Source organism: Leucobacter albus (assembly GCF_039528015.1).
In the GTDB taxonomy this organism is placed as follows: domain Bacteria; phylum Actinomycetota; class Actinomycetes; order Actinomycetales; family Microbacteriaceae; genus Leucobacter; species Leucobacter albus.
Genome location: NZ_BAAAKZ010000017.1, coordinates 114,229 through 228,534, shown reverse-complemented (window position 1 = coordinate 228,534; position 114,306 = coordinate 114,229). Strand labels below are relative to the sequence as shown.

The following is a 114,306-nucleotide window of genomic DNA, read 5'->3' as shown; positions in this document are numbered from 1 at the left end:
ATATCTCGGGCAAGATGCGTCAGCACTACATCCGCATCCTTCCAGGGGACCGCGTGATCGTGGAGCTGACCCCGTACGATCTGACCCGCGGTCGCATCGTCTACCGCTACAAGTAGACACGCGCGCGTCCACCGGAAAGTAACGGCTCACGGCATCCCGTGGGTACGAGGACAGCGAACCCGCTAAAGGAAAAACAATGAAGGTCAACCCCAGCGTTAAGCCCATCTGCGATCACTGCAAGGTGATCCGCCGCCACGGCCGCGTCATGGTGATCTGCAAGAGCAACCCGCGTCACAAGCAGCGCCAGGGCTAACACCCGGGTTCTGCGGCTCGCAGATCAAACGAACACAATGAAATAGCGCATCGAAGAACCCCGCGGCGACAGCCCAGGGGAGACACCTCGGGTCGGAGGCCTGAACCCACGATGCGCACCACACCTCCACTTATCCGCAAGGAGAGCCAGACATGGCACGTATTGCAGGCGTAGACATCCCGCGCGAAAAGCGCGTAGAGATCGCGCTCACCTACATCTATGGCGTCGGCCGCACGAGCGCACTCAAGACGCTCGAGGCGACCGGCATCGACGGGAACACTCGTGTTCGCGACCTGAGCGACGAACAGCTCGTTCAGCTCCGCGACCACATTGAGGGCAACTTCAAGGTTGAGGGTGACCTCCGCCGCGAGGTCCAGGCCGACATCCGCCGCAAGGTTGAGATCGGCAGCTACCAGGGTATTCGCCACCGCCGAGGCATGCCTGTGCATGGTCAGCGCACCAAGACGAACGCTCGCACCCGCAAGGGCCCGAAGCGTACCGTCGCCGGTAAGAAGAAGTAACGCCGGTTCACACCGACCATCACACATAGCTTTCAGGAGAATACTCAATGGCTGCACCTAAGTCGGCTGCGCGCAAGCCGCGTCGCAAGGACAAGAAGAACATCGCAGTGGGCCACGCCCACATCAAGTCGACCTTCAACAACACGATCATTTCCATCACTGACACCACCGGTGCTGTGCTCACCTGGGCTTCCTCGGGTGGGGTTGGCTTCAAGGGTTCGCGTAAGTCGACCCCGTTCGCCGCGCAGCTCGCTGCCGAGTCCGTCGCACGCAAGGCGCAGGAGCACGGCATGAAGAAGGTTGACGTCTTCGTGAAGGGCCCCGGCTCGGGCCGCGAGACCGCGATTCGTTCGCTGCAGGCCGCTGGCCTCGAGGTTGGCTCGATCAACGACGTCACCCCGCAGACCCACAACGGCTGCCGCCCACCGAAGCGTCGCCGCGTCTGAGCCCCACTGTCGCGTCGACCTCGGTCGGCGCGACACCGGCTCGCTCGCTTGACGAGCTGGTACGTTCCCAACCCCCTCTTCACCGCAGAGTCATATAGCGGACTCCAGCGAAAGGAACACACACAGTGCTCATTGCACAGCGCCCCACTCTGACCGAAGACTCAATCTCCGAGTACCGCTCACGCTTCACCATTGAGCCCCTCGAGCCCGGCTTTGGTTACACGCTTGGAAACTCGCTTCGCCGCACGCTGCTCTCCTCGATTCCCGGAGCCGCTGTCACCAGCGTCCGCTTCGAGGGCGTGGCTCACGAGTTCACGACGATCCCCGGTGTCACTGAAGACGTCACCGAGATCATTCTGAACATCAAGGGCCTCGTCGTTTCGAGCGAGCACGACGAGCCGATCACCGCGTACCTCCGCAAGACCGGGGCAGGCGAGGTCACCGCCGCCGACATCTCCGCGCCCGCAGGCGTTGAGGTGCACAACCCCGAGCTGGTTATCGCGACCCTCGGCGACGACGCACAGTTCGAGCTCGAGCTCACTATTGAGCGTGGCCGTGGTTACGTTTCTGCAGCGCAGAACCGCAACGACGACGCAGAGGTTGGCCGCATTCCGGTCGACTCGATCTACTCGCCAGTGCTCAAGGTGACCTACCGCGTCGAGGCAACTCGTGCGGGTGAGCGCACTGACTTCGACCGCCTCGTGGTCGACGTCGAGTCGAAGCCCGCGATCAGCCCCCGCGACGCGATCGCGTCGGCTGGCTCGACCCTGGTCGAGCTGTTCGGGCTCGCGCGCGAGCTGAACACTGCCGCTGAGGGCGTCGAGATCGGCCCCGCGCCGGTTGAGGTTGTCGCTGAGGGCGAGCTTTCGATTCCGATCGAAGACCTCGACCTTTCGGTGCGTAGCTACAACTGCCTCAAGCGTGAGGGCATCAACTCCGTGAGCGAACTCGTTGCGCTCTCGGAAGCCCAGCTGATGAACATTCGTAACTTCGGTCAGAAGTCCGTCTTCGAGGTGCGCGACAAGCTCGCCGAGATGGGTCTTTCGCTCAAGGACGCGGTTCCCGGTTTCGACGGGGCCAACTTCTACAGCTACGAGGACGACGTTAACTAACGACCGGCTTCATAGCTGATCGAACATTTACAGGAGTACAACCATGCCTAAGCCCACCAAGGGCGCCCGCCTCGGAGGCGGCCCCACCCACGAGCGCCTCATGCTCAACCAGATGGCTTCGCAGCTCTTCGAGCACAAGCGCATCCAGACCACTGAGACCAAGGCGAAGCGCCTGCAGCCCATCGCTGAGCGCCTCGTGACCTTCGCGAAGCGTGGAGACCTCCACGCTCGTCGTCGCGTCATGCGTCAGATTCTCGACAAGGGCGTTGTGCACGAGCTCTTCACCGAGATCGCGCCGCTCGTCGAGAACCGCGATGGCGGCTACACCCGCATCGTCAAGACCGGTTTCCGCAAGGGCGACAACGCTCCCCTCGCAGTGATCGAGCTCGTGCTCGAGCCCGTACAGCCGAAGGTCAAGGCGAAGAAGGCCGCAGCCAAGGCTGAGGAGCCCAAGGCCGAGGTCGCCGAGGAGGCCCCCGAGGCAGCCGAGGCAGCCGAGACCGAGGCACCCGCGGCTGACGCCGCTGCTGAGGAGAAGGCTGAGTAAGCGTCCGCTTGCACCGCTTGAGCGCCCCGGGGTTTCGACCCCGGGGCGCTTTTGTGCGCTTGTGCAACCGTCTTCGGGCTCGGGCTCGGGCTCGGGCTCGGGCTCGGGGTTCGGGGTTCGGGACTCGGGGTTCGGGTCCGGCAGCGATGTGCGCGATGAGCGCGATGTGCGCGAGGTTGTGCAGTGTGCGGGGGTGAGGGCCCGCTGGGTCGGCCCCGCCCCCGCCCGGGCAACGTGAGCTAGCGGCGCGGAACGGCCCAGCCGGTCGCCTCGCCCGGTGTGAAGAGCGATTCGATGGCGTCGCGCATCGCTGCTGCGTAGACCTCGCCGCCCTCGGGGCCAGGGTGAATGCCGTCTTCCGCGAGAAACTCTGGGGTGCCGGCGACCGCCGCGTCCCAGCCCGCGAGCGCGACACCGCGGTGAGCCTGAGCGAAGGCGGTGAGCATTGCGTTGACCTCGGGAATCCAGTCGCGCTCGGCGTGCGCGTCGACGAGCACAAGCTTGCGACCGTCGACAATGCGCAGCAGTTCGTCAAGGGCCTCGGCGTCGACGGGCCCGTTGGTGCCGAGGCCGACAACGACGATGTCGCGCAGCGCGCCTCTGGCGGCCATATCGGCGAGAATCTCGACGCCGGCCCACAACCCGCGCGAGACAGCAGCGTCGACCTCGATGCCAGGGAGCGCCTCGGTGAGCTCGGGGTAGCTCGCGAGCATCACGGAATCGCCGACGGCGGTGATGTCGCCGCCCTGCACAGCGAATCGTGGCGCCGGGCGCTCGGCAGCGGCCGCGCCCGGGTCGCCCGGCTCAGCTGGGTCGGCGCCGCTCGCTGCGCCATCGCGGTCGGCCTCCAACTGCTGCTGGCCCCGCAGAATCACCTCGGCAGACGAGGTGCGCTCGGGGGCGATAGCGACCGCAACCCCCGTGAGGGGGAAAGTGATCGCCACAACGAGGGCGAGGGCGATCGAGATGCGCTTGCGACGCTGCGTGTAGCTCCGGGGGCTGAACCACCTGGCAAACGCGCCGCGCAGGCCAATGCGCCGCACCGGCTGCTCAACATAGCGGTACGACAGCGCTGCGAACGCGACGGTGAGCGCGAGGGTGACGGCCGCGACGAGCGGTGAGGCCCCGAGCCCGAGGCCCGAGGCAATGCTCGTGACGATCAAGAGCAGGGGCCAGTGCCAGAGGTAGATGCCATACGAGCGCTCGCCGATCCACCGCAGCGGTTGCGCATCGAGCCACCTGCCAGCGATGGCGCCCTCGCGCGTAATCGCCCACACCACCGCGAGGCCGGCAAGCGTGGCGAGCTGAAAGCCGCCGACGAAGCTCGCGCGGCTCCCCTCTTGCAGCGTCAGCGCGAGGTAACCGAGCACCCCAAAACCGAGCGCGGCGACGGTGAGCGACACCGCCTGGCCCACCGCGGTCAACGCGCGGGCGGCCTGGCGCGATAGCGCGACTGCCATGGCGGCGCCGAGAAACAGGCCGAAGCTGTGCGAGTCTGAACCGAAGTACACGCGGGTGGGGTCGGCGCCCGCGTTGGCGAGCGACGCCATGAGAAACGCTGAGCCGACGCCGAGCGCGATCAGGGGGAGGGCCCACGTGAGGCGGGAGCGGAAGCGAAACACCAAGATTGCGAGCAGCGGCAGCACGATGTAGAACTGCTCCTCGAGCGCAAGCGACCAGAAGTTTCTGAACAGCTCGGGCGTATCGCGCGCGAAGTAGTCGGTGCCGTTCGCGATGAACACCCAGTTGCTGACGAAGAACACGGCGCCGGCGATCTGCTGCGCGACGCCGACGAGCAGGTCGCGCCCGGCAGCGAGCGCGAGCGAGGTGCTCACGAGCACGACCAGCGCGACGGCGGGCAGCAGCCGGCGCGCCCGCCTGCGCCAGAATCCGAGCAGGTCGATGCGGCCGGTCCTCTCGAGCTCGCGCAGCAGCAGCGAGGTGATGAGAAAGCCGCTCATCACAAAGAACACGTCGACACCGAGGAAGCCGCCGGGCAGCACCGTGGGGAAGAGGTGGTAGACGAGCACAAGCCCGACCGCGATCGCCCGGAGCCCGTCGAGGCCGCCAAAGCGGGCGCCACGGTGAGTCACCCGTGGCCCGGCAGGAGTAAGCGGGCGAACAGACACTCGAAGATGGTACCCCGGAATCTGCCTGAGCGGCATTCGGGGCCTGGGCCCGGCGCGACATCTGACACACTAGATCGCGTGGAAACCACGCGATTGCGACTCGACCTCGGCTACGACGGCACCGACTTCTCGGGCTGGGCCGTGCAGCCGGGCCTGCGCACGGTGCAGGGGGAGATCGAGGCGGCGATCGCGGTGCTGTTGCGTGTCGATCGCGGCGCCGTCAGGCTCACGGTCGGTGGCCGCACCGATGCTGGCGTGCACGCACGCGGGCAGGTCGCCCACATTGACGTGAGCGGCGAGCAGCTCGCGCGGTGGTCGGCATCGCAGCGGGGCGGTGAACCAGACGCCGCCGAGGCCGCCCGCATCATGACGCGAAGGCTCAACGGGGTCCTGCTTCGATCCGCGCCCGACGTCGCGATCCACCGCGTCGCCCCGGCGCCGGCCGGCTTCGACGCACGGTTCTCAGCGGTTCGTCGGCGCTACGAGTATCGGCTGCGGCCCGGGAACGCCAGGCGCGATCCGCTCACCGCCCGTTTCACCGCCGAGGTGCCGCGCGTGCTCGATCTCCCGGCGATGCAGCGCGTGTCGGCAGACCTGCTCGGGCTACAAGACTTCACCACGTTCTGCAAGGCTCGCGAGGGCGCGACCGCCGTGCGCGAGCTGCTCGCCTTCGATTGGCGAGAGACCGCCGATGGTGCATACGCCGCCCGCATCGAGGCGGATGCGTTCTGTCACTCGATGGTGCGCGCGCTCGTTGGCGCGGTTGTCGCGGTCGGGCACGGGCGGATCGCCGAGCGGGAGCTACCCGAGCTGCGCGATGCAAGGCAGCGTTCGAGCCGCTTCACCGTGATGCCGGCGCACGGGCTTTCGCTCGAGGAGATCGGGTACCCGGAAGACGCGGATCTCGCCAAGCGCGCCGAGCAGACTCGCGCCCGCCGCGATCCGCTCGATGACTGACCGTTCTGTGCTAAAGTTGATCCTTGGTGCGCAAGCACCCGAATTGTTGAGCCCTCCACCGCACAGGAACTCGCGCAGCACCGCTGAGTGAGACCTCGCACGGAGTGGGATTCAAGAACTCCTCCATTTCGACAGAAAGCAGCACGACAGTGACTCGCACATACTCGCCGAAGGCAGCTGACCAGAAGCACGACTGGATCGTCATTGACGCAACAGACGTGGTGCTCGGCCGCCTCGCATCGCACGCCGCAACCCTGCTTCGCGGCAAGCACAAGACCACCTTCGCACCGCACATGGACATGGGTGACTACGTCATCATCGTCAACGCGGACAAGGTTGTGCTGACCGGTAACAAGGCAGCGCAGAAGAAGGCCTACCGCCACTCGGGCTACCCGGGCGGCCTCCGTTCGGTGAGCTACACCGAGCTCCTCACGAAGAACCCGGAGCGCGCCGTTGAGAAGGCCATCCGCGGCATGCTTCCGAAGAACTCGCTCGGCGCAGACCTGTTCCGCAAGCTCAAGGTGTACGCGGGTCCGGAGCACCCCCACGCGGCGCAGCAGCCGACCCCCTACACCTTTGGCCAGGTTGCGCAGTAAGCGCGCTAGAGACACAAGAAGAGAGACTTTAACGTGACTGAAGAGCAGACTGTGGCCACTGAGAGCTACACCACCGAGACCCCTGCGTCGCAGGCAACCGCGGCAACCCCGCGCCCCGCGCTCACCGTTCCCGGTGCAGCCGTTGGCCGTCGCAAGCAGGCTGTTGCCCGCGTGCGCCTCATTCCCGGCGAGGGCAAGATGACCGTTAACGGTCGCGAGTTCGCCGAGTACTTCCCGAACAAGCTGCACCAGCAGCTCATCACCGATCCGTTCACCGTGCTCGAGCTCGGCGGCGCATACGACCTCATCGCGACGATCGACGGCGGCGGCCCCTCGGGCCAGGCCGGCGCGCTCCGCCTCGCGGTCGCTCGTGCGCTCAACGAGATCGACGCCGAGCACAACCGTGCAACGCTGAAGAAGGCTGGCTTCCTGAGCCGCGACGCTCGCATCAAGGAGCGCAAGAAGGCCGGTCTCAAGAAGGCCCGTAAGGCGCCTCAGTACTCGAAGCGCTAACCAGGAGCGAATTCCCACATGGGACGCCTGTTTGGCACCGATGGGGTGCGGGGCTTGGCCGGGGTGGATATCACCGCCGACCTTGCCCTGCGCCTCGCGCACGCAGCGGCTCTCGTACTCGGGCGTAATGCCCGCGGCGAGAGCCGTCGCGCTACCGCGATCGTTGCGCGCGATCCGCGGGTCTCTGGCGAGTTCATCACGGCGGCCGTTTCTGCCGGGCTCGCCGCGGCCGGGGTTGACGTGCTCGACGCAGGCGTGATTCCGACGCCGGCTGCCGCGTACCTCGTAGCTGACACGGGCGCCGATTTCGGCGTGATGGTGTCGGCGTCGCACAACCCTGCGCCTGACAACGGCATCAAGTTCTTCGCCGAGGGTGGGCGCAAGCTGCCCGACGACGTTGAAGACGCGATCGAGGCGGCTATGGCTCTGCCCCCGGTTGCCGTCACGGGCCACGAGGTCGGCCGCATTCGGCGCTTCGCCGATGCCGAAGATCGCTACCTCGTACACCTGCTCGGCACGCTCGAGGGCACGAGCCTCGCGGGCCTCACCGTCGTGCTCGACTGCGCACACGGCGCCGCCTCGGGCATCTCGCCAGACGCGTTCACCGCCGCAGGCGCGAAGATCATCGTGATCGGCAACGACCCCGACGGTATGAACATCAACGACGGGGTCGGCTCGACCCACCTGGGGCCGTTGAAGGCTGCGGTGCTCGAACACGGGGCAGACCTCGGCATTGCGCACGACGGAGATGCTGACCGCTGCCTCGCTGTCGACGCCGCTGGCAACGATATCGACGGCGATCGCATTATGGCGATCTTGGCGCTGTCAATGTCGCGCCGCGGCAAGCTCGACAAAAACACGCTCGTCGCGACCGTCATGTCGAACCTCGGCCTGATGCTCGCGATGGCCGACAACGGCATCGACGTGATTCAGACCGGAGTGGGCGACCGCTACGTGCTCGAGGCGATCAACGAGCACGGCTACTCGCTGGGAGGCGAGCAGTCGGGTCACGTGATCATGAGCGAGTTCGCGACCACCGGCGACGGCATTCTCACCGGCCTGCACATTGCGGCCGAGATCGTGCGCACCGGCAAGTCGCTCGCCGAGCTCGGCACCTGCATGAAGGTGTACCCGCAGGTGCTCGTCAACGTTCGCGGAGTCGATCGCACCCGTGCGAACAGCGACGAGGTGCTGCAGCAGGCGGTGCGCCAGGTCGAGAGCGTGCTTGCCGGTGAGGGGCGCGTGTTGCTGCGCCCGTCTGGCACCGAGCCCGTGGTGCGCGTGATGGTCGAGGCCGCCCACAGCGACCAGGCCCAGCAGCTCGCTGACGACCTCGCGGCTATCGTGAAGGAACGCCTGGCGGTGTAACCAGCTCTGAGCCCGGGGTGCCTGATGCAGCGCGCCCCGGGCTTTTGCGTTGCTGGGCGCTGGGTTTCTGCGGTGGATCGGTGATCTGCGCAGCCACGGCCCGGGCTGGGGGTTTGGGCCTGGCTTGTGCAGTTTGCCGATCTAGCGCCGCCGCGTGCTCACACGAGCTCGGCTCGCTGGTGCAGGCCGAGCGCGACCGCGCGCATGATGCTGGCCTGGGCGGTGGGCCAGGCGTCCATCACCTGTGAATACGCTAGACGAATGACCGTATAGCCTCGCAGCGCTAGCTTCGCGTCGTGCGTGATGTCGCTGGTGCGCTGCGCCCCGGTGTGGTGCGCACCGTCGATCTGTATGACAAGGCGTTCGCCAAGCAAAAAGTCGACCCGGTGCCCGTCGAGCCACGCCTGCGCGACGATCGGCACGCCGAGCCAACGCAGGCGTAGCCGCACGTAGCTCTCAAGGCCGGAGTCTGCGAACGGGTCGGTGGCATCGAGCACCTTCCGCGCCCGAACGGGTAGGGGGAGCTGGGCGAGGGCCGAGCGGTCGACGAGCCGCTTGTTGAGTGCCGAGTCCCACGTCGCAACCGCGTCTTCGAAGGGCTCACAGCGTGCGACGTGCACGAGGGTGTTCTCCAGGGTGTCGCTGAGTGCGTAGCGGTCGCACGGCACCAGCGGCGCGTGATAGTGCAGCACCGCCCCCTCCGGGCGGATCTCGGCCCCCGACCGCAGCACCGCGTAGTGCGGAGTGGAGGTATCGCGCACCCACAGCCCCTGCCTCGCCGCCTCGGTGATGCACGACAGCATGAGGCCGTGGCGCGCCGCCGTGACGAGTTGGGGGTCGGCGTGGGGTTGAGCGACCCAGCCCCGGCGAACGCGAACCAGGCGACCGGCGAGCACCTCTTTGTGTAGGTAGTGGCGGCTCAGCCCGTGATCCATGAGGGCGGCGCTGCGCACAACGCCTCCGTGTCTTGCGAGAAATGCTTCATACATAGAGCGAGCATGCCCCGAGCGGGCCCCCGAGCTCCGCCTCGATCGCACAATGTGGAGAACTCCCGTATGCGCGCGGCCTCGGGCGGCATGTGGAGAAGGCCTGGCGCCCGCCCCGTTGCCCGGCCACCGACTCTTACTCAGCTCGTGCCCAGACTCTACCCGGTGGCTAGAGAGCGCTGCCGCAGCTGAAGCCCTGCCCGAGCGTGCTCCCTACCAAGCCCCAGCTTGTTACTCGCACACGCGGCGCACAAGCTATGCCCCTCCCGCGCCACGAGACCTGCGCTGCCTAGGTGATCGGCAGAACACAGCCCCAAAAGTGGGCTCTGCGGCCGTGGGGGTGCAGATCTGCTATTGAGTGCAGAGGCACCCGGCCGGCCGGCGCCAAGCAGCACCGGCCCGCCGAGCAGCACCGGCCCGCCAAACCGGCCCTACAGCTTCCGCAGCAGCACCTTCTGCACCCGGTGGTCGGCCTCCTTGCGCAGCACGAGCGTCGCGCGGGCGCGGGTTGGCCGAATGTTCTCGATGAGGTTCGGCTCGTTGATCGCCTTCCAGATCTCGTGCGCGTACGATTTCGCAGCCTCGTCGTCGAGGGTGGCGAACTGCCTGAAGAACGAGTCTGGGTCGGCGAAGGCGCTGTCGCGCAACCGCAGAAATCGCTTCGTGAACCACGCCTCGATATCGGCGGTGCGCGCATCGACGTAGACGGAGAAGTCGAACAGGTCTGAGACGGCGAGCGGGTGGTCTGCCATCGGCGGCTGTAGCACGTTGAGCCCCTCGACGATCAAGATGTCGGGTTGGCGCACCGTCGTGTACTCGCCGGGAACGATGTCGTAGATGAGGTGGCTGTAGTGCGGGGCGCGCACCTCGGGCATGCCCGATTTCACCTGCGACACGAAGCGCAGCAGCGCCCGCCTGTCGTACGACTCGGGGAAGCCCTTGCGGTGGGCGATGCCGCGCCGCTCGAGCTCGGCGTTGGGGTAGAGGAAGCCGTCGGTGGTGACGAGCGCGACGTGCGGCGTCTCGGGCCAGCGCGCGAGTAGATCTCGCAGAATGCGGGCAACGGTCGACTTGCCGACGGCGACCGAGCCGGCTACGCCGATCACGAACGTGCTTGGTCGCTCGCTCTCTCGGTGCAGAAACCGGCGCGTGCGCTGGTGCATCTCGCGGGCGGCGATCGCGTACTGGTTGATCAGGCGGCTGAGCGGCAGGTACACCTCAGAGACCTCGGCGACGTCGAGCACCTCTCCGAGGCCCCTGAACGACTCGATTTCTTTCTCGCTCAGCGGCAGGGGAGTCTCGCCCGCGAGCCGCGCCCACTCCGCACGCCCGATCTCGGTGAACGGGGAGGTCAGTTCGGGTCGCACCAGGGTCTGTGTCTCTGGCCCGATGACAAGGTTCTCTGTGGTGACGGGAGCTGTGTCTTTGCTGCGAGCAAGATCGGTGACTGCGCCTTCGCTGGTTTTTTCGCTCATCGCTCTCCATCGTGCCACTAAAATCGACTGTATGTGTGGAATCGTAGGATATGCAGGCCCAAATGACACTGTTGAGGCGCTGCTGAACGGCCTTCGTCGGCTCGAATACCGGGGGTACGACTCCGCGGGTATCGCAGTGATCGATGATACCGGCGGCGTCGCAGTGCGCAAGAAGTCGGGCAAGCTCGTGAACCTCGAAGACCTGCTGACCGCGAGCCCCGTCAGCGCGGCTGGCACCGGCATCGGGCACACCCGTTGGGCGACCCACGGCGGGCCGACCGATGTGAACGCGCACCCGCACCTGGGCGACGGAGGCCGCCTCGCGGTCATTCACAACGGCATTGTCGAAAACTTCTCTGAACTGCGCGACGACGTGATCGCCCGTGGCGCCGAACTCGCGAGTGAGACCGACACCGAGGTCGTCGCGGCACTGCTCGGGCTCGAGACGGCCGCGGGCAAAGACGTCGAGACCGCGCTGCGCGACGTCGCGAAGCGGCTGCACGGCACGTTCACGCTGCTCGCCATGCACCAGAACGAGCCGGGCAAGATCGTCGCGGCCAGGCACCACTCGCCCCTCGTTATCGGGCTCGGCGACGGAGAGAACTTTCTCGGCTCCGATGTCGCGGCGTTCGTGGCGTCGACGCGCCGAGCCGTTGTCGTGAACGAAGACAACATCGCGATCATCACGCCCGACAGCGTGCGCATCACCGACTTCGCCGGAACCGAGGTGAGCTTCGAGGAGTACGAGGTCGAGTGGGATGCGGGCGCTGCCGACAAGGGCGGCTGGTCGTCGTTCATGGCGAAGGAGATCAACGAGCAGCCAGAGGCAATCGCGAACACGATTCGCGGACGCATCGTCGACGGCCACGTCGAGATCCCTGAACTGACCGAGCTCGGGGCCGAGCGCCTGCAGAATATCGACCGCATCATCATTATTGCCTGCGGCACGGCATCGTACGCCGGCATGGTCGGCTCGTACGCGATCGAGCAGTGGGCGAGGGTGCCGGTCGAGGTGCAGCTGAGCCACGAGTTCCGCTACCGCGACCCCGTGCTCTCTGACCGCACCATGGTGATCTCGGTGAGCCAGTCGGGCGAGACGATGGACACGCTCATGGCCGTGAAGTACGCCATCGAGCAGGGCGTGACGACGGTGTCGGTGTGCAACACCCAGAGCGCGACAATTCCGCGCGAGTCTGACGCCGCGGTGTACACGCACGCCGGGCCCGAGGTCGCCGTCGCGTCGACGAAGGCGTTCATCGCCCAGATCACGGCGCTGTACCTCATCGGCCTGCACCTGGGCAGGGCCCGCGGGGTGCTCTCGGCCGAAGCCGAGGCCGCTGCGGTCGAACAGCTCGAGGCGCTGCCCGAGAAGATGGTCGAGGCGGTGGCAACGCACGAGCAGATCGCCGAGCTTGCGCACTGGATGGCCGACACCCGCTCGGTGCTCTTCCTCGGCCGCCACGTTGGCTACCCGGCGGCGCTCGAGGGTGCGCTGAAGCTCAAGGAGATCGCCTACATTCACGCCGAGGGCTTCGCCGCTGGCGAGCTCAAGCACGGCCCGATCGCGCTTATCGACCACGGCCAGCCCGTGTTCGTGCTCGTGCCGAGCCCGCGCACCTCGCCGCTCATGCACTCGAAGGTGGTCTCGAACATCCAGGAGATCCGCGCCCGCGGTGCGAGGGTGATCGCGATCGTGGAGAAGGGTGACACGGCCGTGCTGCCGTTCGCAGACGAGGTCGTGCGGATCCCGCTCACCGATGCGCTGTTCGACCCGATCTTGCAGGTTGTGCCGCTGCAGTGGTTCGCCCTCGAGCTCTCAACCGCGAAGGGCCTCGACGTCGACCAGCCGCGCAACCTTGCGAAATCGGTGACCGTCGAGTGATCATTGGCATCGGCGTCGACACTGTTGACATCGCGCGCTTCGAGCGGCAGCTCGAGCGCACGCCGAAGCTGCGCGAACGCCTGTTCAGCGCGGCCGAGGGGCAGCTGTCGACGCCGTCGCTCGCGGCTCGGTTTGCCGCGAAGGAGGCGCTTATTAAGGCGCTCGGAGATTCGGGCGACCTGACCTGGCCAGACATGGAGGTGCGCCGCAATGAATTGCGGGCGCCGGAGTTCGTGCCGACGGCCGGGTTGCGCGAGGCGCTCGCGGCGCGTGGGGCGGATCGGATCCACCTCTCAATGACCCACGACACGGGCGTCGCGACCGCGTTCGTTATTGTGGAGCAGGGAGGCGGTGCCGAATGAGAACAGGATCGATGCGCGTCGCCGACATCTCGGTGTCGGCTATTCGCAAGAACGTGCGGCGCGTCAGCGACCTCACCGGCGGCGGCAACGTCATCGTCGTCGTGAAGGCGTGCGGCTACGGCCACGACGCGGCGATCGCCGCGAGCGCCGCAATGGCCGGCGGCGCGACAATGATCGCGACGGCAGACCTCGAGGAGGCGCTGCAGCTGCGCGAGCGCGGCATCGACGCGCCGCTGCTGTGCTGGCTGCACGGCCCGCGGGTCGACTTCGTGCCGGCGATCGAGCAGTCCATCGACATTGGGGTTGCGCACCTGCGGCAGCTGGAGGCGCTCGCCGGCGCCGCGCGCGCGACCGGTAGGCCCGCGACGCTGCAGTTCAAGATTGATACCGGGCTGAGTCGCAACGGCGCCGCCCGCGAGGAGTGGGACGAGCTGTTTCGGCGCGGCGCCGAGCTCGAGCGCGAGGGCCTCGTGCACGTTCGCGGCATCTTCAGCCACCTCGCGAACGCCGGGGAAGAAGCCGATCTCGCCCAGGGCGCCAAGTTCGACGAGGCCGTCGCGCTGTTGCGCGCTGCCGGCTGCGAGCCCGCGATGATCCACCTCGCCGCGAGCGCAGCGACGTTTACCCGACCCGAGCTCTACTACAACACCGTTCGGGTTGGCGTTGCAGCCTTCGGCCTGAGCCCCTTTGTCGAGAAGAACTCGGCGCAGCTCGGGCTCACCCCCGCGATGACGCTGCGCTCCGAGGTCGTCGCCCTGCGCGGCGTGCCGGCGGGCACCGGGGTGTCGTACGGCTTCAACCACGTGTGCGAGGTCGCGACGACGCTCGCGCTCGTGCCGGTTGGCTACGCAGACGGCATGCCGCGCGCGCTCAACGGTTCGGGTGCCTGGGTGACGATCGCCGACGAGCGCTGCCCGATCGTGGGGCGCATCGGCATGGACCAGTTCATTGTCGACGTTGGCCCCATCGCCGGGCGCATCGATCTCGGCGCCCCGGTTGTGCTGTTCGGCGACCCCGAGCGCGGCTACCCGTCGATCGACAACTGGGCGCGACTCATGCGCACGATCAACTACGAGATCCTTGTCGGCATCGGCCCGCGCGTGCTTCGCCGCGCGGTCGACGAAACGGCGGTCGCCGAGGCTGAGTCTGCGACCGGCGAGACCGCGGCCGGCGAGGTCGCGGCCGGCGAGGTTGCGGTCGGCGAGACCGCGGCTGGCGTCGCAACGGCCAGCGGCGTCACCGGCGGCGACGCCGCAATCGGCGCCGGGCCAACGGGCGAGGTGGGGGCGTGAGCGTCGTTGAGCGATTCGCTGCCGCAGACCCCGACGCAATGCACGAATTCGGCATCGCGCTCGGGCGAGAACTCCGCGCCGGCGACCTTGTCATTCTGACTGGCCCGCTCGGCGCGGGCAAGACGACGCTCACTCGCGGCATCGGCGAGGGCCTCGGTGTGCGTGGCCCGGTGCAGAGCCCGACATTTGTGATCGCGCGCACGCACCCGTCGCTCGTCGGCGGCGCGCCACTCGTGCACGTTGATGCTTACCGGCTCGCCGACGCTTCCGAGGTCGAAGACCTCGACCTCGATTTCGAGGGTTCGGTCGTCGTCGCCGAGTGGGGTGCGGGGCTCGTCGACGCGCGCGACTCCTGGCTCGAGATCGTCATCGAGCGCCCGATCGGCGGCGCCGAGCCCGGCGCTCCCGCCGAGCCGGCCGACCCCGGCGCTCCCACCGCTCCCGCCGAGCCCGGCGCTCCCGCCGAGCCGGCCGACCCCGGCGCCCCCGCGGCAACCGGGCCGCTCGAGCGCACCGACGACGAATTTGCGGAGGCACCAGTGGAACCGCGCACGCTGACGGTAACGGGGCACGGCCCCCGGTGGCAGAACGGGGTGCTCAGGTGACCGAGGTTGGCATTCGCAGGGTCTCAGCGCCCGAGCTCGCGGCGCACGCGCTGCTCGCGATCGATACCTCGCTCGGCACGAGCGTCGCACTGGGCTCTGGTGCGACAATCACCGAGGTGTGGAGCGACGACCCCCGCGGCCACGCCGAGGTGATCGGCACGCTCATCGCGCGCGTGTTCGCCGAGCACGGGGTGGATCCCGCCGCGGTCACCGGGGTCGTCGCCGGAATGGGGCCGGGCCCCTTCACCGGGCTGCGCGTTGGTATCGCGGCCGCCCACGCATTCGCGCTCGGCCGGGGCCTGGCCACCCTCCCGGTGATCAGTCACGACGCGGTCGCGCTCGAGGCGCTCGAGACCGGCGCGGTTGCTGGCATTCGGGTGGTGCAAGACGCGAAGCGGCGCGAGCTCTTCGTCACCGACTACGCTGGGCTCGATTGGGCCGGTATTCCCGAGCGCACTGGCTCGCCGCGGCTCGAGCCGCGCGAGGGCTTCGCCGCGGTCGCCAACGAGCTCTGGCCCGAGAGAGTGCCGGCCGCGTCGCTCGTGCGGCTGGCGGCGCGGCGGCTCGGCGCCGGCCGCGATTTCGAGGCCGACCAGGCGCTCTACCTGCGCCTGCCAGACGTGATGCAGCCCAAGGCGCCTAAGCCGGTGACGCCGTGACGGCCCGTGAGGCCGAGGCAGGGCAGCCAGGCCACTCGGCCGAGCCGCTCATCGCCGGGCAGGGCGTGGCGCTGCGTGACGCGACCCTCGACGACCTCGACGCGGTCGCCGAGCTCGAGGCGCTCCTGTTCGGCTCCGACGCCTGGAGCCGTGAGATGGTGCGCGAGGAGCTCGCGGGCGAGCACCGCCGCTATGTTGTGCTCGAGGCCGACGACGGCGCGCTCTGCGGCTACGCCGGCGTGCTCGTGCTCGGCGCCGACGGTGACATTCAGACGATCGCGGTCGCGCCCGGGCTGCGCGGCAAGGGCCTCGGGCGCGCGCTGATGAACGAGTTGATCAGCGAGGCGGATCGCCGGGGCGCCACCCGGGTGTTTCTCGAGGTGCGTGCCGACAACCCGGTGGCCCGCGCTCTCTACGCCTCGCTCGGTTTCGCCGAGATCGGGGTGCGGCCTCGCTACTACCAACCCGAGGGCATCGACGCGATCGTCATGCAGCTGCAAATAAAGGAGCGACAGTGAGTGAGACGGTGAGCGCGTTAGCAGGCGCGCCACGGGAGCCGCTCGTGCTCGGTATCGAGACGAGCTGCGATGAGACCGGTGTCGGCATCGTGCGTGGGCGAACGCTGCTCGCGAACGCCATCGCCTCGTCGATGGACGAGCACTCGCGGTTTGGGGGAGTGATCCCCGAGATCGCCGCGCGTGCCCATCTAGAGTCGATGACGCCGACGATCGAGCGTGCCCTCGCCGACGCGGGCGTCACCCTCGAAGAGGTCGACGCGATCGCGGTCACCGGCGGGCCAGGGCTCGCAGGCGCGCTCATGGTTGGCGTCTCTGCGGCGAAGGCGCTTGCTGTGTCGCTCGGCCGGCCGTTGTACGCGGTGAACCACCTCGTCGGGCACGTCGGGGCAGACCTGCTCACCGGCGATGCGCTGCGCCCCGCCGTCGGCGAGATCGGAGAGCTCGAGCTGCCGACGGTCGCCCTGCTCGTGTCGGGCGGGCACACCTCGCTGCTCGTGGTGCGCGACCTCGTGAGCGACGTTGAGCTGCTCGGTGAAACAATCGATGACGCGGCCGGCGAGGCGTTCGATAAGGTCGCGAGGCTGCTCGGGCTGCCCTACCCGGGCGGGCCCCATATCGACCGAGTGGCCGCCGACGGCGACCCGCAGGCGATCCGCTTCCCGCGCGGGCTGACGCTCCCGAAAGACATGGCGAAGCACCGCTACGACTTCTCGTTCTCGGGGCTGAAGACCTCGGTTGCCCGCTGGGTCGAGAAGCGAGTCGCCGCAGGTGAGCCGGTTCCCGTGGCAGACGTGGCGGCGAGTTTCCGTGAAGCGGTCGTCGACGTGCTGCTCACGAAGGCGCTCGCGGCGTGCGCCGATCTCGAGATTCCGCGGCTGCTGCTCGGCGGTGGCGTCGTTGCCAACGCAAGGCTGCGCGAGGTTGCAGCTGAGCGGGCGGCCGCATCAGGAGTGCAGCTCCGGGTGCCCCCGCTGTCGCTCTGCACCGACAATGGGGCGATGATCGCATCGCTCGGCGCCCAGCTTGTCGCCGCGGGCCACGATCCGTCGTCGCTCGACTTCGGAGCCGACTCGACGCTGCCGGTGACGAACATTCAGTTGTAGCGAGTCGCCGCTCCCGCGGTATCGTTGTCACCAGGGGCAACCCCCTTGATCGACACACACCGTTAGGAACGCAATGTCTGATAACACGCCGAACACCGACCCCGCGGCCACGCCGGAGCAGCCTCAGGCGACGCCCGACACCCCGGTAGCGCCGGGTGCCGCGCCGCAGGCTCCCGCGTTCCCGAGCGCCCCCGAGCCCAGCCAGCCGGCAATGCCTTCGGCGCCGGGTGAACCGTATGTCGCCCCGGCAGCCGACTACCCGGGCGCTCCCGCAGCTCCGGCTTTCCCTGCAGCGCAGGGTTTCGGCGCGGCCCCCGCCGCGCCTTCCTACCCCGGCGCTCCCGCAGCACCGGCCTACCCGGGCGCTCCCGCATATGGGCAGGCTCCCGCCTACAACATGGCAGCGCCGCCCAAGCCGAAGGGTCTCGCGCTCACCGCCATGATTCTTGGTATCGCGGCCCTCGTGCTGTTCTTCATCCCCTTCCTCAGCCCGCTGCTCGGCCTCGTCGCGCTCGTGCTCGGCATCATGGCACTGATCAAGAAGCAGTCGCTCGGCTTTGGGCTCACCGGCCTCATCACCGGCGCGCTCGGCCTCATCATCGGCGGCATCATCACGATCGGCGTGATCGTGGCGTTCTCGATGGGCGGCGATCTCGTGTCGCAGAGCATGGACGCCGCCGAGGCCTGCCAGAACGGCGCGACCTCGGTCGAGGTGCTCGGCGAGACGATCTCGTGTGACACCCTGCTCCGGGGCTCGACCAACTAGGGGAGTCTACGCTCAGCAGCGCTCGGCGAGCAGTGCGACATGCCTGCCCGCCGAGCGGCTGAGCACGAGGGTCGCCGACTCCGGCCCCTTCAGACGCAGGCGCGTACGCAGCGCGGCGGGATCCACATCCACGCCGCGCTTTTTGATTTCTAGCCGCCCGATGCCGCGTTGCGCGAGCGCGCGCTTGAGCTCCTTCTCTCGCGTCGGCAGCTCCTCGACGACGCGAAACACCTGCGCGAAGGGCGTTGTGGGCTCCCGGTCGGTCGACAGGTAGGCGATGCCCTCGTGCAGCATGCCGGCGTCGAGCTCGGCAGCCAGCAGGCCGATGAGGCGCGCCCGAATGACGGCGCCGTCGGGTTCGAGCAGGTACTCTCCAATGCCGCGCACGTCGGCATCTGGCGCGTCGTCTGCCGCGAGCAGCTCGTGCACGGCTGCGGTGTGTTCGGGCGAGCCGCCGCCGCGGAGCACTGTCGCCGCTCGCCGCACGCCCGGCCGCGCCCCAGCACCGAACCAGAGGCCCATCTCGACGAGCTGCCCGTCGACCGACACCCACTGGGCCTCGGCGTCGACCGGAATGAGCTCACGGTCGAGGCCCGGCCCGAGCTTCACGCCACCTGTGTGTGCCGCGCGGGCCGAGGCAAAGGCGAAGTCGAGCGAGGGGGAGTAATCGTCTGCGTGCACACGGCGAGTGTCGCGGTGGCCGGCCGTGCGCCGCGCAGGGTCGAGAAAAACGCCCTCTGCCTCGCCGGGCCCGACAACCGTTGCGTCGCCCACGATGACGTCGACCGAGGGTGCGCTGCCTCGGCTCTCTGCAAGCGCGCGGGCGGCGACGCCGAGGTTGTGCTTTGCGAACGCCGCGGTCAGCGGGTCGAGTTCTACCGCGCGCACGCCGATCCCGGCGCACAGCAGCGCGAGCGACTCGGCGCCAAGCCCGCACCCGAGGTCTGCGACAGTGTCGCAGCCCGAGAAGCGAGCGGCGTGCAGGTTCGCAACGACGAAGCGCGAGGCCTGCTCGAGGCCCGCCTGCGTGAGCAGCAGCTCGGGAGCGAGCGGGCCGAACTTCGCCCCGGCGCGCTCGCGCAGCCCGGTGACCGTGAGCGCCGCCGCGATGAGGTCGGTGTCGTCGCTCTGGCGGCGCAGCTTGGCTGAAACGCGGTCGAACGCCGAACCGTCTGCGCGCAGTGCTGCCGCGGCGGCAAGCAGCTCGCTGCCAGCGGGCGATGCGAGTTCGGCCCAACCCGGGAGCGAAGAAACCGGCCGGGGGAGGTGTTCCCCCGGCCGGTTGTCATCGCTGGTCACGAGTAGTAGTAGCTGCCGCTCGCCGCTGCGCCGATGAGCATGACGATCGCGCCGATGTAGAGAATGATGAAGAGCGTGCCGAGCGCAAACACGCAGTAGCCGTAGATGAGCCCGGTGAGGGCGAGGCCGCGGCCCCGATCGCCGGTGCGCTTGATCTGGCTGAGGCCCATGTGCCCGAAGATGATGCCCGCGAGCGGCATCATGAAAGTCACGATGATCGAGATGAGCGCGTAGGTGTTCGTGTCGCTCACGGTCGTGCGTTCGGGCGCCTGCTGGCCGTAGCTATAGGCTGCTGCTGCCGCGCCCTGGTCGTAGGGGGCTCCGTAGCTCGGCGGGTACGGCTGGCCGGCGTACGACTCGGGGAGCGGTGCGGTCGGCTGAGTGAACGCCGCCTCGGTGAGCGGCTCGGTCGGCTGCGTGAATGCCGCCTCTGTCGCGTGTGGCGTTGGCTCGGCGGGTGGGGTGGTGCTCATAGCGCTCCCAAATTCGGTGGTCGGGCTTATCAGCTTACCCAGGGCGGGCTGTGTTCGCTGTGCGCGATTCCGCTCCCAACGGTTGGCACTCGCCTTGCATGAGTGCCAACCGGGGCCATAGAATCTCGTACAGAGGCACCCGTAAGGGGTGTAAAACCAACAGCTTTGGAAAGAGGTCAACCGTGTCGGTCGCCATCAAGCCGCTCGAGGATCGTATCGTCATCCAGCAGGTCGAGGCGGAGCAGACCACTGCTTCCGGTCTCGTCATTCCTGACAGCGCGAAGGAAAAGCCCCAGGAGGGCAAGGTTGTTGCAGTGGGCCCCGGCCGCGTCTCAGACAACGGCACCCGCATTCCCGTCGACGTGAGCGTTGGTGACATCGTCATCTACTCGAAGTTCGGCGGCACCGAGATCAAGGCCGCTGGCGAGGAGTACCTCGTGCTCTCGAGCCGCGACATCCTCGCAGTCATCGAGCGCTAAATCGCACTCTGAACCGGGGTCGCACCGTGCTGGTGCGGCCCCGGTTTTGCGTTTGGGTGCCCTCGGGCACCTGGCGCCTCTGGCGCCTCTGGCGCCTCTGGCTCCTCTGGCGTCTCTCGATATGGCAGGAGTTGTCGCTTGCGCGCAAACATAGCGACAACAACTGCCATATGTAAGGTGGCTGCCCGCTTCGACAGGCGTAGACTAGCTCGGTGAAACAAACACGCGCTGGCTTAGGCTATGGACTCGGTGCGTACCTGATTTGGGGCGCTTTCCCGCCATTTTTCACCCTGATCGCGGTCGTGAACCCGTTCGAGGTCGTCTCGTGGCGCGTCATGACGACGCTGCTCGTGTGCGCGCTCATCGTGACGGTGACGCGCAGGTGGAGCAGGGTGCGCGCGGTGCTGTCGTCGCCCAAGACCTTCGGCATGTTCGTGCTGTCGGCCATCTTGTTGTACGCCAACTGGCAGATCTTTGTCGTCGGCGTGGTCACTGGGCACGTGCTCGAGACGTCGCTGGGCTACTTCATCAACCCGCTGTTTACAATTCTGTTTGGTGTGATCTTCTGGCGCGAGCGACTCTCGCGGTTGCAGTGGATCGCGGTCAGCGTTGCGGGCGTCGGGGTGCTGTACTCGGCGATCGCCTATGGGCGTGTGCCTTGGATCGCGCTCGGCATCGCGCTGAGCTTTGGCCTGTACGGGGTCGTGCACCAGCGCATCGAGCACGTCGACGGCGTGACGGGCCTCACGGTCGAGACGCTCGTTTCGGTGCCCATCGGCATCGTGCAGCTGATCGTCGTCGCCTCGGTGGCGGGCCTCGGCGCGTTCTCGTTCGGCCCGCTGATCGCCGGGCTCGTGCTGGTGAGCGGGCTGCTGACTGCCGTGCCACTCATTCTGTTCGGCGAGGCGGCGCGCAGGCTGCCGCTCACCTATCTCGGGTTCCTGCAGTTCCTCACACCGATTCTCGCGTTCCTGTTCGGCTACTTCGTGATGGGCGAGGAGCTCCCGCTGAGCCGCTGGGTCGGTTTTGTCGGGGTGTGGATCGCGCTGATGTTCTTGATTGCCGACATGATTTTACGCTTGCGGCGAGCACCGAGCCCGGAGCTCGCTCATCAGCCTCATACCGGCCCGATTCCCTTAGACTAGTAACTCTACGTCGACGCCACGAGCATTAAAGAGGTTGTATGGAACAGCGTGACCCCTTCGCGTTCACAGGACTCACCTACGACGACGTGTTGCTGCTACCCGCGCACACCGACGTCATTCCGAGCGAGGCCGATACCTCGACGCAGCTCACGAGGCGTGTGCGCCTCGCGATGCCGTTGATCTCGGCCGCAATGGATACGGTCACCGAGACGCGCATGGCCGTCGCCATGGCGCGCAACGGTGGCCTGGGTATTTTGCACAGAAACCTGTCGATTCAAGACCAGGCAGAGATGGTCGACCGGGTGAAGCGCTCTGAGGCTGGCATGATCACGAACCCGCTGACCACCACGGTCGACGCGAGTGTCGCCGAGGTCGACGCGATCTGCGGCGAGTACCGTGTGTCGGGTCTGCCTGTGGTCGACTCCGCCGGGGTGCTGCTCGGCATCATCACGAATCGCGACATGCGCTTCATCGACCCGAAAGATCGCGCGAACGTGCGCGTCTCCGACGCAATGACCCGCATGCCGCTGATCACGGCCCGCACCGGCATCTCGCGCGACGAGGCAGCCGAACTCTTCAAGCAGCACAAGATTGAGAAGCTGCCACTCGTCGACGCAGATGGTCGGCTCACCGGCCTGATGACGGTGAAAGACTTCGACAAGGAGGAGCAGTACCCGCTCGCCACGAAAGACGACGCGGGGCGACTTCGAGTCGGCGCGGCAGTTGGCTTCTTCGGCGACGCGTGGAAGCGCGCAGGCCAGCTCGTCGATGCGGGAGTTGACGTGCTCGTTGTCGACACCGCGAACGGCGATTCGAAGGGCGTGCTCGACATCATCGCGAAGATCAAGGCTGACCCCGCCTTCGCGTCGGTTGACGTGATCGGCGGCAACGTCGCGACGTACAACGGTGCGAAGGCAATCGTCGAGGCTGGCGCTGACGCCGTGAAGGTGGGCGTCGGGCCCGGCTCGATCTGCACGACCCGCGTGATTGCGGGCGTCGGTGTGCCTCAGGTGACCGCGGTCTACGAGGCCGCGAAGGCGGCGACGCCGGCTGGCGTTCCCGTTATCGCAGACGGTGGCCTGCAATACTCGGGAGATATCGCCAAGGCGCTCGTCGCCGGTGCGTCGTCGGTGATGATGGGCTCGCTGCTCGCCGGCACCGACGAAAGCCCTGGTGACCTCGTGTTCGTCGGCGGCAAGCAGTACAAGTCGTACCGGGGCATGGGGTCGCTCGGAGCGCTGCAGACACGCGGCGAGCGCACCTCGTACTCGAAGGATCGCTACTTCCAGGCCGACGTGCCAAGCGACGAGAAGCTCATTCCCGAGGGCATCGAGGGCCAGGTACCCTACCGCGGCCCCGTCGGCGCCGTCGCACATCAGATGGTCGGGGGCCTGCGCCAGTCGATGTTCTACGTCGGCGCGCGCTCGATCACCGAGCTGAAGGAGCGCGGCCAGTTCGTGCGCATCACCTCGGCTGGGCTCAAGGAGAGCCACCCGCACGACATTCAGATGGTCGTGGAAGCGCCGAACTACCGCAAGTAGTTTGGGCCCCGGTGTCGGGGCGCAGCCGCGAGGGCCGTCGGCGAATCAGATCACTCTGATTCGGCGGCGGCCCTCGCTGTTCCCGTGCCGTGCACGGGGCAGAGCGCAACCGCATCGCCCGTGAGCGCGAGCAGGTTCTCTGCGGCTGCGAGCAGCGCGGTGATGGCCTCGCCATGCAGCAGCGAGTACACCGATGCGCGGCCCTGGGGCCGCGACTCGACGAGCCCCGCCTCTTTGAGCTTCGCGAGGTGCTTCGAAACGGTGCTCTGGGAGAGCCCGAGGTGCTCGGTGAGGTCAACGACTCGGTGCTCACCGAGCTGCAGGTGCTGGAGGATAACGAGTCGCGACGGGTCGCTGAAGCTGTGGAACAGGCAGGTCGCCGGCACGAGTGCCTCGATGTCTGCCGCCCGACTCCCGCTTTGCGCTGCCTTCGCGTTGATCGTCATTTCTCGATGATACTGCCCCTCATGCTCGAACCCGGCAAGGTCGGTGAGAGCCGCGCCGGTCAATGGCTGTGGCCCGCGTGCTGCCCGCCGCTGACCGCCGGTGTGCTCGTGAGCCCGGCGAGGTCGCGGTGCATGAGGCCCTCGTGGTCGAGATGCGTCGGCTCCTCGAACTGGAACGTGCAGTGCTCGATGCCGAAGCGCTCGCGCATAATGAGCGTGAGCTCGTCAAGCATGCGAGAGTGCGTGCGCGGTGCGCCGTCGGGGGAGTCGGGCACGATGTGCGCCGACATGACCGAGACCCCGCTCGTGAGCCCCCAGACGTGCAGGCTGTGCACGTCAGCGACACCGTCGGTCTCGACGATCGACGCGCGCACCTCGTCGAGATCGATGCCGGCTGGCACGCCCTGCATGATGAGGTTGATCGCCTGCTTGAGCAGCATGAACGCGCGCGGCAGAATGATGACCCCGATGGCGGCCGCAGCGATGGCGTCGCCCTGATTCCACCCGAGGGTGACGTTGAGAATGCCTGAGATGATGATCGCGGCGGCGCCGATGCCGTCACTCATGACCTCGAGGAAGGCCGCCTTCACGTTCAGGCTCTCTTTGGCGCCGCGGTTCAAGATGACGAGCGAGGTCGCCGCGCCAATGAGCCCGACGACGGCGAAGGCGATGACGCCGCCGCCCGCGACATCGGTCGGGTTGAACCACCGCTCGACGGCCTCGTAGAGAATGAACCCGCCGAGACCGAACAGCAGCAGGCAGTTGATGAGCACGGCAACGATTTCTGCGCGCATCAGCCCGTAGCTGCGCTTCTTGCTCGCCGCCTTCGTCGCGAGCACCGTCGCGATCAGGGCGATGAAGATGCCGCTCGCGTCGACGGCCATGTGCATCGCCTCGGCTGCGAGGGCGAGGCTGTTGGTGATCAAAGCTCCGACGACCTGCGCGACTATGATCGCGGCGTAAATGGACAGCACGACGATGAGGCGTTTGCGATAGCCCCCCGTCGCTGTCTGCACTCCGCCTGCGCTGTGATCGTGGTTGTGCCCCATACCCATGCTGCGTCTCCCTCGGTGGATCAATAACATCGTTCAGAGGCGATGATAGCTCAAATAATCGATCCCGTGTAGTGGGCCGTCGAATCTGCACGTCACAGGGTGCGCGACGGATGCACCCGATAGACTGTGCGGGTGAGCAACGAGATCGAAATTGGTCGCGGAAAGCGCGCCCGCCGTGTCTATACATTCGACGAGATCGGCATTGTGCCGACGCGGCGTACCCGCGACCCAGAACTCGTCTCGACCTCCTGGACGATTGATGCGTTCCAGTTCGACATCCCGGTCATCGGTGCGCCGATGGACTCGGTCATGTCGCCGGCAACCGCCATTCAGCTGGGCCAGCTTGGCGGCCTCGGGGTGCTCAACCTTGAGGGCCTCTGGACGCGGCACGAGAACCCAGAGCCGCTGCTCGAGGAGATCGCACGCGTCGACGACGAGGTCGCGGCAGTCAAGCGCATGCGCGAGCTCTACGCCGCCCCGATCAAGCCCGAGCTGATTCGCGATCGACTCGCCGAGATCCGTGACGCTGGCGTCACTGTCGCTGGCGCCCTCTCGCCGCACCGCACCGCGGAGTTCACCGACACCGTCGTGAAGGCGGGGGTCGATCTCTTCGTGATTCGGGGCAACACGGTCTCGGCCGAGCATGTGTCGGTCGAGGGGCGCGAGCCTCTCAACCTCAAGCAGTTCATCTACGAGCTCGACGTCCCCGTGATCGTTGGCGGTGCCGCGACCTACCAGTCCGCGCTGCACCTCATGCGCACGGGCGCGGCGGGCGTGCTCGTTGGTTTCGGTGGTGGCGCATCCTCCACGACACGCGTGACCCTCGGAATTCGCGCACCGATGGCGAGCGCCATCGCTGACGTGGCTGGCGCTCGCACCGACTACCTCGACGAGTCGGGCGGTCGGTACGTGCACGTCATCGCCGACGGTGGGCTCGGCACCTCCGGTGATCTCGTGAAGGCGATCGCGTGCGGCGCCGACGCGGTGATGCTCGGCGCGTCACTCGCGCGCGCCACCGACGCGCCCGGCCGCGGCTGGCACTGGGGCCAGGAGGCCCATCACGAAGACCTGCCGCGCGGGCGGCGTGTTGCGGTTGACCAGATTGCCCCGCTCGCCGAGATCATGAACGGCCCGGCGCACATCGCAGACGGCAGTGCCAACCTGCTCGGCGCGCTGCGTCGCGCGATGGCGACGAGCGGCTACTCCGACGTGAAGGAATTCCAGCGCGTCGACATCGTTCACGCCGAGCGGTAGACATGTCATCCCGCACCCCTGAGTACCTCGGCGAGCCGACCCTCGGCCAGGTGATGCGGCGACCACAGTGGATCGCGGCGTTGCTGCTCGCGATGGTCGTGGCCGCGGTGTTCGCCTGGCTCGGGCAGTGGCAGATGGGCAACGCGATCCGCGATAACGTCGAGGAGCTCACCTCGACGGAGAAGGTCAGGCCGATCGACGACCTGACCGCGCCGATCGCCGGCATCCCCGAGATCTCCGCGGGGGCGGTCGTCGCGGTCGAGGGCGCATTCGTTGCTGAGGATTTCTCGGTCGTGAGCGAGCGCATGAACCAGGGAACCGATGCCGACGGGGAGCGGGAACAGGGCGCGTGGGTCGTTGGGCACCTCGTGCGTACGGGGCAGGACGACGCGAGCCTCGCTGTCGCCGTCGGCTGGGCCCCAAGCGATGCCGCCGCGCACCAGGCGGTCGCGCACCTGAGTGAACTGCCCCAGCAGAACCTGCGGCTCGAGGGTCGCTACCTGCCAGCCGAGGCCCCCGAGGTGCCGAGGCCAGACGGCGATCCGCACTATTCGCGAACCATGGTTCCCGCGTTCCTCGCGAACACCTGGAGCGAGCCCCCGACCGGCCCAATCTACGGCGGGTACCTCGTGCTGCACGAAACGGCAGACGCGCCCGCCCTCGCCGACGCCGGCCTCGCGGGCATCGACTCCGTCGCCCCAAGTGCCCCTGAAAAGGTGAGCTGGCTCAATGTGTTCTATGCGATTGAGTGGGTAGTGTTCGCCGCCGTCGCACTGTTCCTGTGGTATCGCCTCGCCCGCGATGCGTGGGAGAAGGAACACGAGATGCTGCTGCTCACGGCCGAGGCCGAAGCCGAAGCCGAAGCCGCAGCGAGGTCACGCACCGACGCTCACCCGAACAGCTCGACGGTTGCCCCTGCCACCGGCGAAACAGGAACCGATCCCAAACCATAGAATGGAAGTCATGCAACTCCAGCCGAAGCCCGAGGACTACCCCCGCATTCGCCGCTCGCTGCGCGTGTACAAGGTGACCTCAGTCATCACCGGCGTCATGCTGCTGCTGCTCTGCGCAGTCATGGTCATGAAGTACGCATTCAAGGTCGAACTCTTTCTGTTTACGCCGAACGGGTTCGCGGAGTTCCTGCCGATCGTTCCCGATGGCCAGGAGGCCGAGTTCGCCCGCCCGGGCTTTGACCTGTTCAAGGCGATCCTCATCGCGCACGGCTGGTTCTACGTCGTCTACCTCATCGCGAACTTCATGCTGTGGAGCCCGATGCGATGGAACTTCGCGAAGTTCCTGCTGCTCGCCCTCGGCGGCGTGATCCCGTTCCTTTCCTTCATCCTTGAGGGGCGTATCGCCCGCGAGGTCACCACTTTCCTTGCCGAGAAGGAAGCGGCGCTTGCCGCGACTTCCGGCTCGTCCGATTCACACCGCCAGGAAGGCACAGCATGACAGAAGTAGCGCACGACGGGCACCGGCCCGTTCTCGTCGTCGATTTTGGTGCGCAGTACGCGCAGCTCATCGCGAGGCGTGTGCGCGAGGCCGGGGTCTACTCCGAACTCGTCCCGCACACGATCAGCGCAGACGAGGTCCGCGCGAAGAACCCGGCTGGCATCGTGCTGTCGGGCGGCCCCTCGTCGGTGTACGAGGAGGGCGCGCCAGCGTTCGATGATGCAATCTTCGAGCTCGGCATCCCGACGCTCGGCATTTGCTACGGCTTCCAGGTCATGGCGCGCGCGCTCGGCGGCACCGTTGGCAACACCGGCGACCGCGAGTACGGGGCGACCGACGCGAAGGTACTCGCAGGCGGCGGCGCGATTCTTGGCGGCCAGCCTGAGCACCAGAACGTCTGGATGAGTCACGGCGACGCCGTGCAGCAGGCGCCCGAGGGCTTCGACGTGCTCGCAAGCACCGACGTCACCCCCGTCGCCGCGTTTGGCTCGCCCGAGCGCAAGATGTATGGCGTGCAGTGGCACCCCGAGGTGAAGCACTCCGAGCACGGCCAGCAGATTCTCGAGAACTTCCTGCACACCGTCGCGGGCATTCCCGCCGACTGGAACGCAGGCAACGTCATCGCCGAGCAGATCGAGGCGATTCGCAAACAGGTCGGGAACGCGCGCGTCATCTCCGCGCTCTCCGGCGGCGTCGACTCGGCCGTTTCGACCGCGCTCGTCCACGAAGCAATTGGGGACCAGCTCACCGCGGTGTTCGTCGACCACGGTCTGCTGCGCAAGGGCGAGCGCGAGCAGGTCGAGCGCGACTACGTCGCGTCGACCGGCGTGCGCCTCATCACCGTCGACGCCGAAGACATCTTCCTCGGTCACCTCGCCGGTGTCACCGACCCCGAAGAGAAGCGCAAGATCATCGGCCGCGAGTTCATCCGCGCGTTCGAGAAGGTGCAGCTCGACCTCGTCGCTGAGGCGAAGGCCGAGGGCGAGCCCATCAAGTTCCTCGTTCAGGGCACGCTCTACCCCGACGTCGTCGAGTCGGGCGGGGGATCGGGCACCGCAAACATCAAGAGCCACCACAACGTCGGCGGGCTGCCAGAGGATCTCGACTTCGAGCTCATCGAGCCGCTGCGCGCGCTGTTCAAGGACGAGGTTCGGGCCATCGGGCGCGAGCTCGGCCTGCCCGAAGCGATTGTCGGCCGCCAGCCGTTCCCCGGCCCCGGCCTCGGCATTCGCATCGTCGGCGAGGTCACCCGCGAGCGCCTCGATATTCTCCGCGAGGCAGACGCGATCGCGCGCGCCGAGCTCACCGCCGCAGGTCTCGACGACACGATCTGGCAGTGCCCGGTCGTGCTGCTCGCCGACGTGCGCTCGGTCGGCGTGCAGGGCGATGGTCGCACCTACGGCCACCCGATCGTGCTGCGCCCCGTCTCCTCTGAAGACGCGATGACGGCCGACTGGACGCGCGTGCCGTACGACGTACTCGCACGCATCTCGAACAAGATCACGAACCAGGTGCCAGACGTCAACCGCGTCGTGCTCGACGTCACGTCGAAGCCGCCAGGGACGATCGAGTGGGAGTAGCCGCTGGGGTGCCCGCGGGGGCTCCTTCGGGCGACAGCTTCGGGCGCATGCTCGAGGCTGTCGCCTCAGCGCGCCTGGTTCCCGTCGTCAGCCTGGCCTCGGTCGAGCAGGCGCTGCCGCTTGCCGATGCGCTCATCGCGGGCGGCATCGCAGCCGTTGAGATCACGCTGCGCACCGCGAGCGGGGTTGGAGCGATCGCGGCGCTCGCCGGGTACTCCGACCGGCTCACCGTTGGCGCGGGCACAGTCGTGTCACCAGAGCAGCTTGATGAGGTTGCTGACGCAGGCGCAGAGTTCGTGATTTCTCCAGGCATCGATGAGGCTGTTGTGCGGCGCAGCCTCGCGCGCGGCATTCTGCCCATACCGGGGGTGGCGACCGCGAGCGAGGTGCAGCTCGCCCAGCGACTAGGGCTTGGTGCGGTGAAGGCATTCCCAGCCTCGCTGCTCGGCGGCCCCGGGTTCGTGCGCGCAATGCGCGGCCCGTTCCCCGAGATGCGGTTTCTTCCGAGCGGGGGTGTGAGCCTAGCCAACGCTGCCGAGTATCTTGCGACTCCTGGTGTGCTCGCGGTGAGTGGCAGCTGGATGGTGCCCGACGACGCGGTCGCTTCGAGTGACTGGGAGCGTATTGCTGCGCTCGGAGCGGCTGCGATGGCAGCGCTCGGCGCCGATCCGCTCGGCTAGCCAGGCGATTATTTCGTGGGGAATCGCGCAATCGCCTGACACGGGCCTCGAGGGCTGTCAGACTGGGAGGGTGCTGGATCTTCAAAACGGCCGCGTAGCGGTCTACCTCGACTTCGACAACATCGTGCTCTCGTGGTACGACCGAGTGCACGGCCGCAACTCGTTCTCGCGTGACCGCCAGCGCATTGCCGAGGGCGACCGCGACCCCGAGATCGTGGCACGCCTCGACGCCGCAATCGTGAATGTCGGCGCGATCATCGATTACGCGTCGTCGTTCGGCACGCTCGTGCTCACGCGCGCCTACGCCGACTGGTCTGCTCCGATGAATGCGGAGTACCGCTCGCAGCTCGTCGCCCGCGCAGTCGATCTGGTGCAGCTGTTCCCGGCGGCCGCGTATGCGAAGAACGGGGCCGATATTCGGCTCGCGGTTGATGCGGTCGAAGACATGTTTCGGTTGGAAGACCTCACCCACGTCGTGATCGTCGCCGGTGATTCCGACTACGTGCCGCTCGCGCAGCGCTGCAAGCGCCTCGGGCGATATGTGGTTGGCGTTGGTGTTGCGGGCTCGACGGCGAAGTCGCTCGCTGCGGCGTGCGACGAGTTCGCGACCTACGACGCTCTGCCGGGCGTCGCGCCGCTGCGGCAAGGCCCGGCTGCCACTGGGCAGGGCTCGGAGCGCGGCCGGGGTGGATCGCGGCGCGCAAGTTCGCGTGGTGAATCGGGGGCCGCTGCGGGCTCGCAATCGGCTGATGCCTCGCGTGGGCAGGAGCCGACGAAGCCTGACGGAGCGGCTACGGGCGACGAGGCTGAGAAGCCGCCGCAGGGCGCGCAGTCTGGCGCGCAGTCTGCGAAGGGCGCAGCCGCGGAGAAATCTGCGAAGACGGCGCGGTCGGAGAAGAGCGCGCAACCCCAGCAGGGGAACGACGAGCAGGAGCCGGGGCGTGGGTCGCGGGGGAAGGGCGCGAACCGGGGCCGCGGCGACTCGGCGCACGACGACCTCGAGGGCGGCGTGGGCGTCGCAGCGGGCGCCAACCTCGACGACCTCGACGACACTGTCGATTCGCTCGACTCGGAGAGCCCGGAGGAGCTCGACATCGCGGTGACTGGGCTCTTGATTCGGGCGCTATGGCTCAGCCAAGACAGGGACGACTCGGGGTGGTTGTACAGCTCGGCGGTGAAGCAGCAGATGCGGCGCATGGACCCGTCGTTCAACGAGAAAGCGCTGGGCTTTCGGTCGTTCTCCGATTTCTTGAAGTCTCGCTCCGATGTCGTGGAGCTCGAGGAGAGCGGGCACGAACGCCTCGTGCGCCTCGCCGAGCAGTCGGACTAGCCGAAGCTCGCCCGCGCCGCCGCTGAGTACTCGCGCCGCGGCTCAGGCACCCGTGCGGCTGCGGGGCTATTCGATGGCGGCCGGGCTGACGAGGCCCGCCGAGACCAGATCGCCCCACAGCGTGTCGGGAATCTCGGCCGAGTAGCGCGCGACGGCGTCGGGCACGTGGCCCGGGCGCGACGCGCCGACCACAACGGAGGCCACGCTCTGCTGCTGCAGCGGAAATTGAATCGCAGCATCTGGCAGCGTGACGCCGTGGCGCTCGCAGATGTCGGCGAGCCCGTTCGCTCGCGCGATGAGCTCGGCGGGGGCATCGCCGTAGTCGTACTGGGCCCCTGCGTCGGGGCGCGGCTTCGCGAGGAGGCCCGAGTTGTAGACGCCCGCGATCACGACGGCCGCGCCCGTCTGGTCAGCTGCGGGGAAGAGGTCGTGCAACGCACCCTGCTCGAGCAGTGTGTACCTGCCTGCGAGCATCACGATGTCGGCGTCGGCCTCGAGCACGAAGCGGGTGAGCATTGCCGCCTGATTCATGCCGGCGCCGAACCCTCCGATCACGCCCTCCGCGCGGAGCCGCTGGAGGGCTGGCACAGCCCCGGCAAGCGCCGCATCCCAGTGGGCGTCGGGGTCGTGAATGTAGGCGATGTCGATGCGATCGAGCCCGAGCCGATCGAGGCTCTCCTCGATTGAGGTCGTGACGCCTCGCTCACTGAAATCCCACACCCGGGTCTCGGTGTCTGGGACGACGAACCCCTCGCGGTCTTGGCCCGTTGGCTCGGGGTTCGGGCGCAGCAGCCGCCCGACCTTTGTCGACAGCACGTACTCGTCGCGCGGGTAGCGGCGAAGCGCCGCTCCGAGCCTGCGCTCCGAGAGCCCGAGGCCGTAGTGCGGTGCGGTGTCAAACAGCCGAATACCGGCCGCCCACGCGGTGTCGACAATCTCGTCGACCGTCGCGTCGGGCATCTCGCGGTAGAGGTTGCCAAACTGGGCGCAGCCGAGCCCGAGCTCCGTCAGCGACAAGCCGGTGCGGGTGATGCGACGCGGGAGGGAGGTGGTCATCGAGGTTCCTTCTCAGTGGCTGGAGCCGAGCGGGGCGTGGTGCGGGGTGCTGCGGGGTGCTTGGGGGTGGTGCGGGGTGCTGCGGGGTGCTTGCGGGGTGCTGCGGGGTGGTGTGGGGTGATGCTGAGCGGTGCTGCTGCGTGGCGCTGCGGGGCGGTGTTGCGCAGCAGCGACTACGACGTGGTGCTCGCCTCGAGCGCAGCGTCGAGCTGTGGGTACCACTCGAGGGCCGTGCCGGCCCACACCCGAGACTGCTCCGAGTTCGACAGGGCTGTGAGTGTCGCCTCGGCGAGCTCAACAGCCGCAGCGTATCCGCCTCCGAGCACGCTCACTGGCCAGTCGCTGCCAAACATCAGGTGCGCCGGGCCGAACACGCCGAGCGCGGTCTCGGCATAGGGGGCGAGGCGCTCGAGCGTCATGGGCCGCGCGTCGAAGGTGAGGAAGCCAGAGAGCTTGCAGGCCACGTGCGCGTGCCCGGCGAACCCCCGCATGCCGTGCTCCCAGCGCTCGAAATCGACCTCGCGCATCGTCGGCTTCGCCAGGTGGTTGACCACCATGCGGGTGTCGGGCCTCGCGGCGGCGAGCCGTGCGGCAGCGTCGAGATTCGCCGGGCTCATGAGTAGATCGAGGCAGAGACCGCGCTCGCCGAGCGCCGTGGCTAGGTCGTGTACGCTGCGAGAATCGAGCCAGTCTGGGTCGGGGCTGTACTCTGCCGCTACCCGCACACCGGCCAATCGCTTGCCGCCAGGGCCTGCGAGCAGCTCATCGAGCTGCTCGCCTGCTGGCCGGGTGTCGTGCTCGAGATCGAGCCAGCCGACGACTGCAGCGAGCTCCGGGTGCTCCTCCGCGAGCGCGAGCACCTCGGGGGTTTCGGCGGCAACGGGAACGGTCTGCACAAACACCCCGTAGCGAATGCCGGTGGGGTGGGCGGCTGCGGCCCAGTCGTCGGGGGAGTAGGGGCCCGCGATAACGGCGGCGGTTGCCTCGTCCATCCACGTCTGAGGGCGCACGCGCTGATCCCAGAGATGGTGGTGGGCGTCGATGCGCAACATTGGGGCCTCCGCTGACTGGGCCCCGCCTGAGAGCGCCGGGGCCGCGTAACCGTATCGTGTAGGCAATCAGCATATCGTGCACGATTTATCTCTGCCACTTATCTCTGACACCGCACCGCGCCCTGGCCATGCGTCGATGCCCCTGCCTCCCGGCCTCTCGCCCGCTGCGCTCGATAGGCGATCTGCTGTAGATAGCACCGCAGCCACGGCCACGGTGTGTTCCTCTGCAGATCACCCCGGGTTTGGCGCCCCGGCCCGGGCGCCCCGGCCCGGGCGCCTCGGCCCGGGCACTCCGGCCCGGGCAGCCCACGCGCCCCGCACGCACAACGGCCCGGGGCATACGCCCCGGGCCGTAGTTGTCGCGGGTCAACCGCGGCAGAGTGCTAGTCGCGGAAGATCGCGATGATGCGCAGAATTTCGAGGTAGAGCCACACGAGGGTGACGGTGAGGCCGAACGCGGCCGACCAGCCCCACTTCTCGGGCACGCGGTTCTTCACGCCGTTCTGCACGAGCTCGAAGTCCATCACCAGCGAGTAGGCCGCGAGCAGCACGGCGAGGCCGCCGATCACGAGGCCGAGCGGGCCGCTGCGCATGCCCCACGGGTCGTCGTTCACGCCGGTGAGCATCACGATGAAGTTGATCACCGAGAACGCGAGGTAGCCGGCCATCGCGATGAGCACGATCTTCGTCATGCGTGGGCTGGTGCGCACCTTGCCGCTGCGGAACAGCAGCAGCGTGACGCCGAACACGGCGAGGGTACCAATGACCGCCTGCGAGACGATGCCGGGGTACATGGTCTCGAAGGTGCCCGAGATCGCGCCGAGGAACAGGCCCTGGGCGGCGGCGTACGCGACGATGAGCGGAACGCTCGGCTCCTTCTTGAACGAGTTCACGAGGCCGAGCACGAGGCCCGCGATGGCGCCCGGAATCATCAGGGCCGGCATCATCCAACCGACAGCGCCGAGGGCGAGCACCACGACGAAGAGCAGCACGGTCTTCGAGATCGTGTTCTCGTAGGTCATCGGCCGGTCTGATGGGGTGATGATGGGCGGCTGACCCGCCGCGGGGTCGACGCTCGCGGGGGCGTCAACGCCCGGCCGGTTGGTCGCAGCCGCCGGCTGGTCGTAGATACGGTGCAGCTCCTCCGCAGTGAGGGTCTTGCCGTTCAATGCGGGGTTGTTGCTGAGGGCAGGATTGCTCATGCGCAAAGGCCTTTCGAAGCGTAGTGGGGCAATGGGTTCCAGTCTATAGACACCCGTCTCCCCGATGCTGGGACTGTGCAGGGTGTTCGCTCACGGCGCGCGGGCCGCAGCCCCCAGGCTCTAGGCTGATACGCATGACTGAGCACAGGGCACAACCGATGGTCATCGGCCACCGCGGCGCCCCGGGGTACCGGCCCGAACATACTGAGGCGGCGTACCGGTTGGCGTGTGAGCTCGGAGCCGACGCGGTTGAGCCAGATGTCGTGGTGAGCCGCGACGGCGTGCTCGTCGTGCGGCACGAGAATGAGATCTCGGGCACGACCGACGTTGCCAGCCGCAAAGAGTTCGCCAGCCGCCGCACGACGAAGGTCGTCGATGGCAAGCGGCTGACGGGCTGGTTTACCGAAGACTTCACCTGGGCCGAGCTGTCGACGCTGCGCTGCGTCGAGCGACTCAAGCGAGTGCGGGCCGACAACCGCGCCTACGATCGGCAGCAACCGATGCTTCGACTGCGAGACGTGCTGCGCATCATCGACGATGAGAGCGGGCGCGGCGGCCGCGACCTCGCAGTCGTGCTCGAAGTGAAACACGCCGAGTACTTCCGCTCGATCGGCGTCGATATCGCGGCGCTCATTCAAGACGAGCTCGGGCGGTGTGGCTGGGCGGATCGGCCGGAGCGCCTCATCATCGAGTGTTTCGAGCTCGATGTGCTGCGCAGGCTGAGGCAGGCCGGGGTGCGCGCGAGCTACGTGTTTCTCGCGGAGCGCCTGGGTTCGCCGGCCGACGAGCTCGCTCGAGCGGAGGCCGGCGGCCCGCGGGCGCGCAGCTTCGAGTGGTACCGCAGCAACGAGGGTCTCGATTACCTGCGTACCCAGGTCGACGGCATTAGCGTCGACAAGGGCAGTCTGATCCGCACCAACGCGATCGGACTGGCCGCGGGCCCCGAAGATCTGCCCGCGCGCGCTCACGAACGCGGACTGCGCGTCTTCACCTGGACGCTGCGGCCCGAGAACCGATATCTCAACCTGCGCTTTCACTCGTCGCTGAGCGGCACCGACTGGGGAGATTGGCAGTCGGAGTTCGCGCTCGTGCTTGCCTCGGGTGTCGACGGCATCTTTGTGGATCACCCAGACCTCGGAGTCGCGGCGCGCGAGGCGGCGACGGGCTCCTAGTCGCGAAACGGGCCGGTATGGCGCGGGCGGCCGGTGGTGCGCGGGCGCGCTAGCGCCGAGACGGCTCCGAGCACTCACCAATGAGGTTCATGGGGGTGAGGTGCGCAACCTCGTCGGGGGTAAACCCGCGATCAAGCAGGTACCCGAGCTTCGCGATCGCGGCCTCGACCGTGAGGTCGGCACCGCCGATGACGCCAGCTGCCGCGAGCTGCCTGCCCACCGCGTAGCGATCGGTGTCGACGCTGCCGAGGGCGCACTGCGTGATCGCCACCACCGGCATGCGGTCGCTGATGCTGCGGAGCGCGTCTTTCATGCCGGGCTTCGCCATCGGGGCATTGCCCGACCCGTAGCATTCGAGCACGAGGGCTGCTGGCTCGGTCGACGCGAGGGCGAGGAGGTCGGCCGCGGCGAGACCGGGGGTGAACCGCACGGCGAGCACGCGCGCGTGGTCTGCGCGCACGAGCGCCGCGTCTTCGGGGCTGCCGGGGAGGCCGCGCGGCGCTGGCGCGAGCTCGCGTTCCGCCCGAAACGCGGCGAGCGCCTCGGCGTCAGACTTGGTCGCGCGCACCGCCGGCAGAATCTTGCCGCCGAACGCGATGGCCACTGGGGCGGTCGCACTTGCCTGCGTGACCGCGCGGATAGCGAGCTGGAGGTTATCGAAGGCATCGGTGGGGCGCGCCCCGTGCGCAAACTGGCTGCCGGTCACAACGACGGGAACGCCGAGGCCGGTGAGCTCGAAGGCGAGGCGTGATGCCGTGTACGCGAGCGTGTCGGTTCCGTGGGTGACGACGACGGCGCTCGCGCGCATCGCGCCGACGCGTGCGCGCAGTGCGCGAGCGATCTTCGGCGCGGTCTCCTCGTCGGCGTTTGCGCTGTCGATCGCTGGCTGCAGCTGGTTCACTCGTGCGCGGTAACCGTAGCGTGACGCGACGCGGTCGGCACGCTCCTCGAGGATCTCGAGAAACCCCGGGTCGGGCTCGAGCCCGTTGCCCGTGTCGTGCATGCCAATGGTGCCGCCGGTAGCGAAAATGAGGATCGTCGGCAGCTCGGGCGGTGTCTTGCGCATTCCACCATTCTCCCTCACGCGCGGCGATCGTGTGTATACGGGGTGCCGGAGGCTATTGCCCGGGCACACAATCCCACATATATTGGTCATAACTATGGTCGTCATGCCAGTGGGGCTGCACCAGTTCGAGGGGGATCCATGGCATACGGGCGCGTTCGGAGCAATAGGGGTGGGGCTTGCACTCGCCGCAGTCTCGGCGGTTCCCGCGCAAGCCGCGCCGCCCGCGGCGCTCGCGCAGGCCCCCGCGGCGCTTGACTGCGCTGTCGTGCCAGACCCGGGCGGTGCGGTGTACGAGGTGACCGCCTCAGGTGATGCGGGAGCGGGTACTTTCGCCGACGCTGTCGCGCAGGCCAATGCCTCGCCAGGCGTCGACACGATTCGGTTCGCGCCAGGGGTTACGATCGAGGCGACGAAGACCGTTGAGCTCACCGAATCGATTGTGATTGACGGCGCCGGGAGCACGCTGCAATGGGCCCCGGAGTCAGATGAAACCGAGTCGTGGCTCTCCGGCGCTGAGGTGGCGACCGTCGCAGCCTACAACCTCGCCATCACCCAAACCGCCCCCAATTGGGAGCCGATCATCTTCATCGAGAGCAGCCCGGCCGACGTCGACACCGTGCTCTGCAACGTCACCGCGACCGGGTCAAGCGAGGGGCTGCTCCAACTCGAGGAGTCGTTCAGCGACTTCATCGGGCAGCAGGTCACCGTAGACGGCAGTTCGGGCGAGGCAGAACTCGCCGCGATCTGGATTGGTCATGCCGAGGGCTCCGTGACGCTCCGGGATTCGACGTTCAAAAACCTCGACATGGGAGGGCTCACCATTGAGTACGCAGAGCTCTCGCCCGACGACGCGGTCACCGTTGCTAGCTCAGAGTTTCGCGACATCAACGTCGAAGAAGCAGAATCTGCCGGGCTCGCGCTCTCGATCAATAGCATCGAGAGCGCGACGGGCGAGGCCCGCTCAGCACCGGCGGTCTCCGTCGTCGACACCGTGCTTGCCGATATCGCCGGGTTCGCCGACGCGGCCGCCTACATCAGCGACGTCGACGGAGACGTGAGTGTCGAACGCACGCACGTCTCTGGGGTGAAGAACCCAGATGGGTACCTGCATGCTGCAATGACGATTGACTCGGTGAATGGCGGAGTGCTCGTGAGCGACTCGTCGTTCTCTGAGAACGAGGCGACCGGGCTCGTTCTTGGCTACATCGAGCCCGGCGCTGACCAACAGATTCGAGTCGAGCGCTCGCTGTTTGAGCGCAATGCCGTGCTCGAGGGTGGCGTGGCCGGCGGGCTGAACCTGACGGTAGATGCTCCCGGCAGCCGCACCACGCCGCTGGTTGAGATCGTCGATTCTGCGTTTCTCGACAACACCGGTAACGGCTATTCCGGGGCCGCGATCGATGCCTCCCTCGACGGTGTGTACGAAGACCCGGTCGTCAGGCTCACCGGGAACACCTTCCGCATTGGGCAGCCCGATGCCGAGGGCAACCTTGGCATGCCGCTCTTTGTTGAGCCGATCGGCAACTCGTTGGGAGAAGACCTGCCGCAGCCGGTGCTCGCGCTCCTCAACAACACCGTTGATGTTGGTGCGGCCTGGCCCGCAGGCGACCCCGGCATCATGATCGACAGCGAGGGGTCAACGTCAGTCATCGAACACCTCACCATGCCGGGAGCCCCCGTGTTGTTTCAGGGGGAGGACGTCGCGCTGACGGTCAACTATTCGGCACTCGGCGACGCAACGAGCGGCGGCGTTATCTCGGAGAACGGTGAAACCATCGAGGGCGTCGAGAATACGGTGCCGGCGTCGGGTGCGCTCGCCGCAGCCGGGGCAGACATCGTGCCCCTCGCAGACTGGGGGCTCGCCCCGCTCGCCGACAACGGCGGGCCGCTCGTGGGCATGGCGAGCCAGCAACTCACGATGCTGCCGAGCGCGGAGTCGCCCCTCGTGGATGCCGCAGCGACGAGCAACGCTGCGGCCGACCAGCGCGGCGTCACCCGCCCGCAAGGCGAAGCGCGCGACCGCGGCGCCGTCGAGGTCGAGGCCATCGTCGAGCTCGGCGAGGTAGCGATGGGACCAGACGTCTCGGTGAAGGCTGGCGAATCTGCGGTGCTTACAGTGACGCGCTCAGCCCCCACCGACGAAGCTGCGACGGCTACCGTGAAGCTCACTGATGGGACTGCGATTGCGGGCGCCGACTACGAGGCTGCGACGTACACGGTGGAGTGGGTCGCCGGCGACACAACCCCGAAGAAGGTCACGGTGAAGACGCAGCAGAACAAGCCAGGCACGCGCAACCTGACCGCGACGATCACCGAGGCTACCGGGGCGACAATTGGCGCGCGCGCCACCGCCACGGTCACGATCACGCAGGAAGACGCGACGGTGCCGCCGACGAAGCCGGCGCCCCCGGGCGACCAGCACCTCAGCGATACCGGCGGCACGGGCCCCGGATGGGGGCTCGGGGTCGGTCTCGCCGCGCTGCTGCTCGGCATCGCAGTTGCGGCCCTCGCGCTGCGCGGCAGGGGGCGGGGCGCGCGGGAGTCGAGCTAGGCTAGCGCCGCGACCCAGAAGAACGCGAGCGAGGCGAGCAGCAGCCCGGCGCCCACCGCGGTGACCGGGTTCAGCGCGCCGCGAAGCCGCGCCCCCGCACGCGCGGGGCCGGCGGAAGGCGCGTGGAGCAGGTGCGGTGGCGCGGGCGACTCGGCGGTCGGTGGCGGATCCGCGGCGCTCGCCGCAGGGGAATCTACTGCGGGGGTGCCGCGCATCGCGAGCTCCAGTCTGTCGTCGCGCCTGTCGTCGCGCCAGCGCCGCCACTGCGTGGTGCGCTCGATCACCCGCTCGGCCGCGTAGAGCAGGCTCAGCCAGATGCCGGGGTCGAGCGTCACGAGGTCGCGCCTGGTGCGCAGCAGCAGGCGATCATCGACGATCTCGACGTCGAACCCCTGCGCGCCGTCGACGAGCGCGGCCATCACGTCTGGCGTGAGGAGGTACAGCGCATCTCGCTCGTACCCGCTCGGGCAGTACACCGTGAACGAGCGGTGAAAATCGCCCTCGAGCGGCAACCGCTGACCGGGGGCCGGCCGACGTTTCGCGAGCAGCCCGGGCGCGAGCGAGCCCGTGCGAATGAGCAGCAGGTGAGGCAGCCGGGTCGGCAGCCGAAACTCGGCGTAGCCCGACAGGTACGTCGTCGGCGCGACGGCGTCGCTGAGCTGCCCGTTCTCGTGCTCGGTGTTGGCCGCGTGCCAGCCGAGCTTCGAGGTGACGGTTCGGCGACGCACGACCGTCGCGCGATCTCCAGACGGGGCGTGCTCGTAGCGCAGCCGGTTTTTGCGGGCGAACTCGGTGAGCCGCAAAATGTCGGCGGGTGCGGTGGCGTGGATCCGCCGCCGAAGCACCCCCAGGCCGCCCGACAGCAAGAGAAGTAGGCAGAGCCCCACCGCGGTGCCGACCCACACCCACCGCCACGGCGACCCGCCGAGCGGGGCCAGGCGAACAAACTCCGGGATTACCACGACGATGAAGATCGGCACCGCGACCAGGAACAGCGGGGTCGGGGAGCGCCGCCCCGCGTGCGCGTGCTCGCGCAGGTGCAGCCCGGTGAATGCCGCCGCGTCTTCGCGGGTCACCGCGGCGAGCAGCGGGCGTATGTCGAGGCTGGCCGGCACGGACAGGGGGCGCCCCTCCCCGGGCCGCGCGCGGCGCTTACCGGCGAGCGTGAGGCTCCCATCGGCGTGCACGTGGGCGACGCCCGCCCACGCGGCCATGAGGAGCGCTCGGCGCGGCCCGGCGTACTCCTGCTCGACGAGGGCTGCGCCGTGGGCGCCGAGCACGAACCCGGAGAGCGCAGCAGCGGCCGCCGCCCAGGCCGCGCTCGCGACCCCGCTCACGCTCAGCGTGCACAGCGCGGCGAGTGCAGCGCAGACGGGGGCAACCCCGACGCTCGTGGCGAGCTGCAGCCAGGCGCGCGGCGAGCGGTAGCGCCAGAGCAGCGCGCCGCCAAGCGTGCAGGCGAGCGCGAGGCCGAGCGTGTATTTCGTGCAGGCCGGCGGGGCGGTGATCGCGGCCGCGGCGATCACGAGCGCCGCCGCGACGAGATCGATGAGGCTGTGCCCGACGACGGCGTGCGGGGTGAAATCGACGCGGTGCGGGCCGCGAACGAGCCGATCGATCGGCGCCTGGGGTCGCGCCCTGGCGCGCCTGCCGGCGGCGACCGAGGCCGCGACGGCGACGACCGCGAGCGCGGCGAGACAGGCGGCGACCGCCCAGGTTAGACCCGCAAGGGGCAGCCCCGCGGCGGCCCGTGCGTGCGCCCACAGTGCCGCCGCGGCAGCGGTGAGCGCCAGCGCGATGGGGCGGAGCGCGGGTGCGGCGCGCGCGATTCGGTTGGCGGGGGAAAAGGTGGTCGCGGATCCACCGGGGCCTCGTGGGGGAGCGGCCTCGGCCTGGTTCGTGCGCATGTCACTGTCCTATTCGCGTGGCGGGCGTGCGGCGCGAGCCGATGTACACGAGTATTACATCAGTTGCGCAATTGTTTTGCTACTGTTTTGTCGTTCTGGGTGCGGCTACGCCAATGTCGCCGGCCCCGCCTACACTGGAGACACGATGAGCGACTTTGAACTTCTCGACCCAGGTGCGCCGTTCGGCGGCGCACAGTCAGCGCCAGGCACCGACCCGCTGCTCGATGGCCTGAACCCCGAGCAGCGCCGCGCCGTCATCGCGCGCGGCCCCGCGCTGCTCATCGTCGCGGGTGCTGGCTCGGGCAAGACCCGCGTGCTCACGCACCGCATCGCCCACCTCATTCGCGAGAAAGAGGCGTGGCCGAGCCAGATCCTTGCGATCACGTTCACGAACAAGGCGGCGGCCGAGATGCGCGAGCGCCTCGGCTCGCTGCTCGGCGCCGGCGTCGAAGGCATGTGGGTCTCGACCTTCCACTCGGCCTGCGTGCGCATTCTGCGGCGCGAGGCCGAGCGCTTCGGCTACGTATCTGGCTTCACAATCTACGACTCGGCCGACTCGCGGGCGCTGCTCAAACGCATCATCAAGGAGCTCGACGCCGACACCTACGGCTTCACCCCGGCCAACACGAGCGCGAAGATCTCGAAGCTGAAGAACGAGCTCACCGACGCGAGCGACTACGCCACGACGATGAACCCGAGCGACCCGCGCGAGCGGTTGTTCACCGAGATCTTCACGTCGTACGAACAAGAGCTCAAGCGCGCGAACGCCTTCGACTTCGACGACCTCATCGGGCAGACCGTGCGGCTCTTTCGCGCGCACCCCGACGTTGCCGCGATCTACCAGCGCCGGTTTCGGCACATTCTTGTCGACGAGTACCAAGACACCAACCACGCGCAGTATTCGCTCATTCGCGAGCTCACCAAGCACGTCGAGCCCGAGCAGGTCGCAACGCTCGTGCCGCCCGTGCGCGAGCGCGAGCTCGACGGCCTCGGGCGCATTCCCGGCGCGAGCCTCACGGTTGTCGGCGACTCCGACCAGTCGATCTACGCCTTCCGCGGCGCCGACATTCGCAACATCGTCGAGTTTGAGCGCGACTTCTCGAACGCCGAGGTCGTGAAGCTCGAACAAAACTACCGCTCGACGCAGAACATCTTGAGCGCGGCGAACGCCGTCATCGGCAACAACTTCGACAGGCAAGACAAGAAACTCTGGACGAGCGAGGGCGACGGCGAGAAGATCGTCGGCTTCACGGGCTACTCGCAGCACGACGAGGCGCGCTTCGTCGCCGAAGAGATCGAAGACCTGCACCGCGGCGGCATGGCATACGGCGACATCGCCGTGTTCTACCGCACCAACTCGCAGACGCGCGCGCTCGAGGAGCTGCTCATTCGCTCCGCTATTCCGTACCGCGTGCTCGGCGGCACGAAGTTCTACGACCGCGCCGAGATCAAAGACGCGATGGCGTACCTCACCACAATCGCGAACCCGTTTGACCCGATCGCGTGGTCGCGCATGCTCGGGGCGCCCAAGCGCGGCGTCGGCCCCATGGCCGAGGCGCACCTCGCCAACTTCCAGGAGGCCGAGGGCGTCACGTTCCACGAGGCCATGCAGCGCGCCGCCGAGATCCCGGCGCTCGGCCCGAAGATTCGCACGACCGTGATTGACCTCGCCGACATGCTCAGCCGCGCCACCCAGATGGCGCTCGGCGGTGGGGCGACCGACGTGCTGCCGCCGGCGGCCAACGCCGAGGGCGCTGATGCGGCGTCTGATGCCTCCGACGGGGCGGCTGGCGACGCCGACGCCTCGCGGAAGAAGCCGGCGCCGGTCGCCGACGTGCTCAAGCTGGTGCTCGACTCGACCGAGATGATCGAGAAGCTGCGGGCCAGGCGCGACCCGCAAGACGACGCCCGCGCCGAGAACCTCGAGGAGCTCGTGGCCGTGGCGCGCGAGTTCGACGCGCAGCAGCCGGGCGCCGGCCTGCTCGCGTTTCTCACCGAGGTGTCGCTCGTCGCGGCCGCAGACGACCTCGACGACCAGAGCGGCACCGTCTCGCTCATGACGCTGCACACCGCGAAGGGCCTCGAGTACCCCGCGGTGTTCATCACGGGCGTCGAAGAGGGGCTGATTCCGCACCAGATGTCGGTCGACGAGCTCGGCGGCATTAACGAAGAGCGCCGGCTCATGTACGTCGGCATTACCCGCGCGCGGGAGCGACTGTTCATCACGCTCGCATCGACCCGGGCGACCTTCGGCGATATCGCTGTCGCGATGCCGTCGCGCTTCTTGCAAGAGATTCCGGAGTCGCTCATCGAGTGGCGGCAGTCGCCGGGCGAGGTCACCGGCCGGGGCGGCACGCAGTCGCGGGCGCTCAACGCGGGCCGGGCGCCGGGCGCCGGCGGGTCTGGCAGCTCGAGCGGGGCCTCATGGTCGCGCAACCGCGACTCGCAGGTGTCGTTTGGCGCTGCTGGCGGCAGCTCGGCCGCGGTCGCTGAGCCCGCGAGCGGCAACATGCAGTCGGCGCTCGACAAGTGGCGCGAGCGCAAGCGGCTCGCGAAGGAGGCGCAGGCCGCCGGCGGCGGCTTCCCGAACACCATCGTCGGCAGCATTCGCGACAACGGTGATATGGAGCTTGCCATGGGCGACCGCATTCGCCACGACGAATACGGCGAGGGGCGCGTGAACGCGGTTACCGGCGCAGGCTCCAAGCGCGTCGCCCACGTCACGTTCGACACCGTGGGGGAGCGCAAGCTGCTCGTGAAGCTCGCGCCGATCGAGAAGCTCGAGGCGTAGGGGCGCCGCACCGTGCCCGGGCGGTTGCGAGCTACCGCCCGGGCGCCTTTGCGCCGTGTATTGTGTGCCCTCGCGCACCGGTCTTGACGGCGAGTGTCTGCGCCTACCGCTCGGTATGCAGACAGTCCACGGTCACCGTGACGGTTGCGGGCACTCGCGTTGCGCTAGTCAGGTCGACCTCGCCAGGCCGCAGGGTGTCGCCGGGAGCAATTGCGATGATGTCGGCCTCTCCTGGGTCTGCATACCAGGGTCGCGGAGCGCAGGGCTGCGACGCGGCGGGCTGTGCCGAGCCGACGGAAGATGCGGGCGGCGGAGGCTGGATGGCTTGCATGGGGTGGAACCGATCGGTTGGCGGGTGCGGAACACTCGCGGATCCACCTCGAAGGTGATTTGGAGCCCGGGGCGCGCCCGCAAGCCCCCGGTGCGACGATACCACCGTCGGGGGTGCCAGTGGGGGCTCAAGCTGGAGCGGAGGTGCGCCACAGCCGTCACCCATAATGGGGGTGGCGCGGCGTGTGCGAGACGCGCGGCGACATCGTGCGAAATCCTCTGAAGTGGCGGCTCAAGCTGGCGGAATCGATAGCGATAGAGGCCCGGGGCTACCGGTTTAGTCGTCGTGGGGTGGGGCGTGAGGCGAGGCGAGCTGGGGTTGGGCGCGCGAGCTGGGTGCGAGCGCGGGCGCCTGTGACATAGCGGTGTTAGACTGGCAAACGGTCGACATTTCTCTCGACATCGAGACATTTTTGCCTCGGGTAACCCAACATCCCAAGCAGAAGGACAGTACGTGGATCTGTACGAGTACCAGGCACGCGATCTTTTCGAACGATACGGGGTGCCGGTGCTCCCCGGCATCGTCGCTGACACCCCCGAGGAGGTGCGTGCAGCAGCCGAGAAGCTTGGTGGCGTCGTCGTCGTCAAGGCTCAGGTGAAGGTCGGAGGCCGCGGCAAGGCCGGCGGTGTGAAGGTCGCAAAGAACCCCGACGAGGCGTTCGAGGCGGCACAGGCAATCCTTGGCCTTGATATCAAGGGCCACACCGTGAACCGCGTGATGGTCGCAGCGGGCGCAGATATCAAGGAGGAGTTCTACTTCTCGGTGCTGCTCGACCGCGCAAACCGCTCTTACCTCTCGCTCTGCAGCGTTGAGGGCGGCATGGAGATCGAGGTGCTCGCCGTCGAGAAGCCAGAGGCTCTCGCGCGCATCGAGATCGACCCGATCGGTGGCATCGACGCAGCTAAGGCCGAGGAGATCGCGCGCGCAGCCCGCTTCCCCGAAGAGCTCGTCGCGAAGGTCGTTCCGGTCTTCCAGAAGCTGTACGAGGTCTACGTCGGCGAGGATGCAACCCTCGTCGAGGTGAACCCGCTCGTGCTCACCGGCGCCGGCGATATCGTCGCGCTCGACGGCAAGGTCTCGCTCGACGAGAACGCCGACTTCCGCCAGCCCGGCCACGCTGAGCTCGAGGACAAGGCTGCTGAGGATCCGCTCGAGGCCAAAGCCAAGGCGCAGGATCTCAACTACGTGAAGCTCGACGGCGAGGTCGGTGTCATCGGTAACGGTGCAGGCCTCGTGATGTCGACGCTCGACGTCGTTGCGTACGCCGGCGAGAACCACGGAAACGTGAAGCCAGCCAACTTCCTCGACATCGGTGGTGGCGCCTCGGCAGAGGTTATGGCAGCCGGCCTCGACGTGATTCTCGGCGACCCGCAGGTGAAGTCGGTGTTCGTGAACGTCTTCGGCGGCATCACCGCGTGTGACGCAGTCGCAAACGGCATCGTCGGCGCGCTCGAGAAGCTCGGCGACGCAGCGAACAAGCCGCTCGTTGTTCGCCTCGACGGCAACAACGTCGAGGAGGGCCGTCGCATTCTCAACGAGGCGAACCACCCGCTCGTGACCCAGGCCGCCACGATGGACGAGGGCGCCGACAAGGCCGCCGAGCTCGCCAACGCACGCTGAACTACCCTGCGGAACTAGAAGGAATTACAGAACTATGTCGATCTTCCTGAACAAGGATTCCAAGGTCATCGTCCAGGGCATCACCGGCGGCGAGGGCACGAAGCACACCGCCCGCATGCTCGCCGCTGGCACCCAGGTTGTTGGTGGCGTGAACGCCCGCAAGGCCGGCACGACCGTGTCGCACGTTGACGCCGACGGCAACGCCGTCGAGCTCCCCGTGTTCGCGACCGTCGCCGAGGCGATGGCGGCGACCGGCGCCGACGTTTCGGTCGCGTTCGTGCCGCCGGCATTCACCAAGGATGCGGCGATCGAGGCAATCGATGCGAGCATCGGCCTGCTCGTGATCATCACCGAGGGCGTGCCCGTCAAAGACTCGGCCGAGCTCTGGGCTCACGCCAAGGCGACCGGCGGCAACACCCGCATCATCGGGCCGAACTGCCCCGGCATCATCACCCCGGGCGAGGCGCTCGCGGGCATCACGCCCGCGACCATCACCGGCAAGGGCCCGATCGGCCTCGTGTCGAAGTCGGGTACCCTCACCTACCAGATGATGTACGAGCTGCGCGATCTCGGCTTCTCGACCGCTATCGGCATCGGTGGCGACCCCGTCATCGGAACGACGCACATCGACGCACTCGAGGCGTTTGAGAACGACCCCGAGACCAAGGCAATTGTCATGATCGGTGAGATCGGCGGCGACGCTGAGGAGCGCGCGGCCGAGTACATCAAGGCAAACGTGACGAAGCCGGTTGTTGGCTACGTTGCCGGCTTCACCGCGCCCGAGGGCAAGACCATGGGCCACGCTGGCGCCATCGTGTCGGGCTCGGCAGGCACGGCTCAGGCGAAGAAGGAGGCCCTTGAGGCCGCAGGCGTGAAGGTTGGCAAGACCCCAACCGAGACCGCTGAGCTGCTGCGCGCGGCGTTCGCACAGCTGTAAACGCAACGCGTTTACAGGCGAACCCGCGCCGGCGCCACTGCGCCGGCGCGGGTTCGCCTTTTTTCGGCTGACGCATATGGCACTTGTTGTCGCTTGGCGGGCCGGGTGGCGACAACAAGCGCCATATGCTGCCCGCGGGTAGCCCGCGGCGGGGACCGCGGGTAGCCCGCGGGCAGCCCGCGGCGGGGCCTGAGGCCGTCGGCCGGGGGTTTGGAGTTTTCGAAAGGGTGCGCGGCGGGGCGAACCGGAATGTTCGAACGGCCAGGAACCGCGCGCCGATCGCGATTGCGCATCGCCCCAAATGTATGCCCAGATCAGGGAAAACTGCGGAACTGCCGGGGTGCCAGCTGGCGCCCAGAGCCGGCGGGGCCGGAGCCCCGAAGCGGAGATCTATTCGTGCACGAACTTGGCGGTAGCTATGAGGCTCCAATCTCAGTAGGCTGGCGACATTGCGGGAAATTGGCGGCGCTGCGGTGCGCCGCATTTCACGCGATTTACGAGATCGGCTATCAAGGGGGACATCTCGCACATGTTGAAACGAATCGCGGGCTCGGTTGCCGCGCTGACAATTGCTGTCGCGGGGCTCGGCCTCGTCGGCACGGCCGCCCAGGCGCAGGAGGCGGGCGCGGTGATTACCGCCGACGACATTCTGCGCACGGAAACACAAGACACCTACACTCTCTGGCACCAGGGCGCGACGCCGGGCGGGCGCTACGCCTCGACCGTCGACGGCCTGCTGGTGACAGGCAACACGCAGATCATCAAGGGCGAGACAGAGCTGCCCGCAGTTGGTGAGCTGCTCGCCTACGCCAAGTCGAGCAAGGTCGTGTCGACCGGCGGGCCTGTCTGGCACCAGGTCGGCTTCGGGCTCGACAACGGCGACTGGACGACGCTTCGCGCGCAGGTCGGCGCCGAGTCGGGCAACTGGACGACGAGCCAGTCATTCAACGGGTTCGGGCGAAACGCCCAGGCTCCGCTCGACGACCTGCTCGCAGGCCTGACCGGAAACCTCACCTACCTGTCTGGCGGCTTCTACGTCGATCAGAAGGTGCCGGCGACGATCTCGAGCTACGAGGTCAATGGCGTCACGACGTCGTTCGCGCTCGGCGCGCTGAGCACGACGCCGCAGCAGACCGAGTACGTGCTCGACACCGGCATTCGCCCGTACGAGACTGAAGAAGAGTACGTTGGCTGGCACGACGGTGCCGAAGCCGGCGGCACCTATGTGTCGACGCCCGACGGGCTCAAGGTCGGCGGCAAGGCGCAGATCTTGAACGGTGAGGAGAGCTCGAGCTGGCAGGTCGCGCAGTTCGTGACCGGCCTCGCGATCGAGACCACGAGCCCAGACGTCTGGTACCAGGTTCCCGTACAGTCTGAGGCGGGCTTCACGACGCTGCGCGCAACCCCCGAGATGGCCGCTGCCGGCAACTGGGTGACGAGCCGCGCAATCGGGGCGCTGGCCGCGAACTCGCAGGCACCTATCAACGACATCGCCTTGGAGCTGGGAGCCCACTCCGTCATCGGCTACGGCTTCTTCGTCGACACCGGCGTCACCGCGACCGTGAAGAGCATCACCGCGAATGGCAAGCTGACCGACTTCGCGAAGAAGCCGTTCACCCCGCGCCCAGACCTTCCAGGGGTGGGCATTGGCCAGGGCATCGATGTCGCGCCACCTGCGGCCGTCGGCACGATCAAGGTGAAGCAGGGCGCAGCGGTTCGCCTCGTCGCCCCGGAGGGCATCTTCGTGCCGGGCGAATCGGTCACCGTGACGCTGCACTCGAAGGCGACCGCGCTCGGCTCGTTCGCCTCGAACGCGTTGAACGGTGCGGTTGACGGGTCAGCGACCGTTCCCGCAAACACCCCGGTCGGCACCCACCGAGTGCTGTTCCAGGGTGCGAACAGCTACTACTGGGCCCCGGCGGCCTTCGTCGTTACGGCGGCTGACACGGGTAACGCCGGTAATACCGGTGGCACGGGCGGCACCGGCAACGGCACCGTCAGTGATAAGGACCCGGCGAAAGCGGGCGGCGCGAAGGGCCAGCAGCTCGCTGTCTCGGGCTCCGAGCAGAATCTGCTGCCCGTCGCGCTCGGCGGCGTCGCACTCGCGCTCGGTGCGGGGCTGATGCTCCTGCGCCGCCGCGCGCGCTAAGCGGCTGCCAGCCTCAGCGCTGCAAGTGGCGCCCCGATACCTCACGGTGTCGGGGCGCCACTTGCGTGCCAGCGCCCGCGGATCCGCCGCTGGCAGCGAACCCACCGAGTCACAGAGCGCAACACGCGCCCCCGCGCGGGGCCCGCGCGGCATACTTGAACAATGAGCCAGGTACAGGGAGCCCACCTCGTGGGCAGCATCAACTTCGACGACGCCGAGACGACGCTGCGGGTCGCGGCGGAGCAGCTCGGCGACCGGCTGCGGCGCATACCCGACGGCGAGGTTGGCGAGCGCTTTCACTGGATTCTGTTTCAGGCAGACGTGCTCGGCCAGGCCGCCGGCATCGAGCGCGTCGGCGACACCCCGATTCCGCTGCGCATGCTCGATATTCGGCCGGTGCGGCTCGCCGAGGGGGTCGACGCCGCGAGCATCGAACTGCCGCCGCTGGGCTACGCGGCCGCGGCGCGCGAGTCGTGGGAGGTGTTCGAGCGGCTGCAGCGGGACGGCGTGATCGCCGAGCACACCCGCTTCCAGGTGTCACTGCCGACGCCGCTCGCGGTCGTCGCGAGCCTCGTCGCCGCTCCCGACCGGGCAGCGTTCGAGCCAGTGTACGAGGCGGCGCTCGCGCGCGAGCTCGACGAAATTCTCGCGACGATTCCGCACGACAAGCTCGCGATTCAGTGGGACGCGGCGCTCGAGTTTGCGATCATCGAGGGGGTCACCGGCCACGCCGGAGCGTTCGAGTGGTTCGACGACGTGTGGGCCGGCACGACCGAGCGGCTCGCGCGGCAGCTCGACCGGGTGCCGGCGGGCGTCGAGGCCGGCGTGCACCTGTGCTACGGCGACGTCGCCGAGAAGCACTTCGTCGAGCCTGCCGACACCGAGCAGCTCACCCGCTTCGCTAACCGGGTGCTCGAGCTCACGGCCCGGCCCCTCACGTGGCTGCACCTGCCCGTGCCGATCGAGCGCGACGACGCCGCGTACTTCGCCCCGCTCGCGCGGCTGCAGCTGCCGGTCGAAAGCGAGCTCTACCTCGGCCTCGTGCACCGCGAAGACGGCGCTGAGGGCGCCGAGCGGCGCATCGCGGCTGCGCAGGCACATGTCTCGCGCGACTTCGGGGTCGCGACCGAGTGCGGCTTCGGCCGCGCGCCGGAGGGCACGACCGTGCCGCTGTTCGAGGCGCACCGCCGCGTCGCGCTCGCCTGGTAGGTGCCAGGCGCGGCCCGGTAGACTTTGGGGCGATGAGAGCAATACTGACCGGGGTCGTCGCAACGATTGAGGCCATCGCGGTCGCGCTGGCCACGCTGCTGGTTGCCGCCGCCGTCGCCTTTCTCGTGTGGTGGCTCGCGTTCGACCTGGGTGCCGAGCCCGCCGACGTGTTCGCGGGCGCGGGCGCGGCCTGGCTGCTCGCGCACTTCGTGCCGCTCGGCGTCGAGCTCTCGCCCGAGACGATGCAGCTGCTCGGCTTCGGCCCCGAGGCACTCGCCTTCACGCTCTCGCTCGCGCCGCTCGGCATCACGCTCGTGACCGTCGGCTTCGCGGCGCGCGCCGGGTGGCGGTTCGGGGGCCGCGGCGGCGCCGGGGCCGCCGGCGTGCTCGGCGGGGCACTGGGGTTCGGCGCGGTCGCCGGCGTGGTCGCCTCGCTCGCGCCGCTCGTGCGCGGTGGGTGGTTTGCCGCCGCTGCGGCCGCAGGGCTCGTGTACGGCGCGGGCTCGGCGATCGCCTTCGTGATTCGCGCGGCGCGCGAACAGCACGGTTGGTGGATCGCGGCGCTCGGGGCGACCGAGGCCGCACTCGCGAAGCTCGGCTTGCCGCGCCCCGCCGCATTCGCGTACCGCGCGGGGCAGACCCTCAGGCTCGCGGTGATGCTGCTCGCCGGCTATCTCGGTCTTGCGGGCATCGCGTTCGCCGCCTCGCTCCTCGGCAGGTTCGCCCACGTCGTTGGCGCCTCCGAGGCGCTGCAGCTCGACCTCTGGGGCACGCTGCTGATGTTCGTGTTGCAGCTGATGCTGCTCCCGGTGCTCGTGTTGTGGGCGGGTTCGTGGCTGACGGGTGCCGGCTTCGCCGTTGGAATTGGCAGTTCGGCGTCGCCGTTCGGGCAGCTGCTCGGGCCGCTGCCGGGGCTGCCGGTGCTCGCCGCCATACCCGAGGGGTGGGGGAGCGGCGCGGTGATTGCGCCGCTCTTGCTCGCGCTCGTTGGCGTGGCGATCGGGGCCGCGCTCGGCGAGCGGGCCAGGCAGCAGACGCTTGGGGCGCTCGCGGCGCAGGTCGTTGGGGCCGCGGTCGCGGCAGGGCTGGCGATCGCGCTCGCGAACTGGGCGGCGAGCGGATCGCTGGGCCCGGGCCGGCTGGCCGAGGTCGGCCCAGCGGTGTGGCTCGGGGCTGGGCTGGCCGCGGCCGAGCTCGGGCTCGGGTGCTTTCTCGGCGCGCTCGCGGCGCGCGCAGACGTCGCGAGGCGGATCCGCGTGGGGCGCGAGGCCGGCCCGCGCCTCGGAGGCGTGACCGACCCCGACGCGGGCGCTGAGGCGCTGGCCGGGGCACCTGCCGGGGTGCCCGGTGGAGTGCGGGTCGGGGAGCGCGCCGGGACGGACCGCGGAGCGAGCCTTGACCGTGAGGAGGCGCCTGGTGAGGAACGCCTCGCCCCCGTGGCGCGGCTGTGGCCTCGGGCCGCGCGCCGATCGGGCTCGGAGGCTGGCATCGGAGTGCTCGGCGAGGAACTTGACCCCGACGACCAGCTCACCGAGCCGCTCGACGGCGTGGTGGGTGGCGGTAGTGCTGGCGGCGCCGACGGGTTCGCTGCCGGGGGGTACGGTACCGATGCGTACGGTACCGATGCGTACGACACCGATGCGTACGACACCGATGCGGATGACACCGATGCGTACGACACCGATGCGTTTGGTGCCGGGGTGCTTGGCGCCGACGGACCCGGCGCGCCAGTGCCAGAGGCCGAGCTGTTCGATCAGCACGACGCCGGTCGCGATGACGGTCACGACGCCGGTCACGATGCCGGTCACGATGACGCCGGCGGGCAGGCCGAGAGGCGGGCCCCGGGCGCGACCGGAGCCCGCGAAGCGGGCCGCGAGCCCGACGCCGAAGAGCTCATCGAGGCGTATTCGTGGGAGAACGTTGACCTCGACGCCCAGGCCGACCCCGAGCCGAAGCGGCAGGGTTGGCGCTGGCCTGGCCGCAAGGGCTAGGCTGGGGGAGTAATCCACGGGAGTCCCGGCGCGCGGGGCTGAGAGGGAGCACGCGTGCTCTGACCGTTTCACCTGATCTGGTTCATGCCAGCGGAGGAAGGACTCTTCTCGTTATGCGTACACACTCGCGTTCCAAGACCCGCGTATTCGCGCTCGCCGCGTTGCCACTCGCGGGCGTACTCGCGCTTACCGGGTGCGGCGCTGCCGACGCCGGCGAGCCCGCAGCCAACAACCCCAAACGGGTGTCGATCGTGGTGCACGACAGCTTTGTCGACGGCGATGCCTTTGCCGCCGCGGCGAGCAAGGCCACCGGCTTCGACGTCGAGGTGCTGACTGCTGGCGACGGCGGCGAGCTCGCGAACAAGCTCGTGCTCACCAAGGGAGCCCCGATAGCCGACGCGTTCTTCGGCATCGACAACACCTTCGCCTCGCGCCTCATAGACAACGACGTTGTCGAACCCGTTGCCGTCGACGCGCTCCCGGAGCGGGCCGTGAAGATCGCCGCCGAGCTCGATGGGGCAACCGCCGAGCAGGTACCGCTCGTGCCCATCGACATTGGGGCGACCTGCGTGAATATCGACAGCGACTGGTTCGCCGAGCACGGGGTTGCTGAGCCTGCAACGTTCGACGACCTCGCGGATCCGCAGTACAAAGATCTCGCGGTGCTGCTCGACCCGACCGGCTCGAGCACCGGCGCCTCGTTCATGATTGCCACGATCGCGAAGTTCGGCGAGGACGGCTTCGTCGATTACTGGAAGAGCCTCGAGGCCAACGGTGCGCGCATCGTGCAGGGGTGGACCGAAGCCTACAACACCGAGTTCAGCGGGGTGAACGAGGCCGGCTCCCGGCCCATCGTGGTGTCGTACTCGACCTCACCCGCGTTCACGGTGAACGACGACGAAACCGCCTCGAACACCCGCGCGCTGCTCGACACCTGCTCAAGCCAGACCGAGTTCGCCGGCGTGCTCAAGGGCAGCGCGAACCCGGAGGGTGCCCTCGCCGTCGTGAACTACCTGCTCTCGGAGGAGTTTCAGTCGGGCATCGCCGACCAGATGTACATGTACCCCGTCGATGAGTCGATCGAGCTGCCGAGCAGCTGGGCGAAGTTCGCGCCGCTGCCCGCTGACGGTCAGGCCCATGACCTGAGCTCAGCCGAGATTCAGGCGGGCCTCGACGGCTGGCTGCGAACCCTCGGCGACGCCGTCGGGCTGTAGCGGGGCTCGCTCGCATGGGGAGGCCTCGGTGAGGGCGGTGACGGCGGTGACGGCGGTGGCCCGTCGCCCGCTCGGTGCGCTCGCGTGGGCGCTCGCTGCGGCCGTTCCCCTGGTTTTTGTCGGCATCTTCTTTCTGTGGCCGGTTGTCGCGCTTGTCGCGACGGGGCTCACGAGCGGTGGCCAGCTTGACCTCGGCGGTATCACCGAGGTGCTCGGGCTCGAGCGCAGCTGGCGTGTGCTCGGCAACACGCTCACACAGGCGAGCCTCGCGACACTCGTTGCCGTGCTACTCGGCGTGCCGGCCGCGTTCGTGCTCTATCGGCTCGAATTTCGCGGCCGCGGGGTGCTGCGGGCGCTGCTCACCGTGCCGTTCGTGCTACCAGCGGTGGTCGTTGGCGTGGCCTTCACCGCGCTCTACGGGCCGGGAGGCGCGCTGCACTGGCTCGGGCTCGATCGCTCGCTCACCGTCGTCGTGCTCGCGCTCGCGTTCTTCAACGTCACCGTCGTCGCCCGCACCGTCGGCGGTTACTGGGCACAGCTCGACACCCGCCAAGGGCAGGCCGCACGCACGCTCGGAGCCGGCCCCGTGCGCGTATTCTGCACGGTCACGCTGCCCGCACTGGCACCCGCCCTCGCCTCGGCCGGTGCCCTCGTCTTCCTGTTCTGCGCGACCTCGTTCGGCGTCGTGCTCATTCTCGGCGGCCGCGAGTTCGCGAACATTGAGACCGAGATCTATCGCCTCACCGTGCAGTTTCTCGACCTGCGCTCGGCTGCCGTGCTGTCGCTCGTGCAGTTCGCAATCGTCGCGCTTGCGCTCGCGGTCTCGGCGCTCCTGCGCTCGCGCAACGAACGCGCCCAGGCGGTGCGCGACGAGGTGCGCGCGCCGCGCCGCGGCGACACCCCCGTGCTGCTCGTCTTCGGTGCGACCGTGCTGCTACTGCACGCGCTCCCGGTCGGGGCGCTCGTCTGGCGGTCACTGCATGCTGTTGGCGGAGGGTTCTCGTTTGAGAATTACCGGGCGCTCGTCTTCCCGCCCCCGTCGTCGCCGCTGCACGGCTCGGTGTTCGACTCGGCGGCGCTGTCGTTTGGCATCGCCTGCGTTGCGACGGTGATCGCGGTAACGCTCGGCATGCTCGTGTCGCTTATCGTGTCGCGCCGGCCTCGCTCACAGGGGCTTCGCCGCGGCATCGCAATATACGACGCGGCGGTAATGCTGCCGCTCGGCATCTCGGCGGTGACGCTCGGCTTCGGGCTGCTGCTCACGATGCACCGCCCGCTCGGCCTCGGCTTTGATCTGCGCACGTCGGTCGTGCTCATACCGATTGCGCAGGCGCTCGTCGCGCTGCCGCTCGTCGTGCGCACGCTCACGCCGGTGCTTCGCGCCATCGACCCGCGCACCCGGGAGGCCGCGATGATGCTCGGAGCCTCGCCGTTTCGGGTGCTGCGCACGATCGACTTCGCGCTACTCGGGCGCTCGGCCGGGCTCGCACTGGGCTTTGCGTTTGCGGTCTCGCTCGGGGAGTTCGGGGCGACCGCGTTTCTCGTGCGACCCGACGCTCAGACGCTGCCGGTCGCGATTGCCGCGCTGGTCGGCAGCCCAGACCCCGCGAGCTACGGGGCGGCGCTGGCCGCGTCGGTCGTGCTCGGCGGGCTCGCTGCCGGAATTATGCTGATGGCCGAGCGCTGGCGCGTCGACGGCGGAGTAGGGGGAAGCTGGTGAACATGCTCGGAGATGGTTCGCGTGCTGGTGCTGGTGCTGGTGCTGTCGGTGCTGGTGGTGAGTGTGGCGATGGGCTGGCTGTGCGCGCCGTGACGGTTGCCTATCGGCGCGACGAACCCGTCGTGCGCGGTGCGAGCTTTGACGTGCAGCGCGGCGAGGTCGTCGCGCTGCTCGGCCCCTCTGGCTGTGGGAAGTCGACGCTGCTTCGAGCGATTGCGGGGCTCGAACCCCTTGCCGGCGGCTCCGTGAGCTGGGGCGGGGAAGACCTTGCCAGGGTGCCAGCGCACCGGCGCGAATTTGGGCTGGTGTTTCAAGACGGGCAATTGTTTGCGCACCGCAACGTCGCCGAGAATATCGCCTACGGGCTGCGAGTGAAACGCTGGAATCGACAGGCCCGCGAGGCCCGGGTGGGCGAGCTGCTCGACCTCGTCGGTCTACCGGAGCTCGGTGCGCGGCCCGTCACCGAGCTTTCTGGCGGGCAGCGCCAGCGCGTCGCGCTCGCCCGCGCGCTTGCCCCCAGCCCGCGGCTGCTGCTGCTCGACGAGCCGCTGTCGGCGCTCGACCGGGAGCTGCGCGACCGGCTCGCCGTCGACCTTGCCGAGCTGCTGCGCGCCACTGGAACAACCGCGATGCTCGTGACACACGACGAGGGCGAGGCCGAAACCATCGCCGGTCGTGTGCTGCGCATGCGCGAGGGGCTGGTCGCCGAGTGAGCGGGGGAGCTGCTGGTGCTGGTGTGGTCGCGGGTGCTGGTGCTGGTGCTGGTGTGGTCGCGGGAGGCTTGGCCGCTCGGCTGGCGGCCCGCATCGCGCTGAACGCCGGCCGGGCTCGATGGCCGCGGGTCGTGTTTATTGACGGCCGCTCGGGTTCGGGGAAGACCACGCTCGCCGATGGGCTCGCGGCGGAGCTTGTGAGATCGGGCTGCCCCGCGCCACAGGTCGTTGGTATGGACGAGCTCTACCCTGGGTGGGACGGCCTCGCGGCCGGCAGCGCCGCCGTCGCCGGGCTGTTGCGCACGGGGGTGTACCGGCGCTACGACTGGTATGCGGAGACTTTCACCCCCGAGGTCGTGCTCGATCTCGCGGCCCCGATAATCATCGAAGGCTGCGGGTCGCTGAGCGCCGCGGCACTCGGTGCCGCTAGCGGGCTCGGTGCCCCCGCCGGGCTTGGTGCCAGCTACGCGGTGTGGGTCGAGTGCCCCGCGCCGCTTCGCCGAGCGCGAGCGCTCGCGCGCGACGGTGAGACCTTCGCGCCACACTGGGAGAACTGGGCCTCGCAGGAGGCGGCGCACTTCGCCGTCAGTCAGCCACTCGCCCGGGTGAACGAGATCGTGCACGTCGCGTAGCGCCCCTGTCTGTCTGCGGTGCATAGGTAAACAGCCGGAGACCGGGGAAATTGCGCCGGATCGGCGCGTTCTACGGCGAATCGCATATTGGGTGCAGGGCTGTGTGGTGCTGCGGTGGTGCTGGGGGCTGCGGTTTTGCGATGGGGCCAATTGGTGGCGCGCGACGTGTGGGGCGGGTATCCCGGGGAGGTGGTTCCCGCAGCGCCGCCACGCGGCGGGGCGGGTGGGCCCGGGGCGCCGCGGGCGGAACGAGGTTGGTGTCGGAGCAGACCGCTGGGCCGATGGAAGCGGACCCAGGTGCGCCCTGGCTCGGTGGTGGACAGAAGAGTCATCGCGCCTGCTGGTGTATAGCAGGGGTGGTCGAAACGCATTACCGTGAAAGAAGACGCGCAATAGTCGGGTCGTTCCCGCTAGAGGCATGGTCTGGTGCCAGAAAGCACTCGAACCCCTCGCTTGCAGCTGCGGTAGATAGCTGATCTGCGCAGGATAGGTGAGCACGGGCTGGGTTGCTGCTAGGGGCGGCCGATCGCATATTGAGTGCTGACGGTTGGGGGAGAAGCCTGGGCCGGTACTGGACCGCCGCTAGTGCACTGAAAAACCACCGTCGACCGCGATCGACTGCCCCGTCACGTAGGCGGATGCCGGGCTCGCGAGGAAGACGGCTGCCCCGGCAAAGTCGTCTGGGCGCCCGTTGCGGCCGACGAGGGTGCGAGCCGCGAGTGCGGCGACCGTGGCCGGGTCTGAGCTCAGCCGCTCGTTGAGCTTCGTCTGCACGAACCCCGGAATCAGCGCGTTCGCGGTGACGCCACTGGCCGACCACGCCTCGGCCTGGGACCGGGCGAGCGCCTCGACGCCCGCCTTCGACACCCCGTAGGCGCCGCTCGCGGCGAAGGGCCGGTGAGCCTGCTGCGAACTGATGTGAATGAACCGGCCATACCCGCGCTCCACCATGGCGGGCGCGAGGCGCTGGCCGAGCACGAACGGCGCGTCGAGGTTGACCGCCATGGTGGCATCCCAATCAGCCTCGGTGAGCTCACCGAGTGGCGGCCGAAGGTTGATGCCCGCGGAGTTCACGACGATGTCTGCCCCGCCGCCGGTGTCGTCGCCGAGGGGCTCGAGCGCGAGCATGGAGTCGGCGAGAGCATGAGCGCCTGCCCTGCTGCCGAGGTCTGCCGTGATGCCAACGGCCGAGCCGCCCGAGGCCTGAACCGCGGCGCTTGCCGACATCTCGGAGACCGCGGCTGAAATCGCCTGCTCCGTTCTCGCCGCGACGACAACGCGGGCTCCGGCCGCCGCCAGGGCCTCGGCGATCGCGCGCCCGATGCCGGAGCTCCCTCCGGTCACCAGCGCGGTCTTGCCGTTCAGCCCAAACAGTTCGTGAAGATGCATGACTGCAGCCTATCTCCGGTGAGTAGCGGTGCAGCCTGCACACTGACCACCCGGTCAGGTCAGAGAGGGCGCAGCCGCAACGCGTCAGGGCGCCCAGCGACAGCCGGTAGACTGGCTGAGTGTTGAAACTCGCGGTGCTCATCTCCGGTGGCGGCAGTAATCTGAAGGCGCTCATCGAGGCAACAGCGCACCCCGGTTTCCCGGCCAAGATCGTCTGCGTCGGTGCCGATACCGACGCCGCTGGGCTGGCATACGCAACCGACGCCGGCATTCAAAGTTTCGTCGTGCGGCCGGCAGACCACCCGAACCGCGCAGCATGGGGCACGGCGCTCGCCGCCGCTATTCGCGAGCACGACGTCGACCTCGTCGTGAGCGCCGGGCTCATGCGCATCTTGCCGGCCGGGTTCGTGTCAGAGTTCTCGCCGGGGCTCATTAACACGCACCCGGCGCTGCTGCCACTCTTCCCCGGGGCCCACGCGGTGCGCGACGCGCTCGCGGCCGGGGCCACGGAGACGGGCGTCACCGTGCACATCATCGATGAGGGCGTCGATACCGGCCCCGTGCTGCGCCAGGCCACCGTCGCCGTGCGCGCGGGCGAGACCGAGGCCGAACTGCACGAGCGCATCAAGCAGCAGGAGCGCCCGTTGCTCGTCGACACCGTGCGTGCCATCGCCGACGGGTCGCTCGACCTCGCCGCCGCCGCCAGCACCGCAGCCAGCGACGCAACCAGCACCGCCGCAACCGGCACCGCCGCTAGCGCCCCCGCCACGAAGCCCGCGGCGACGGGGTAGCGCCTCGCCAGCGGGCGGGGGCTCGCCAGCGCCCGCGGATCCGCCACGGCACGCCCCGCACCCCGCTCAGCGCAGACCACCACCAAGAGCTTTCCCAGCACACCCCACACCGAGTAGCACCCAAGGAGCCCCATGGCAGTCCAGAGCCACGACCCGAGTCTGTACGAGCATCGCGACCTCATCGAGGTGAAGCGCGCGCTCATCTCGGTGAGCGACAAGACGAAGCTGCTCGACCTCGCCGCGGCGCTCTCAGCTGCAGGCGTTGAAATCGTGTCGACGGGCTCGACGGCCGCAACGATTCGCGAAGCGGGCCACCCGGTCACCGACGTCGCCGAGGTGACCGGCTTCGCCGAGGCGCTCGACGGCCGCGTGAAGACGCTGCACCCCGCCGTGCACTCGGGCCTGCTCGCCGACCTCAGGCTTGCCGACCACCGCGCGCAGCTGGAGGAGCTCGGCTTCGCGCCGTTCGAGCTCGTCGTCGTGAACCTCTACCCGTTCGAGCAGACCGTTGCGGCTGGCAAGCCTGCCGCCGACATCGTTGAGAACGTCGATATTGGTGGCCCGGCTATGGTGCGCGCGACCGCAAAGAACCACGCGAACGCGGCTATCGTCGTCTCGCCGGGCCGCTACGACGAGGTCATCGCCGCGGTGCAGGCTGGCGGAACGACGCTGCAGCTGCGCCGCTCGCTCGCGACCGACGCGTTCGTGCACACCGCGCAGTACGACGGGGCGGTCGCGAACTGGTTCCTCGATCAGCAGGACGCTGGCTGGGATGACGCCACCGCCGAGCTCACCGCGGGCGACGAGCCAGAGGGTGACGACGTCAGCGCGATCTTCGCGACGAGCGAGGGCTACGTCGGCTACGAGGTCTTCGGGCTGCGCGAATCGGTGCTGCGCTACGGCGAGAACAGCCACCAGCGCGCGGCGCTGTTCAGCGAGAGCGAGGGCGTCGGCATTGCACAGGCGACTCAGCTGCACGGCAAGGAAATGTCGTACAACAACTTCGTCGACGCCGATGCCGCGCTGCGCGCAGCGTTCGACCACGAGCGCCCGGCGGTCGCGATCATCAAGCACGCGAACCCGTGCGGCGTTGCGGTGGCACCCGAGGGCGCGACGGATCCGATTGCCGCTGCCCACGAACTCGCCCACGCGTGCGACCCCGTTTCGGCGTTCGGCGGCGTGATCGCTGCGAACCGCGTCGTCACCGAGGGCATGGCAAAGACCGTTTCTGAGATCTTCACCGAGGTCATCATCGCGCCGGGCTTCGAGCCCGAGGCGCTCGCGATTCTCGCCCAGAAGAAGAACGTGCGCCTGCTCGTGCTGCCCGAGGGCTACGCGCAGAACCCGGTCGAGCTGAAGCAGGTCTCAGGCGGCTTCCTCATTCAAGACACCGACACCCAGTTCACCCCCGCGAGCGAGTGGACGCTCGCAGCGGGCGATGCCGCCGACGCCGAGACGCTCGCCGAGCTCGAGTTTGCGTGGCGCGCCTGCCGCGCGGTGAAGTCGAACGGCATTCTGCTCACGAACGGCGGCGCCTCGGTCGGCGTCGGCATGGGCCAGGTCAACCGCGTCGACTCGTGCCGCCTCGCGGTGTCGCGCGCTGGCGATCGCGCTTCGGGCTCTGTTGCTGCGTCAGACGCCTTCTTCCCGTTCGCCGACGGGCTGCAGGTGCTGCTCGACGCTGGCGTGCGCGCGGTCGTGCAGCCAGGCGGGTCGGTGCGCGACGAAGAGGTCATCGAGGCCGCTCGCGCTGCGGGCGTGACGATGTACTTCACTGGCGAGCGGCACTTCTTCCACTAGGCCCCACAGACGTTCCGGCCTGAGGCCGACACTCACACACAACCGCACTCACTGAAGGGGGAAAGAACATGGAAATCATTCGCAATATCCTGCTGATCCTGCACATCGTTGGCTTTGCTGGCGTCGCCGGTTCGGCGATCGCGCAGCTGCCGAAGGTGAAGGAGGGCGCCGCGAAGATCTCGGGCGGCATTCTGCACAGCTCGTGGCTTATGCTCGCCACCGGCCTCGGCCTCGTTGGCATGATGTACGCTGGCGACGGCGACGGCCCGAACAACGCGAAGATCGGCGTGAAGACGCTCGTGCTCGTCGCGATTATCGTGCTCGCGCTCGTGAACAAGAAGAAGCAGCCCGTTTCGGGCGGCGTGCTCGGCGCGATTCTCGGGCTCTCGGTGCTGAACGTGGCACTCGCGGTCGCCTGGTAGGTCGGGTGGTCGCTCGGGCCGGCGACGTTCGTTCGCGCGGCCTGACGCGGGGCGGGCGGGGTGTGGATCGGCGATCCACACCCCGCCCGCCTGTGAGTGCGGCGCCGGGCATCGTCGGGCAGCCCGCATGTGGCAGTTGTTGTCGCCTGGGCCGCGGCGAAGCGACAACAACTGCCATATTGCGGGGCGATGCCGGAGGCGTGAGGCTACCTGGGCGAGTTGAACTCGGTCTGCTGGAGTGAACCGATCTCAGTGCCGCTGCTGTCGCTGAAGGTGATCGTATCGCCCGCCACGGTTGCGGTAGCGAGCGCCAAGAGCCACGTGTCGACGTCGGCGCAAAACGCCTCTGTCGCCGCTATCTCCACGAACTCAAGGGTGGTGCCCTTCGAACGCCACTGCCCGCTGAGGGTGTTGCAGCCGTCGCTGCCAACGGCCAGGCCCTCTGCGGTGAGGGTCATGGACGGTTCGCCGGGCACGCCTTGCGCTCCCCACGAGGTGTTCTCGACCGCAGGTGCCCCGGAGCCGGGGTTGTCGGTAGCGGCACTATCCCCGCCGACCGCACCGTCAATCGACGGGGCCGAGCTCGCGCAGCCCGCCAGCGCCACCGTCGCTGCGCACACGGTGAGGAGCACACCGATTAGCCGGTTGGAGCGTGTTGACTGCGTGTTCATGACACGAAGTGTATGACATCACCCTTGGAAGCGGGGCGAAATGATGCGCGGCGAACGCTGCTGCGCAGCCGCGTTCATTCGATGGCGTGAAGCCTGTCTGCTCGAGCGAGCCGATCTGCTTGCCCTCTGCTTGCCCTCTGCTTGTTGTATGTTACTCGGGGGCCGTGAACTCAGCCTTTGTCAGCGAGCCAATTTCCTTGCCAGATTCATCGTTAAAGGTGATGGTGTCGCCCTTCGCCACAGCGGTCGCGGCCTGGCTGAGCCAGGTGTCGACGCCCTCGCAGAACATCATCGTCGAGGCGAGCTGGCTGAGCATAACCTTGCCGTCTTTTTCGGTCCACTTGCCGTTGACAATGTTGCAACCATCGGAGCCGTGGGCGCCGCCGTCGGCGGTGAAAGTCATTGCTGGCTCACCCTCGGTGTCGATCTTGCCCCAGGTTGTGTCGGCAACGGAGGGGCTGCCGGCGCACGCCGTGAGCACGAGTGCTGCGGCGCCGAGCAGTGCGGAGGCGGCAAGGCCGCGACGAATTCGGGGGCTGGGTGCGGTGCTCTTGGTGCTCATAGCCTCAGGCTAACCTATCTGCATCCCATCAGCCTAGGAAGAGTTGGTGAATGCCCGTGAACACGCTGAGAACGGGCTAACGTCGGGTGTCGGCCGCCGAACGGCGCCCTCTGAGCCTCGTCAGTAGCCAGACTCCGGTGAGCGGTGCAACCACGATCGCAACGAGAAAGACGGCTGACCAGGCTGAGTCGTAGAAGGCAGGGAGGAGCGGATTCACGGTGGGGTCTACCGGCGCCGGGTCTGCGTAGCGAAGACTCAGTGTAGCGGGGGTCGAGCCCGCTTCTGCGAACACCCTGCCGAGCAGCGACACCAACCAAGCGATGGCAACGGTGATGAACGGGAAGGTTATGGCCCATAGCTTTTCAGAGGTGCGCCACAGCTTGCTCGTACTGACGAGGGCGCAGCCGACCACCCACCCGGCGAACGGAACGACAAGGCCGCCGCCCCCAATGGCGAGGGCAGCGGCGATCGCGTAGCCTCGGGTTTCGGTGAGGGGGAGCGGCTGAGGCGCAACGATCGTTACCTGCGGGGCCGGGGCACTGACAGGCCTGGGCACGAACTCCGCGCCGAGGCTCGCGTCGAGCGCGGCCCTGGCGACAGACTCGGGGGAGCCCAACGCGGCGATGCGCTGCTGAACCGCCGCGAGGTCGAGCCCCGCGAGTTCTTCAGCGACGCCCGCGCGGAGCTCGACAGCGAGGCCGTGGGGCAGCTCGGCGATTGCGTTGTCGAGCTGGGCAAGGTAGCTCGCGCACAGGCTCTCCGCGGTGTGCGGAGTCGGCTGGCTGGTAGTCATCGTGTCTTCCCCTCTTCAATGATCTCGGAAACACTCTGGGTGAAGGGCCGCCACTGTGCGCGAAAGCGCGCGAGGTGCTCTTCGCCGAGCGGAGTGAGCCGATAGTACTTTCGCGTTGGCCCGCCCGGTGCAGACTGCTGCCCCTCGTTCCGCTGCTCGAACGCGACGATGAGCTCGCGGTCGCGCAGCCGCCCGAGCAGTGGGTACAGTGTGCCGATGCTGGCAATGAGATCGCGCTCGGTGAGTGCAGCTGCAAGTTGCCAGCCGTACATGGGTGAGCGGGCGAGCAGACCCAGCACGCAGAACTCGACGACGCCCCGGCGGAGCTGCGTGGTGACGTCATCTAGCATGCGTCACAAGCTATCATGCGGTACAAGGTAGTGTCTAGGGGGCGGGCCCTGGCTGTTGGGCCCCGAAACGGGCGATGCGGCCCACTCCGAAGAGTGAGCCGCATCGATGAAGCGGGTGGCAGGGCGGCGCGCCGCGCGCGGGTGAGCCGGCGAACGCGAACGCACCCCAGTGACGCCTGCGCAGCAGCTCGGCAGGTGCTATCCGCGGTACTGGCTGCCCCAGTCGCCCGACTGACCGGCAGGCGAAATTGCCTGCGGCACGCCCAGCGGGTTCTCGTCGCGCAGCGCCTCTGGCAGGAACGCGGCGGGCACGTTCTGGAACGCGACCGGGCGAAGGAAGCGCTTGATCGCCGAGGTGCCGACCGAGGTGCCCGCGTCGTTGCTCGTCGCGGGCCACGGGCCGCCGTGCTGCTGCGCGGGAGTCACTGCGACGCCGGTCGACCAGCCGTTGAACAGCACGCGGCCGACCTGCTTCGAGAGCGCGGTGACGAGCGCGCGCAGCTCGCCGGCGTTCGCGGTGGTGCCGGTCGCCTCTGCAGCGCCGATGTGGATCGTGCCCGACAGGTTGCCCTCGTAGAACTCGGGCATGAGTGCCGCGAGGTCGGTGCCGGCCGGGGTCTCGACGAGAATCGTGAGTGGGCCGAAGGCCTCTTCGACGAGGCTCTGGTGCCCCGCGCGGAAGTCGGCGAGCGAGACGCTGACAATGGTGGGCGAGGCCCAGCCGTGCCCGGCATCGTCGAAGCGCACGCCGCCGGGAATGACGGCGGTGACGCCAGCGGTGCCGAGAATCGCGTCGCGGCGCTCGTTGAAGCTCTGCGCGATGCGCGGGTCGAGCAGGCGGTGCTCGGGCAGCTCGCTCGCGGCCGCGGCCACTGCGGCGGGGAGGGCGGATCCGGCGGGCACGAAGATGAACCCCGGCTTCGTGCAGAGCTGGCCAGCGGAGCCCGAGACGCTCGTGATGAGGCCCGAAGCGATCTCATCTGCGCGCTCCGCGATGGCGTCGGCGGTGATGAATACGGGGTTCACCGAACCGAGCTCGCCGTAGAACGGAATCGGGGTGGGGCGTGCGGCGGCGATGTCGGTGAGCAGGCGCCCGATGCCGATCGAGCCGGTGAACGAACCGGCCTTCACGCGCGGGTCCTTGAGTACCGCGACGCCCGCCTCGCGGCCGTGGATGAGGTTGAACACGCCCTCGGGGGCGCCGACGGAGCGCAGCGCCTCGCGCGCGACCTCGGCGGTGGCGTCGGAGAGCTCGGGGTGGCCGGAGTGCGCCTTCACGATGACGGGGCAGCCGGCGGCGAGAATCGAGGCGGTGTCGCCGCCGAGCACGGAGAAAGCGAAGGGGAAGTTCGAGGCCGAGAAATTGATGACCGGCCCGAGCGGCACGTGTGTGCGGCGAATGTCGGGGCGCGGGCCGAGCACGAACTCGGGGTCTGCGTAGTCGATGCGGGCATCAAGGTATGAGCCATCCATGACGGTCTCCGAGAACAGGCGCAGCTGCACGGCGGTGCGGGTGACCTCGCCGTTCAGGCGTGCCTCGGTGAGGCCGGTTTCGCGGGCTGCGATCTCGACGAGGCGCGGCTTTGCGGCCTCGAGTGCGTCGCCCAGCGCCACGAGCACGCGGGCGCGCTCGGCCGGGGTGAGCGCCGCGTAGGCCGGGGCGGCTGCTGCCGCGCCGGCGACTACGGCCTCGAGCTCGGGGGTGAGAGTGCTCTCGGTCATCTATCGTTCCTTATCGGTGGGTGGATCGCGACGCGCGCAACGCTGCGCCCCGAACATTATCATGTGACATTGTACAGGTTGGGGGTGGGCGGATCGCCCTTGCGGCTACAGCTTCGGCTGCTGCTGGGTGATGCAGTGAATGCCGCCGCCGCGCGCAAACAGTGGCCGCGCGTCGATCGCGACGACCTCGCGACCAGGGTAGGCCTCGCGCAGCACGCCAGCCGCGCGGTCGTCGGCGGGGTCGCCGAACGCGCACGCGAGCACGCCGCCATTGAGTACGAGGTGGTTGATGTAGCTGTAATCGACGAAGCCCTCGTGATCGCGCAGGGTTTCGGGCGCCGGGAGATCCACAATCTCGAACTGATCTGAACGATCGTCGCGGTAACGCTCCACGACCTCGCGGTTTGCCCGCGCGATCTCGTGGTCGGGGTGCGACTCGGCGTCTTGGCGGTGCATCAGCAGCATGTCTGGCGTGGTGAATGCCGCGAGAATGTCTGCGTGCCCGCGAGTGCCGAAGGTGTCGTGGTCGCGGGTGAGGCCGCGGGGGAGCCAGATCGCGCGATCGGTGCCAATGGTGCGGGCGAGCTCAGCTTCGACCTGCGCCTTCGTCCACCCCGGGTTGCGGCCAGGGTCGAGCTGCACAGTCTCCGTGAGCACCACGCGCCCGGTGCCGTCGACCTGAATGCCGCCGCCCTCGTTCGTCATCTCGGAGTCGACGAGCGTCGCCCCGGCTGCCTCGGCGACGATTTTGCCGATGTGCTGATCTTTGCCCCACTCGGCCCAGTCTTGACCACCCCAGCCGTTGAACCTAAAGTTCACGGCTCCGAGCGAGCCGTCATCGCCGATCACGAAGCTCGGCCCGATGTCGCGCATCCAGGCATCGTTGAGGGGGGCGACGAGGCGATCGATCTGGCCCGAAAGATATCGGGCAGCGATCGCCTCGTCGCCGGGGTTCACGACCACGGTCACATGCTCGAACTCGCTCGCAGCGTTCGCGACTGCGGCCCACGTGGAGCGGGCCTCCTCGACCTCGGTCTCCGTGTCGCCCAGCGTGTAGCCCGAAGTGGGCCAGGCAAGCCAGATTCGCTCCTGCGGCTCGCCCTCGATTGGCATGCGCCATGTGGTCATTCGTGATTCCCCTGTGACTGTTTATTCGAACCGCAGCGCGCGAGCCAGCAGGTCCTCCTGCTCGATCGCGTGCACCTTTGCGGAGCCCGTCGACGGCGCAGCCGATGCCGCGCGTGACACCACACGAATGCGGTCGTTCGCGAGGTGCTTCGCGAGCACGAGCGAGATGAAGGGCCAAGCGCCCTGGTTCTCCGGCTCGTCTTGCACCCACACCAGCTCGGCGTTCGGGTAGGTGGCGATGATGCGCGTGAGGTCAATCACCGGCATCGGGTAGTACTGCTCGACGCGCACGATGGCAACGCGTGAGTCGGGGTTCTTCTGCAGCGAGCCCTCGAGATCGTAGTACACCTTGCCAGAGGTGAGAATGACGCGCTGCACCGCACTGCGATCGGTGACGTTGGGGTCATCGATCACCGGTTGGAACGTGCCGGTCGTGAAATCTTCGACGCTCGAGGTCGCGCCGCGCAGGCGCAGCATCGACTTCGGGGTGAACACGACGAGCGGCTTGCGCGGGCGAGCGTAGGCCTGGCGTCGCAGCAGATGGAAGTAGTTCGCGGGCGTTGACGGGCGCGCCACGATCATATTATCTTCCGCGCACAGCTGCAGGAATCGTTCGATGCGCGCCGACGAGTGGTCGGGGCCCTGGCCCTCGTACCCGTGCGGCAGCAGCATGACGAGCGAGGCCTGCTGACCCCACTTCTGCTCGGCAGCGGCAACGTACTCGTCAATCACGGCCTGCGCGGTGTTCACGAAGTCACCGAACTGGGCTTCCCAGAGCACGAGGGCATCTTCGCGCTGCAGCGAGTAGCCGTACTCGAAGGCGAGTGCCGCATACTCCGAGAGCAGCGAGTCGTAGATCCAGAAGCGTGCCTGGTCGTCAGACAGGTTCAACAGCGGCAGCCACTCCTGGCCGTTCTGCCGGTCATGGAAGACGGCGTGGCGCTGCGTGAACGTGCCGCGGCGTGCGTCTTGCCCGGCGAAGCGCACCGGGGTGCCCTCCATGAGCAGCGAGCCGAGCGCAATCAGTTCGCCAAAACCCCAGTCGATCTCGCCCGAACGGCTCATCTCCTTGCGCTTGGCAAGCAGCTGCTGCAGCTTGCGGTGCACGGTGAACCCCTCGGGCACATTCTCGTGTGCGTCACCGATGCGGTGCACAACCTCTGCCGCAACCGCGGTGTCGAGCGACTCGCCGGTGATCTGGCCGGGCTCCTCGCGCTCGGCGATGCCCGACTGATCGATGACCGGGATAGAACCAGTCTGCGCAGCGTGGGTCTCCATGAACGCCTGCTCGAGGCGGTTCTGGAAATCTTGCTTTGCGGTCTCGTACTGCTCTTGCGTGATGTCACCGCGGCCGACGAGACCCTCGGTGTAGAGCCGACGGGTCGAACGCTTCGCCTCGATGAGGTCGGTCATGAGCGGCTGCGTCATCGACGGGTCGTCGCCCTCGTTGTGCCCGCGGCGGCGGTAGCAAATGAGGTCGATGATGACGTCTTTGTGGAACTTCTGACGGAACTCGTAGGCGAGCTGCGCGACGCGCACAACCGACTCGGGGTCGTCACCGTTCACGTGGAAGATCGGTGCCTGCACCACCTTGCCAACGTCGGAGGAGTAGATGCCCGTGCGCGAATCAGACGGTAGCGTCGTGAAGCCGACCTGGTTGTTGATGATGATGTGCACGGTGCCGCCGGTGCGGTAGCCCCGCAGCTGCGACATCTGCAGGGTCTCGTAGACCACGCCCTGGCCCGCCATCGCGGCGTCGCCGTGAATGAGAATCGGGAGGGTGGTAAACGAGCCGATCGGCTTGAGGTCTTGCTTCGCGCGAACGATGCCCTCGAGCACGCCGTTGACGGTCTCGAGGTGAGAGGGGTTCGCCGCGAGGTGAATCGGCACCTGGGTGCCGTTCGGGGCGGTGAACACCCCGGAGGTGCCGAGGTGGTACTTCACGTCGCCCGAGCCGGTCTTCTGCGCCGTTCCCTCGAACTCACGGAAGATCTGGCCGTAGGTCTTGCCCGCGATGTTCGACAGCACGTTCAGCCGGCCGCGGTGGGCCATGCCGATGTCGACCGAGTCGACGCCGTCTTCGGCCGCGTCGATGAGCATCGCGTCGAGCAGGGGAATGACAGACTCGCCGCCCTCGAGGCTGAAGCGCTTCTGGCCGACGTACTTCGTCTGCAGGAAGGTCTCGAAGGCCTCGGCCTCGTTGAGCTTCTCGAGCACGCGAAGCTGCTCTTCTGAGCTCGGCTTTGCGTAGTCGACCTCGAGCTGGTTGCGCAGCCACAGCCGCTCATCGGGGTCTTGGATGTGCATGTACTCGACGCCGATCTTGCGGCAGTACGTGTCGCGCAGCACGCCGAGAATGTCGCGGAGCTTCATCGTCGGCTTGCCGCCGATGCCACCCGTCACGAACTCGCGGTCGAGATCCCAGAACGTGAGCCCGTGGTTCTCGATCTCGAGGTCGGGGTGGGTGCGCTGCACGTACTCGAGCGGGTCGACGTCGGCCATGAGGTGGCCGCGCACGCGGAACGCGTTGATGAGCTCCTGTACGCGCGCCGACTTGCCGATCGCGCCAGACACGTCGACGTGAATGTCTTTCGCCCACTGAATCGGCTTGTACGGGATGCGCAGGGCCGCGAAGACGTCTTCGTAGAAGTTGTGGCCGCCCGCGAGCAGCTCGTGCACGTACTTCAAGAACTCACCCGAGCCCGCGCCCTGAATGACGCGGTGGTCGTAGGTGCTCGTGAGCGTGATCGTCTTCGAGATGCCGAGGTTCGCGAGGACCTCTTCGGAGGCACCCTGGAACTCGGCTGGGTACTCGAGTGCGCCAGCACCGATGATCGACCCCTGACCGTTCATGAGTCGAGGAACCGAGTGAACCGTGCCGATGCCGCCCGGGTTGGTGAGCGAGATCGTGGTGCCCTGGAAGTCGTTCGCCGTGAGCTTGTTGTCGCGCGAGCGCTTCACGAGGTCTTCGTAGGCGGCGAGGTACTCGTTGAAGTCGAGGGTCTCGGCGTACTTGATCGCCGGCACCATCAGCGAGCGGGTGCCATCTGCCTTCTGCACGTCGACGGCGATGCCGAGCCCGACGTGAGCGGGCACAACGACGCCCGGCTTGCCGTCGACCTCGGTGTAGAAGACGTTCTGCGCCGGGTGGGCCTTGAGCGCCTGAATCAGCGCCCAGCCGATGAGGTGCGTGAACGACACCTTGCCGCCGCGGCTGCGGCGCAGGTGACTGTTGATGACGATGCGGTTATCGATGAGCAGCTTCGCGGGAACCGTGCGCACGCTCGTAGCCGTGGGAACGGTGAGGCTCGCGTCCATGTTCTTCGAGAGCGTGCGAGCCATGCCCTTGAACACCGAGAACTCGTCTTGGGCCTCATCAGCTGCGGGCGCCGCTGCCGAAGGCTTGCGCGGCGCGTCGGCGGGAATGGGGGTGGTGCGCGGCGCGACATTCGTTGTGCGAGCCGGCTGCGTTGCTGGGCCGGTGCTGGGCGCGGCGTGCGCCGCCTGGGCCGGGGGAGTCGCCGCCGCGGGCGGCGGGGCAGTCTGAGCTGCGGCTGCGGGCGCAGCCTGCGCTTGAACTGCTGCCTGCGACGCCGCATACTTCTCGAGCGTTGGCCACCAGGCCGCATCTACCGAGTTCTTGTCGACAATGTACTGTTTGTACATCTCATCGACAAGCCAAGCGTTCGCACCAAAATCTTCTGCGGAACCATCCTGTGAGGTGGTTTCCGAGCGCTCTGCCAAAGCGACTTCCTCTCCCGTGAGTAATGTTGTCTCGTGCAAGAAGTGCCGCTGTATCCGGCGGCGCGATCCGGGATAACGGTTCGCCATCGCACACTGTATAAGCCTACGCCTTTCTTGAGCGCTTGTCGGCATTCTCGCTGATAAAGTAGAGCAATCATGGAAGCAGACCCCCGAAGACCCGCAGACCCCCCGAGTATTTGCCGCGCAATAGCGCGGAACTCCCTATCTGATTCGGTTCTCCAATGAGCGAGTGGCTCCAGCTCACACTCGGAATATTGCTTACGCTCGGCACCGGCGTGTTCGTCGCGGCCGAGTTCTCGCTGGTCGCGCTTGATCGCCAAGATCTCGAGCGGCGGCGCGACGGGGGCGAGCGTGGCCTCGACCGCGTGATTCGCGGGCTATCGCACACCTCGACCCACCTCTCCAGCGCGCAGCTCGGCATCACGCTCACGACGCTGCTTGCCGGCTATCTCTTCGAGCCCGTGATCAGCGGCGCAATCGATGCGCCGCTGCGGGCCCTCGGGCTGCCGGCCGCCTACCACAGCGTGATCAGCGTGCCGCTCGCGGTCGCCATCGCGACGATCTTCTCAATGATCGTCGGCGAGCTCGTGCCGAAGAACTTCGCCATCTCGAAACCGCTCGCGACCGCGAAGGTCGTCATGCCGCTGCAGGCCGGCTTCACCGCGGTGTTTCGGCCAGCGGTAAAGCTGCTCAACGGGAGCGCGAACGGCATTCTGCGGTGGATCGGCATCGAACCCAAGGAGGAGCTGTCTGGCGCCCGCTCTGCGCAAGAGCTCTCCTCGCTCGTGCGCCACTCAGCGAACGCCGGCCTGCTCGAGGCCGACACCGCGACGCTGCTCGACCGCACGCTGCACTTCGCGGAGCTCACCGCCGCAGACGTGATGACCCCGCGGCTGCGCATGGAGAGCATTCAGCGCCTGGAATCGGCGCAGGCCGTGCTCGAGCTTTCTGGCCGTACGGGGTTCTCGCGATTCCCAGTGATCGACGAAGACCGCGACGACGTGGTCGGCGTCGTGCACGTGAAGCAGGCCGTGGCTGTGCCGCGCAACAAGCGAGCCGAGGTGCCCGCTGCCGCGTTGGCCGAGGAGTCGCTGCGCGTGCCCGAGACACTGCGCGTCGATCAGCTGCTCGAGCAGTTGCGCGCATCGGGCTATCAGCTCGCCATCGTCGTCGATGAGTACGGCGGCACGGCCGGGCTCGTGACGCTTGAAGACCTCGTCGAAGAGATCATCGGCGAGGTGTCAGACGAACACGACCGCAGCGCCGCCGGGGTCATCGGCACCGCCAACGAGATGACCTTCCCGGCAGACCTGCGCCCAGACGAGCTGCGCGAGCAGACCGGCATCGAGGTGCCAGAGGCCGACGACTACGACACCATCGCCGGCTACGTGCTGCTGCACCTCGGCCGCATTCCCGAAGCCGGCGACGAGGTGCTGCTGCCAGACGGGGCGACGCTGCGGGTCGAGCGCATGGACGGGCGCCGCATCGCGCGACTGCGCTTTCTCGCCGCGCCTGAATCCGATCGCAGCGGCGAATCGCAGCACGAGACGGGGGAGCGCGCATGAGCGACTGGTTGGGAATTGTCTGGCTCGTGCTGCTGCTCGGCGCGAACGCCTTCTTTGTGGCCGCCGAGTTCGCGGTGATCTCTGCGCGCCGCTCGCAGATCGAGCCCCGCGCAGAGGCGGGCTCGAAGAGCGCGAAGACGGCGCTCTACGCGATGGAGCACGCAACCCTCATGCTGGCGACGTGCCAGCTCGGCATCACGGTGTGTTCACTCGTCATTCTGAATGTGTCTGAGCCCGCGATCCACCACCTGCTCGCGGGCCCGCTCGAGTGGACGGGCATGAGCGTGCAGGTCGCGAGTGTGACCGCGTTCGCGCTGACCCTACTGCTTGTCACGTACCTGCACGTTGTGTTCGGTGAGATGGTGCCGAAGAACGCCGCGTTTACGCTGCCCGATCGGGCTGTGCTGCTGCTCGCGCCGCCGCTCGTTGCGATCTCCCGTCTGCTCGGCCCGCTGATCACGGGGCTGAACGCAATCGCCAACGGCGTGCTGCGCCTCTTCCGCGTCGAACCGAAGTCTGAAACCACGAGCACGTTCACCCTCGAGGAGGTCGCGAGCATCGTCGACCACTCGCGGCGCGAGGGGGTGCTCGAAGATCGCAGCGGTGCGCTCACCGCTGCGTTCGAGTTCACGTCGAAGCGTGCGGGCGACGTGCTCGTGCCGCTCGACAGGCTCGTGGTGCTGCCACCGGGCTCGACGCCAGCCGACGTCGAGGCGGCGGTCGCACGCCACGGCTTCTCGCGCTACCCCATCGTCGATGAGGCGGGCGCGCTCGTCGGGTACGCGCACATTAAAGATCTCGTGCGAATTAGCGAGCGGTGGATCGACGAGCCCATTCCGCCAAAGCGCGTGCGCGCGATGGTCACGATGCGCGTGGATTCGGAGCTCGAGGACGTGCTATCGCAGATGCAGCGGCGGGGCATTCACATGGCCAGGATCGTTGACGCGGCTGGCACAGAACTCGGCGCCGTGTTCCTCGAAGACGTCATCGAGGAGCTCGTCGGCGAGATTCAAGACGCGACCAGGCGCCAGCGCTACGAGGGGTAGCGGTCGGGCCGCTGCGACGCGGCCTTGACCCCTGCACTTGCCTCCGAGATCGCCCCCCTGTTGCCGGTGGGAGCTAGGGGGTCTCGGAGGTAAGTGCAGGGTTGGGCGGGCGCTAGGCGTCGCGGAGCGCGTCGACCGGCTCGATGCGTGCCGCCTTGAGGGCCGGGTACGACCCGGCCGCGAGGCCGACGAGCGCGCCAACCGCGACGCCGAGCGGTGCGGCCCACGGCGCGAGCACGGGTGTCCACTGCTGCACGAGACACACGCCGATGAGCGCGAACAGGCCGACGACCACCCCCATGAGCCCGCCGAGCACGCCCGTGGTCACCGACTCGATCATGAACTGGCGGGCGATGTCGCGGGTGCGGGCCCCGAGCGCGCGGCGCAACCCGATCTCACCGCGGCGCTCGCTCACCGACATGAGCGTGACGCTCGCGATGCCGATGCCGCCGCCGATGAGCGCGACGATGCCGATCGCGAGAAACAGTACGTTGACGTCTGACTCGACGCCCTCGCGCAGCGCGTTTGCGTTCGACGGCGCGGCGACCTTGAATGCGTCGGGCGCGTTCGGATCGAGCGCGATCGGGGCCTGGCGGGCGACGACTTCTCCCGCTCCAACATCGATGCGAATGTCGAGGCTGTTCGGCGCGGTAAGGCCGAGCTCGCCGCGCGCGGTGCTCACCGGAACGATCACTGAGTCGAGCAGCGACTTGCGAGTGCCGACGCTGTCGAGAATGCCGATGACTGTGTACGCCCGATCCTCAATAAAGATCGCCGGCTGCCCGGTCACGCGGTTCACCCCGAGCCGCTCTGCCGCTTCCTTACCGAGCACCACGACGCGATCGTGTCGTTCGTCGTGGCCGGCATCAAAGAATCGACCCGAACCGATCTTGCCGTTCACGGTATCGAGCAGCTCGGGTGAGGCCGCGACGACGGGCGGGGGCGACTTCGCGGCCGCCGACGGGTCGTTGACCTGCACGGTCTCGACCTTTGTGACGCTCTCGACCTTCGCGTAGAGCGCTGCGTGCTCGACGCCGGCGAGATCGCGCACGCGCTCGACCGCGTCCCACGGCACCTTCGACGTCGCTCGTTCCTTCCCGCCTGCCGCCTTCGCGGAGCCGGGCTCGACGGTCACGCGCGTGGCAGCGAGCGCGTCGAATTGCTGCGCGATCTGACCGCCGGCGGTCTGCGCGAAGCCGATCGTCGCGACGAGGGAGGCGATGCCGAGCACTGTGCCGGCGAGGGTGATGAGCAGGCGCGAAGGCCGTGCGCCAACGCCCTCGAGCGACTCCCGAAAGAGGGTGCGCCACGAGATCGTCTTTGGCGCAGGGCCGCCGCCCCTCACCTTGGCGCCGCGGGAGAGCTTCGAAGCCACGCTGGCGAAGAACTTCGAGAGCGACTTCATTCGATCACCGTGAGCTCTCCGTCATTGATGCGAACACGCCGCCCTGCGGCCCGAGCGACTGCCTCGTCGTGGGTGATCATCACGATGGTGAGCCCGTCGGCCGACAGCTCGTCAAAGAGCCCCATGATCGATTGCGAGTTTGCGCGGTCGAGGTTGCCGGTCGGCTCGTCGGCGAGGAGCAGGCGGGGCGACGTGCACACTGCGCGGGCGATCGCGACGCGCTGGCGCTCGCCGCCCGATAGCGTGTTGGGCGTTGAGTCAATGCGGTGGCTGAGCCCCACGCGGTTCAGCGCGGTGCGCGCGAGAGGCTCGCGCTCCTCGCTGCTGAGCCCGGCGTAGATGCCAGCAAGCATCACGTTCTCAAGCACCGTGCGGGTTGGCATGAGGTGAAACGACTGGAAGACAAAGCCTATTGCCCGCGACCGCAGCCCGGCCCGCTCGTCTTCGCTCAGGCCTGCCATGTCGATGCCCTCGAAAAGAAACGTTCCCGTGCTCGGGCGATCGAGCAGGCCGAGCGTGTTGAGCATCGTAGACTTGCCCGACCCCGAGGGGCCGATGATCGCGAGATAGTCGCCCCGTTCGACCGTGAGGTCGACGCCGCGCAGCGCATTCACGGGCGGTGGGCCCGGGAAGAACCGGGTCACGCCCGTGAGCTCGGCAATCGGGCCAGCGAAATCGGGGTTGCCGATGTCGGCGGTTTGCGCCACAGCCGGCGCCGGCGCGTCGCCCGCGCGCGCGGCATCTGCCTGCCCTGCCGAGCCGGCTGTCGCCTCGGCCGCCGCTTCGGGCGGTTCGACCTCGCGAAAGAGCTCGTCGACGGTGCTCACCTGCCGACCACGACCTTCGCGCCTGCGACGATGCGATCGTCGCTGCTCGAGATCTCAACGAAGCCGTCGGCCGCGAGGCCCGCCTCGACGGGAACAATCTCGGTTTGTGCGTTGTGACCATCGCGAACATCGATCATGAGTTCGACGCGATCCTCACCACCGCTACCCGCAGAGAGCGCGGCGATAGGCACGGCGATGACCTCTCCGTCGGTAGATGCCACGGGAATGCGCAGCCGAACATTCGTGCCGCGCAGCGCCTCGATCTGCTCGCTTGTCAGCTCGACGGGCTCGAGCGCAACGGTGTAGCGGCTGGCGCCGCCCTCACCCTGCTTGTCGTCGCCCCCGCCCGAGCCCTTCGGGGCGGTGATGCTCTTCACTGTCGCCGTGAGCTCCTCGCCGTCGGGTCCGGCGAACTGGGCTGTCAGCCCCTCAGAGAGTAGGTCTGCGTCTTGCTTGGAGACGGTGCCGGTGATCGACAGCGTCGCCCCCGAAACACTCATTGGCGAGCCCGAGAGCACGTCGCCGCGCTTCACCGAGACTTCGTCGACCCTGCGGGGCAGGCCGGAGAGGAACAGCGCTTCGCCGGCCGGCAGCGTCGGGAGCACGGCGGCCTGGGCCTCTCCGAGCGACTCCTGCGCGTCGTTGAGCGCCTGCCACGCAGCGTTCAGGGAGGCCTGCTCAGTAGCCGTGTTCGGGGCCTCGCCGGCGCGAGCTGCGTCGAGCGCGGCCTGGGCCTGGGCGACTCCAACGTTCGCGTCGCGCACCCCTCGCTCGGCGAGTCGCAGCTGGTCGCGGCTCTCCTCGCCGCCGGTCGGAGCGGAGTAGCCGAGCTGCTCGTAGAGCGCGCCTAGGCCCGCGGCAGTGTCCCAGTCGAACGTGTCGGTGTTGAGGTCTCCGCTCGCGTAGCCGAGGGCCGAGAGCGCCTGCTTGAGCTGCGTGACATCGGGGCCGCGCATGCCAATGCTCAGGCTGCGGTATGCGGGCAACTCGCCGGGCAGCACGATGACGGGGCGCCCTGCAACCTCGAGCGCGACGTTGCCAGCGTTGAACACCGTGCCAACGGCCGGCACCTGGCCGGTGATCACGGCGCGAGATTCCCCGCCCGCTGCGTCGATGGCCACCGCGACTGAGTCTGCGTAGCCGACCTCGCCGCGAAGCACGACGGTGTTTTCGATCACACGATTCTCAACGGGAGCGGTGACGGGGCCGGGCTCGGGTGCCGCCGAGCGGGCGGCGAGGGTCGCTGGTGAGACGATGAACTGCATCACCACGATGCCGAGTAGGAGCGACGCGACGGCGACTCCGGCGATGAGAGCGACGAGCCGCTTACCCGTCCAAGGCTTTCGCTGCTTTGCCGGGCGATCCGTTTCGCCAAGCTCCGAGCCGCCGGCGGCTTCCACTGAACCAGGGGAGTCAGCGACGTCGCCGTCACCAAGCCCATCGGTGCCCGGGCTGGCTGCGCCGGCTGGCTGCGCCGCCGCTATCGCCTCGCCGTCGATGACCTCGGTCGCTGCATCTGCGTCGGTGGGCGCGGCAATCTGAGCGTCGCCCTCCCGGCGACGCCGCTTGAACGCCACGGGTTACTTCTCCTCGGTCTTGGAACCCGAAGATACCTGGTACTTCGCGACCATCGCGTCGAGCTGAGCCTTGTTCTCGTCGACGAATGCCTGCTCAACGGCGTGCATGATCTTCGTCGACTTCTTCACGTAGTCGACCTTTTCCTTACACGAGAAGTCGGCGGTCGCGATCTCGATTTCCTTCTTCTTCAGGGCGTCGAGGTCTGCCTTCTTAGGCTCTTTTGGTTCCTCGCCGTCGGCGAGGTCGTCGTAATTGTAGAGCGCGTTCTGCTCGTCCATAATCGACATTTGGGCATCGTCGGCGGTCTTGAAATCGGGGTACCCCGCGTCGGCCATGCACGCCGCCCACTCACTGTTGAGCTGCTGCATGTCGTCGTTGTCTTCCATGTTCCAGACGTTGTTGATGCCCTCGAACAGATCGACAAACTCCGGGTCCTCGGAGGCCGCTTGGTAGCCGTCAGTGCCCGCGTTCACCTCAGTGTAAGCGGCACCCCAGCACCCCATATCAGCCATATTGGGGGAGTAGCCGCCCTCCTCCTCCATCGCCGCGTACTCTTCCTCGGTTGGGGTTGGTCCATTGAGAGTTTCGTAGAAAGCCTCGCGTTCCGATTCGCTGAGTGAGTTGACGTACTCCTCGTTGGGGTCGAAGTAGGCATCGGGGCTTTCTTCGATCTGCGACATCGCAGGGTTGTCAGAGAAACCATAGCCGTACTGCTCAGCGAACTCTTTGCTGCCCCACTCCGGCCCGTCGTCGTCGCCGGTCGAGACCATTCCGCCCATGCTCTGCACGTTGGGCTTGTATTCGAAGCCCTCCTTCTGCATGCAGGCGGCGATGAGGTCTTCAGTCTTGACCTGTTGCTCCTGCATCTTCTCTTCCGTCCACTCCTCGCCGTCCCACAGCGTGGAGAGATACTTTGAGAGCGGGCCCTCTTCAGGCTCGGCAGCGGCGCCGTTGTTCGAAGAGCAGCCGGAAAGCGTCAGCGCAAGCGCCGCGGCGATGGCGGTAGCTGACAGGAACGTCTTGGGGGCTCTGCGGAGCATGAAGAAACCTCATTCATGAGAAAGGGAAGCCGGGGTGAATTTGAAAGTTAGCACACAAAGGATGCCGTACTGGCTTCATTGAGCGGTTTGTCAGGCAGTCGGGGCCGAGCTGTTACGAATCCATGGCCAACCGGTATCGGGGAGCGAGCGCGAGCCTCGATACGCAGCTCGCACAGCTCACGCAGCTCACACCGCGAGCAGCCGCGTGAGCTGCGCGCCAACGAGCTCGAACTCGATGAGGAAGGAGTCGTGGCCGTAGGGCGAGTCGATGCGTACGGCCTCCGTGCCGTCGAGGCTGCCCGGCGTGTGCCGGGCGATCTCGTCTTGGCCCTCGATCGTAAACAGCCTGTCGCTCGGAATGCCGAGCACGAGCGTCGGCAACTCGAGCGTCTGCAGCGCGGCACGCACGCCCCCGCGCCCCCGGCCAACGTCGTGCGAGTTCATTGCCTGCACGAGCGTGACATAGCTGTTCGCGTCGAAGCGCCTCGTGAACTTGTTCCCGTGGAAATCGAGGTACGACTCGACCGCGAACCGACCGCCACCGCCCAGTGGGCTCACGGCAGACTGCCAGGAGCGGCCGAAGCGATCGTCGAGCTCGGTGTTGCTGCGGTAGTTCAATAGCGCGAGCCTGCGCGCGGTCGCGAGACCGTGATGGGGGCCGATGCCGTCGGGGGCGTCGTAGTAATCGCCGCCGTGGTACGACGGGTCTGAGCGGATAGCCTCGAGTTGCACAAGGTTCAGCCCGATCTGGTCGGCGGTCGTCACCGGGGGAGCGGCGATGACCGCGAGTCTTGCGGTGCGCTCCGGGTTCGCTATGCCCCACTCGAGAGCGTGCATGCCGCCCATTGAGCCACCGATGACGGCGGCGAAGCGATCCACACCGATCGCGTCAGCGAAGCGCGTCGCGGCCGCGACCTGATCGCGGATGGTGAGGTAGGGGAAACGGCCGCCCCACTCCCGGTGGTCGGGAGCCAGCGAACCAGGGCCCGTCGAGCCCTGGCAGCCGCCGAGCACGTTGGGGGCGATGATGCAGTACCTGTCGGTGTCGAGCGGCCTGCCGGGGCCGACGATCTCGCTCCACCAACCGTCGGTCGGGTGCCCGGCCGACGCCGGCCCGAGAAGATGGCTGTCGCCGGTGAGCGCGTGGAAGACGAGAATCGCGTTGTCGCGTGCCGCGTTCAACTCGCCGAACGTCTCGTAGGCGATGCGCACGTGCGGCAGCTCCTCGCCGGCCTCGGTGGCGAGGGCGCCGATTGAGACAAATTCCCGGTTTCCGACGGGGTCGCCGTCGCGCCAACCGCCCGAGATCGGCGGCCGACCCATGAGCGCGCGCAGCTGCGCGTCGGTGATGAAATCGGTCGGGAACGAATCCTCGGGAGTCTGCCAATCCATAACTCCCTATTCTGGCCTGCTTCCGCCCGCGGCGCGCGAATGTTACGGCCGCGTGTAGCCTCGGCACGCTTCGCGCGAGGGGTGGCAGGCGTGGCGGATCCCGAACACACGACGAAGGCGCCGCCCGCCCGGAACCCCGAGCGAGCGACGCCTCACACCGAAGAACCGGTTACGCCGCCGCAGCGACCACTGCCCGGGCCGCGGCAAAACCAACCTCAAGATCGGCCTTGATGTCGTCGATGTGCTCGAGCCCGATCGAGAGCCGCACGAGGCCAGGCGTCACGCCGCCAGAGAGCTGCTGCTCGGGGGTGAGCTGCGAGTGCGTCGTCGAGGCCGGGTGAATGACGAGCGAGCGCACATCGCCGATGTTCGCGACGTGGCTGAACAGCTCGAGGCTGTTCACGAAGGCCTTACCGGCCTCGACCCCGCCCTTGAGCTCGAACGACAGCACCGCGCCCACGCCCTTGGGCGCGTACTTGTTCGCTGCGGCGTAGCTCGGGTCGGTCGGTAGACCGGCGTAGTAGACCGTCGCGACATCGCTGTGAGCGTCGAGCCACTCGGCGACATTCTGTGCGTTCTGCGTGTGGCGCTCCATGCGCAGCGACAGCGTCTCGACGCCCTGCAGCAGCTGCCAGGCGCTCTGCGGCGCGATCGCCGAACCCAGGTCGCGCAGCAGCTGCACGCGCGCCTTGATGACGTAGGCGATGGCGTCACCGACCGCGCCCGTGTAGCTCACGCCGTTGTACGAGGGGTCGGGCTCAGTGAGACCGGGGAACTTGTCGACGTGCTCCGACCACGGGAACGATCCGCCGTCGACGATCGCGCCGCCGAGCGTGGTGCCGTGCCCGCCGAGGAACTTCGTCACCGAGTGCAGCACGATGTCAGCGCCGTGCTCGAGCGGGCGAATGAGGAACGGGCTCGCGACCGTGTTATCGACGATGAGCGGCAGGTGGTTCTCGTGCGCGACGTCGGCGACCGCGCGAATGTCGAGGATCTTCGTGCGCGGGTTCGCGATCGACTCGGCGAAGAACAGCTTCGTGTTCGGGCGAACGGCGCGCTGCCACTCGGCCGGGTCATCCTGGTTCTCGACGAACGTGACCTCGATGCCGAGCTTCGCCAGCGAATACTTGAAGAGGTTGTAGGTGCCGCCGTAAATCGCGGCAGACGACACGATGTGATCGCCCGAGTTCGCAATATTCAGCACTGCGAAGGTCGAAGCGGCCTGGCCGCTTGAGAGTAGGAGCGCAGCGGTGCCACCCTCGAGAGCTGCGATGCGGTCTTCAGCGACGGCCTGCGTCGGGTTCGTGATGCGGGTGTAGATCGGGCCGAACTCGGCGAGGGCGAACCGGTTCGCTGCCTGCTCGGTGCTATCGAAGACGAACGCGGTCGTCTGGTGAATCGGCAGCGCGCGCGAACCCGTCGTTGGGTCGGGCTCCTGGCCCGCGTGAATCTGCTTGGTCTCAAAACCCCATGCGGTCTTGTCGGTCATCGTGTGCTCCCCAGAGTTCGGTGTGGTGTTATATCGAGAGTATGGAAGGCGGGGCCCTTCGCGCAATCGGGGGCGACACGAACCGTAATGTTGCGCGTTAGGCTCGTGTGTATGGCGGCGCCTGCCTTGCGGCGGCGGCACAACGACAGATGGAGGCGTGGCGATGGCGAAGCGAGTAGTCGTAACTGGAGCAAGCTCAGGAATCGGCGCGGCAACCGTGCGCAGGTTTGCCGAACTTGGCTGGGACACGGTCGCCGTCGCCAGGCGCGAAGACAGGTTGCGCGCGCTCGCCGCAGAGACCGGCGCCCACACGATCGTGTGCGACGTCACCGACGAGGCCGCCGTTGCGCGGATGGCCGACGAAGTGCGTGTCACCGGGGGAGCCTCTGGCCTCGTGAACAATGCGGGTGGCGCACTCGGCACCGAGTCAGTCGAGACCGGGCTGAACGACGACTGGCGGCGCATGTTCGAGGTGAACGTGATCGGGCTGCGAAACGTCACCGCCGCGCTTTTGCCCGTGCTGCGCGAGGCGACGCTCGTTGCGCCGGCCCCCGGTGCGGGGCTCGAGGGCATCGACGCGGGCCACGGGTGGGCCTCGATCTTGAACCTCACCTCCACCGCGGGGCTGAACTCGTACCCGGGCGGCGCAGGCTACAACGCCGCCAAATACGCCGCTCACGCCGTCACCGAGGTGCTCAGGCTCGAGCTCGCCGGCGAGCCGATCAGGGTGATGGAGCTCGCGCCGGGCCTCGTGCACACCGAGGAGTTCACGTTGAACCGGCTGCGCGGCGACGCCGCCGCCGCCGAAACGCCCTACGCAAACGTCACCCCGCTCACGGCCGACGACGTGGCTCGCGTGCTCGTCGGCGCCTTCGAACAGCCGCCGCACGTGAACCAAGACCTCATCGTGCTGCGCCCCGTCGCGCAGTCGAGCGTGTTCCATACGCACCGTGGCCCGCTCGCCGCGAAGCCGCAGCAGCCCTAGCCGCCCCGGAGTCGCACGTATGCTTTCAGGCTCGCTCGCAGAACTCGTCGCCGCCGGGCGCATCGCTCCGGACTGGGGTGAGGCGCTCGCCGCCGCCGGCGCGGTCGATGATGCACTCGGGCGCGTGCGTGCGTTTCTGGCCGAGGAGGCCCGCGCCGGGGCGACGGTGCTGCCCGACGAGGCGCTCGTGTTTCGCGCGTTCGAGCGCCCACTCTCAGACGCGCGCGTGCTGATCGTCGGTCAAGACCCGTACCCAACACCGGGCCACGCGATCGGTCTCTCGTTCGCGACGGCGAGAGGCGTGCGGCCCCTGCCGCGCAGCCTGAGCAATATCTTCCGTGAGCTCGACGACGATCTGGGGCAGGCCCTGGGTACCGACCCCGAGTCTGTTGGCACCAGCCCAGACTCTGATGCCGCAGGCACCTCGCCAGGCGCCTTTACAGACTCCTGGGCAGACGATTTTTGGGCGGTGCCCCAGGCCCCGCCGCCGCCAAGACACGGAGACCTGAGCGCCTGGGCAGACTCCGGTGTGCTGCTGCTGAACCGCGTGCTGACAGTGCGTGCAGGGCAGGCAGGCTCGCACCGGGGAATCGGCTGGGAGGAGTTCACCGAGCTCGCCATTCGCGCCCTCGTCGCCCGCGGCGGCCCGCTCGTCGCGATTCTCTGGGGCAACGACGCCCGAAAGCTCGCGCCGTTGCTCGGCGACACCCCAATAATCGATAGCGCGCACCCGTCGCCACTGTCTGCCTCGCGGGGGTTCTTCGGGTCGGGCCCCTTCAGCCGAGCAAACGAGGCGCTCGCGGCTCTAGGATCCGCACCGATTGATTGGCGGGCGGCTTCGATCTGAGCTCGGTGACCAGACGTTGCCCGTGACTAAACTGAGTGCATGGATCAGAACCAACGGTGGGAGCAGCTGGCCCGGTTGAATGAAACTGCGCCGCCCCCTGCACCGCGCGGGGTGCCGGTGTTCGGTAGGGCCGCGTTGGCAGTGGGCCTGCTTGCCCTGGTGCTGTTTTTTATTGTCCCGGCGACAAGCTTCAAGCTGGGGGAAACCTGGATCAACACGAAGCAGATCGTCTTCGGGGTCGTCGCGATCGCCGCAGTGGCACTGGCGGTTGCGTCGTTTGTGCGCAAAGAGCGCAGAGCCCTCGGGGTCGTCGCGCTCAGCCTCGTGATCGGGGCGCCGCTGATTATTTGGGTGGTCGTGATACTCGCCTGGGCAGGGTACGCCCGCAGCCTGGGCGGCTAGGCGCGCAGCCCCGCAGCCCGGCCGTCAACTTTCTGCGCGTAACTTGCGAATAGATGGTTCCTATTTGCACGTTGCGTGCAAAAAGATTCATGGGTGGGAGGGTGGCGGGGTGGGCGCTCGCCACACGAGTCGGGCGCGGCCATGGTTATGCCCTCCCGAGTCGCGTGGCGAGCCCCGCCGCGGCCTCGAGCGCGCAGAGCGCGGCGAGGCGCACGGTGCGGCCGTCGGGGGCGTCGGCGCTCGCATCGACCTCGGCGATGTCAATGCCCTTCACTCGGGGATCCGCTGCGAACTGGCGTGCGAAGGCGCGCAACTCGTGCGCCTGGATCCCGCCGGGGATCGATGCCGGGCAGCCCGGCGCGACCGAGCGATCGCAGACGTCGACGTCGAGATCCACGTGGATCGGCCCGCCGCCTGCTCCCGCGATCTCGAGCGCCTCGGCGACGATGTCGGCGAGCGGGCGGGTGAACAGTTCGTCGCGGTGGATCACCGTGATGCCCCACTCCTTGGCCCGCTCGCGGTAGGCGCGAGAGTTGGCGAAGTCGGCGATGCCGATCTGCACGATGCGGTGTGGATCGAGCCCGGCCTCAACGAGCCTACGAACGGGCGACCCGTTCGAGCGCCCGTCGCGGAGGTCATGGTGGGCGTCGAGGGTGATGAGCCCCGCGGTGGCGAGGTTGTTGCCCGCGACCCCGAGGGCAGCGGGCACAGTCAGCGCATTGTCGCCGCCGAGCGCGACGACCAGCTCCGAGCGGGCCGCGAGCTCGCGCACCGCTGCCGCTGCCGCAACCTCTCCGGCTTCGGTGTCTGGGTCAGCGACGTCCCCCGCGTCGCGAATCGTGAGTGCCTCCCCAAGCACTGTTTCGAGTTCGGCGCCGCGACCCCCCGGTTCTCCTGCGGCGACCGTGTGGTCCGAGTAGCGCCTGAGTGCCTCGCGCACAGCGGCCGGCGTGAGGTGCGCGTTCGTCGGCGAGAGCGACGTGCGCGACGTCGGAATGCCGATGATGGCGAGGTCGATGTGCGCGTCTGGTGCGGCGGCGTCTGGTGCGGGCCAGGAGCCGGCGCGTGGCCAACTGGGGTCGTGGGGGAGGGGACGAGCGGCACTGCTTGTTGGGGTGGTCATAGTTGCACGCTAGCAACGGATTCGCGGTTCGCGGTGATCTGATCCGGCGCGGTCGTCCGGGATCCCGGACAGCGCCTCGCGCTCTGACGCACACGAAGAGCCCGGAATGCGGTGTGATCGAATCATGACCTCGACCACACCCGTTTCCACCCAGCCAGTCACCCTCGGCGACACCCCGCTCAGCCGCGCCGACGTCGTCGCGGTGGCCCGTTACGACGCCCAGATCACGATCTCCGCGGCGGCGCTTGCACGCGTCGCCGAGAGCCGCGCCGTCATCGAGAAGCTCGCAGACGACACCCGCCCGCACTACGGCGTCTCGACCGGGTTCGGCGCGCTCGCAAAGGTGCAGATCCCCGTCGAAAAGCGGCAGCAGCTGCAGCGCAGCCTGATCCGCTCGCACGCGGCCGGCACCGGCCCCGAGGTCGAGCGCGAGGTCGTGCGCGCCCTCATGTTGCTGCGCCTGCAGACCCTCACCACGGGCCGCACCGGAGTGCGCCCGGTCGTTGCTGAGACCTACGCCGCGATCATCAACGCCGGCATCACCCCCGTCGTGCACGAGTACGGCTCGCTCGGCTGCTCGGGCGACCTCAGCCCGCTCGCACACTGCGCGCTCACGCTCATGGGCGAGGGCAACGTGCGGGTGAGCGGCGCGGCGGATGCGGATCCGCACGCACCGACGATCCCCGCCGCCGAGGCGCTCGCCGCCGCCGGCATCGAGCCGCTCGTGCTCGCCGAGAAGGAGGGCCTCGCCCTCATCAACGGCACCGACGGCATGCTCGGCATGCTCTGCCTCGCGCTCCACGACCTCGACGGGCTGTTCGCGACCGCCGACATCGCCGCGGCCGCAAGCATCGAGGCGCTCACCGGCACCGACGCCGTCTTCCAGCCCGAGCTCCACGTACTCCGCCCGCACGCAGGTCAGGCATCGTCGGCCGCGAACATGGCCGCGGTGCTCGCCGACTCCCAGCTCGTGCAGCGCCCGCAGGAGGGCGAGTTCAGCCGCGTGCAAGACGCGTACTCGCTGCGCTGCGCACCCCAGGTGCACGGCGCCGCCCGCGACACCGCCGCCCACGCCGACCGCGTCGCGGCCGTCGAGCTCGCCTCAGCGGTCGACAACCCGGTCGTCTTGCCCGACGGCCGCGTTGAATCGAACGGCAACTTCCACGGTGCCCCGGTCGCCTACGTGCTCGACTTCCTCGCGATCGCCGTCGCCGACCTCGCCTCGATCTCCGAGCGCCGCACCGACCGCTTCCTCGACGTCGCCCGCAACCACGGCCTCCCGCCGTTCCTCGCGGCAGACGCCGGCCTCGACTCGGGCCTGATGATCGCGCAGTACACGGCCGCAGGCATTGTCTCCGAGCTCAAGCGCCTCGCGGTGCCCGCGTCGGTCGACTCGATCCCGTCGTCGGCGATGCAGGAGGATCACGTCTCGATGGGGTGGGCGGCGGCCCGCAAGCTCCGCCGCGCGATCGACGGGCTCGCCCGCGTGCTCTCGATCGAGCTTTTGACCTCGACGCGCGCGCTCGACTTCCGCGCGGCCGACGGGGCTGCTGCTCCCGGGGTCGCAACGAGCGCGATCCACGCCCTGTTCCGCACCGAGATCCCGGCGCCAGACACCGATTCGTTCCTGTCGCCGACGATCGACGCGGCCCACGGTTTCGTCGCGAGCGGCGCGGTCGTAAGCGCAGCCGAGGGCGCGCTCGGCACGCGGCTGGCGTAACGGGCGGCCGAAACTCAACTGGCGGCTACGCCCCCGAGCGCCGCGGTGATTGCCTCCACGAGCACAGGCACGTGACTGCGCTCCGGATCCTTCACGCCGGTGACGAGCGTGAGGGGTGCAGCTCCTGGGCGCTCCGCCGCGCGTGCAAGTTCCGCGAGGTCCCGAACGGCGCCGAGCGCGGGCTCCCTGGAAAGTTCCTCACGGTACGCGTCAGCGAAGGCGGCGTAGCGCTCGGGCTCGTGCCCGCGCGGGTCACCGTGCCAGGACTTTCGAAGCTCGGTGCTCGGCGTCGCGTCTTTCGCCCACGAGTCGAGCGCGGCGGCTTCCTTGCTGATGCCGCGGGGCCAGAGCCGGTCGACGAGCACGCGCACGCCGTCTGTGGGGTCGGGGGAGTCGTACACGCGCTTTACGAGAATGCTCATGCCTCAGCTTCCCACCTTTCGGGGGTCTGGGGAACAGGAACAGCACTGCGATAGTCTGCAGCTGTGCCGCCGACGATGGCGGCAACACACGCAGATCACAAATCGCGAGAGAAGGATGACTGACTATGCGAGAGCCGAAGGTCCCGGCGGCGGATCAGACGCTGCGCATCCTCAGCCTCCTCGCGCGCTCGCGTGGCCCCGTGCCCGCAGGGATGATCGCGACGCAGCTCGAGCTGCCGCGTTCGACGGTGTACCAGCTGCTTGCGACGCTGCAGGAGCACGGCTACGTCATGCACCTGCCCGAGGAGCGGCGCTACGGGCTTGGGATCGCCGCGGTCGAGCTGAGCTCCGCGTATGAGCGCCAGGAGCCGCTTGCTCGCCTCGGGCGCCCGCTGCTCGCGGCGCTTGTGGATCGTGTGCGGGCGAGCGGCCACCTCGCAGTGCCGAGCGGCAGCGACGTGCTCTACGTGATTGAGGAGCGAGCGCTCGGCGCGCCACCGCTCGTCACCGACGTCGATGTGCGGCTCCCCATGCACCTCACGGCGAGCGGCCGGGCGGTGCTCGCGTCGCTGCCGCGCGCCCAGGTGCGCGCCCTGTACCCGAACGCGCAGGCGTTCTCGCACCGGCTCGCAACGCCAGACGGGATCAACCGGTACTCGCAGCTGCGCACCGTGCTCGACGACGCGGTGACCCGCGGCTTCGCGACCGAACGCGGATCGGTGACCGAGGGCTTCTCCTCCGTCGCCGTGCCCGTGCTTGATCACCGTGAATGGCCGGTCGCGGCGGTAGCGATCACGTTCCGTGACGAGGACGTCTCAGAGGATCGCTACGCCGAGCTTGCGGCGGAGGTGCGTGCGACGGCCGATGCGCTCTCGGCGCGCATTCACGGCCGCGGCCGTGCGGCTCAATAACTGCTGTCGTCGCGCCCCGCTGTCGGGTCAGCGAAGCTGCGCCAGCCGTCATTGAGAATGCGGAACGACCCGGCGAGCATCGCGGCAGGGTCGTCGTCATTGTTGGCGAGTAGCTGAATCTGCAGCACGAAGCGCGCGTAGGCTCTGATCTCGGGGCTGGGCTCGGCAAGGCCCATGTCTGCGGCGATGGCAGCGCCCAGGGCGTGTTCGTGTCGGGTCCACATGCGTGCGGCGTAGTCGGCGAGTGCGGGCGTCCGGTCGAGGAGCGCGAGGAACTCGCGAGTGCTGTCGCCGTGTTCGGCGCGATCTTCGAGCATGCCGTGCAGGTAGTACTCGTAGAGCGCGTCGGTGATGGAGACGCCCGCTGGCCTGTCGCGCACGGCGGAAACGAGCCCGTCGCGGTGCTCCTCGTCTTCGTCGAAGACGAGGGCCTCTTTCTGCGGGAAGTGGGCGAACACGGTCGTCGGGGAGACGTCTGCCTTCTCCGCGATCTCGCGGATGCTCACGTTGTCGAAGCCGCGCTCGAGAAACATGAGCGTTGCGGTGTCAGAGATCGCCTTGCGCGTCGCCGCCTTCTTGCGCTCGCGTCGCCCGATTGGTGCTGCTTCAGCCATAAGAGCAGTCTATCGAGCGCGGTCACCTGGTATTGGTTCAAAGTTGAATTGACATCGAAATTGGTATCACTACACTTTTAACCATGCTTGAACCCTCTTCGGGGCGCCCCGCGCCCCCGCAATCCAGTCGTCGCGCCTGGGCGACGCTCATCTCGATCACCATGCTCAATGTCATGGGCATGACGATCGTGCTCCCGGTGCTGCCCTTCGTGGTGCAGCGCTACGTGGACACTCCCGGCCACCTCGCCATTTGGGTTGGCATCCTCGAATCGGTCAACGCGCTCTGCGCATTCCTTGTCGCGCCGCTGTTTGGCGGGCTCTCCGACCGCTTCGGTCGTCGCCCGGTCATCATCATCGCCACCCTCGGGGCCGCGGTCGGGTTTGCCACCTTTGGCATCGGTGGGTCGATCTGGGTGCTCCTCGCCGGCCGCATCATTCAGGGAATCACCGCGGGCGACATGCCGGCGCTGTTCGCCTACGCTGCCGACATTACGTCACCGCAAGAACGTGCAAAGCGGTTTGGCCTGCTCGGGGCGCTCAACGGCGTCGGCTTCATGATCGGCCCGGCAGTCGGCGGGCTGCTCGCAGCGATCCACATCGATCTGCCGGTGTTCGTGACGGCCGGAATCGCGCTCGTTGTCGCGATCGTGAGCTTCTTCGCGTTGCCCGAGAGTCTCGCGCCTGAGAAGCGAACGCCGCGGTTGCGGCTCGACGGCCTCCACCCCGTGGCGGTCTTCAGGGGCGCGTTCGGTCGGCCAGAGCTGCGCGGCCTGCTCATTGCGCTCGTGCTCATCGGCCTGCCGTTCGGCATGTTCGTCAACAACTTCAGCGTGCTCGCACTCGACCAGGTGCAGTGGACGGCGACGTCGATTGGGCTCCTTACCGCAGCGATCGGCATCCTCGATATTGTGCTGCAGGGTGTAATCATGCAGGCCCTGCTGCCTTGGCTCGGCGAGCGCGGCATCATTGTCGCAGGACTCATCGCCCAGGCCGTCGGGCTCGCGGCGCTCGCGGTCGTCGGCTCGGTGCTTGCAGAACCATGGATCTTGATCGCTGGCACGCTCCTGATCGGCGGCGGCCAGGGGCCCGCGACCGCAGCGATGGACGGGGTGCTCTCGCAGCAGGTCAGCGACCACGAACAGGGGTGGGTCGCCGGCGTGATCCAGTCCCTGAACACCGGCGTTGCGGTGATCGCGCCGCTCATTGCAGGGGCACTCTACGCGACCGTGTCTCACGGGGCACCCTACGCCCTCGGGCTGCTCCTCATGATCGGGGCGATCGTCGTCGTCGGGCGTGCCCGCTTCGCGAGCCTCGCCAAGCGTGGCGTCATCGTGACGCCACGCTCACCCTAATGGGGGGAGCTCGCGTCCCCGGCGTCGCGCCGGCGCGTTCGCGGACGCAGCGGGTCGTGGGGGCCGCGGGGCCGGTCCCGGTCGCGACTCAGACGACGCGCGTGCCCGCCTTCCACACCGCTTCGGTGAGGCGCATGCCTGGGCGGTAGGCGAGGTGCGTCACCGAGGGGGCGTTCAACAGCTGCAGGTCGGCGCGGGCGCCTGGGGAGACGACTCCGACGCGAGGCTGTGCGGCGCCGCGCGGGTCGATCCAGCCGTCTTCGTGCATGCCGAGCGCGATCGCGCCGCCGAGCGTCGCAGCGCGCACCGCCTCCTGCACGGTGAGGCCCATCTGCAGCACCGCGGTCGCGACGCAGAAGCCCATCGAGCTCGTGTACGAGGTGCCCGGGTTGCAGTTCGAGGCGATCGCCACGACCGCGCCCGCGTCGACGAGCTTCCTTGCCGGCGCGAGCGGCATGCGGGTCGAGAGGTCGCAGGCTGGCAGCACGGTTGCGACGGTGCCCCTCGCGACGGTGCCCCTCGAACCTTCGCCCCAGGACCCCGCGAGAGCCGCGATGTCGTCGTCGGTGAGGAAGCCGAGGTGATCCACGCTCAGCGAACCGTGCTCGACCGCGAGCTGGGTGCCAGGGCCGTGCCCGAGCTGATTGCCGTGCACGCGGGTAGCGAGGCCCTTCGCGGCAGCCGTCTCGAGAATTCTGCGGGTCTGCGCTTCGTCGAACGCGCCCGACTCGCAGAACACGTCGACGGCGCTCACGAGCGGGGCGACCGCGTCGAGCATCTTGCCGGTGACGAGGTCGAGGTAGGCTGCAGGGTCCACCCCGGCCGGCACGACATGCGCGCCGAGGAATGTGACGGCGTCGGCCTGGGTCGCCGCGACGCGCGCCGAGCGCACCTCATCTGCAACAGTGAGCCCGTAGCCGGTCTTCGTCTCCATCGTGGTGGTGCCGTCGCGCCTCGCCTCGCCGACGAGCCGGGCAAGATTCGCCTCGAGCTCGGCGTCTGAGGCGGCCCGGGTTGCGTTCACGGTGACGTTGATGCCGCCAGCCGCATACGCCTCGCCGGCCATGCGCGCCTCGAACTCGGCGGTGCGGTCACCCGCGAACACCATGTGGGTGTGCGAGTCGACCCAGCCGGGCAGCAGGGCGCGCCCCTCCGCATCGATTCGCTCATCGGCGGCGGGGGCCTGGGCGGCTGGGCCGACCCAGGCGATCCGCTCGCCCTCGATGAGTACCGCGGCGTCTGCAAGCCGACCGCCGAGGCCCGAACCGAGGGTCTCGTCGTTCGTCGTGAGTTCGCCGATGTTGTCGATGAGGAGGGTGCGCACCATAACTACTTTCTTACCAGGCCGTCTCGGTGTTGCGAATGGTCGGTTCCATCGGCACGCGCACGCCGCGCTCCTTGGCGACGTCTGCGGCCCGCTGGTACCCGGCGTCGACGTGGCGAATCACGCCCATGCCGGGGTCGTTGGTGAGCAGGCGCTCGAGCTTCTCGGCGGCGAGCTCGGTGCCGTCGGCGACCGATACCTGACCGGTGTGGATCGAGCGGCCAATGCCGACGCCGCCGCCGTGGTGGATCGACACCCACGTCGCGCCAGACGACGCCGCGGTGAGCGCGTTCAGGAGCGGCCAGTCGGCGATCGCGTCGGACCCGTCGGCCATTGCCTCGGTCTCGCGGTAGGGGGAGGCGACGGAACCGGAGTCGAGGTGGTCGCGGCCGATGACGATCGGAGCCTTCACCTTGCCCTCGGCGACGAGGCGGTTGAAGAGCAGACCCGCCTGGTGGCGTTCGCCGTAGCCAAGCCAGCAGATGCGCGCGGGCAACCCCTCGAACTCGACGCGCTCGGCGGCGGCGTCGAGCCACTTGTGCAGGTGCGCGTTCTCGGGGAACAGCTCCTTGAGCGCCTCGTCGGTAACGCGGATGTCTTCGGGGTCGCCCGACAGAGCCGCCCAGCGGAACGGGCCGAGGCCCTCGGAGAACAGCGGGCGAATATAGGCCGGAACGAAGCCGGGGAACTCGAAGGCCCGGTCGTAGCCGCCCTTGCGCGCCTCGTCGCGGATCGAGTTGCCGTAGTCGAAGACCTCTGCCCCCGCATCCTGGAACTCGACCATCGCCTTGACGTGCGCGGCCATTGCGGCCTGGGCGTCCTTGGTGAACTGCTCGGGGTCGGCCTCGGCGCGAGCGAGTCGCTCGTCGACGTTGTAGCCGATCGGGAGGTAGGAGAGCGGGTCGTGCGCGCTCGTCTGGTCGGTGACGAGGTCGATCGTGATTTCGCCGGCCCGGTGGCGGCGCAGAATCTCGGGGAACACCTCTGCGGCGTTGCCGACGAGCCCGACTGACCAGCCGCGGTTCTCGGCCTTCGCCTGTTGCACCTTCGCGATTGCCTCGTCGATGTCGGTGACGACCTCGTCGAGGTAGCGCTTGCCCACGCGGCGCTCGAGCCGGGTCTGGTCGACGTCGACGATGAGGCAGGCGCCGTCGTTGAGCGTGACCGCGAGCGGCTGTGCTCCGCCCATGCCGCCGCAGCCGCCGGTGAGGGTGAGGGTGCCCGCGAGCGATCCCTTGCCCTCGACAGCGGCGATGCGGCCCTGGCCCTGGAGCTTGCGACCAGCGGCTGCGAACGTCTCGTAGGTGCCCTGGAGGATGCCCTGCGTGCCGATGTAGATCCACGAACCCGCGGTCATCTGGCCGTACATCATGAGGCCCTCGGCCTCGAGCTTGCGGAACTCGGGCCACGTCGCCCAGTCGCCAACGAGGTTCGAGTTGGCGAGCAGCACGCGCGGCGCCCACTTGTTCGTGCGGAAGACGCCGACGGGCTTGCCCGACTGCACGAGCAGTGTCTCATCGTCTTCGAGGTCGCGGAGCGTGTCGACGATCGCGTCGTACGCCTCCCAGCTGCGTGCGGCGCGGCCGGTTCCGCCGTAGACAACGAGGTCGTCTGGTCGCTCGGCAACCTCGGGGTCGAGGTTGTTCATGAGCATGCGAAGCGGTGCCTCGGTCTGCCAGCTCTTCGCTGAGATGTCGGTGCCGCGGGGAGCGCGGACGGGGCGTGCGCCGGGGAGAGCCATGGTGGAGCCTTTCGAGCGGTCAGTGATCGAACCAATGACTCCATCTCACCGCGTCTGGAGCCCCCGAACAACGCCGGAGCGAGCGGGGCTGTCCGGTACCCCGGACGCCTGCCTGGCGCGCCGCGTGCGTGTGGCGGGTGTCGCGCGGCGTTAGGCCCGTCCGAGGTTCTTGAGGGCTCGCATGTAGGCGTCTAGGTTTTGCCGGTTACCGACGGCGACCATTTCGATGCTCACAAATGAGAACTCGTTGTGGGATTCGCGGTAGACGAGCCGGTATCGAGGCTTGTCACCTGCCCTGTCTGGGAAGTCGAAGTAGACTTTTCGGCAGTCGGAGAGGTCGCCAGTGTTTGCTAGGGCTTCAAGGGGCTTGCCTGTAATTGCACCCGTCTTGATGTGCCCGATCACTTCGAGGGTCAGCTTTCGCAACGCGTGCGTTCCCAGGGCGTCAAAGTCTCTCTTGAACCCGGGGAGCATGGAGAGTTTTGCATCCATGCTGTACTAGGGCAGTTCCACACCGTACTCGGCGAAGAGATCGTGCATCGGCTTCGCTCGCCCTTCAGCCTGTCGGGTGCGCACCATTTCCGCGATCTCGCGGTCTTCCATGATGGCGGCGATGCGCTCGTACAGTTCATAGGGGATCACTGCGGCCTCTGGCTTGCGGTGTGACCCGAAGATGAGTGGTGTCGCCTCGATTCCCTGCTCGCGGAATCGCTTGAGCGCGTTCGGTAGTTCCTTGCGGGCATCCGCAGAGGTCTGAACCGGGGGCATGAGAACAGACATACCAGCATTCTACCAAAGATGTACATAAATTGGTACATATTTTGAGGATCTGGCTACCGCAATTCGGCGAGCGCCGGGAGCCTGTCGAGAATCGACACCCCGCCGAGCTCCTGCGCGACGGCCTCGGCCGCCGAGGTGAGGTGGGTGTGCAGCAGCGCGACGGCCTCGTCGCCGTCGTGGCGCGTCATCGCCTCGATGAGCAGCGCGTGCTGGTCGTCGAGCTCGCCCCGCACGTGGGTGTCGAGCAGCGACGAGCCACGGTAGCGCGCGGCGTTTCGCCAGCCTGGCAGCAGCGCCTTGACGATCCACGGGCTCTGGCACGATTCGTAGAGCAGAAAGTGCAGCGCCTCGTGCTCGGTGACGTTGGCATATGCATCTTGCGCTGCGAGCGCGGCCAGCCGGCGCTCGTTGGCTCGCCACGCCTGATCAGCGCGCTCGGCCGTGAAGCTCGGGGCGCCGAGCTTCAGCGCGAGCGTCTCGAGGTGGAGCCTGCCGTGGTAGGTCTCTACGAGGTCGTCGATGCTCAGGTGCCGAACCTGCGCGCCCCGGTGCGGGATCGCCTCGACGAGCCCGAGCGCGGCGAGCTCTCTGATCGCCTCGCGCACCGGCATCATTGATACCCCGAGCTGTTCGGCGACGTCGTTGAGGCGCAGGAAGGAGCCCGGGGCGTGGACCCCCTCAAGGATGTCCATGTAGAGCGCGGTCGTCACGAACTCCACACTTGATGTGCGGCGTTCTGGCCTGCGACTGTTCATGCTGTGAGGGGGTCCTCTCCGTGTGCCTTGCAGCTAGCCTATGCGGTTTTCGAGTGTGCCGAGCCTGGTGGCCCGGGTAACGAGCACGTCCCCCGAACGCAAGAATACCTGCGGTTCCCGAGCGTTGCCGATGCCGCTCGGTGTGCCTGTCAAGATCACGTCGCCGACGTCGAGGGTCATGCCCCGACTCAGCTCGGCGATGAGCGTCTCGATGGGAAACGCCATCTGTGCGACGCTCGCGCGCTGCAGGGTTTCGCCGTTGAGTTCGCACTCGAGCTCGATCTCTGACAGCTCGCCGACCTCGTCGAGCGTCGTGAGCCACGGCCCGAGCGGCATCGTGTTGTCGATGCTCTTGCCCTTGAACCACTGGCCGCCGTGTGCGCGCTGCACGTCGCGCACCGACACGTCGTTCGCGAGCATCACCCCGAACACGTGAGTCAGCGCGTCTTCCGGTCGAATATCCCTGCCGGCCGTGCCGATGACGAGCGCGATCTCCGCCTCGTAGTCCCACTGTTCGCTGAGCTCGAAATCGCACTCGACGGTGTCGCGCGGGCCGATCGCGGTGCGCGGCGCCTTCGTGAAGAAGGTCGGGTGCTCCGGGCGCGACGCCGGGTCCTGGCCTTCGCGCTTGCCGCGCGACTCCTCGAAGTGATCCCAGTAATTCCACCCAACGCACAGCACGTTCTTGCGCCAACGCTGAATCGGGGAGCCGAGCCTGGCCTCGGCGAGCGGAACCTCGGCGATGGGGGCGGCGCCGGCCGGCAGGCCGCCGTTCGTGATCACGTCGTCGACGAGCCCGACGGTCGCCGGGTAGACGAGAACGGTGTCGCTGTCGGTGACCTCGCCTGCGTGCCAGGTTTCTGCGTACCGAACGCTGCACAACCGCACCGTTACGCCCCCTCGTTGATGACGGCGATTGCGTTGATCTCGATGAGGTAGTCCTTGTTCACAAACTTCGACACCTCGACCATCGTCGAGGCCGGGGCCGTGTTCGTGAAGTACTGCGCCCGCACCTCGTGGCTCGCCGCGAAATCCTCCATATTGCGCACGTACACGTCGACGCGGGCGATGTCGTCGAGCGTGCCGCCCGCGGCCTCGACGGCGGCCTGCAGGTTCTGGCAGACCTGGTGGGTCTGCGCGGTGATGTCGCCGACGCCGGTGACGCCGCCGTCGACGTTGCGGGCGGTCATGCCAGAAATAAACACCATTCGACCGTTCAGCTTCACCTCGGTCGCTTGCGAGAAGTGGCCGTTCGGCACGGCGAGGCGGTCGGAGACGATCTGCTGCTTAGACATGGTTTTCCTTTGTTCGATGGGTTAGATGGTGTCTTCGGGGCTCGAGTACCACTCGGGCTGGGTGGGGTAGTGCGGGCCGTCGTAAACCTCGAGCAGCACGGTGTCTGCCTCGGCGAGCGTCGGGCCGTGCAGGCACCCCTTCGGGTTCCAATAGAACGACCCCGGCTCGAGCACGAGCCCCGTCGGCACGTAGCGGTACTGGCCGCTCAGGCAGAACATGAACTGGTTCGAGGCGTGCGAGTGCCGCAGCGGAATACCCGAGCCGGCCCTGAAACGCACGAGCGAGATCGATGCGCCGGTCTCGTCGTTGCGCCAGAGCGGCTTGTGTGAGAGGCCGTCGAGCGTCTTATCGAGCCAGTCGTGGTCTTGCGACTGCACGAGAATCTCGCGGAACTTGAACATCACGGCGCTGTCAGGAGCGCCGCCGGAGGCCCCGTCGGGAGCGCCGCCCGGGGCGACGTCGCCGCCGGCGCGAACCTTGACCCGCTCCTCGCGCGCCCCGTCGGCCGCGATGCCCCCGTACAGCGCGGGGTCTGAGAGGTTGCTCTCCCACTCAGCCTCGGCGACGCCCTCGGGCCGGGGCGGGCGCGGCACGAGCCGATCCGCCGCGCTCACGCCTGCCACCCGCCCGGCAGGTTCTCGCCGCGATCCTTAAACTCGATGAGCCGGCTCACGTAGCGCGTGGTGCCGACGTTCGTGAGCATGTGCACGGGGCTCGGATTCATCTCGATGGTGCGCCCGACGAACTCGTGGACGTCGCGCGAGGTGCCGTCGGTGTAGGTGATGCGGTTGTCTGCGGCCTCGAGGGCGACGACGAGATAGGGGTTGTGGTGCAGGTGCCAGGGCTGCGATTCGCCCGGCTCCAGGCTGATGTGCCACACGCGGGTGTGCGTGTTTTCGAGAATGATCTCTTGGCCGACGTCGCCGAGCACGAGCTCGCTGCCGTCGGGGAGGGGGAAGATGTCGCCCTTAGCCATGGGTGATCCTTTCGGAGGGTCGGGTGATGCGGCGGTACGCCTGGGCGCCGCGCGCGTGGTGGCTGGGATCTCGCGGATCCCACGGTTCGATCGCCGCGACGTGCCCGTCGGGGCGAAGCAGCACGAGCGTGTTCTCTGGCACGCCGAGCGTGCGCGTCGCCCGCTCGCCCGGGTCGAAAAGCGACTGCGGCCTGAGGCCCGTGTTCTCTGGCGCATCCCACCGGCTGACGATTCGGTGGCGCAGCCCCGGGGTCTCGTCGTCGCCGGGAATGGGCGGCTGCCGACGCGCGTCTGTGAAGTACAGCGCGACGAACGAGTCTGCGCACAGCTCGTGCAGCGTGTGCCTACCCGCCGGGCCGAACACTGGCGCGTCTGGCACACGCTGCCCGAGCTCGAGCGGAGCGTCAGCCTCGCGGTTCACGATGATGCCGCCGCGACCCGAGCCGTCGACGTCGAGCACGACACCGAGCAGCGTGCGGGTCATCGCCGCCGCCCACGCATTGTCGTTGTTGATGACGTCGGCAGCATCGCCCGCGCGCCCCATGCGCTTGCGTGCCGCCTCGGCGATCTCGCCCGAGCCGCGCAGCGCGATCGGAGACTGTTCGGCCTCGTACCCCGCCAAGAGTTCAGGATCCGCCCAGCCGCGCAGCACCCAGCTCAGCCGCCACGGCAGGTTCGACGCATCGAGCACGCCCGTGTTCAGCCCGAGCGCCCACATCGGTGTGATGAGGTGCGCGGCGTCGCCCATGAGGAAGACGCGATCGCTCTGCCACTGCGAGGCGACGCGGTGGTGCACGCTGTAAATGTTCGTGCCGATGACGCGGGAGTCGACGTCGCCGATGAAGCGCAGCACCTTCTGCTGCAGCTCCGCTGGAGTCGGCTCGGCGGCGCCGGCGGCGAGCGGAAACAGAAACCGCCAGCAGTGGGGTTGCCTGACGAGAATCATCCACTCCGTGCTGTCGCCGAAATACGACAGGTACGGGTAGTCGCGCGGCGACGACACGTCGAGGTCGGCCTCGAGGTCGATGAGCATGTAGCGCTCCTCGAGCGTCATGCCGTCGACGCGCGCGCCGAGCTGCTCGCGCACGAACGAGCGCCCGCCGTCGCAGCCGAGCAGGTACGAGCCCTCGATGGTGCCTGGCCCGTCGGGGGAGTCGAACGCGACGGTGACGCCGTCTGTGTGCTGCTCGAAGCCCGTCACGCGGTGCCGCATGCGAACGGTGCCGGGGGCGAGCGCGTCGAGCCGGTCGTGCAGCACCGGTTCGAGGTGGTGCTGCGGAATGTTGATGACGAAGGGGAACTGCGTCTCGTCGGCAAGATTCGCGGTGAGGATCGATTTCTGCGGCACATCTGAGCTGCGGTCAGTTTCGCCGATCTCGTCGATGCGCACGGAGGCGCGGAGCACGGGGTCGAGCGCGTTGTAGCGCGCGAGCACCTCGAGCGTGCGGGTGAGAACCGTGCCGGCCTTCGTGTCGAGCGACAGCGCCGAATCCTCTTCGAGAATGACGCAGGGCACGCCGTGATGCACGAGCCCGAGCGCGGTGATGAGGCCGATCGGGCCGCCGCCCGCGATAATCACGGGGAGCACGTCGGAGCGCGGCTCAGCCATTGTCGCTCACCCCGAACACGCGGTCGCGGGTGAGCACCGAGCCCGTCATGCTCGCTGCATCGCTGAGCAGAAACATGAGCGGCCCGACGACGTCGTCTGGCACCCCAACGCCGAGCGAGTTCTGCCAGTGCTCGAGCTCGCCGCCCGCGGGGTTCGCCTGGCGAAACTGCGGGGTGTCGATGACGCCGGGGAAGACGATGTTCGCGCGCACGTGGTGCTCGGCGATCTCGGCGGCGAGCGACTTGATGTACGGCGTGAGGGCGCCCTTCGACGCCGCGTAGGCCGAGGCCTCGGCGTGGCCGACGTTTGCGAGCCCCGACGAGAACGCGAGGATGCTGCCGCGGCGGGCCGCGATCATCGTCGGGAGCACCGCCTGCACCGCCCACATCACGCCGTGCAGGTTCACGTCGAGGGTGCGGCGCCACTCCTCGGGATCCATCGCAGACACCGGGGTGCGCGGCTGCACCGCCGCTGCAGCGACGAGCGCGTCGATGCGCCCCTCGCTCGCCGCGATACCGGAGATCGCCGCGACGACGGCCTCGCGATCGGCCACGTCGACGCGGTGGTGGATCAGCCCCGGCGCGAGCTCGGGGTCGGCCTTGGTGCCGAACACGTGCGCGATTCCTCCCGCCCGAACGTACGCCGCGGCGAGCGCGTGGCCGATGCCGCTCGTGCCGCCGGTGACGACGAGCACCTCGCCCGTCGCTTCAAACTGAGCCTTCATTTGGCTTCTCCTTCTTTGTGGTTCACGGGTGGGTTCGCGGGTGGTGCCGCGGGCGGCGCCGCGGGTTGGTTCGCTGCCGCCTCGAGTGTGCGGATCGCCTCGACGACGCTGGCGGGGAGGGCGACTCCAATGCGCTCGGCGGCTCGCCGCGCCGCCGCGCCGCGGGCGCCCGGGATGCGCCCCTCGCCCGCGCCGGCAGCACGCGGGGCGTCGAGGATCTCGCGGGCGAGCGTCTCCGCGCGCTCGGGGAAATCTGGGCTGAGCCGTGTCGCGTCGATCGCGAGGAAGAACTGCGCGGAGCCGTAGGGCGTCGCCGGGTCGGCGTAGAGCCCCGTGACGCGCGAGCCGAATCCACCGCCCGCGAGCACCCCGGTGAGTAGGTCTACGAACAGCGCGAAACCAAACCCCTTGTTGCCGCCGCTCGGCAGCAGCATGCCGGCGATCGCCCGCTCGGCATCGGTGGTCGGCTGGCCGTCTGCGTCGGTCGCCCAGCCAGTGGGGATCGCCCGGCCCGCCGATGCGGCGAGCCTGATCTTGCCGAGCGCGGCCTCTGACAGCGCGGCATCGAAGATGATCGGGTCGCCCGCCGCGCGCGGCGCTCCGAACGCGATCGGGTTGTTCCCGACAACCGCGCGTGCTCCGCCGGGCGCCGGCATCAGCGGTCGGGTGTTCGCCGCCGCGATCGACACCATTCCAGCCTCGGCCGCGAGTGCGGTGTAACGGTAGGCGCCCCCGAAGTGGAACGCGTTGCGGCAGGCGACGAGCCCGACGCCGTGCGCTGCCGCTCGCGCGATCGCCGATTCCATGGCGTGCTGAGCGGTGACCTGGCCCAGGCCGTTGTTGGAGTCGAAGATGGCTGCGGCCCCGAGATCCACCACCGCGGTGTTCGCGCCCGTCGGGTCGACGGAGCCCGCTCGAATGCGGTCGAGATACATCGGCAGCAGCATGAGGCCGTGCGACGGGAGGCCGCGCGCGTCGGCCTCGACGAGGCCGTCGGCGGTGAGACGCGCGGCCGCGGCCGGAACTCCCGCGTGTTCGAGCAGCGCCGCCGCGCGGTCGACGAGGTCGCTGTAGGCGAAGGTTAGCGCGCTCACTTGTCAGCCCTGCGGCTCTCTGCCCACGGCAACAGCAGCCGCTCGAGCAGCGCGAGCGCGTAGAACAGCACGATGCTCATGATTGCGAGCAGCACGATCGCGACGAAGGCGAGCGCCGTGTTCGCGCTGCTGCCCGACTGCACGATGAGGTAACCGAGACCCTCGCTCGCACCGACGAACTCGGCGATGACCGCGCCAATGACGGCGAGCGAGATCGCGGTCTTCAACCCGACAAACACCTGTTCGAGGGCGAACGGTGCCCGAAACTTCAGGAAGACCTGCAGCGGGCTCGCGCGCAGCGACTTTGCGAGGTCGATGAACTCGGCCGGGGTAGATCGCAGGCCCGTCGTGGTCGCGAGCACGATCGGGAAGAAGCACAGCAGCACGACCATCACGACCTTCGGCGCCTGCCCAAAGCCCATCCACACCACGAGCAGCGGTGCGATTGCGACCTTCGGGGCCGCGTTGATCGCGAGCAAGATCGGGTAGAGCATCTGTTCAATGACCCGTGACGACGCGATGAGCGTCGCGATCGGCACCCCGATGACGATGGCAAGCGCGAAGCCCTGCACGGTTTCGAGGAACGTCACCCAGGTCTGCGCGAGCAGGTAGCCGGGGTTTTCGGCGAAGGCGGCGTAGACGTCTGCCGGTGAGGGGAGGAGGAACTTGTCGATATCGAAGCCGAGCACCGCACCCCACCACAGCGCGAACAAGAGCGCGATGCCGAGCACGGGGAGGAGGATGCTGCGCGCCGCCTCGCGCCGCGCCTTGCGGCTCGCGCGGGGCCTCTTGTCTGGCGCGACGGGCAGCTGATTGACGACGGTTGCCGTGCTCATGCGGCGGCCTCCTGTTCGTGGGTGTCTTGGAGCAGGTCGTGCAGGTGGCCGCTCACGCTCGTGACGAGCTCGCCGTACTCGGAGTTGCCGAGCGAGCGGGGGCGCGGTATCTCGACGGGCACGACCTCGCGCACGCGGCCCGGCCTGGCCTTCATCACGACGACGCGATCGGCGAGCAGCACGGCCTCCTCGATGGAGTGCGTGACAAACACGATCGTGGTGTTCGTCTCCATCACGATGCGCTGCAGCTCGACCGACAGCTCCTCGCGCGTGAGCGCGTCGAGGGCCGAGAACGGCTCGTCCATGAGCAGGATCTTCGGGTTGCTCACGAGCGAACGGCAGAGCGAGACGCGCTGCTGCATGCCGCCCGACAGCTCGTGCGGCATCTTGCGCTCGAAACCGGTGAGCCCGGCGAGCTCGATGAGCGCCGCCGCTCGCTCTTGGGCCTCGCGCCTGTCGAGCCGCATGATCTCGACGGGCAGCATGATGTTCTGAATGACGTTGCGCCAGGGCAGCAGCGCGGGGCGCTGGAACATCATGCCGACGTCTTCGCGCGGCCCGGTGACGGGGTCACCGTCGATGGTGACCCCGCCGCCCGTTGGGCGCTGCAGCCCGGCGATGATGCGCAGCAGCGTCGACTTGCCGCAGCCGCTGCGGCCGACGAGGGTGACGAACTCGTTGCGGTCGATCGTGAGGTCGACGCCCGTCAGCGCCTGCACCGGGCCGCTCGCGGTGTCGAACCGCTGCTCGAGTGCTTCGATGTGAATCATGGGTGGGGGCTACTTCGCGATCTCGTAGGTGACAATGGCGTCGGCGCTCGGGGCCTTCGTGAAGGCGCCGCCGTCGTTCAGCAGCGCGAGGATCGCGTCGACGCGCTTCGGGTCGAGCTTGCCGTTCGCGCTCGTGTCGCCGACATAGGGCGCCATCGCGGTGATCTCGCCCTGCGCGACGGCGACCTCTTGAGTCGGCTGGATCTTGTTCAAGATCTTGGCCGCCTCTTCGGGGTGATCGATCGTGTACTGCAGCCCGCGGTGCAGCGCCTCGTTGAAACGGGCGACGGCGTCTGGGTCTGACTCGATGAGCTTCGTGCCGACGAACAGGGCGTTGCCGTAGAGGTCGTCGAGGTAATCGCTGAAGGGGAGGAACACGGCGTCTGCACCCGTTGCGCCCTTGATGAGCCCGCCGGCGACGACGAACTGGCCGATCGCATCGACCTGCTTGCTCGCGAGCAGTTGGGGGAGCGCGGGCGGCTGGGAAGGCACGAACTCGACCTTGCTCGCGTCGATGCCAGCTGCCTCGGCGTACACGGGGAACAGCACCTCGTTCACCGAGCCGGGCTGGTCGGCGATGCGCTTGCCCTCGAGGTCGGCCGGGGTCTCGATGCCGTAGCCCTCGGCGGTCGCGATCGCGGCGAGCGACCGGTCGTGGATCGAGCTGACGATCTGCGCGGGGAGGCCCTCGTTCGCGATGGTCAGCGCGCCCGCCTGAAAGTCGCCGACGCCGAAATCTGCCTTGCCAGACGCGACGAGCTTGAGCACGTCGACCGTGCCCGTGCCCGGCTGAATGTCGACGGTGAACCCGGCCTCCTCGAAGAAGCCCTGCTCCTGGGCGACGTAGGCGTAGGCGTCGCGGCCGAACTGATTAAACGAGGTGAGGTAGGTGACGCTGAGCTGTTCGGCCTGCCCCGCCTCCCCGGTGTCGTCGCCCGCGCCGGGCGATGCGCTCTGGCCGGAGCAGCCGGTGAGCGCGAGTGCGAGCGCGGCGATGCCGGCGGCGATGGAGAGTTGTTTTCTCGTCATGATGGTGTCCTTTGCGTTCGTCATTGAATGGACTGGGAGTGGGTGGGTGGGGCTGGGGTGTGTGTCAGCTCGCCGGAACGAGCGAGAGCAGCCGGGCGGGGTTTGCCCGAGCGACGCGCTCGCGGAGCTCTGCGTCGAGGTGGGCGATGGGGGTGCGCGGATCGGCGAGACCGATCGGAAACGGCCAGTCACTGCCGAGCAGCAGCTGCGAATCGCCAAACACCGTGCGCGCGAGGTCGACGTTTTCGGCGGCGTGCGTCAGGCAGTCGGTGAAGACCCGCCCGAGCTGCTCGGCGACGGGCGGGAGGCCCGCGGTGACACCGGGTCGGTTCGTGTCGATGCCCCGCTGCCAGCGCGCTGCGACGCTCGGCACCACGCCGCCGCAGTGCACGAGGATGATGCGCAGCATGGGGTGCTGGGCGAGCACGCCGCCGAGCACGAGCTCGCCGACCGCCACACCGGTCTCGACCGGGTTGCCAAGCAGATTGTGGAGGTAGTGGGCGCGCAACCGCGGGTCGGGCGACTCCGCGGGGTGCAGCAGCAGCGGCCGGCCGTCGGCCGCGAGCAGGCTCCACAGCTCCGAAAGCTCGGGGCCGTCGAGCGGGGCGGCAGCACCCCCGGCGGCGGCCGCCCACCCGGCGCACTCGTCGCTTGCCAGGCCCTCGCGCACGAGTTCGATCGCGAGCGCCGGGTGCTCGAGCGGCAGGTAGCGCAGCGGGCGCAGCCGCTCCGAGGCCGAGCAGCGGGCGATGAGGCCGTCGTTTATGGCGCGCACCCAGCTCGCCGAGGCCTCGACGTCGAGGTCTTGGCGAAAGAACGGGGGAGCGATTGCGACGAGTGCCTCGTCGAGCTGCTGTGCATCGAGGTAGCCGAGCAGCTCGCGTTCGCGGTAGAGCGCCGGGGGCCCAAGCGGGGCGGCTGCCGCGGCGTAGCGGCCGTCGGGGTGCTGCGTCAGGCCGACAAGCTTCAGTTGTTCGCCGCTGAGCAGCGGGGCGAGATGCGTGTGCACATCTACGGCGGGGAGCGTGCCCGAAAGGTGTATCAACGCTGCCTCCTTGCATGGGTTGAATAGCTGGTCATCACCATATCTTGATATTTGATCAAATTGCAAGGCGTCGTTTGTTTCGCGTGAATTTGCTGTGTGGGTGCTGGGCGCGCGGGTTGTGTCGACTCGGGTATACCTCAGGGGTGTAGACTGATACGATGCCCTCTTCCGAGAACACCGCGCCCGAGTCCGCAGACGAGACCATCGCTGCCGAGACCGCAACCGCTGACGCGCACACCGAGGCGCCAGAAGCGACTCCCGAGACTGCCCCTGTGACTGCCCCCGTAACCTCCTCCGACTCATCGGCCGATACGCGGCCCGCCGCCGAACCTGCCGCTGCCGAGCAGCCCGCCGACGCGGAGCCTGCCGCCGAGCAGGGCGACGCCGAGCGCGTGACCTTCGCAGACCTCGGCCTGGCTCCGAAGGTGCTCGAGGCGATCACCGCGGTCGGGTACGAGACCCCCTCGGCCATTCAGGCCGCCACGATCCCGACCCTGCTGTCTGGCCGCGACGTCGTCGGCCTCGCGCAGACCGGCACCGGTAAGACCGCCGCGTTCGCGCTGCCGATCCTCTCGCGCATCGAGCCGGGTCAGGGAGTGCCGCAGGCGCTCGTGCTCGCCCCGACCCGCGAGCTCGCGCTGCAGGTCTGCGAGGCGTTCGAGAGCTTCGCGTCGAAGCTTCCCGAGGTGCACCTGCTCCCCGTCTACGGCGGGCAGGCCTACGGCCAGCAGCTCTCGGCGCTGCGCCGCGGCGTCGACATCGTGGTGGGCACCCCCGGCCGCATCATGGATCACCTGAAGCGCGGCTCGCTCGACCTCACCCAGATCAAGTACCTCGTGCTCGACGAGGCCGACGAGATGCTGAAGATGGGCTTCGCCGAGGATGTCGAGACTATTCTCGCCGATACCCCGAAAGAGAAGCAGGTCGCGCTCTTCTCGGCCACGATGCCGAACCAGATCCGCCGAATCTCGCAGCAGTACCTCAACGATCCGCGTGAGGTGAAGATCGCGGGCAAGACCCAGACTTCCTCGAACATCACACAGCGCTACATCGTTGTTTCTTACATGCAGAAGGTCGACGCGCTCACCCGCGTGCTCGAGGTTGAAGACTTCGACGGTCTGATCGTCTTCACCCGCACCCGCGGCGACTCCGAGCAGGTCGCCGAGAAGCTGCGCGCCCGCGGGTACTCGGCCGCCGCGATCAACGGCGACGTCGCGCAGAACGTGCGCGAGCGCACCGTGCAGTCGCTGAAAGACGGCAGGCTCGACATTCTCGTCGCGACCGACGTCGCCGCCCGCGGCCTCGACGTCGAGCGCATCAGCCACGTCGTCAACTTCGACCTGCCGATCGACACCGAATCGTACGTGCACCGCATCGGCCGCACCGGTCGCGCGGGCCGCTCGGGCGACGCGATCAGCTTCGTTACGCCGCGCGAGCGTCGCATGCTCGGCTCGATCGAGAAGGCGACGAAGCAGACGCTCACGCAGATGCAGCTGCCCCGCGTTGAAGAGGTGAACGCGACCCGCCTCACCCGGTTCGACGACGCGATCACCGCGGCCCTCGGCGAGACGAGCCGCATCGAGCGCTTCCGCGACATCATCGACCACTACGTGCGTCACCACGATGTGCCCGAGGCAGACGTCGCTGCAGCACTCGCGGTCGTGTCGCAGGGCAAGACGAAGCTGCTGCTCGACGAGTCTGATGATCAGAAGTTTGCGCGCGACCGCCAGCAGGCCGCTCGCTTCCTCGAGGACAGCGGAGACCGGGGCGGCCGCGACGACCGCGGTGGTCGCGAGCGGCGCGAGCCACGCGAGCAGCGCAGCGACCTGCAGATGTACCGCATCGAGGTCGGGCGTCGCCAGAAGATTCAGCCTGGCCAGATCATCGGCGCTATCGCGAACGAGGGCGGGCTCACCCGCGGCGACTTCGGTCGCATCCAGGTGCGCGACGACTTCTCGCTCGTCGAGCTGCCGAAGGGCCTGTCGCAGTCGACGCTGTCGGCCCTGAGCGACACGCGCATCAGCGGCAAGCTCATCGAACTGAAGCCCGACACGGGCGGCGCGGGGCGCGGTGGCTACGACCGCGGGGGCCGTGGCGACCGCGGTGACCGTGGTGGCCGTGGCGGCTACGACCGCAACGATCGTGGCGGCGATCGCGGTGGGTACCGTGGGCGCGATGATCGCGGCGGCTACGGTGGTGACCGCGGCGGTGACCGTGGTGGGTACCGCGGGCGCGATGATCGCGGCGGCTACGGTGGCGACCGCGGCGGTGACCGTGGTGGGTACCGCGGCCGCGACGACCGTGGCGATCGCGGTGGTGATCGCGGTGGTGATCGCGGCGGGTTCGGCGGCGACCGCGGCGGATACCGCGGGCGCGATGATCGCGGCGGCTACGGTGGCGACCGCGGCGGGTATGGCAACGACCGCGGCGGCTACGGCAACGACCGTGGCAATGACCGCGGCAACGATCGTGGAGACGGCAAGCGCAAACCGCGCTGGTAGGAGCTCGCTTGCAGAGCTCGCGTGACGCATTGAGCCCCGGGACCGATTGGCTTCCCGGGGCTCGTTGCGTGTGCGCGCGCGAAAGTCAGGCGGGCCCGGGCGGAGCGCCGCTACCGTGGCGCCTGAGCCGGTGCGAGTCTGCTGGCCGCGCCCCGCAGAGCTTCGACGATGCGTGGAATGAGTTCGTCGGTCATGCGGGCAGCCGGGCCAGAGACTGAGAGCGCCGCAGGAGGGGCGCTGCCGGGAATGGCGACGGCGACGCAGCGCACACCAACCTCGCGTTCTCCCTCGTCGAGCGCATACCCGCGCCGCCTGGTCTCGCGGAGCTCGGCAATGAGCTCCGCGACCCCGGTGAGTGTCGTCGCCGTGAACCTCGGGAGGCCGGTGAACTCGACGATCTCTCGCACGCGCGCCTCGCTCAGCGTGGCGAGCATCGCCTTGCCTGCGCCTGCCGAGTGGGGGAGCACGCGCCTGCCCACCTCAGTGAACATGCGCATCTGGTGCCGCGAGGGTTGCTGCGCGACATAGACGGCCATTGCCCCGTCGAGCATGACGAGGTTCGAGGTCTCTTGCGAGAGCTCCTCGAGATCGTTGAGGAGCGGCTGGGCTCGCGCAGCCAGTTGCGGGGCGGCGCGATTGCCGAGTGCGATGAGGCCGGGGCCGAGGCCGTAGTCGCGCGACTCGGCCTGGCGGGCGTACCCGAGCGTCTGCAGTGTCTTCAACAGGCGGTGGGCCGTGGGGTGGGCGAGGCCCGTCGCGGCAGCGAGCTCGGCGAGCGGTAGCTCTGAGTCGGCCGCGGCGAGGGCCTCGAGGAGCGCGAACGCGCGGGCCACGGACTGAACGGTGCCGTCGCTAGCGGCGGTGGCGGCCTCTGGCGAGGGCTGGGGAGAAACTCTCATCGTTCCACAATACGGAATGGTCGTTCCAAAGTGAAGTTGAATTCCCTAGAGTGAGGATACCGGTTTGCCCTCTTTGCGCCGGCAGTACGAAATATCGAAGGATCCACCTCCATGAGCCATACCGAAGACCGCGCGGGTCTCGCCGTCGCCCAGCCCATTATTGAGTTCGCAGAGGAGGCGCTTGCGGCCGACCGGAGTGCGGGCGCCGGGGCGATAGACACCGCGGTCTTCTGGTCGGGAGTTGCCGACATTATTCGTGACCTCACCCCCGAAAACGAGGCCCTGCTCGCCACGCGCGACGAGCTGCAGCGACGCATCGATGCCTATCACGAGGCAAACCCCGGGCAGCCCGAGCCGAGCTCCTACCGCGCATTTCTCACCGAGATCGGTTACCTCGAGGATCCACCCGCGAGCGTCGCCGTGAGCCCAGAGCGCGTTGACCCCGAGATTGCCACACTCGCTGGCCCGCAGCTCGTCGTGCCGCTGCTCAACGCGCGCTTTGCCCTGAACGCCGTCAACGCGCGCTGGGGCTCGCTCTATGACGCCCTCTACGGTACCGACGCGATCACGCGTGAGGGCGAACTCGCCCCCGGAAAGGGTTACAACGCTGCGCGCGGGGCGGCGGTTATCGCCGAGGGTCGGCGCATTCTCGACGCCTACGTGCCGCTCGCGGGCGCATCGCATGCCGACGTCGCCGGCTACTCGGTGGCAGGCGGCGCCCTTGTCGCGTCGCTGCAGGCCGGGGCGACCGCGGGCCTCGCCGATCCTGCCGCGTTCGTCGGCTACCGCGGCGATGCCGCCGCGCCGACGCGCGTGCTGCTGACCCACAACGGCCTACACATCGACATCGTCATTGATCGCACGGGCGCGAACGGGGCAAACGACGCCGCCGGAATCAACGACATTGAACTCGAAGCCGCGCTCACCACCATCATGGACCTCGAGGACTCGGTCGCCGCCGTCGACGCTGACGATAAATCGCTCGGCTACCGCAACTGGCGCGGGCTCATGGACGGCACCCTCACCGAGAGCGTCACCAAGGGCGGCGAGACCTTCACCCGGCAGGCGAACCCCGACCGGGAGTACACGGCGGCCGACGGGTCTGCGCTGACGGTTTCGGGCCGCTCGCTGCTGTTCGTGCGCAACGTTGGGCACCTCATGCGCACTCCCGCCGTGCACGACGAGAGCGGCGCCGAAGTGTTCGAGGGCATTCTCGATGCGATTATGACTGCGGTTGGATCGCTCGGGGAGCTGCGCGGAGCGGCCAAGGGCACGAACTCGCGCGCGGGGTCAATGTACATCGTGAAGCCGAAGATGCACGGTTCTGCAGAGGTCGCGTTCGCGGCAAAGCTCTTCGGCCGGGTTGAGGCGCTGCTTGGGCTGCCGGCACACACACTGAAGATCGGCATCATGGACGAGGAGCGACGCACCTCGGCGAACCTCGCAGCGTGCATCGCGGCCGCCAGCGAGCGCGTCGTGTTCATCAACACGGGCTTTCTCGACCGCACCGGCGACGAAATTCACACCTCGATGCGGGCAGGCGCGATGCTCCCGAAGGATGCGATTCGCCAGGAGCCGTGGCTGCCCGCCTACGAGGCGCGCAACGTGGTGATTGGTGTGGAGTGCGGGCTCGACGGGCGCGCGCAGATCGGCAAGGGCATGTGGGCTATGCCAGATCTCATGGCTGCGATGCTTGAGCAGAAGGTTGGCCACGTGCGTGCCGGTGCTTCGACCGCATGGGTGCCGTCGCCAACCGCCGCGACGCTGCACGCGCTGCACTACCACGAGGTCGACGCTTTTGCAGCGCGGCGCGCATTGCCCGCGCTGCAGGCCGACAGCCTCGGCGCCTTGCTGACGCTGCCGCTCGCCCCGGCGGGGGCGCTCACTTCGGAGGTCGTCGCAACCGAGGTCGAGAACAACGTGCAGTCGATTCTGGGCTACGTGGTGCGCTGGGTCGACCAGGGCGTTGGGTGCTCGAAGGTGCCCGACATTCACGATGTTGGGCTCATGGAAGATCGCGCGACGCTGCGCATCTCGAGCCAGCTGCTTGCAAACTGGCTGATGCACGGCGTGATCACCGAGGCCGACGTCGACGCGGCACTGACGAAGTGCTCGGCGATCGTGGACCGCCAGAACGCCGCAGACCCGGGCTACCTCACGCTCGCTGGTGGCACCGGCACCGCATACGAGGCCGCTCGACGGCTGATTCTCGATGGCGCTGAGCAGCCCAATGGGTACACGGAGCCGCTGCTGCACGCGCTGCGTCGCCGCAAGAAGGCAGAGCTCGCGGGCTAGCACGGCCCCTGCGCGAGGTCCTGTGGGCCCCGCTGCGGGCCCCGCGGTGGGCCCCGCTGCGCGGGCACGCCCGTCCCTCACCATGTTTTCGCCCCGTCACCATCCAAATGTTGGGTATTTGGATGGTGACGGGGCGAAAAGTCTCTGAGGGGCGGAATGGGGGTCTTGGGCGAGGGGCCTTGCGGCGTTGTTTGGGGTCGGGGCTTCTCTCGCGGGGAACGGTCGCCGTGCTTGGTGAGTGGGGCGATTGGGGGACTGGCGTAGGTGGATGCTTGCTTGCTTGCTTGCTTGCTTGGGTGATAGGGCAAAGGGCTTAGGGCTTGGTACGAGTAGCACGGGTCGGGACGCGGGCTGCGGACACGGGCTGCGTGCGAATGCTGGGCTTGGTGGCGGGCACCGCGGGCAGCGGTTGCGGGAGAGGGCAGGGCCTTGGGGTCGATGGCCGGTGGGTCGGTGTGGGCGTGGGCGTGGGCCGACGGCCAGTGGGAAGGCGCGGGGCTAAAGGGGGCGACGGCCGGCGGAGAGCTGCAGGATCTTGGGGATGACGGTCGGCGGATAGCTGCAGGACCTTAAGGCCGATGGCCAGCGGAGAGGCGCCAGCCCGGGGCCGACAGCCGGTTGGGATGCGCCAGCCTGAGGGCGACGGAAGCTCGGGCCGCCAGGCCGCTAGGGAAGCCCAGCGAGGAACCCGGCTACGGCGGGGCCGAGCGCCCGGCTCGGAGCGCCCGGCACGGCGATACCGTGGGCCCGCAGGTGGGCGGCGAATCTGTCGCGGGTGACAACCTCGCGCACGCCCCAGCGAATGCAGCGCATGCCCGTGGTGCCCGCTACCCAGTCGTGGCGGCGCTTCTCGGCGTACACGACCTCCTCTGGCGTGCGCTCGCGCCGCATCGAGGCGTCGGTGTATTTCGCCTTGCCGTCGCACTCGCCCCACACCCCCAACCCCGTGAGCACAAAGTCGAGCCGGAGCGCGCCCCCGCTCTCGGCCATGACGGGCACCTGGATATCGACCGCAACCCCGAGCTGCAGAAATCTCAGCCGAGAGAGAGTTTCGAGCGGCGACTCCGCCCGCGAATCGGCGAGCGCCACGAGCGCTCGTTGGGCGCGCACGCCCGGGTTACCCGACTGCCGAGCGACGCTCTCGAGCGCACGCGAACGCCAGGCAGCCAAGGCCTCGCGATGCGCATCGCCGCCGTACCCATCGCCGCCGTACCCATCGCCGCCGTACTGATTGCGGCCGTGCCCACCACTACCGCGCCCGTCGCGACTGCGCTCGACCGCCCTGACGAGGAACGCATCGGCAGCCGCGAGAGCTACCGAAAACTCATCGCCGCGGGCGAGATCGAGGAGCGTGCGCTCGGCTGTGGTGACCGCGAAGCCGTGCACTTCGGTGAGATCGCACGGGGGCAACGCCGCCACGTGGCGCGCCATCACCTGATTCACACCGCCCCGGGCGCGACGCGCCACGGTGGTCTGCGCCCGCCGAACATCGGGGGAGCGTTGGCCAAGCCACGCCGACCACACAGGTAGATCGTGCAGCACCGCGGCGCTGCGATGGGAGAACGCGAGCGGGCCCGCGGCGGCGCGCTGGGCTGCGAGCAGCACGAGCGTGTGACGCTGCTCGGGGAACAACGACTCCCACAGCGCAGCGCCGACGAAATACCCGGGTCGAAGCCGCACGAGCTCGCCGCCGCGCACCCGGGCTGCGATGGCTCTGTCTGGCAGGCCCAGGCGCCGTAGCTGAGCGGTGTGCAGCAGCTCGCGCCGCGCGGTCGGAAGAAAATCACTGACGTTCACGCGTCGAGCCTCGCACCACGCAGCGGGCGCGCACGCAAGTCGGCGGGCAGTGTGCACTGCGAGCGGCGGCAGCGCCCCTTCGCTCAGCTGTGGGGAACGATAAGCCCGTTCGCTCGCTGCACCTCACGCTGATACTCGGCGACCACCGTGCCCGAGACGCGGCAGTCGAGCAGAATCGTGCCGGTGGCGCCCGCTGCGACCCACTCGGTGAGCGCCTCGAGATCCGCCACCCTCGTCACCACAACCCCGGTCGCGCCGAGCGCCGCCGCGATACCCGCGAAATTTGCGGTCGGAATGAGCATCGGCTCGGTGTCGAGCCCCATCGCGCCGTAGAGATGCACCTCGGCGCTGTACGCGCTGTCGTTCCACACGACGATCACCTGGCTGCGCGCGGTGCGAATCGCGGTCTCGAGGTCAGCGAGGGCCATGAGCCCGCCGCCGTCGCCCGTCGTCACCACGACGGTCGAATCGGGCGCGGCCGCCGCGATGCCCGGCACCGTGCAGAACCCGAGCCCGATCGACTGGTAGGCGGTGCCGACCATCACCATGCGTTCGGGCGCGGAGACTGGCCAGAAGCTGTTCGCCCACGAGATGAAGTGGCCGCCGTCGCTCGTGACGTGGCGGTTCTTGGGGAGCAGCTCGCCGAGGCGTGCGGCGACGCGGCGCGGGTCGAGCAGGCCGTCGGCGCACAGCTCGGCCGGGCCGGCGTCGCGCACCCGTAGCTCGCCGCCCGGCTCGAGGCCGGGCACGCGGTCGCGCCAGACGCCGCCCGGGCCAACCGCGGTATCTGGGTGAACCGGGTTGGGGCCCGCCGCGGGTGGCAGGGCGGCCGCGGCGCGTGGCGCGGTGGCGGATCCGCGGGCCTCGTCGCGAGTGACCCGTGCGCTGATCTCGAGCACTGTAGCCCTCGCATCTCCCTGCAGCAGCCGGTGTTCGAGCGCGTGCGGGCCAGTCGGCGCCCCGACGAGTTCGATGTCGACGCGAATGATCGTTGTGCCTTGGCCGAAGAGCTCGCCAAAGCGCATGGTGAACTGATTGAGGGCCGCGCCGACCACGAGCACGACATCGGCCTCGGCGAGCAAGGTCATCGCCGCCGGCTGCCCAAAACCGCCGGCGACGCCGAGATCGAAGCGGGGCTCCGCGAAGATGCCGCGGGCGAGCGCTGTCGTCGCGGTGAGCGCGCCGAGCCGGCCTGCGAGCTCGCTCAGCGCCGGGCCGGCACCCGCGAGGTGCGCGCCCCGCCCCGCGAGAATCAGGGGGCGTGCCGCGCGAGAGAGGGCGCGCGCAGCCCACTCGAGCTCATCGTCCCCCGGAACCGACGACGCCGCGGCGATCGCGTGCGGGGCGCTCCGCGGTGTGTGCGAAGCCTCTGTGGCAGGCCGAGGGTCGTGGGCGACGGAGCGCAGCAGCTCGGCGACGACCGCCGGGTCATTGGGGTCGATACGGTCTGCTGTGTCGCTCGCGCTGCGGGTGCCTGCTCCCTGGGCGGCCTGCGCGGCGGCCACGGGGCAGGTTTCGGGGCTGGTTTCGGTGCCGAACTCGGGGCCCGTTTCGGGCCCCCTGCCTCCTGTGAGGGCGGGCACCGGTGCGGTGACCAGATCGTAGGGGAGCGCGAGCACAATGGGGCGGCGCAGCCGGAGCGCTGCGGCGGCAGCGCGCGCCACGGCGCCAGGAGCATCTCTGACCGACAGCTGCACGTATCGCACGCCGATCGCGGCGCCGAGCAGCTCCTCGTCGACATCCCACGGGCGCGGGCCAGACGCCGGTGCGTCGCCGACGACCACGAGCATCGGGGTGCGGGCGCGCACCGCCTCGGCGAGCGCCGTGAGTGCGTTGGTATAGCCGGCTCCGTAGGTGGTCGTCGCGATAGCGAGCCTGCCGCTCACGCGGGTGTAGGCGTCGGCCGCGGCGACCGTCGCTGCCTCGTGCCGCACGGCGGTGTATCTGACGCCGGCTGCGGTGAGCGCGTCGATGAGGTGGGCGTTGCCGTTGCCCATGAGCCCGAAGCTCTCTGAGGCGTGCTCGGCGAGGGCGCGGGCGGTGACCGTCGCGAGCGTGGGCTCGGGCGACTCTGCGTGCGGGGCGTGAGGGGTCGGCGAAGCCTGAGTGGAGTGAGACATCTGCGAATCTTTCGAGAGAGCGGTGGCGGTTGAGAGTGACCGTGTATGTCTCGCGAGGGCTCGCAGCAGCGCCCCTTTTTCGGGCGCCTTACCCGGCGAATCGGGTGGACAACTGAAGTGTAGCGGACGCGCCCCGCCGCGCTACAACAGCTGGTGCTGGCGCCGCGAGATGAGCTCGCGCAGCACGATCGACGTTGCGGTGCGCAGCACGCCTCGGCACTGCATGATGTTTTGGGTGATGCGGTAGACGTCGTCGGCGTCGCGCGCGACGATTTCGATCGACAGGTCGCTCTGGCCCGAGACGGCGACGCACTCGATGATCTCGGGGATGCGCTCGAGGCCGGCGAGCATGAGCTCGAATTCCTCTTGGTTTACCTCGGCGGTGATGTGGGCGCGCAGCGGCCACCCGAGCGACCGCGGGTCGAGGCGCAACGAGTGGGCCCTGAGTGCCCCCGATTTCTGCAACCGCTCGAGGCGCGAGTGCACGGTGCCGCGCGCGAGGCCGAGGTCAAACGCGATCGCTTGAATGGTCGCGCGCGAGTCGGCGTCGAGAGCAGAAAGGATGCGCCGGTCGGTCGCGTCGAGGACGTACATAATGATCAACATAGCGTCATTCAATGGGTGGCGCACCGGTCGTTTTGTTCAATCAGAAACTTTCGGCTTGTTTGATTGCTCAGTAGTCGGCTACATTCTCGGCATGACACCTGCACCCACGCTCAGCGAGCGCCCCACAGTCTTCCCGTTGTTCGACCACGAACAGGTGAACATTTCCACCGGAAAGCGGTCTGGGCTCACCATCATTGTCGCGGTGCACAGCACGAAGCTCGGCCCCGCTCTGGGCGGCTGTCGCGTGTGGAGCTACGACAGCTGGGGCGAGGCGGCGGCCGACGCGCTGCGGTTGTCGCGCGGTATGACTTCGAAGAACGCGCTCGCCGGGTTGCCGCTCGGCGGCGGCAAATCCGTGATCGTGCTCGCACCGGGGCAACAGCTCACCGGAGAGCTCCGGCGCCAGGCATTCCTCGATCTCGGTGACGCCGTCGAGGCGCTCGGTGGGTCGTATCTCACGGCCGAGGATGTCGGAACGACTGCGGCAGACATGGCGGTCGTCGCCGAGTTGACGGCGCACGCGGTCGGGCTGCCGGCGGATCAGGGTGGTCTCGGCGACCCGGGCGAATACACAGCCAGGGGCGTCTACTCGGCGCTGCGTGAGACGCTTCGCCGCACGCACGGCACCGCAGAAACGGCTGGTCGCAAGATCACGATCGTTGGGCTCGGCCAAGTTGGCTCCGCCCTCGCGACCCGGCTCGCGGGTGAGGGCGCCGAACTCACGCTCTCTGACATCAACGATGCGAAACAGGAGCTTGCGCGCGAGCTCGGGGCGGCATGGGTCAGCCCGGCAGACGCGCACCGCGTGCCCGCGGATGTGTTCATGCCGGCGGGCGTCGGTGGCATGCTCTCGCCGCGCGTGATTGACGAGCTCGACACCCGCGCGGTTGTCGGCCCGGCCAACAATCAGCTCGCCGAGGCAGACGGTGCCGAGCAGCTCGCGGCCCGCGGCATCTTGTACGCGCCCGACTACCTGTTGAACGCAGGTGGCGTGATCTACCTCGGGGCAGAGGGCGACACGATCGACGAGCGGATCGCGCGTATCGACGCAATCGGTGAGACGCTCGGCAGCGTCTTTGACGAGGCCGAGCGCAGTGGGGTGACAACGGTCGCCGCGGCCGACACCCTGGTGAACGCGCTGCTCGCGAAGTAGGGCGCGGCTGAGAAGCTGTGCCGCCAGACAATTGGGCGGTCAGACTCTCGTTCTGCCAGACAACCGGCCGGTGGCGCACAGCCGTTACGCTGCAACCATGACCGAGCACTCGAGAGAACACACAGCACTCGTTTCCGAGGTCGCTTCGGCGGCGCTCGCCGCCGAAGCGACCGTCTACGCCCACGCGATCGATATCGACACGGGCACCGAGATCGGGGTTGGATCCGACGAGCCGGCCGTTACGGCGTCGGTCTTTAAAGTGCCTGTGCTCGTCGAGTATGTGCGTCAGGTGGCTGCGGGACAACTCTCTGCGACCCAGCGCGTTGCGGCGAAGGCGAGCGAAGCAACGCTCGGGCCCACGGGCCTCAGCGTGTTCTCCGACGATGCTGACTGGTCGCTGCGCGATACCGCAACATCGATGATCACGGTGAGCGACAACACCGCAACTGACCTGGTGATGGCGCTCACCGGCGTCGACGAGATCAACACCACCATGGGCGAGCTCGGGCTGCCGAACACGCACTTGATCGGCGACTGTCGCGCACTGTTCGCGTCTCTCGCATCCGACCTCGGCGTCACCGAGCTCGGCGCGAACGACGGGCTCATGGCGGTCTCGCCCGAACAGGCGGAAACCCTGGCCGTCTCGAC

General features: G+C 68.2%; 103 protein-coding genes, 1 pseudogene and 1 riboswitch (2 of these 105 cut by a window edge). Of the genes and pseudogenes, 55 read left to right on the top strand and 49 right to left on the bottom strand.

Translation table 11 applies throughout. From position 1 onward, the window contains the following. From infA to rplQ, 6 genes are all read left to right on the top strand, one after another. A protein-coding gene (infA, locus tag ABD115_RS16045; RefSeq protein WP_119281503.1) for a translation initiation factor IF-1 crosses the window boundary here: on the top strand, positions 1 to 116 show its 3' portion. Its footprint begins 106 nt before the window's first position; the window shows 116 of its 222 coding nt (coding positions 107-222); the start codon falls outside the window, past its left edge; it ends in the stop codon at positions 114 to 116. An 80-nt stretch (positions 117 to 196) separates the two neighbouring features. Next, positions 197 to 313: a 50S ribosomal protein L36 gene (gene rpmJ / locus ABD115_RS16040; protein WP_005050492.1), complete on the top strand. Its 117-nt coding sequence runs from the start codon at positions 197 to 199 to the stop codon at positions 311 to 313. A gap of 152 nt (positions 314 to 465) precedes the next feature. Next, the gene (rpsM, locus tag ABD115_RS16035) at positions 466 to 834 is read left to right on the top strand and encodes a 30S ribosomal protein S13 (RefSeq protein ID WP_343962726.1); all 369 of its coding nucleotides are present in this window, start codon (positions 466 to 468) and stop codon (positions 832 to 834) included. Positions 835 to 881: 47 nt separating this feature from the next. Further along, the gene (gene rpsK, locus ABD115_RS16030) at positions 882 to 1,280 is read left to right on the top strand and encodes a 30S ribosomal protein S11 (RefSeq protein ID WP_042544393.1); all 399 of its coding nucleotides are present in this window, start codon (positions 882 to 884) and stop codon (positions 1,278 to 1,280) included. Positions 1,281 to 1,405: 125 nt separating this feature from the next. Beyond that, entirely contained in the window at positions 1,406 to 2,392 is a 987-nt protein-coding gene (locus ABD115_RS16025; protein WP_042544392.1) for a DNA-directed RNA polymerase subunit alpha, read from the top strand. Between the two features lie 43 nt (positions 2,393 to 2,435). After that, positions 2,436 to 2,939 (top strand): 50S ribosomal protein L17, encoded by a 504-nt coding sequence (gene rplQ, locus ABD115_RS16020; protein ID WP_343962724.1) that lies wholly within the window; start codon positions 2,436 to 2,438, stop codon positions 2,937 to 2,939. Between the two features lie 239 nt (positions 2,940 to 3,178). On the opposite strand, the gene ABD115_RS16015 is transcribed toward rplQ, so the two are convergent. Continuing rightward, on the bottom strand, positions 3,179 to 5,068 hold the full coding sequence (locus ABD115_RS16015) for an acyltransferase family protein (RefSeq protein WP_343962722.1): 1,890 nt from the start codon (positions 5,066 to 5,068) through the stop codon (positions 3,179 to 3,181). A 78-nt stretch (positions 5,069 to 5,146) separates the two neighbouring features. On the opposite strand from ABD115_RS16015, the gene ABD115_RS16010 reads away from it, so the two are divergent. The 4 genes from ABD115_RS16010 (at position 5,147) to glmM (ending at position 8,502) form a co-directional block, all read left to right on the top strand. After that, complete coding sequence (locus ABD115_RS16010) at positions 5,147 to 6,025, top strand: tRNA pseudouridine synthase A (RefSeq protein WP_343962720.1); 879 nt, start codon at positions 5,147 to 5,149, stop codon at positions 6,023 to 6,025. A gap of 149 nt (positions 6,026 to 6,174) precedes the next feature. Further along, the gene (rplM, locus tag ABD115_RS16005) at positions 6,175 to 6,621 is read left to right on the top strand and encodes a 50S ribosomal protein L13 (RefSeq protein ID WP_343962718.1); all 447 of its coding nucleotides are present in this window, start codon (positions 6,175 to 6,177) and stop codon (positions 6,619 to 6,621) included. 33 nt (positions 6,622 to 6,654) lie between these two features. Beyond that, positions 6,655 to 7,134, top strand: a complete 480-nt coding sequence (gene rpsI / locus ABD115_RS16000) for a 30S ribosomal protein S9 (RefSeq protein ID WP_343962716.1) — start codon at positions 6,655 to 6,657, stop codon at positions 7,132 to 7,134. 18 nt (positions 7,135 to 7,152) lie between these two features. Continuing rightward, complete coding sequence (gene glmM / locus ABD115_RS15995) at positions 7,153 to 8,502, top strand: phosphoglucosamine mutase (RefSeq protein WP_343962714.1); 1,350 nt, start codon at positions 7,153 to 7,155, stop codon at positions 8,500 to 8,502. Between the two features lie 158 nt (positions 8,503 to 8,660). Here the strand turns inward: glmM and ABD115_RS15990 are convergent, their stop codons facing one another. Then, positions 8,661 to 9,491: a type IV toxin-antitoxin system AbiEi family antitoxin domain-containing protein gene (locus tag ABD115_RS15990; protein WP_343962712.1), complete on the bottom strand. Its 831-nt coding sequence runs from the start codon at positions 9,489 to 9,491 to the stop codon at positions 8,661 to 8,663. Positions 9,492 to 9,919: 428 nt separating this feature from the next. Further along, the gene (coaA, locus tag ABD115_RS15985; protein ID WP_343962710.1) at positions 9,920 to 10,963 is read right to left on the bottom strand and encodes a type I pantothenate kinase; all 1,044 of its coding nucleotides are present in this window, start codon (positions 10,961 to 10,963) and stop codon (positions 9,920 to 9,922) included. Between the two features lie 31 nt (positions 10,964 to 10,994). On the opposite strand from coaA, the gene glmS reads away from it, so the two are divergent. The 8 genes from glmS (at position 10,995) to ABD115_RS15945 (ending at position 18,150) form a co-directional block, all read left to right on the top strand. Continuing rightward, a complete protein-coding gene (gene glmS, locus ABD115_RS15980; RefSeq protein WP_343962708.1) occupies positions 10,995 to 12,845 on the top strand; it encodes a glutamine--fructose-6-phosphate transaminase (isomerizing) in 1,851 nt (616 codons plus the stop codon). Next, complete coding sequence (locus tag ABD115_RS15975) at positions 12,842 to 13,207, top strand: holo-ACP synthase (RefSeq protein WP_343962706.1); 366 nt, start codon at positions 12,842 to 12,844, stop codon at positions 13,205 to 13,207. The genes glmS and ABD115_RS15975 overlap by 4 nt, the downstream gene beginning before the upstream one ends. Then, positions 13,204 to 14,499, top strand: a complete 1,296-nt coding sequence (gene alr / locus ABD115_RS15970; protein ID WP_343962704.1) for an alanine racemase — start codon at positions 13,204 to 13,206, stop codon at positions 14,497 to 14,499. The genes ABD115_RS15975 and alr overlap by 4 nt, the downstream gene beginning before the upstream one ends. Beyond that, positions 14,496 to 15,104 carry a tRNA (adenosine(37)-N6)-threonylcarbamoyltransferase complex ATPase subunit type 1 TsaE gene (gene tsaE, locus ABD115_RS16665; protein ID WP_382403288.1) on the top strand — a complete coding sequence of 203 codons (609 nt, stop codon included), beginning with the start codon at positions 14,496 to 14,498 and terminating at the stop codon, positions 15,102 to 15,104. The genes alr and tsaE overlap by 4 nt, the downstream gene beginning before the upstream one ends. Further along, positions 15,101 to 15,763 carry a tRNA (adenosine(37)-N6)-threonylcarbamoyltransferase complex dimerization subunit type 1 TsaB gene (gene tsaB / locus ABD115_RS15960; RefSeq protein WP_343962702.1) on the top strand — a complete coding sequence of 221 codons (663 nt, stop codon included), beginning with the start codon at positions 15,101 to 15,103 and terminating at the stop codon, positions 15,761 to 15,763. Before tsaE ends, tsaB begins: the two co-directional genes overlap by 4 nt. Further along, positions 15,760 to 16,281: a ribosomal protein S18-alanine N-acetyltransferase gene (gene rimI / locus ABD115_RS15955; RefSeq protein ID WP_343962700.1), complete on the top strand. Its 522-nt coding sequence runs from the start codon at positions 15,760 to 15,762 to the stop codon at positions 16,279 to 16,281. The genes tsaB and rimI overlap by 4 nt, the downstream gene beginning before the upstream one ends. Next, positions 16,278 to 17,384, top strand: a complete 1,107-nt coding sequence (gene tsaD, locus ABD115_RS15950) for a tRNA (adenosine(37)-N6)-threonylcarbamoyltransferase complex transferase subunit TsaD (RefSeq protein ID WP_343962698.1) — start codon at positions 16,278 to 16,280, stop codon at positions 17,382 to 17,384. The genes rimI and tsaD overlap by 4 nt, the downstream gene beginning before the upstream one ends. A 73-nt stretch (positions 17,385 to 17,457) precedes the next feature. Beyond that, the gene (locus ABD115_RS15945; RefSeq protein ID WP_343962695.1) at positions 17,458 to 18,150 is read left to right on the top strand and encodes a hypothetical protein; all 693 of its coding nucleotides are present in this window, start codon (positions 17,458 to 17,460) and stop codon (positions 18,148 to 18,150) included. A gap of 12 nt (positions 18,151 to 18,162) precedes the next feature. Here ABD115_RS15945 and ABD115_RS15940 read toward each other — a convergent pair whose 3' ends face one another. Continuing rightward, positions 18,163 to 19,353, bottom strand: coding sequence for a THUMP-like domain-containing protein (locus ABD115_RS15940; RefSeq protein ID WP_425560070.1), 1,191 nt, complete (start codon positions 19,351 to 19,353; stop codon positions 18,163 to 18,165). A gap of 92 nt (positions 19,354 to 19,445) precedes the next feature. Next, complete coding sequence (locus ABD115_RS15935; RefSeq protein WP_343962690.1) at positions 19,446 to 19,922, bottom strand: DUF4190 domain-containing protein; 477 nt, start codon at positions 19,920 to 19,922, stop codon at positions 19,446 to 19,448. Positions 19,923 to 20,104: 182 nt separating this feature from the next. Here ABD115_RS15935 and groES point away from each other — a divergent pair, with 182 nt between their 5' ends. The 3 genes from groES to guaB all read left to right on the top strand — a co-directional run bounded on the left by groES (position 20,105) and on the right by guaB (position 23,087). Next, positions 20,105 to 20,401, top strand: coding sequence for a co-chaperone GroES (gene groES, locus ABD115_RS15930; RefSeq protein WP_343962688.1), 297 nt, complete (start codon positions 20,105 to 20,107; stop codon positions 20,399 to 20,401). 212 nt (positions 20,402 to 20,613) lie between these two features. After that, the gene (gene rarD / locus ABD115_RS15925) at positions 20,614 to 21,546 is read left to right on the top strand and encodes an EamA family transporter RarD (protein ID WP_343962686.1); all 933 of its coding nucleotides are present in this window, start codon (positions 20,614 to 20,616) and stop codon (positions 21,544 to 21,546) included. A gap of 38 nt (positions 21,547 to 21,584) precedes the next feature. After that, positions 21,585 to 23,087 (top strand): IMP dehydrogenase, encoded by a 1,503-nt coding sequence (gene guaB, locus ABD115_RS15920; RefSeq protein WP_343962684.1) that lies wholly within the window; start codon positions 21,585 to 21,587, stop codon positions 23,085 to 23,087. Positions 23,088 to 23,137: 50 nt separating this feature from the next. On the opposite strand, the gene ABD115_RS15915 is transcribed toward guaB, so the two are convergent. Next, complete coding sequence (locus ABD115_RS15915) at positions 23,138 to 23,533, bottom strand: ArsR/SmtB family transcription factor (RefSeq protein WP_343962682.1); 396 nt, start codon at positions 23,531 to 23,533, stop codon at positions 23,138 to 23,140. Between the two features lie 59 nt (positions 23,534 to 23,592). Further along, a complete protein-coding gene (locus ABD115_RS15910; RefSeq protein ID WP_343962680.1) occupies positions 23,593 to 24,588 on the bottom strand; it encodes a cation diffusion facilitator family transporter in 996 nt (331 codons plus the stop codon). 132 nt (positions 24,589 to 24,720) lie between these two features. On the opposite strand from ABD115_RS15910, the gene ABD115_RS15905 reads away from it, so the two are divergent. The 7 genes and pseudogenes from ABD115_RS15905 to ABD115_RS15875 all read left to right on the top strand — a co-directional run bounded on the left by ABD115_RS15905 (position 24,721) and on the right by ABD115_RS15875 (position 30,884). Further along, positions 24,721 to 25,842, top strand: a complete 1,122-nt coding sequence (locus ABD115_RS15905) for a GuaB3 family IMP dehydrogenase-related protein (RefSeq protein ID WP_343962679.1) — start codon at positions 24,721 to 24,723, stop codon at positions 25,840 to 25,842. A gap of 2 nt (positions 25,843 to 25,844) precedes the next feature. Beyond that, a complete protein-coding gene (locus tag ABD115_RS15900) occupies positions 25,845 to 26,795 on the top strand; it encodes an SURF1 family cytochrome oxidase biogenesis protein (protein WP_343962677.1) in 951 nt (316 codons plus the stop codon). Between the two features lie 10 nt (positions 26,796 to 26,805). After that, positions 26,806 to 27,294 (top strand): DUF3817 domain-containing protein, encoded by a 489-nt coding sequence (locus tag ABD115_RS15895; RefSeq protein WP_343962675.1) that lies wholly within the window; start codon positions 26,806 to 26,808, stop codon positions 27,292 to 27,294. After that, positions 27,291 to 28,874 (top strand): glutamine-hydrolyzing GMP synthase, encoded by a 1,584-nt coding sequence (guaA, locus tag ABD115_RS15890; protein WP_343962673.1) that lies wholly within the window; start codon positions 27,291 to 27,293, stop codon positions 28,872 to 28,874. The genes ABD115_RS15895 and guaA overlap by 4 nt, the downstream gene beginning before the upstream one ends. Continuing rightward, positions 28,865 to 29,554 carry a bifunctional 4-hydroxy-2-oxoglutarate aldolase/2-dehydro-3-deoxy-phosphogluconate aldolase gene (locus ABD115_RS15885; RefSeq protein WP_343962671.1) on the top strand — a complete coding sequence of 230 codons (690 nt, stop codon included), beginning with the start codon at positions 28,865 to 28,867 and terminating at the stop codon, positions 29,552 to 29,554. The genes guaA and ABD115_RS15885 overlap by 10 nt, the downstream gene beginning before the upstream one ends. A 70-nt stretch (positions 29,555 to 29,624) precedes the next feature. Beyond that, a pseudogene (locus ABD115_RS15880) lies at positions 29,625 to 30,189 on the top strand (NYN domain-containing protein); the annotation flags it as partial. 374 nt (positions 30,190 to 30,563) lie between these two features. Continuing rightward, entirely contained in the window at positions 30,564 to 30,884 is a 321-nt protein-coding gene (locus tag ABD115_RS15875) for an OST-HTH/LOTUS domain-containing protein (RefSeq protein ID WP_343962800.1), read from the top strand. 66 nt (positions 30,885 to 30,950) lie between these two features. Here the strand turns inward: ABD115_RS15875 and ABD115_RS15870 are convergent, their stop codons facing one another. From ABD115_RS15870 to ABD115_RS15860, 3 genes are all read right to left on the bottom strand, one after another. Continuing rightward, positions 30,951 to 31,940 carry an aldo/keto reductase gene (locus ABD115_RS15870; RefSeq protein WP_343962669.1) on the bottom strand — a complete coding sequence of 330 codons (990 nt, stop codon included), beginning with the start codon at positions 31,938 to 31,940 and terminating at the stop codon, positions 30,951 to 30,953. Positions 31,941 to 32,113: 173 nt separating this feature from the next. After that, positions 32,114 to 32,992 carry an amidohydrolase family protein gene (locus ABD115_RS15865; protein ID WP_343962667.1) on the bottom strand — a complete coding sequence of 293 codons (879 nt, stop codon included), beginning with the start codon at positions 32,990 to 32,992 and terminating at the stop codon, positions 32,114 to 32,116. A gap of 383 nt (positions 32,993 to 33,375) precedes the next feature. Next, positions 33,376 to 34,194 carry a Bax inhibitor-1/YccA family protein gene (locus ABD115_RS15860; RefSeq protein ID WP_343962666.1) on the bottom strand — a complete coding sequence of 273 codons (819 nt, stop codon included), beginning with the start codon at positions 34,192 to 34,194 and terminating at the stop codon, positions 33,376 to 33,378. Between the two features lie 134 nt (positions 34,195 to 34,328). Between ABD115_RS15860 and ABD115_RS15855 the strand changes: the two genes are divergently transcribed. Continuing rightward, a complete protein-coding gene (locus ABD115_RS15855) occupies positions 34,329 to 35,366 on the top strand; it encodes a glycerophosphodiester phosphodiesterase family protein (RefSeq protein ID WP_343962664.1) in 1,038 nt (345 codons plus the stop codon). A gap of 49 nt (positions 35,367 to 35,415) precedes the next feature. Here ABD115_RS15855 and ABD115_RS15850 read toward each other — a convergent pair whose 3' ends face one another. Then, entirely contained in the window at positions 35,416 to 36,432 is a 1,017-nt protein-coding gene (locus tag ABD115_RS15850) for an asparaginase domain-containing protein (RefSeq protein WP_343962662.1), read from the bottom strand. 94 nt (positions 36,433 to 36,526) lie between these two features. Between ABD115_RS15850 and ABD115_RS15845 the strand changes: the two genes are divergently transcribed. Beyond that, the gene (locus ABD115_RS15845; protein ID WP_343962661.1) at positions 36,527 to 38,983 is read left to right on the top strand and encodes a choice-of-anchor Q domain-containing protein; all 2,457 of its coding nucleotides are present in this window, start codon (positions 36,527 to 36,529) and stop codon (positions 38,981 to 38,983) included. Here ABD115_RS15845 and ABD115_RS15840 read toward each other — a convergent pair. Further along, a complete protein-coding gene (locus ABD115_RS15840) occupies positions 38,980 to 40,890 on the bottom strand; it encodes a hypothetical protein (RefSeq protein WP_343962659.1) in 1,911 nt (636 codons plus the stop codon). The two genes, ABD115_RS15845 and ABD115_RS15840, sit on opposite strands and share 4 nt — an antisense overlap. A gap of 145 nt (positions 40,891 to 41,035) precedes the next feature. On the opposite strand from ABD115_RS15840, the gene ABD115_RS15835 reads away from it, so the two are divergent. From ABD115_RS15835 to ABD115_RS15790, 10 genes are all read left to right on the top strand, one after another. Next, on the top strand, positions 41,036 to 43,681 hold the full coding sequence (locus ABD115_RS15835; RefSeq protein ID WP_343962657.1) for an ATP-dependent helicase: 2,646 nt from the start codon (positions 41,036 to 41,038) through the stop codon (positions 43,679 to 43,681). Positions 43,682 to 44,465: 784 nt separating this feature from the next. Beyond that, entirely contained in the window at positions 44,466 to 45,632 is a 1,167-nt protein-coding gene (sucC, locus tag ABD115_RS15830) for an ADP-forming succinate--CoA ligase subunit beta (RefSeq protein ID WP_343962655.1), read from the top strand. A gap of 34 nt (positions 45,633 to 45,666) precedes the next feature. Then, complete coding sequence (gene sucD, locus ABD115_RS15825; RefSeq protein WP_343962653.1) at positions 45,667 to 46,569, top strand: succinate--CoA ligase subunit alpha; 903 nt, start codon at positions 45,667 to 45,669, stop codon at positions 46,567 to 46,569. 529 nt (positions 46,570 to 47,098) lie between these two features. Beyond that, the gene (locus ABD115_RS15820; RefSeq protein WP_343962651.1) at positions 47,099 to 48,718 is read left to right on the top strand and encodes an LPXTG cell wall anchor domain-containing protein; all 1,620 of its coding nucleotides are present in this window, start codon (positions 47,099 to 47,101) and stop codon (positions 48,716 to 48,718) included. 162 nt (positions 48,719 to 48,880) lie between these two features. Further along, a complete protein-coding gene (locus ABD115_RS15815) occupies positions 48,881 to 49,927 on the top strand; it encodes a hypothetical protein (protein ID WP_343962649.1) in 1,047 nt (348 codons plus the stop codon). A gap of 32 nt (positions 49,928 to 49,959) precedes the next feature. Then, positions 49,960 to 51,918 (top strand): cell division protein PerM, encoded by a 1,959-nt coding sequence (locus ABD115_RS15810; protein ID WP_343962647.1) that lies wholly within the window; start codon positions 49,960 to 49,962, stop codon positions 51,916 to 51,918. 6 nt (positions 51,919 to 51,924) lie between these two features. Beyond that, positions 51,925 to 52,034: riboswitch (TPP riboswitch) on the top strand. Continuing rightward, positions 52,032 to 53,132 (top strand): thiamine ABC transporter substrate-binding protein, encoded by a 1,101-nt coding sequence (locus ABD115_RS15805; RefSeq protein WP_343962645.1) that lies wholly within the window; start codon positions 52,032 to 52,034, stop codon positions 53,130 to 53,132. It overlaps the preceding riboswitch by 3 nt. A 28-nt stretch (positions 53,133 to 53,160) precedes the next feature. Continuing rightward, positions 53,161 to 54,852 (top strand): ABC transporter permease, encoded by a 1,692-nt coding sequence (locus tag ABD115_RS15800; protein WP_343962643.1) that lies wholly within the window; start codon positions 53,161 to 53,163, stop codon positions 54,850 to 54,852. Positions 54,853 to 54,854: 2 nt separating this feature from the next. After that, positions 54,855 to 55,565, top strand: a complete 711-nt coding sequence (locus tag ABD115_RS15795; RefSeq protein WP_343962798.1) for an ABC transporter ATP-binding protein — start codon at positions 54,855 to 54,857, stop codon at positions 55,563 to 55,565. Further along, complete coding sequence (locus ABD115_RS15790; protein ID WP_343962641.1) at positions 55,562 to 56,197, top strand: nucleoside/nucleotide kinase family protein; 636 nt, start codon at positions 55,562 to 55,564, stop codon at positions 56,195 to 56,197. The genes ABD115_RS15795 and ABD115_RS15790 overlap by 4 nt, the downstream gene beginning before the upstream one ends. 582 nt (positions 56,198 to 56,779) lie before the next feature. On the opposite strand, the gene ABD115_RS15785 is transcribed toward ABD115_RS15790, so the two are convergent. After that, positions 56,780 to 57,586 carry an SDR family NAD(P)-dependent oxidoreductase gene (locus ABD115_RS15785; RefSeq protein WP_343962639.1) on the bottom strand — a complete coding sequence of 269 codons (807 nt, stop codon included), beginning with the start codon at positions 57,584 to 57,586 and terminating at the stop codon, positions 56,780 to 56,782. Between the two features lie 119 nt (positions 57,587 to 57,705). Here ABD115_RS15785 and purN point away from each other — a divergent pair, with 119 nt between their 5' ends. The 3 genes from purN to ABD115_RS15770 all read left to right on the top strand — a co-directional run bounded on the left by purN (position 57,706) and on the right by ABD115_RS15770 (position 60,599). Next, a complete protein-coding gene (gene purN / locus ABD115_RS15780) occupies positions 57,706 to 58,377 on the top strand; it encodes a phosphoribosylglycinamide formyltransferase (RefSeq protein WP_343962637.1) in 672 nt (223 codons plus the stop codon). A 132-nt stretch (positions 58,378 to 58,509) separates the two neighbouring features. Beyond that, entirely contained in the window at positions 58,510 to 60,177 is a 1,668-nt protein-coding gene (gene purH / locus ABD115_RS15775; RefSeq protein WP_343962634.1) for a bifunctional phosphoribosylaminoimidazolecarboxamide formyltransferase/IMP cyclohydrolase, read from the top strand. A gap of 68 nt (positions 60,178 to 60,245) precedes the next feature. Next, entirely contained in the window at positions 60,246 to 60,599 is a 354-nt protein-coding gene (locus ABD115_RS15770; protein ID WP_343962633.1) for a hypothetical protein, read from the top strand. 206 nt (positions 60,600 to 60,805) lie between these two features. Here ABD115_RS15770 and ABD115_RS15765 read toward each other — a convergent pair whose 3' ends face one another. From ABD115_RS15765 to ABD115_RS15735, 7 genes are all read right to left on the bottom strand, one after another. Further along, positions 60,806 to 61,270, bottom strand: a complete 465-nt coding sequence (locus ABD115_RS15765; RefSeq protein ID WP_343962631.1) for an META domain-containing protein — start codon at positions 61,268 to 61,270, stop codon at positions 60,806 to 60,808. Positions 61,271 to 61,421: 151 nt separating this feature from the next. Continuing rightward, positions 61,422 to 61,832, bottom strand: coding sequence for an META domain-containing protein (locus ABD115_RS15760; protein WP_343962628.1), 411 nt, complete (start codon positions 61,830 to 61,832; stop codon positions 61,422 to 61,424). 76 nt (positions 61,833 to 61,908) lie between these two features. Beyond that, a complete protein-coding gene (locus ABD115_RS15755) occupies positions 61,909 to 62,625 on the bottom strand; it encodes an HAAS signaling domain-containing protein (protein WP_343962626.1) in 717 nt (238 codons plus the stop codon). Beyond that, a complete protein-coding gene (locus ABD115_RS15750; RefSeq protein WP_343962624.1) occupies positions 62,622 to 62,975 on the bottom strand; it encodes a PadR family transcriptional regulator in 354 nt (117 codons plus the stop codon). Before ABD115_RS15750 ends, ABD115_RS15755 begins: the two co-directional genes overlap by 4 nt. Before the next feature lie 198 nt (positions 62,976 to 63,173). Then, entirely contained in the window at positions 63,174 to 64,697 is a 1,524-nt protein-coding gene (locus ABD115_RS15745) for an aldehyde dehydrogenase (NADP(+)) (RefSeq protein WP_343962622.1), read from the bottom strand. Positions 64,698 to 64,802: 105 nt separating this feature from the next. Continuing rightward, positions 64,803 to 65,825, bottom strand: coding sequence for an agmatine deiminase family protein (locus ABD115_RS15740; RefSeq protein WP_343962620.1), 1,023 nt, complete (start codon positions 65,823 to 65,825; stop codon positions 64,803 to 64,805). Between the two features lie 21 nt (positions 65,826 to 65,846). Next, complete coding sequence (locus tag ABD115_RS15735; RefSeq protein ID WP_343962618.1) at positions 65,847 to 69,569, bottom strand: multifunctional oxoglutarate decarboxylase/oxoglutarate dehydrogenase thiamine pyrophosphate-binding subunit/dihydrolipoyllysine-residue succinyltransferase subunit; 3,723 nt, start codon at positions 69,567 to 69,569, stop codon at positions 65,847 to 65,849. Between the two features lie 242 nt (positions 69,570 to 69,811). Between ABD115_RS15735 and ABD115_RS15730 the strand changes: the two genes are divergently transcribed. Further along, a complete protein-coding gene (locus ABD115_RS15730; RefSeq protein ID WP_343962616.1) occupies positions 69,812 to 71,155 on the top strand; it encodes a hemolysin family protein in 1,344 nt (447 codons plus the stop codon). Then, on the top strand, positions 71,152 to 72,201 hold the full coding sequence (locus tag ABD115_RS15725; RefSeq protein WP_343962614.1) for a hemolysin family protein: 1,050 nt from the start codon (positions 71,152 to 71,154) through the stop codon (positions 72,199 to 72,201). The genes ABD115_RS15730 and ABD115_RS15725 overlap by 4 nt, the downstream gene beginning before the upstream one ends. 112 nt (positions 72,202 to 72,313) lie before the next feature. On the opposite strand, the gene ABD115_RS15720 is transcribed toward ABD115_RS15725, so the two are convergent. From ABD115_RS15720 to ABD115_RS15695, 6 genes are all read right to left on the bottom strand, one after another. Continuing rightward, entirely contained in the window at positions 72,314 to 73,606 is a 1,293-nt protein-coding gene (locus tag ABD115_RS15720) for an ABC transporter permease (RefSeq protein WP_343962612.1), read from the bottom strand. Continuing rightward, a complete protein-coding gene (locus ABD115_RS15715; protein WP_382389513.1) occupies positions 73,603 to 74,313 on the bottom strand; it encodes an ABC transporter ATP-binding protein in 711 nt (236 codons plus the stop codon). The genes ABD115_RS15720 and ABD115_RS15715 overlap by 4 nt, the downstream gene beginning before the upstream one ends. Before the next feature lie 116 nt (positions 74,314 to 74,429). After that, complete coding sequence (locus ABD115_RS15710) at positions 74,430 to 76,010, bottom strand: hypothetical protein (protein ID WP_343962610.1); 1,581 nt, start codon at positions 76,008 to 76,010, stop codon at positions 74,430 to 74,432. Between the two features lie 3 nt (positions 76,011 to 76,013). Then, a complete protein-coding gene (locus tag ABD115_RS15705; RefSeq protein ID WP_343962608.1) occupies positions 76,014 to 77,051 on the bottom strand; it encodes a hypothetical protein in 1,038 nt (345 codons plus the stop codon). Between the two features lie 186 nt (positions 77,052 to 77,237). Then, the gene (metX, locus tag ABD115_RS15700; protein WP_343962606.1) at positions 77,238 to 78,443 is read right to left on the bottom strand and encodes a homoserine O-acetyltransferase MetX; all 1,206 of its coding nucleotides are present in this window, start codon (positions 78,441 to 78,443) and stop codon (positions 77,238 to 77,240) included. 169 nt (positions 78,444 to 78,612) lie between these two features. Beyond that, positions 78,613 to 79,932: a bifunctional o-acetylhomoserine/o-acetylserine sulfhydrylase gene (locus ABD115_RS15695; protein WP_343962604.1), complete on the bottom strand. Its 1,320-nt coding sequence runs from the start codon at positions 79,930 to 79,932 to the stop codon at positions 78,613 to 78,615. 163 nt (positions 79,933 to 80,095) lie between these two features. Between ABD115_RS15695 and ABD115_RS15690 the strand changes: the two genes are divergently transcribed. Genes ABD115_RS15690 through ABD115_RS15680 form a run of 3 tightly spaced genes read left to right on the top strand, consistent with a single transcriptional unit; the run spans position 80,096 to position 82,166 of the window. Continuing rightward, positions 80,096 to 80,917: an SDR family oxidoreductase gene (locus ABD115_RS15690; RefSeq protein WP_343962603.1), complete on the top strand. Its 822-nt coding sequence runs from the start codon at positions 80,096 to 80,098 to the stop codon at positions 80,915 to 80,917. A gap of 19 nt (positions 80,918 to 80,936) precedes the next feature. Beyond that, complete coding sequence (locus ABD115_RS15685) at positions 80,937 to 81,764, top strand: uracil-DNA glycosylase (protein WP_343962601.1); 828 nt, start codon at positions 80,937 to 80,939, stop codon at positions 81,762 to 81,764. A gap of 39 nt (positions 81,765 to 81,803) precedes the next feature. After that, positions 81,804 to 82,166, top strand: a complete 363-nt coding sequence (locus tag ABD115_RS15680; RefSeq protein WP_343962599.1) for a hypothetical protein — start codon at positions 81,804 to 81,806, stop codon at positions 82,164 to 82,166. A gap of 145 nt (positions 82,167 to 82,311) precedes the next feature. On the opposite strand, the gene ABD115_RS15675 is transcribed toward ABD115_RS15680, so the two are convergent. After that, positions 82,312 to 83,289, bottom strand: a complete 978-nt coding sequence (locus ABD115_RS15675) for an arginase family protein (RefSeq protein WP_343962597.1) — start codon at positions 83,287 to 83,289, stop codon at positions 82,312 to 82,314. 124 nt (positions 83,290 to 83,413) lie between these two features. Between ABD115_RS15675 and hutH the strand changes: the two genes are divergently transcribed. After that, positions 83,414 to 85,009, top strand: coding sequence for a histidine ammonia-lyase (gene hutH / locus ABD115_RS15670; RefSeq protein WP_343962595.1), 1,596 nt, complete (start codon positions 83,414 to 83,416; stop codon positions 85,007 to 85,009). Between the two features lie 14 nt (positions 85,010 to 85,023). Here hutH and ABD115_RS15665 read toward each other — a convergent pair whose 3' ends face one another. Beyond that, complete coding sequence (locus tag ABD115_RS15665) at positions 85,024 to 85,431, bottom strand: DUF488 domain-containing protein (RefSeq protein ID WP_343962593.1); 408 nt, start codon at positions 85,429 to 85,431, stop codon at positions 85,024 to 85,026. 125 nt (positions 85,432 to 85,556) lie between these two features. Here ABD115_RS15665 and ABD115_RS15660 point away from each other — a divergent pair, with 125 nt between their 5' ends. Continuing rightward, positions 85,557 to 86,342 (top strand): IclR family transcriptional regulator, encoded by a 786-nt coding sequence (locus tag ABD115_RS15660; protein WP_343962591.1) that lies wholly within the window; start codon positions 85,557 to 85,559, stop codon positions 86,340 to 86,342. Here ABD115_RS15660 and ABD115_RS15655 read toward each other — a convergent pair. Further along, on the bottom strand, positions 86,336 to 86,956 hold the full coding sequence (locus ABD115_RS15655; RefSeq protein ID WP_343962589.1) for a TetR/AcrR family transcriptional regulator: 621 nt from the start codon (positions 86,954 to 86,956) through the stop codon (positions 86,336 to 86,338). The genes ABD115_RS15660 and ABD115_RS15655 overlap by 7 nt on opposite strands. Positions 86,957 to 87,039: 83 nt before the next feature. Here ABD115_RS15655 and ABD115_RS15650 point away from each other — a divergent pair, with 83 nt between their 5' ends. Next, positions 87,040 to 88,308: an MFS transporter gene (locus tag ABD115_RS15650; RefSeq protein WP_343962587.1), complete on the top strand. Its 1,269-nt coding sequence runs from the start codon at positions 87,040 to 87,042 to the stop codon at positions 88,306 to 88,308. A gap of 88 nt (positions 88,309 to 88,396) precedes the next feature. Here the strand turns inward: ABD115_RS15650 and hutI are convergent, their stop codons facing one another. The 16 genes from hutI to ABD115_RS15570 form a co-directional block, all read right to left on the bottom strand. Further along, positions 88,397 to 89,635: an imidazolonepropionase gene (hutI, locus tag ABD115_RS15645; protein WP_343962584.1), complete on the bottom strand. Its 1,239-nt coding sequence runs from the start codon at positions 89,633 to 89,635 to the stop codon at positions 88,397 to 88,399. A gap of 10 nt (positions 89,636 to 89,645) precedes the next feature. Beyond that, positions 89,646 to 91,373, bottom strand: a complete 1,728-nt coding sequence (gene hutU / locus ABD115_RS15640) for a urocanate hydratase (RefSeq protein WP_343962583.1) — start codon at positions 91,371 to 91,373, stop codon at positions 89,646 to 89,648. A 150-nt stretch (positions 91,374 to 91,523) separates the two neighbouring features. Next, positions 91,524 to 91,865 carry a hypothetical protein gene (locus tag ABD115_RS15635; protein ID WP_343962581.1) on the bottom strand — a complete coding sequence of 114 codons (342 nt, stop codon included), beginning with the start codon at positions 91,863 to 91,865 and terminating at the stop codon, positions 91,524 to 91,526. Between the two features lie 6 nt (positions 91,866 to 91,871). Next, on the bottom strand, positions 91,872 to 92,153 hold the full coding sequence (locus ABD115_RS15630) for a hypothetical protein (protein WP_343962579.1): 282 nt from the start codon (positions 92,151 to 92,153) through the stop codon (positions 91,872 to 91,874). Between the two features lie 53 nt (positions 92,154 to 92,206). Next, complete coding sequence (locus tag ABD115_RS15625; RefSeq protein WP_343962577.1) at positions 92,207 to 92,908, bottom strand: GntR family transcriptional regulator; 702 nt, start codon at positions 92,906 to 92,908, stop codon at positions 92,207 to 92,209. 33 nt (positions 92,909 to 92,941) lie between these two features. Then, positions 92,942 to 93,796, bottom strand: coding sequence for a fumarylacetoacetate hydrolase family protein (locus ABD115_RS15620; RefSeq protein WP_343962575.1), 855 nt, complete (start codon positions 93,794 to 93,796; stop codon positions 92,942 to 92,944). A gap of 2 nt (positions 93,797 to 93,798) precedes the next feature. Then, positions 93,799 to 94,203 carry a RidA family protein gene (locus tag ABD115_RS15615; protein WP_343962573.1) on the bottom strand — a complete coding sequence of 135 codons (405 nt, stop codon included), beginning with the start codon at positions 94,201 to 94,203 and terminating at the stop codon, positions 93,799 to 93,801. A gap of 21 nt (positions 94,204 to 94,224) precedes the next feature. Continuing rightward, positions 94,225 to 94,818: a cupin domain-containing protein gene (locus ABD115_RS15610; protein ID WP_343962571.1), complete on the bottom strand. Its 594-nt coding sequence runs from the start codon at positions 94,816 to 94,818 to the stop codon at positions 94,225 to 94,227. Further along, entirely contained in the window at positions 94,815 to 95,180 is a 366-nt protein-coding gene (locus tag ABD115_RS15605) for a hypothetical protein (protein WP_343962569.1), read from the bottom strand. The genes ABD115_RS15610 and ABD115_RS15605 overlap by 4 nt, the downstream gene beginning before the upstream one ends. Continuing rightward, complete coding sequence (locus ABD115_RS15600) at positions 95,173 to 96,789, bottom strand: FAD-dependent monooxygenase (protein ID WP_343962568.1); 1,617 nt, start codon at positions 96,787 to 96,789, stop codon at positions 95,173 to 95,175. The genes ABD115_RS15605 and ABD115_RS15600 overlap by 8 nt, the downstream gene beginning before the upstream one ends. Then, on the bottom strand, positions 96,782 to 97,513 hold the full coding sequence (locus tag ABD115_RS15595; protein ID WP_343962566.1) for an SDR family NAD(P)-dependent oxidoreductase: 732 nt from the start codon (positions 97,511 to 97,513) through the stop codon (positions 96,782 to 96,784). Before ABD115_RS15595 ends, ABD115_RS15600 begins: the two co-directional genes overlap by 8 nt. After that, complete coding sequence (locus ABD115_RS15590) at positions 97,510 to 98,607, bottom strand: Ldh family oxidoreductase (protein WP_343962564.1); 1,098 nt, start codon at positions 98,605 to 98,607, stop codon at positions 97,510 to 97,512. Before ABD115_RS15590 ends, ABD115_RS15595 begins: the two co-directional genes overlap by 4 nt. Continuing rightward, a complete protein-coding gene (locus tag ABD115_RS15585; RefSeq protein ID WP_343962562.1) occupies positions 98,604 to 99,443 on the bottom strand; it encodes an ABC transporter permease in 840 nt (279 codons plus the stop codon). The genes ABD115_RS15590 and ABD115_RS15585 overlap by 4 nt, the downstream gene beginning before the upstream one ends. Beyond that, on the bottom strand, positions 99,440 to 100,213 hold the full coding sequence (locus ABD115_RS15580) for an ABC transporter ATP-binding protein (protein WP_343962560.1): 774 nt from the start codon (positions 100,211 to 100,213) through the stop codon (positions 99,440 to 99,442). The genes ABD115_RS15585 and ABD115_RS15580 overlap by 4 nt, the downstream gene beginning before the upstream one ends. A gap of 9 nt (positions 100,214 to 100,222) precedes the next feature. Next, positions 100,223 to 101,242, bottom strand: a complete 1,020-nt coding sequence (locus tag ABD115_RS15575) for an ABC transporter substrate-binding protein (RefSeq protein ID WP_343962557.1) — start codon at positions 101,240 to 101,242, stop codon at positions 100,223 to 100,225. 64 nt (positions 101,243 to 101,306) lie between these two features. Further along, a complete protein-coding gene (locus ABD115_RS15570; protein ID WP_343962555.1) occupies positions 101,307 to 102,287 on the bottom strand; it encodes an amidohydrolase family protein in 981 nt (326 codons plus the stop codon). 158 nt (positions 102,288 to 102,445) lie between these two features. On the opposite strand from ABD115_RS15570, the gene ABD115_RS15565 reads away from it, so the two are divergent. Then, positions 102,446 to 104,788, top strand: coding sequence for a DEAD/DEAH box helicase (locus ABD115_RS15565; protein ID WP_343962553.1), 2,343 nt, complete (start codon positions 102,446 to 102,448; stop codon positions 104,786 to 104,788). Positions 104,789 to 104,898: 110 nt separating this feature from the next. Here ABD115_RS15565 and ABD115_RS15560 read toward each other — a convergent pair whose 3' ends face one another. Then, positions 104,899 to 105,687: an IclR family transcriptional regulator gene (locus tag ABD115_RS15560; protein WP_343962550.1), complete on the bottom strand. Its 789-nt coding sequence runs from the start codon at positions 105,685 to 105,687 to the stop codon at positions 104,899 to 104,901. A 111-nt stretch (positions 105,688 to 105,798) separates the two neighbouring features. Here ABD115_RS15560 and ABD115_RS15555 point away from each other — a divergent pair, with 111 nt between their 5' ends. Continuing rightward, positions 105,799 to 107,982: a malate synthase G gene (locus tag ABD115_RS15555; RefSeq protein WP_343962548.1), complete on the top strand. Its 2,184-nt coding sequence runs from the start codon at positions 105,799 to 105,801 to the stop codon at positions 107,980 to 107,982. Between the two features lie 666 nt (positions 107,983 to 108,648). Here the strand turns inward: ABD115_RS15555 and ABD115_RS15550 are convergent. The 3 genes from ABD115_RS15550 to ABD115_RS15540 form a co-directional block, all read right to left on the bottom strand. Then, positions 108,649 to 109,779: a type IV toxin-antitoxin system AbiEi family antitoxin domain-containing protein gene (locus ABD115_RS15550; RefSeq protein WP_343962546.1), complete on the bottom strand. Its 1,131-nt coding sequence runs from the start codon at positions 109,777 to 109,779 to the stop codon at positions 108,649 to 108,651. Positions 109,780 to 109,862: 83 nt separating this feature from the next. Continuing rightward, positions 109,863 to 111,899, bottom strand: coding sequence for a thiamine pyrophosphate-binding protein (locus ABD115_RS15545; protein ID WP_343962544.1), 2,037 nt, complete (start codon positions 111,897 to 111,899; stop codon positions 109,863 to 109,865). Positions 111,900 to 112,040: 141 nt separating this feature from the next. After that, positions 112,041 to 112,505, bottom strand: coding sequence for an Lrp/AsnC family transcriptional regulator (locus ABD115_RS15540; protein WP_343962543.1), 465 nt, complete (start codon positions 112,503 to 112,505; stop codon positions 112,041 to 112,043). Between the two features lie 91 nt (positions 112,506 to 112,596). Here ABD115_RS15540 and ABD115_RS15535 point away from each other — a divergent pair, with 91 nt between their 5' ends. Both ABD115_RS15535 and ABD115_RS15530 read left to right on the top strand, forming a co-directional pair. Continuing rightward, positions 112,597 to 113,658, top strand: coding sequence for a Glu/Leu/Phe/Val dehydrogenase dimerization domain-containing protein (locus ABD115_RS15535; protein WP_343962540.1), 1,062 nt, complete (start codon positions 112,597 to 112,599; stop codon positions 113,656 to 113,658). Positions 113,659 to 113,755: 97 nt separating this feature from the next. Next, positions 113,756 to 114,306 carry the 5' portion of a serine hydrolase gene (locus ABD115_RS15530; RefSeq protein ID WP_343962538.1) on the top strand. Its footprint extends 358 nt past the window's final position, so only the first 551 of its 909 coding nucleotides appear in the window; its start codon is at positions 113,756 to 113,758; its stop codon lies off the right edge, out of view.

Coding starts and splice junctions, on each gene's coding strand:
- ABD115_RS15855 (WP_343962664.1), top strand. CDS start 34,329: ATGACTGAGCACAGGGCACAACCGATGGTCATCGGCCACCGCGGCGCC.
- ABD115_RS15750 (WP_343962624.1), bottom strand. CDS start 62,975: ATGCTAGATGACGTCACCACGCAGCTCCGCCGGGGCGTCGTCGAGTTC.
- ABD115_RS15730 (WP_343962616.1), top strand. CDS start 69,812: ATGAGCGAGTGGCTCCAGCTCACACTCGGAATATTGCTTACGCTCGGC.
- ABD115_RS15560 (WP_343962550.1), bottom strand. CDS start 105,687: ATGAGAGTTTCTCCCCAGCCCTCGCCAGAGGCCGCCACCGCCGCTAGC.
- ABD115_RS15600 (WP_343962568.1), bottom strand. CDS start 96,789: ATGGCTGAGCCGCGCTCCGACGTGCTCCCCGTGATTATCGCGGGCGGC.
- coaA (WP_343962710.1), bottom strand. CDS start 10,963: ATGAGCGAAAAAACCAGCGAAGGCGCAGTCACCGATCTTGCTCGCAGC.
- ABD115_RS15815 (WP_343962649.1), top strand. CDS start 48,881: ATGAGCCAGGTACAGGGAGCCCACCTCGTGGGCAGCATCAACTTCGAC.
- ABD115_RS15900 (WP_343962677.1), top strand. CDS start 25,845: ATGTCATCCCGCACCCCTGAGTACCTCGGCGAGCCGACCCTCGGCCAG.
- alr (WP_343962704.1), top strand. CDS start 13,204: ATGAGAACAGGATCGATGCGCGTCGCCGACATCTCGGTGTCGGCTATT.
- ABD115_RS15725 (WP_343962614.1), top strand. CDS start 71,152: ATGAGCGACTGGTTGGGAATTGTCTGGCTCGTGCTGCTGCTCGGCGCG.
- ABD115_RS15705 (WP_343962608.1), bottom strand. CDS start 77,051: ATGCTCCGCAGAGCCCCCAAGACGTTCCTGTCAGCTACCGCCATCGCC.
- ABD115_RS15745 (WP_343962622.1), bottom strand. CDS start 64,697: ATGACCGAGAGCACTCTCACCCCCGAGCTCGAGGCCGTAGTCGCCGGC.
- ABD115_RS15565 (WP_343962553.1), top strand. CDS start 102,446: ATGCCCTCTTCCGAGAACACCGCGCCCGAGTCCGCAGACGAGACCATC.
- ABD115_RS15665 (WP_343962593.1), bottom strand. CDS start 85,431: ATGAGCATTCTCGTAAAGCGCGTGTACGACTCCCCCGACCCCACAGAC.
- rpmJ (WP_005050492.1), top strand. CDS start 197: ATGAAGGTCAACCCCAGCGTTAAGCCCATCTGCGATCACTGCAAGGTG.
- rplQ (WP_343962724.1), top strand. CDS start 2,436: ATGCCTAAGCCCACCAAGGGCGCCCGCCTCGGAGGCGGCCCCACCCAC.
- glmM (WP_343962714.1), top strand. CDS start 7,153: ATGGGACGCCTGTTTGGCACCGATGGGGTGCGGGGCTTGGCCGGGGTG.
- hutI (WP_343962584.1), bottom strand. CDS start 89,635: ATGGTGCGCACCCTCCTCATCGACAACATCGGCGAACTCACGACGAAC.
- glmS (WP_343962708.1), top strand. CDS start 10,995: ATGTGTGGAATCGTAGGATATGCAGGCCCAAATGACACTGTTGAGGCG.
- ABD115_RS15895 (WP_343962675.1), top strand. CDS start 26,806: ATGCAACTCCAGCCGAAGCCCGAGGACTACCCCCGCATTCGCCGCTCG.
- ABD115_RS15740 (WP_343962620.1), bottom strand. CDS start 65,825: ATGACCACATGGCGCATGCCAATCGAGGGCGAGCCGCAGGAGCGAATC.
- ABD115_RS15755 (WP_343962626.1), bottom strand. CDS start 62,625: ATGACTACCAGCCAGCCGACTCCGCACACCGCGGAGAGCCTGTGCGCG.
- ABD115_RS15850 (WP_343962662.1), bottom strand. CDS start 36,432: ATGCGCAAGACACCGCCCGAGCTGCCGACGATCCTCATTTTCGCTACC.
- ABD115_RS15555 (WP_343962548.1), top strand. CDS start 105,799: ATGAGCCATACCGAAGACCGCGCGGGTCTCGCCGTCGCCCAGCCCATT.
- ABD115_RS15805 (WP_343962645.1), top strand. CDS start 52,032: ATGCGTACACACTCGCGTTCCAAGACCCGCGTATTCGCGCTCGCCGCG.
- metX (WP_343962606.1), bottom strand. CDS start 78,443: ATGGATTGGCAGACTCCCGAGGATTCGTTCCCGACCGATTTCATCACC.
- guaB (WP_343962684.1), top strand. CDS start 21,585: ATGGAACAGCGTGACCCCTTCGCGTTCACAGGACTCACCTACGACGAC.
- ABD115_RS15545 (WP_343962544.1), bottom strand. CDS start 111,899: ATGTCTCACTCCACTCAGGCTTCGCCGACCCCTCACGCCCCGCACGCA.
- ABD115_RS15860 (WP_343962666.1), bottom strand. CDS start 34,194: ATGAGCAATCCTGCCCTCAGCAACAACCCCGCATTGAACGGCAAGACC.
- ABD115_RS15690 (WP_343962603.1), top strand. CDS start 80,096: ATGGCGAAGCGAGTAGTCGTAACTGGAGCAAGCTCAGGAATCGGCGCG.
- ABD115_RS15720 (WP_343962612.1), bottom strand. CDS start 73,606: ATGAAGTCGCTCTCGAAGTTCTTCGCCAGCGTGGCTTCGAAGCTCTCC.
- ABD115_RS15580 (WP_343962560.1), bottom strand. CDS start 100,213: ATGATTCACATCGAAGCACTCGAGCAGCGGTTCGACACCGCGAGCGGC.
- ABD115_RS15820 (WP_343962651.1), top strand. CDS start 47,099: ATGTTGAAACGAATCGCGGGCTCGGTTGCCGCGCTGACAATTGCTGTC.
- ABD115_RS15625 (WP_343962577.1), bottom strand. CDS start 92,908: ATGAACAGTCGCAGGCCAGAACGCCGCACATCAAGTGTGGAGTTCGTG.
- ABD115_RS15650 (WP_343962587.1), top strand. CDS start 87,040: ATGCTTGAACCCTCTTCGGGGCGCCCCGCGCCCCCGCAATCCAGTCGT.
- ABD115_RS15845 (WP_343962661.1), top strand. CDS start 36,527: ATGGTCGTCATGCCAGTGGGGCTGCACCAGTTCGAGGGGGATCCATGG.
- ABD115_RS15615 (WP_343962573.1), bottom strand. CDS start 94,203: ATGTCTAAGCAGCAGATCGTCTCCGACCGCCTCGCCGTGCCGAACGGC.
- ABD115_RS15870 (WP_343962669.1), bottom strand. CDS start 31,940: ATGACCACCTCCCTCCCGCGTCGCATCACCCGCACCGGCTTGTCGCTG.
- ABD115_RS15765 (WP_343962631.1), bottom strand. CDS start 61,270: ATGAACACGCAGTCAACACGCTCCAACCGGCTAATCGGTGTGCTCCTC.
- ABD115_RS15835 (WP_343962657.1), top strand. CDS start 41,036: ATGAGCGACTTTGAACTTCTCGACCCAGGTGCGCCGTTCGGCGGCGCA.
- ABD115_RS15760 (WP_343962628.1), bottom strand. CDS start 61,832: ATGAGCACCAAGAGCACCGCACCCAGCCCCCGAATTCGTCGCGGCCTT.
- ABD115_RS15540 (WP_343962543.1), bottom strand. CDS start 112,505: ATGTTGATCATTATGTACGTCCTCGACGCGACCGACCGGCGCATCCTT.
- ABD115_RS15630 (WP_343962579.1), bottom strand. CDS start 92,153: ATGTCTGTTCTCATGCCCCCGGTTCAGACCTCTGCGGATGCCCGCAAG.
- sucD (WP_343962653.1), top strand. CDS start 45,667: ATGTCGATCTTCCTGAACAAGGATTCCAAGGTCATCGTCCAGGGCATC.
- ABD115_RS15695 (WP_343962604.1), bottom strand. CDS start 79,932: ATGACCGACAAGACCGCATGGGGTTTTGAGACCAAGCAGATTCACGCG.
- ABD115_RS15605 (WP_343962569.1), bottom strand. CDS start 95,180: ATGGCTAAGGGCGACATCTTCCCCCTCCCCGACGGCAGCGAGCTCGTG.
- ABD115_RS15585 (WP_343962562.1), bottom strand. CDS start 99,443: ATGAGCACGGCAACCGTCGTCAATCAGCTGCCCGTCGCGCCAGACAAG.
- ABD115_RS15910 (WP_343962680.1), bottom strand. CDS start 24,588: ATGGGTATGGGGCACAACCACGATCACAGCGCAGGCGGAGTGCAGACA.
- ABD115_RS15935 (WP_343962690.1), bottom strand. CDS start 19,922: ATGAGCACCACCCCACCCGCCGAGCCAACGCCACACGCGACAGAGGCG.
- ABD115_RS15810 (WP_343962647.1), top strand. CDS start 49,960: ATGAGAGCAATACTGACCGGGGTCGTCGCAACGATTGAGGCCATCGCG.
- ABD115_RS15675 (WP_343962597.1), bottom strand. CDS start 83,289: ATGACCACCCCAACAAGCAGTGCCGCTCGTCCCCTCCCCCACGACCCC.
- ABD115_RS15660 (WP_343962591.1), top strand. CDS start 85,557: ATGCGAGAGCCGAAGGTCCCGGCGGCGGATCAGACGCTGCGCATCCTC.
- hutU (WP_343962583.1), bottom strand. CDS start 91,373: ATGGCTCTCCCCGGCGCACGCCCCGTCCGCGCTCCCCGCGGCACCGAC.
- ABD115_RS15945 (WP_343962695.1), top strand. CDS start 17,458: ATGTCTGATAACACGCCGAACACCGACCCCGCGGCCACGCCGGAGCAG.
- ABD115_RS15770 (WP_343962633.1), top strand. CDS start 60,246: ATGGAAATCATTCGCAATATCCTGCTGATCCTGCACATCGTTGGCTTT.
- ABD115_RS15635 (WP_343962581.1), bottom strand. CDS start 91,865: ATGGATGCAAAACTCTCCATGCTCCCCGGGTTCAAGAGAGACTTTGAC.
- ABD115_RS15990 (WP_343962712.1), bottom strand. CDS start 9,491: ATGTATGAAGCATTTCTCGCAAGACACGGAGGCGTTGTGCGCAGCGCC.
- ABD115_RS15535 (WP_343962540.1), top strand. CDS start 112,597: ATGACACCTGCACCCACGCTCAGCGAGCGCCCCACAGTCTTCCCGTTG.
- guaA (WP_343962673.1), top strand. CDS start 27,291: ATGACAGAAGTAGCGCACGACGGGCACCGGCCCGTTCTCGTCGTCGAT.
- purH (WP_343962634.1), top strand. CDS start 58,510: ATGGCAGTCCAGAGCCACGACCCGAGTCTGTACGAGCATCGCGACCTC.
- rpsM (WP_343962726.1), top strand. CDS start 466: ATGGCACGTATTGCAGGCGTAGACATCCCGCGCGAAAAGCGCGTAGAG.
- hutH (WP_343962595.1), top strand. CDS start 83,414: ATGACCTCGACCACACCCGTTTCCACCCAGCCAGTCACCCTCGGCGAC.
- rpsK (WP_042544393.1), top strand. CDS start 882: ATGGCTGCACCTAAGTCGGCTGCGCGCAAGCCGCGTCGCAAGGACAAG.
- ABD115_RS15680 (WP_343962599.1), top strand. CDS start 81,804: ATGGATCAGAACCAACGGTGGGAGCAGCTGGCCCGGTTGAATGAAACT.
- ABD115_RS15840 (WP_343962659.1), bottom strand. CDS start 40,890: ATGCGCACGAACCAGGCCGAGGCCGCTCCCCCACGAGGCCCCGGTGGA.
- ABD115_RS15595 (WP_343962566.1), bottom strand. CDS start 97,513: ATGAAGGCTCAGTTTGAAGCGACGGGCGAGGTGCTCGTCGTCACCGGC.
- ABD115_RS15575 (WP_343962557.1), bottom strand. CDS start 101,242: ATGACGAGAAAACAACTCTCCATCGCCGCCGGCATCGCCGCGCTCGCA.
- ABD115_RS15785 (WP_343962639.1), bottom strand. CDS start 57,586: ATGCATCTTCACGAACTGTTTGGGCTGAACGGCAAGACCGCGCTGGTG.
- ABD115_RS15915 (WP_343962682.1), bottom strand. CDS start 23,533: ATGACGATCAACGCGAAGGCAGCGCAAAGCGGGAGTCGGGCGGCAGAC.
- ABD115_RS15685 (WP_343962601.1), top strand. CDS start 80,937: ATGCTTTCAGGCTCGCTCGCAGAACTCGTCGCCGCCGGGCGCATCGCT.
- ABD115_RS15655 (WP_343962589.1), bottom strand. CDS start 86,956: ATGGCTGAAGCAGCACCAATCGGGCGACGCGAGCGCAAGAAGGCGGCG.
- ABD115_RS15865 (WP_343962667.1), bottom strand. CDS start 32,992: ATGTTGCGCATCGACGCCCACCACCATCTCTGGGATCAGCGCGTGCGC.
- ABD115_RS15795 (WP_343962798.1), top strand. CDS start 54,855: ATGCTCGGAGATGGTTCGCGTGCTGGTGCTGGTGCTGGTGCTGTCGGT.